This window comes from Lysinibacillus sp. UBA6686, from assembly GCF_002455205.1.
Classification (GTDB): domain Bacteria; phylum Bacillota; class Bacilli; order Bacillales_A; family Planococcaceae; genus Lysinibacillus; species Lysinibacillus pakistanensis.
In genome coordinates this window covers 1-115,343 of the sequence record NZ_DKJS01000018.1, presented here as the reverse complement: position 1 = coordinate 115,343, position 115,343 = coordinate 1, and the positions used below count along the sequence as shown (strand labels likewise).

General features: G+C 36.6%; 112 protein-coding genes and 4 pseudogenes (1 of these 116 running past the window's edge). 27 read left to right on the top strand and 89 right to left on the bottom strand.

Features of this window, described 5'->3' with window-relative positions:
* Positions 1 to 694, top strand: the 3' portion of a protein-coding gene (locus B2R82_RS04975) for an SDR family NAD(P)-dependent oxidoreductase (protein WP_286923824.1). It extends 44 nt beyond the left edge of the window; the window shows 694 of its 738 coding nt (coding positions 45-738); the start codon falls outside the window, past its left edge; its stop codon occupies positions 692 to 694.
* 52 nt (positions 695 to 746) lie between these two features.
* On the opposite strand, the gene B2R82_RS04970 is transcribed toward B2R82_RS04975, so the two are convergent.
* Positions 747 to 1,694, bottom strand: a complete 948-nt coding sequence (locus B2R82_RS04970; RefSeq protein ID WP_286923823.1) for a bile acid:sodium symporter family protein — start codon at positions 1,692 to 1,694, stop codon at positions 747 to 749.
* A gap of 141 nt (positions 1,695 to 1,835) precedes the next feature.
* Here B2R82_RS04970 and B2R82_RS04965 point away from each other — a divergent pair, with 141 nt between their 5' ends.
* A complete protein-coding gene (locus B2R82_RS04965) occupies positions 1,836 to 2,861 on the top strand; it encodes an S-layer homology domain-containing protein (protein WP_286923822.1) in 1,026 nt (341 codons plus the stop codon).
* A gap of 55 nt (positions 2,862 to 2,916) precedes the next feature.
* Here the strand turns inward: B2R82_RS04965 and B2R82_RS04960 are convergent, their stop codons facing one another.
* Complete coding sequence (locus B2R82_RS04960; RefSeq protein ID WP_286923821.1) at positions 2,917 to 3,801, bottom strand: LysR family transcriptional regulator; 885 nt, start codon at positions 3,799 to 3,801, stop codon at positions 2,917 to 2,919.
* A 113-nt stretch (positions 3,802 to 3,914) separates the two neighbouring features.
* Here B2R82_RS04960 and B2R82_RS04955 point away from each other — a divergent pair, with 113 nt between their 5' ends.
* Complete coding sequence (locus B2R82_RS04955) at positions 3,915 to 4,466, top strand: flavodoxin family protein (protein WP_286923819.1); 552 nt, start codon at positions 3,915 to 3,917, stop codon at positions 4,464 to 4,466.
* Between the two features lie 77 nt (positions 4,467 to 4,543).
* Here B2R82_RS04955 and B2R82_RS04950 read toward each other — a convergent pair whose 3' ends face one another.
* Complete coding sequence (locus B2R82_RS04950) at positions 4,544 to 5,674, bottom strand: alpha/beta hydrolase family protein (protein WP_286923818.1); 1,131 nt, start codon at positions 5,672 to 5,674, stop codon at positions 4,544 to 4,546.
* A gap of 566 nt (positions 5,675 to 6,240) precedes the next feature.
* On the bottom strand, positions 6,241 to 6,666 hold the full coding sequence (locus B2R82_RS04945) for a pyridoxamine 5'-phosphate oxidase family protein (RefSeq protein ID WP_283868362.1): 426 nt from the start codon (positions 6,664 to 6,666) through the stop codon (positions 6,241 to 6,243).
* 164 nt (positions 6,667 to 6,830) lie between these two features.
* Here B2R82_RS04945 and B2R82_RS04940 point away from each other — a divergent pair, with 164 nt between their 5' ends.
* From B2R82_RS04940 to B2R82_RS04930, 3 genes are all read left to right on the top strand, one after another.
* Positions 6,831 to 7,457, top strand: a complete 627-nt coding sequence (locus tag B2R82_RS04940; RefSeq protein WP_286923816.1) for a YczE/YyaS/YitT family protein — start codon at positions 6,831 to 6,833, stop codon at positions 7,455 to 7,457.
* Between the two features lie 148 nt (positions 7,458 to 7,605).
* On the top strand, positions 7,606 to 7,893 hold the full coding sequence (locus tag B2R82_RS04935) for a PadR family transcriptional regulator (RefSeq protein WP_286923834.1): 288 nt from the start codon (positions 7,606 to 7,608) through the stop codon (positions 7,891 to 7,893).
* Positions 7,880 to 8,488: a DUF2812 domain-containing protein gene (locus B2R82_RS04930; RefSeq protein WP_286923815.1), complete on the top strand. Its 609-nt coding sequence runs from the start codon at positions 7,880 to 7,882 to the stop codon at positions 8,486 to 8,488. Before B2R82_RS04935 ends, B2R82_RS04930 begins: the two co-directional genes overlap by 14 nt.
* A gap of 46 nt (positions 8,489 to 8,534) precedes the next feature.
* Here B2R82_RS04930 and B2R82_RS04925 read toward each other — a convergent pair whose 3' ends face one another.
* The 3 genes from B2R82_RS04925 to B2R82_RS04915 all read right to left on the bottom strand — a co-directional run bounded on the left by B2R82_RS04925 (position 8,535) and on the right by B2R82_RS04915 (position 11,125).
* Positions 8,535 to 9,170, bottom strand: coding sequence for a 50S ribosomal protein L25/general stress protein Ctc (locus B2R82_RS04925; protein ID WP_286923814.1), 636 nt, complete (start codon positions 9,168 to 9,170; stop codon positions 8,535 to 8,537).
* A gap of 173 nt (positions 9,171 to 9,343) precedes the next feature.
* The gene (locus B2R82_RS04920; RefSeq protein WP_286923813.1) at positions 9,344 to 10,258 is read right to left on the bottom strand and encodes an S-layer homology domain-containing protein; all 915 of its coding nucleotides are present in this window, start codon (positions 10,256 to 10,258) and stop codon (positions 9,344 to 9,346) included.
* Positions 10,259 to 10,420: 162 nt separating this feature from the next.
* Entirely contained in the window at positions 10,421 to 11,125 is a 705-nt protein-coding gene (locus B2R82_RS04915; protein WP_286923812.1) for a YjjG family noncanonical pyrimidine nucleotidase, read from the bottom strand.
* 236 nt (positions 11,126 to 11,361) lie between these two features.
* Here B2R82_RS04915 and yfkAB point away from each other — a divergent pair, with 236 nt between their 5' ends.
* On the top strand, positions 11,362 to 12,474 hold the full coding sequence (gene yfkAB / locus B2R82_RS04910; protein ID WP_286923810.1) for a radical SAM/CxCxxxxC motif protein YfkAB: 1,113 nt from the start codon (positions 11,362 to 11,364) through the stop codon (positions 12,472 to 12,474).
* A gap of 48 nt (positions 12,475 to 12,522) precedes the next feature.
* On the opposite strand, the gene B2R82_RS04905 is transcribed toward yfkAB, so the two are convergent.
* Positions 12,523 to 13,515, bottom strand: a complete 993-nt coding sequence (locus B2R82_RS04905; protein WP_286923809.1) for an LLM class flavin-dependent oxidoreductase — start codon at positions 13,513 to 13,515, stop codon at positions 12,523 to 12,525.
* Between the two features lie 75 nt (positions 13,516 to 13,590).
* Positions 13,591 to 13,959 carry a hypothetical protein gene (locus B2R82_RS04900; protein WP_286923808.1) on the bottom strand — a complete coding sequence of 123 codons (369 nt, stop codon included), beginning with the start codon at positions 13,957 to 13,959 and terminating at the stop codon, positions 13,591 to 13,593.
* A gap of 517 nt (positions 13,960 to 14,476) precedes the next feature.
* Between B2R82_RS04900 and B2R82_RS04895 the strand changes: the two are divergent.
* From B2R82_RS04895 to B2R82_RS04880, 4 genes and pseudogenes are all read left to right on the top strand, one after another.
* Positions 14,477 to 14,996 (top strand): annotated as a pseudogene (locus tag B2R82_RS04895) (RNA polymerase sigma factor).
* Positions 14,989 to 15,876, top strand: a complete 888-nt coding sequence (locus B2R82_RS04890) for an RsiV family protein (RefSeq protein WP_286923807.1) — start codon at positions 14,989 to 14,991, stop codon at positions 15,874 to 15,876. Before B2R82_RS04895 ends, B2R82_RS04890 begins: the two are co-directional and overlap by 8 nt.
* A 170-nt stretch (positions 15,877 to 16,046) precedes the next feature.
* On the top strand, positions 16,047 to 17,171 hold the full coding sequence (locus B2R82_RS04885; protein WP_286923805.1) for an endospore germination permease: 1,125 nt from the start codon (positions 16,047 to 16,049) through the stop codon (positions 17,169 to 17,171).
* A complete protein-coding gene (locus tag B2R82_RS04880) occupies positions 17,171 to 18,649 on the top strand; it encodes a spore germination protein (RefSeq protein WP_286923804.1) in 1,479 nt (492 codons plus the stop codon). Before B2R82_RS04885 ends, B2R82_RS04880 begins: the two co-directional genes overlap by 1 nt.
* Before the next feature lie 64 nt (positions 18,650 to 18,713).
* On the opposite strand, the gene B2R82_RS04875 is transcribed toward B2R82_RS04880, so the two are convergent.
* Positions 18,714 to 20,468 carry an ABC transporter ATP-binding protein gene (locus B2R82_RS04875; protein WP_286923803.1) on the bottom strand — a complete coding sequence of 585 codons (1,755 nt, stop codon included), beginning with the start codon at positions 20,466 to 20,468 and terminating at the stop codon, positions 18,714 to 18,716.
* Between the two features lie 420 nt (positions 20,469 to 20,888).
* Here B2R82_RS04875 and B2R82_RS04870 point away from each other — a divergent pair, with 420 nt between their 5' ends.
* Both B2R82_RS04870 and B2R82_RS04865 read left to right on the top strand, forming a co-directional pair.
* Positions 20,889 to 21,650: a TerC family protein gene (locus B2R82_RS04870; RefSeq protein ID WP_286923801.1), complete on the top strand. Its 762-nt coding sequence runs from the start codon at positions 20,889 to 20,891 to the stop codon at positions 21,648 to 21,650.
* A 194-nt stretch (positions 21,651 to 21,844) separates the two neighbouring features.
* Positions 21,845 to 22,354, top strand: a complete 510-nt coding sequence (locus B2R82_RS04865; protein ID WP_054610593.1) for a ferritin — start codon at positions 21,845 to 21,847, stop codon at positions 22,352 to 22,354.
* A 314-nt stretch (positions 22,355 to 22,668) separates the two neighbouring features.
* Here B2R82_RS04865 and B2R82_RS04860 read toward each other — a convergent pair whose 3' ends face one another.
* The 11 genes from B2R82_RS04860 to rbsK all read right to left on the bottom strand — a co-directional run bounded on the left by B2R82_RS04860 (position 22,669) and on the right by rbsK (position 35,905).
* The gene (locus B2R82_RS04860; protein ID WP_286923800.1) at positions 22,669 to 24,735 is read right to left on the bottom strand and encodes an ankyrin repeat domain-containing protein; all 2,067 of its coding nucleotides are present in this window, start codon (positions 24,733 to 24,735) and stop codon (positions 22,669 to 22,671) included.
* A 13-nt stretch (positions 24,736 to 24,748) separates the two neighbouring features.
* Positions 24,749 to 24,919 carry a hypothetical protein gene (locus tag B2R82_RS04855; RefSeq protein WP_286923799.1) on the bottom strand — a complete coding sequence of 57 codons (171 nt, stop codon included), beginning with the start codon at positions 24,917 to 24,919 and terminating at the stop codon, positions 24,749 to 24,751.
* A 147-nt stretch (positions 24,920 to 25,066) separates the two neighbouring features.
* Positions 25,067 to 26,365 (bottom strand): DUF4179 domain-containing protein, encoded by a 1,299-nt coding sequence (locus B2R82_RS04850; RefSeq protein WP_286923798.1) that lies wholly within the window; start codon positions 26,363 to 26,365, stop codon positions 25,067 to 25,069.
* Positions 26,366 to 26,839, bottom strand: coding sequence for a sigma-70 family RNA polymerase sigma factor (locus tag B2R82_RS04845; RefSeq protein WP_286923797.1), 474 nt, complete (start codon positions 26,837 to 26,839; stop codon positions 26,366 to 26,368). It lies immediately after the preceding gene.
* 116 nt (positions 26,840 to 26,955) lie between these two features.
* The gene (locus B2R82_RS04840) at positions 26,956 to 28,137 is read right to left on the bottom strand and encodes an iron-containing alcohol dehydrogenase (protein WP_286923796.1); all 1,182 of its coding nucleotides are present in this window, start codon (positions 28,135 to 28,137) and stop codon (positions 26,956 to 26,958) included.
* 17 nt (positions 28,138 to 28,154) lie between these two features.
* A complete protein-coding gene (gene ahlS, locus B2R82_RS04835; RefSeq protein WP_286923794.1) occupies positions 28,155 to 29,000 on the bottom strand; it encodes an AhlS family quorum-quenching N-acyl homoserine lactonase in 846 nt (281 codons plus the stop codon).
* Positions 29,001 to 29,021: 21 nt separating this feature from the next.
* The gene (locus B2R82_RS04830) at positions 29,022 to 30,443 is read right to left on the bottom strand and encodes an aldehyde dehydrogenase family protein (protein WP_286923792.1); all 1,422 of its coding nucleotides are present in this window, start codon (positions 30,441 to 30,443) and stop codon (positions 29,022 to 29,024) included.
* 101 nt (positions 30,444 to 30,544) lie between these two features.
* Positions 30,545 to 31,522: a LacI family DNA-binding transcriptional regulator gene (locus B2R82_RS04825; protein WP_286923791.1), complete on the bottom strand. Its 978-nt coding sequence runs from the start codon at positions 31,520 to 31,522 to the stop codon at positions 30,545 to 30,547.
* Between the two features lie 124 nt (positions 31,523 to 31,646).
* The gene (locus tag B2R82_RS04820; RefSeq protein WP_286923790.1) at positions 31,647 to 32,867 is read right to left on the bottom strand and encodes an RtcB family protein; all 1,221 of its coding nucleotides are present in this window, start codon (positions 32,865 to 32,867) and stop codon (positions 31,647 to 31,649) included.
* A gap of 103 nt (positions 32,868 to 32,970) precedes the next feature.
* A complete protein-coding gene (locus tag B2R82_RS04815) occupies positions 32,971 to 34,821 on the bottom strand; it encodes a dynamin family protein (protein ID WP_286923789.1) in 1,851 nt (616 codons plus the stop codon).
* Between the two features lie 202 nt (positions 34,822 to 35,023).
* Positions 35,024 to 35,905 carry a ribokinase gene (rbsK, locus tag B2R82_RS04810; protein WP_286923788.1) on the bottom strand — a complete coding sequence of 294 codons (882 nt, stop codon included), beginning with the start codon at positions 35,903 to 35,905 and terminating at the stop codon, positions 35,024 to 35,026.
* Positions 35,906 to 36,042: 137 nt separating this feature from the next.
* Between rbsK and B2R82_RS04805 the strand changes: the two genes are divergently transcribed.
* Positions 36,043 to 36,444, top strand: coding sequence for a hypothetical protein (locus B2R82_RS04805; RefSeq protein WP_286923787.1), 402 nt, complete (start codon positions 36,043 to 36,045; stop codon positions 36,442 to 36,444).
* Positions 36,445 to 36,504: 60 nt separating this feature from the next.
* Here B2R82_RS04805 and leuD read toward each other — a convergent pair whose 3' ends face one another.
* The 10 genes and pseudogenes from leuD to B2R82_RS04755 all read right to left on the bottom strand — a co-directional run bounded on the left by leuD (position 36,505) and on the right by B2R82_RS04755 (position 48,463).
* Positions 36,505 to 37,095, bottom strand: a complete 591-nt coding sequence (gene leuD / locus B2R82_RS04800) for a 3-isopropylmalate dehydratase small subunit (RefSeq protein ID WP_286923786.1) — start codon at positions 37,093 to 37,095, stop codon at positions 36,505 to 36,507.
* Positions 37,096 to 37,126: 31 nt separating this feature from the next.
* Positions 37,127 to 38,536: a 3-isopropylmalate dehydratase large subunit gene (gene leuC / locus B2R82_RS04795; protein ID WP_286923785.1), complete on the bottom strand. Its 1,410-nt coding sequence runs from the start codon at positions 38,534 to 38,536 to the stop codon at positions 37,127 to 37,129.
* Between the two features lie 16 nt (positions 38,537 to 38,552).
* On the bottom strand, positions 38,553 to 39,653 hold the full coding sequence (gene leuB, locus B2R82_RS04790) for a 3-isopropylmalate dehydrogenase (RefSeq protein ID WP_286923784.1): 1,101 nt from the start codon (positions 39,651 to 39,653) through the stop codon (positions 38,553 to 38,555).
* A gap of 147 nt (positions 39,654 to 39,800) precedes the next feature.
* A pseudogene (locus tag B2R82_RS04785) lies at positions 39,801 to 39,991 on the bottom strand (alpha-isopropylmalate synthase regulatory domain-containing protein); the annotation flags it as partial.
* A gap of 74 nt (positions 39,992 to 40,065) precedes the next feature.
* A complete protein-coding gene (gene ilvC / locus B2R82_RS04780; RefSeq protein ID WP_286923783.1) occupies positions 40,066 to 41,100 on the bottom strand; it encodes a ketol-acid reductoisomerase in 1,035 nt (344 codons plus the stop codon).
* 96 nt (positions 41,101 to 41,196) lie between these two features.
* Positions 41,197 to 41,712, bottom strand: coding sequence for an acetolactate synthase small subunit (gene ilvN, locus B2R82_RS04775; RefSeq protein WP_283868395.1), 516 nt, complete (start codon positions 41,710 to 41,712; stop codon positions 41,197 to 41,199).
* Positions 41,709 to 43,475, bottom strand: a complete 1,767-nt coding sequence (gene ilvB / locus B2R82_RS04770; protein WP_286923782.1) for a biosynthetic-type acetolactate synthase large subunit — start codon at positions 43,473 to 43,475, stop codon at positions 41,709 to 41,711. The genes ilvN and ilvB overlap by 4 nt, the downstream gene beginning before the upstream one ends.
* Before the next feature lie 475 nt (positions 43,476 to 43,950).
* Positions 43,951 to 45,621 (bottom strand): dihydroxy-acid dehydratase, encoded by a 1,671-nt coding sequence (gene ilvD / locus B2R82_RS04765; RefSeq protein ID WP_286923781.1) that lies wholly within the window; start codon positions 45,619 to 45,621, stop codon positions 43,951 to 43,953.
* Between the two features lie 356 nt (positions 45,622 to 45,977).
* Positions 45,978 to 47,300, bottom strand: a complete 1,323-nt coding sequence (locus B2R82_RS04760) for a D-arabinono-1,4-lactone oxidase (RefSeq protein ID WP_286923780.1) — start codon at positions 47,298 to 47,300, stop codon at positions 45,978 to 45,980.
* Positions 47,288 to 48,463, bottom strand: coding sequence for an amino acid deaminase/aldolase (locus tag B2R82_RS04755; protein WP_286923779.1), 1,176 nt, complete (start codon positions 48,461 to 48,463; stop codon positions 47,288 to 47,290). Before B2R82_RS04755 ends, B2R82_RS04760 begins: the two co-directional genes overlap by 13 nt.
* A 454-nt stretch (positions 48,464 to 48,917) precedes the next feature.
* On the opposite strand from B2R82_RS04755, the gene B2R82_RS04750 reads away from it, so the two are divergent.
* Entirely contained in the window at positions 48,918 to 49,463 is a 546-nt protein-coding gene (locus B2R82_RS04750) for a cysteine hydrolase family protein (protein ID WP_286923778.1), read from the top strand.
* 116 nt (positions 49,464 to 49,579) lie between these two features.
* The gene (locus B2R82_RS04745) at positions 49,580 to 49,837 is read left to right on the top strand and encodes a GlsB/YeaQ/YmgE family stress response membrane protein (RefSeq protein WP_054771849.1); all 258 of its coding nucleotides are present in this window, start codon (positions 49,580 to 49,582) and stop codon (positions 49,835 to 49,837) included.
* 35 nt (positions 49,838 to 49,872) lie between these two features.
* Here B2R82_RS04745 and B2R82_RS04740 read toward each other — a convergent pair whose 3' ends face one another.
* Complete coding sequence (locus B2R82_RS04740) at positions 49,873 to 50,568, bottom strand: lytic transglycosylase domain-containing protein (RefSeq protein WP_286923777.1); 696 nt, start codon at positions 50,566 to 50,568, stop codon at positions 49,873 to 49,875.
* Positions 50,569 to 50,738: 170 nt separating this feature from the next.
* Here B2R82_RS04740 and mscL point away from each other — a divergent pair, with 170 nt between their 5' ends.
* The 6 genes from mscL to gmtX all read left to right on the top strand — a co-directional run bounded on the left by mscL (position 50,739) and on the right by gmtX (position 56,124).
* Complete coding sequence (gene mscL / locus B2R82_RS04735) at positions 50,739 to 51,128, top strand: large conductance mechanosensitive channel protein MscL (RefSeq protein ID WP_283868403.1); 390 nt, start codon at positions 50,739 to 50,741, stop codon at positions 51,126 to 51,128.
* 457 nt (positions 51,129 to 51,585) lie between these two features.
* Positions 51,586 to 52,701: a methionine biosynthesis PLP-dependent protein gene (locus B2R82_RS04730; protein ID WP_286923775.1), complete on the top strand. Its 1,116-nt coding sequence runs from the start codon at positions 51,586 to 51,588 to the stop codon at positions 52,699 to 52,701.
* 2 nt (positions 52,702 to 52,703) lie between these two features.
* Positions 52,704 to 53,864 (top strand): cystathionine beta-lyase, encoded by a 1,161-nt coding sequence (metC, locus tag B2R82_RS04725; protein ID WP_286923774.1) that lies wholly within the window; start codon positions 52,704 to 52,706, stop codon positions 53,862 to 53,864.
* A gap of 154 nt (positions 53,865 to 54,018) precedes the next feature.
* Positions 54,019 to 54,702: a hypothetical protein gene (locus B2R82_RS04720; protein ID WP_286923773.1), complete on the top strand. Its 684-nt coding sequence runs from the start codon at positions 54,019 to 54,021 to the stop codon at positions 54,700 to 54,702.
* 532 nt (positions 54,703 to 55,234) lie between these two features.
* Entirely contained in the window at positions 55,235 to 55,432 is a 198-nt protein-coding gene (locus tag B2R82_RS04715; protein WP_286923772.1) for a hypothetical protein, read from the top strand.
* A gap of 47 nt (positions 55,433 to 55,479) precedes the next feature.
* Positions 55,480 to 56,124, top strand: coding sequence for a gamma-mobile-trio protein GmtX (gmtX, locus tag B2R82_RS04710; RefSeq protein ID WP_286923771.1), 645 nt, complete (start codon positions 55,480 to 55,482; stop codon positions 56,122 to 56,124).
* 531 nt (positions 56,125 to 56,655) lie between these two features.
* Here the strand turns inward: gmtX and B2R82_RS04705 are convergent.
* Positions 56,656 to 56,946, bottom strand: a pseudogene (locus B2R82_RS04705) (hypothetical protein); the annotation flags it as partial.
* Positions 56,947 to 57,101: 155 nt separating this feature from the next.
* Positions 57,102 to 57,701: a TetR/AcrR family transcriptional regulator gene (locus tag B2R82_RS04700; RefSeq protein WP_286923770.1), complete on the bottom strand. Its 600-nt coding sequence runs from the start codon at positions 57,699 to 57,701 to the stop codon at positions 57,102 to 57,104.
* Positions 57,702 to 57,821: 120 nt separating this feature from the next.
* On the opposite strand from B2R82_RS04700, the gene B2R82_RS04695 reads away from it, so the two are divergent.
* Complete coding sequence (locus B2R82_RS04695) at positions 57,822 to 59,027, top strand: serine hydrolase domain-containing protein (protein ID WP_286923769.1); 1,206 nt, start codon at positions 57,822 to 57,824, stop codon at positions 59,025 to 59,027.
* A 309-nt stretch (positions 59,028 to 59,336) separates the two neighbouring features.
* On the opposite strand, the gene B2R82_RS04690 is transcribed toward B2R82_RS04695, so the two are convergent.
* The 30 genes and pseudogenes from B2R82_RS04690 to B2R82_RS04545 form a co-directional block, all read right to left on the bottom strand.
* Positions 59,337 to 59,621 carry a hypothetical protein gene (locus B2R82_RS04690; RefSeq protein WP_286923768.1) on the bottom strand — a complete coding sequence of 95 codons (285 nt, stop codon included), beginning with the start codon at positions 59,619 to 59,621 and terminating at the stop codon, positions 59,337 to 59,339.
* A gap of 291 nt (positions 59,622 to 59,912) precedes the next feature.
* A pseudogene (locus B2R82_RS04685) lies at positions 59,913 to 60,671 on the bottom strand (phosphotransferase family protein).
* 524 nt (positions 60,672 to 61,195) lie between these two features.
* The gene (locus B2R82_RS04680; protein ID WP_286923767.1) at positions 61,196 to 61,624 is read right to left on the bottom strand and encodes an NUDIX hydrolase; all 429 of its coding nucleotides are present in this window, start codon (positions 61,622 to 61,624) and stop codon (positions 61,196 to 61,198) included.
* Positions 61,625 to 61,966: 342 nt separating this feature from the next.
* Positions 61,967 to 62,224, bottom strand: coding sequence for a cupin domain-containing protein (locus tag B2R82_RS04675; RefSeq protein ID WP_286923766.1), 258 nt, complete (start codon positions 62,222 to 62,224; stop codon positions 61,967 to 61,969).
* 155 nt (positions 62,225 to 62,379) lie between these two features.
* Complete coding sequence (locus B2R82_RS04670) at positions 62,380 to 62,916, bottom strand: hypothetical protein (RefSeq protein WP_286923765.1); 537 nt, start codon at positions 62,914 to 62,916, stop codon at positions 62,380 to 62,382.
* Positions 62,917 to 63,155: 239 nt separating this feature from the next.
* On the bottom strand, positions 63,156 to 63,671 hold the full coding sequence (locus B2R82_RS04665; RefSeq protein WP_286923764.1) for a GNAT family N-acetyltransferase: 516 nt from the start codon (positions 63,669 to 63,671) through the stop codon (positions 63,156 to 63,158).
* A 77-nt stretch (positions 63,672 to 63,748) separates the two neighbouring features.
* Positions 63,749 to 64,759 carry a hypothetical protein gene (locus B2R82_RS04660; protein WP_286923763.1) on the bottom strand — a complete coding sequence of 337 codons (1,011 nt, stop codon included), beginning with the start codon at positions 64,757 to 64,759 and terminating at the stop codon, positions 63,749 to 63,751.
* 153 nt (positions 64,760 to 64,912) lie between these two features.
* Positions 64,913 to 65,065, bottom strand: coding sequence for a YpzG family protein (locus B2R82_RS04655; protein ID WP_283868410.1), 153 nt, complete (start codon positions 65,063 to 65,065; stop codon positions 64,913 to 64,915).
* A 608-nt stretch (positions 65,066 to 65,673) separates the two neighbouring features.
* A complete protein-coding gene (locus B2R82_RS04650; protein ID WP_286923762.1) occupies positions 65,674 to 66,672 on the bottom strand; it encodes a LacI family DNA-binding transcriptional regulator in 999 nt (332 codons plus the stop codon).
* Positions 66,673 to 66,747: 75 nt separating this feature from the next.
* Positions 66,748 to 67,746, bottom strand: coding sequence for an ureidoglycolate dehydrogenase (gene allD / locus B2R82_RS04645; protein ID WP_286923761.1), 999 nt, complete (start codon positions 67,744 to 67,746; stop codon positions 66,748 to 66,750).
* 16 nt (positions 67,747 to 67,762) lie between these two features.
* Positions 67,763 to 68,770 carry a zinc-binding alcohol dehydrogenase family protein gene (locus tag B2R82_RS04640; protein ID WP_286923760.1) on the bottom strand — a complete coding sequence of 336 codons (1,008 nt, stop codon included), beginning with the start codon at positions 68,768 to 68,770 and terminating at the stop codon, positions 67,763 to 67,765.
* Positions 68,758 to 70,023 carry a hypothetical protein gene (locus tag B2R82_RS04635; protein WP_286923759.1) on the bottom strand — a complete coding sequence of 422 codons (1,266 nt, stop codon included), beginning with the start codon at positions 70,021 to 70,023 and terminating at the stop codon, positions 68,758 to 68,760. The genes B2R82_RS04640 and B2R82_RS04635 overlap by 13 nt, the downstream gene beginning before the upstream one ends.
* Positions 70,024 to 70,035: 12 nt before the next feature.
* Positions 70,036 to 71,535: a UxaA family hydrolase gene (locus B2R82_RS04630; RefSeq protein WP_286923758.1), complete on the bottom strand. Its 1,500-nt coding sequence runs from the start codon at positions 71,533 to 71,535 to the stop codon at positions 70,036 to 70,038.
* Between the two features lie 21 nt (positions 71,536 to 71,556).
* Positions 71,557 to 72,822 (bottom strand): MFS transporter, encoded by a 1,266-nt coding sequence (locus B2R82_RS04625; RefSeq protein ID WP_286923757.1) that lies wholly within the window; start codon positions 72,820 to 72,822, stop codon positions 71,557 to 71,559.
* 36 nt (positions 72,823 to 72,858) lie between these two features.
* Entirely contained in the window at positions 72,859 to 73,692 is an 834-nt protein-coding gene (locus tag B2R82_RS04620; protein WP_286923756.1) for an SDR family oxidoreductase, read from the bottom strand.
* Positions 73,685 to 74,707 carry a zinc-binding alcohol dehydrogenase family protein gene (locus B2R82_RS04615; protein WP_286923755.1) on the bottom strand — a complete coding sequence of 341 codons (1,023 nt, stop codon included), beginning with the start codon at positions 74,705 to 74,707 and terminating at the stop codon, positions 73,685 to 73,687. The genes B2R82_RS04620 and B2R82_RS04615 overlap by 8 nt, the downstream gene beginning before the upstream one ends.
* A 9-nt stretch (positions 74,708 to 74,716) precedes the next feature.
* Positions 74,717 to 75,781 (bottom strand): mannonate dehydratase, encoded by a 1,065-nt coding sequence (gene uxuA / locus B2R82_RS04610; protein WP_286923754.1) that lies wholly within the window; start codon positions 75,779 to 75,781, stop codon positions 74,717 to 74,719.
* Between the two features lie 12 nt (positions 75,782 to 75,793).
* Positions 75,794 to 76,414, bottom strand: coding sequence for a bifunctional 2-keto-4-hydroxyglutarate aldolase/2-keto-3-deoxy-6-phosphogluconate aldolase (locus B2R82_RS04605; protein WP_286923753.1), 621 nt, complete (start codon positions 76,412 to 76,414; stop codon positions 75,794 to 75,796).
* Positions 76,415 to 76,426: 12 nt separating this feature from the next.
* Positions 76,427 to 77,380 (bottom strand): sugar kinase, encoded by a 954-nt coding sequence (locus B2R82_RS04600; RefSeq protein WP_286923752.1) that lies wholly within the window; start codon positions 77,378 to 77,380, stop codon positions 76,427 to 76,429.
* A gap of 597 nt (positions 77,381 to 77,977) precedes the next feature.
* Positions 77,978 to 79,621: a sensor domain-containing diguanylate cyclase gene (locus B2R82_RS04595; RefSeq protein WP_286923751.1), complete on the bottom strand. Its 1,644-nt coding sequence runs from the start codon at positions 79,619 to 79,621 to the stop codon at positions 77,978 to 77,980.
* Positions 79,622 to 79,719: 98 nt separating this feature from the next.
* Positions 79,720 to 79,968 (bottom strand): hypothetical protein, encoded by a 249-nt coding sequence (locus B2R82_RS04590; protein WP_286923750.1) that lies wholly within the window; start codon positions 79,966 to 79,968, stop codon positions 79,720 to 79,722.
* A complete protein-coding gene (locus B2R82_RS04585; RefSeq protein WP_376781242.1) occupies positions 79,961 to 80,464 on the bottom strand; it encodes an RNA polymerase sigma factor in 504 nt (167 codons plus the stop codon). The genes B2R82_RS04590 and B2R82_RS04585 overlap by 8 nt, the downstream gene beginning before the upstream one ends.
* 7 nt (positions 80,465 to 80,471) lie before the next feature.
* Complete coding sequence (locus tag B2R82_RS04580; RefSeq protein WP_286923748.1) at positions 80,472 to 80,852, bottom strand: group-specific protein; 381 nt, start codon at positions 80,850 to 80,852, stop codon at positions 80,472 to 80,474.
* Positions 80,853 to 80,860: 8 nt separating this feature from the next.
* The gene (locus tag B2R82_RS04575; RefSeq protein WP_286923747.1) at positions 80,861 to 81,610 is read right to left on the bottom strand and encodes an ABC transporter permease; all 750 of its coding nucleotides are present in this window, start codon (positions 81,608 to 81,610) and stop codon (positions 80,861 to 80,863) included.
* Positions 81,607 to 82,329 (bottom strand): ABC transporter ATP-binding protein, encoded by a 723-nt coding sequence (locus B2R82_RS04570; protein ID WP_286923746.1) that lies wholly within the window; start codon positions 82,327 to 82,329, stop codon positions 81,607 to 81,609. Before B2R82_RS04570 ends, B2R82_RS04575 begins: the two co-directional genes overlap by 4 nt.
* 213 nt (positions 82,330 to 82,542) lie before the next feature.
* Positions 82,543 to 82,797, bottom strand: a complete 255-nt coding sequence (locus B2R82_RS04565) for a pyridoxamine 5'-phosphate oxidase family protein (RefSeq protein WP_286923745.1) — start codon at positions 82,795 to 82,797, stop codon at positions 82,543 to 82,545.
* A 255-nt stretch (positions 82,798 to 83,052) separates the two neighbouring features.
* Entirely contained in the window at positions 83,053 to 83,412 is a 360-nt protein-coding gene (locus B2R82_RS04560) for a winged helix-turn-helix transcriptional regulator (protein WP_286923744.1), read from the bottom strand.
* A 165-nt stretch (positions 83,413 to 83,577) separates the two neighbouring features.
* A complete protein-coding gene (locus B2R82_RS04555; RefSeq protein ID WP_286923743.1) occupies positions 83,578 to 84,033 on the bottom strand; it encodes a MarR family winged helix-turn-helix transcriptional regulator in 456 nt (151 codons plus the stop codon).
* The gene (locus B2R82_RS04550) at positions 84,011 to 84,457 is read right to left on the bottom strand and encodes an EVE domain-containing protein (protein WP_286923742.1); all 447 of its coding nucleotides are present in this window, start codon (positions 84,455 to 84,457) and stop codon (positions 84,011 to 84,013) included. Before B2R82_RS04550 ends, B2R82_RS04555 begins: the two co-directional genes overlap by 23 nt.
* Positions 84,454 to 84,882 (bottom strand): SRPBCC family protein, encoded by a 429-nt coding sequence (locus B2R82_RS04545; RefSeq protein ID WP_286923741.1) that lies wholly within the window; start codon positions 84,880 to 84,882, stop codon positions 84,454 to 84,456. Before B2R82_RS04545 ends, B2R82_RS04550 begins: the two co-directional genes overlap by 4 nt.
* A 238-nt stretch (positions 84,883 to 85,120) precedes the next feature.
* Here B2R82_RS04545 and B2R82_RS04540 point away from each other — a divergent pair, with 238 nt between their 5' ends.
* The gene (locus B2R82_RS04540) at positions 85,121 to 85,609 is read left to right on the top strand and encodes a hypothetical protein (protein WP_286923740.1); all 489 of its coding nucleotides are present in this window, start codon (positions 85,121 to 85,123) and stop codon (positions 85,607 to 85,609) included.
* A gap of 122 nt (positions 85,610 to 85,731) precedes the next feature.
* On the opposite strand, the gene B2R82_RS04535 is transcribed toward B2R82_RS04540, so the two are convergent.
* From B2R82_RS04535 to B2R82_RS04490, 10 genes are all read right to left on the bottom strand, one after another.
* Positions 85,732 to 87,015: an alpha/beta hydrolase gene (locus tag B2R82_RS04535; protein WP_286923739.1), complete on the bottom strand. Its 1,284-nt coding sequence runs from the start codon at positions 87,013 to 87,015 to the stop codon at positions 85,732 to 85,734.
* A gap of 13 nt (positions 87,016 to 87,028) precedes the next feature.
* On the bottom strand, positions 87,029 to 88,111 hold the full coding sequence (locus B2R82_RS04530) for a DUF1648 domain-containing protein (protein ID WP_286923738.1): 1,083 nt from the start codon (positions 88,109 to 88,111) through the stop codon (positions 87,029 to 87,031).
* 7 nt (positions 88,112 to 88,118) lie between these two features.
* Positions 88,119 to 88,496, bottom strand: a complete 378-nt coding sequence (locus B2R82_RS04525; protein WP_286923737.1) for a GntR family transcriptional regulator — start codon at positions 88,494 to 88,496, stop codon at positions 88,119 to 88,121.
* 470 nt (positions 88,497 to 88,966) lie between these two features.
* Positions 88,967 to 89,344: a carboxymuconolactone decarboxylase family protein gene (locus B2R82_RS04520; RefSeq protein WP_286923736.1), complete on the bottom strand. Its 378-nt coding sequence runs from the start codon at positions 89,342 to 89,344 to the stop codon at positions 88,967 to 88,969.
* 221 nt (positions 89,345 to 89,565) lie between these two features.
* Positions 89,566 to 90,939: an argininosuccinate lyase gene (gene argH, locus B2R82_RS04515; protein WP_286923735.1), complete on the bottom strand. Its 1,374-nt coding sequence runs from the start codon at positions 90,937 to 90,939 to the stop codon at positions 89,566 to 89,568.
* A 118-nt stretch (positions 90,940 to 91,057) separates the two neighbouring features.
* Positions 91,058 to 92,251 (bottom strand): argininosuccinate synthase, encoded by a 1,194-nt coding sequence (locus tag B2R82_RS04510; protein WP_286923734.1) that lies wholly within the window; start codon positions 92,249 to 92,251, stop codon positions 91,058 to 91,060.
* 372 nt (positions 92,252 to 92,623) lie between these two features.
* Complete coding sequence (locus B2R82_RS04505; protein WP_286923733.1) at positions 92,624 to 93,457, bottom strand: CPBP family intramembrane glutamic endopeptidase; 834 nt, start codon at positions 93,455 to 93,457, stop codon at positions 92,624 to 92,626.
* Between the two features lie 500 nt (positions 93,458 to 93,957).
* The gene (locus tag B2R82_RS04500) at positions 93,958 to 94,752 is read right to left on the bottom strand and encodes a MerR family transcriptional regulator (RefSeq protein WP_286923732.1); all 795 of its coding nucleotides are present in this window, start codon (positions 94,750 to 94,752) and stop codon (positions 93,958 to 93,960) included.
* 200 nt (positions 94,753 to 94,952) lie between these two features.
* Positions 94,953 to 95,705 carry an SDR family NAD(P)-dependent oxidoreductase gene (locus tag B2R82_RS04495; protein WP_286923731.1) on the bottom strand — a complete coding sequence of 251 codons (753 nt, stop codon included), beginning with the start codon at positions 95,703 to 95,705 and terminating at the stop codon, positions 94,953 to 94,955.
* 8 nt (positions 95,706 to 95,713) lie between these two features.
* Complete coding sequence (locus tag B2R82_RS04490) at positions 95,714 to 96,703, bottom strand: MBL fold metallo-hydrolase (protein WP_286923730.1); 990 nt, start codon at positions 96,701 to 96,703, stop codon at positions 95,714 to 95,716.
* 345 nt (positions 96,704 to 97,048) lie between these two features.
* Here B2R82_RS04490 and proC point away from each other — a divergent pair, with 345 nt between their 5' ends.
* Together proC and namA are read left to right on the top strand one after the other, a co-directional pair.
* Positions 97,049 to 97,855, top strand: coding sequence for a pyrroline-5-carboxylate reductase (proC, locus tag B2R82_RS04485; protein WP_286923729.1), 807 nt, complete (start codon positions 97,049 to 97,051; stop codon positions 97,853 to 97,855).
* Between the two features lie 45 nt (positions 97,856 to 97,900).
* Positions 97,901 to 98,911 carry an NADPH dehydrogenase NamA gene (gene namA, locus B2R82_RS04480; protein WP_286923727.1) on the top strand — a complete coding sequence of 337 codons (1,011 nt, stop codon included), beginning with the start codon at positions 97,901 to 97,903 and terminating at the stop codon, positions 98,909 to 98,911.
* Between the two features lie 76 nt (positions 98,912 to 98,987).
* Here the strand turns inward: namA and B2R82_RS04475 are convergent, their stop codons facing one another.
* The 15 genes from B2R82_RS04475 to B2R82_RS04405 form a co-directional block, all read right to left on the bottom strand.
* Complete coding sequence (locus B2R82_RS04475; RefSeq protein ID WP_283868444.1) at positions 98,988 to 99,266, bottom strand: DUF1450 domain-containing protein; 279 nt, start codon at positions 99,264 to 99,266, stop codon at positions 98,988 to 98,990.
* 409 nt (positions 99,267 to 99,675) lie between these two features.
* Positions 99,676 to 100,296, bottom strand: a complete 621-nt coding sequence (locus tag B2R82_RS04470; RefSeq protein ID WP_286923726.1) for a hypothetical protein — start codon at positions 100,294 to 100,296, stop codon at positions 99,676 to 99,678.
* A gap of 17 nt (positions 100,297 to 100,313) precedes the next feature.
* Positions 100,314 to 100,856: a hypothetical protein gene (locus B2R82_RS04465; protein WP_286923724.1), complete on the bottom strand. Its 543-nt coding sequence runs from the start codon at positions 100,854 to 100,856 to the stop codon at positions 100,314 to 100,316.
* Positions 100,857 to 100,902: 46 nt separating this feature from the next.
* Positions 100,903 to 101,943 carry a hypothetical protein gene (locus B2R82_RS04460; RefSeq protein WP_286923723.1) on the bottom strand — a complete coding sequence of 347 codons (1,041 nt, stop codon included), beginning with the start codon at positions 101,941 to 101,943 and terminating at the stop codon, positions 100,903 to 100,905.
* A gap of 190 nt (positions 101,944 to 102,133) precedes the next feature.
* Positions 102,134 to 102,517, bottom strand: a complete 384-nt coding sequence (locus B2R82_RS04455) for a hypothetical protein (RefSeq protein WP_286923722.1) — start codon at positions 102,515 to 102,517, stop codon at positions 102,134 to 102,136.
* Positions 102,518 to 102,645: 128 nt separating this feature from the next.
* Positions 102,646 to 102,987 carry a DUF7716 domain-containing protein gene (locus B2R82_RS04450; RefSeq protein ID WP_286923721.1) on the bottom strand — a complete coding sequence of 114 codons (342 nt, stop codon included), beginning with the start codon at positions 102,985 to 102,987 and terminating at the stop codon, positions 102,646 to 102,648.
* 125 nt (positions 102,988 to 103,112) lie between these two features.
* The gene (locus B2R82_RS04445) at positions 103,113 to 103,418 is read right to left on the bottom strand and encodes a hypothetical protein (RefSeq protein ID WP_286923720.1); all 306 of its coding nucleotides are present in this window, start codon (positions 103,416 to 103,418) and stop codon (positions 103,113 to 103,115) included.
* Between the two features lie 488 nt (positions 103,419 to 103,906).
* A complete protein-coding gene (locus B2R82_RS04440) occupies positions 103,907 to 104,791 on the bottom strand; it encodes a sensor histidine kinase (RefSeq protein ID WP_286923719.1) in 885 nt (294 codons plus the stop codon).
* Between the two features lie 13 nt (positions 104,792 to 104,804).
* Entirely contained in the window at positions 104,805 to 105,587 is a 783-nt protein-coding gene (locus tag B2R82_RS04435; RefSeq protein ID WP_286923718.1) for an ABC transporter permease, read from the bottom strand.
* On the bottom strand, positions 105,580 to 106,503 hold the full coding sequence (locus B2R82_RS04430; protein ID WP_286923717.1) for an ATP-binding cassette domain-containing protein: 924 nt from the start codon (positions 106,501 to 106,503) through the stop codon (positions 105,580 to 105,582). The genes B2R82_RS04435 and B2R82_RS04430 overlap by 8 nt, the downstream gene beginning before the upstream one ends.
* Positions 106,504 to 106,585: 82 nt before the next feature.
* The gene (locus tag B2R82_RS04425; RefSeq protein ID WP_286923716.1) at positions 106,586 to 107,269 is read right to left on the bottom strand and encodes a response regulator transcription factor; all 684 of its coding nucleotides are present in this window, start codon (positions 107,267 to 107,269) and stop codon (positions 106,586 to 106,588) included.
* 733 nt (positions 107,270 to 108,002) lie between these two features.
* Positions 108,003 to 109,322, bottom strand: coding sequence for a hypothetical protein (locus B2R82_RS04420; RefSeq protein WP_286923715.1), 1,320 nt, complete (start codon positions 109,320 to 109,322; stop codon positions 108,003 to 108,005).
* A 362-nt stretch (positions 109,323 to 109,684) separates the two neighbouring features.
* Positions 109,685 to 110,251, bottom strand: coding sequence for an NADPH-dependent FMN reductase (locus B2R82_RS04415; protein ID WP_283868458.1), 567 nt, complete (start codon positions 110,249 to 110,251; stop codon positions 109,685 to 109,687).
* Positions 110,252 to 110,264: 13 nt separating this feature from the next.
* Positions 110,265 to 111,320 (bottom strand): LLM class flavin-dependent oxidoreductase, encoded by a 1,056-nt coding sequence (locus tag B2R82_RS04410; RefSeq protein WP_286923714.1) that lies wholly within the window; start codon positions 111,318 to 111,320, stop codon positions 110,265 to 110,267.
* A gap of 1,008 nt (positions 111,321 to 112,328) precedes the next feature.
* A complete protein-coding gene (locus tag B2R82_RS04405; RefSeq protein WP_286923713.1) occupies positions 112,329 to 113,474 on the bottom strand; it encodes a serine hydrolase domain-containing protein in 1,146 nt (381 codons plus the stop codon).
* 439 nt (positions 113,475 to 113,913) lie between these two features.
* Between B2R82_RS04405 and B2R82_RS04400 the strand changes: the two genes are divergently transcribed.
* Entirely contained in the window at positions 113,914 to 115,269 is a 1,356-nt protein-coding gene (locus tag B2R82_RS04400) for a transposase (RefSeq protein WP_286923712.1), read from the top strand.
* Positions 115,270 to 115,343 lie beyond the last annotated feature (74 nt).

Here is a 115,343-nt window from a genome sequence, read left to right as displayed (position 1 = left end):
ATCTGGTATTGGTGCAGCAACTGCTAAATTGTTTGTAGCAGAAGGAGCAAAAATCGTACTCGTAGATCTAAATGAGGAAAAAGGAAACGAATTTGTAGCACAATTACAGGCTACAGGTGCAGATGCTATTTTCGTAAAGGCAAACGTGACGAATGAGGAAGAGGTTGCAAAAATTTATCAAACAACCATTGATACTTTTGGTCAAGTGAATGTCCTATTCAATAATGCAGGAATTGGTCGTGTCACTCCAACAGAGGAACTAGCCTACAGTGAATGGCGCAATACTGTAAACGTAGATTTAGACGGTGTATTTCTAATGGCACAGGCAGCTATTAAAGAAATGTTAAAAGGACATGGTGGAACAATCGTTAATACAGCTTCCATGTATGGCTGGGTTGGCTCACCCGGCTCAGCTGCCTATAATGCGGCAAAAGGTGGAGTCATAAACTTGACACGCTCATTAGCACTTGAATTTACGACTCGTGGCATCCGTATTAATGCACTATGCCCAGGTTTCATCGATACACCGATTATTCCTGAGGAAAGTAAGGAGCCATTACGTCAAATAACACCTATGCAACGATTAGGCCAGCCAGAGGAAATGGCGAAAGCTGTCCTGTTTATGGCTTGTGATGACTCTACATTTATGACAGGTAATACGTTAACAGTCGATGGTGGTTATACAGCTCAATAAGCCACAGCATCAATATTCGCTACCCTTCTTGGGATAGCGAATATTTTTTGCCTTAAGCTCCCCCGTATTTTACTTGATATTTTTCCATGACACGACTAAAGAATGATGCTAACACTTGTTGGAAGAGCATTCCAAATACAACGGGCATAACCGTTTTAGCTGGAAAATAGGTGGTAGCAATTACAACTCCAACAGCAATATTGCGCATCCCACCTGTGAAAACAAACATCGTGATTATCCTACTATCTTTCCAAAGATAATGTCCTAGCACTAAACATAGAACATATCCCGAAATTGCTAGTAAAAAGACGACCAAAATGATACTGAAAAGCTCCCAACTAATTGTTTTCATATAAGGTGCAATCACACTACTATTAATCATAACAATGCTAAATAAGCATAGTTTCGAAAAAGGGGCTAATTTTTTCCCTAGTGTCACAGCAATTTTCCCTTTCGTTAACTCATTACACACAACACCAGCAAGGGATGGTACAACAATCATCCAAAGTAAATCTAACATCAATCCAGCAGTATCTATTTCAATTGATTGCCCCACAACGATATGTAATAATGCTGGAATGACGATAGGTGATATAACTGTATCAATTAAAATAATAGCAAGACATAACGCAAGATGTCCTCTACACATGCTCACCCAAATAAAGCTTGTAACCCCTGTTGGAATCGCAACCGCTAAGACAAAGCCAATTGTTAGGAAATGCTCATGAAAGATAATTGTGGATACAATGTAAGCCCAAATTGGCATAAGTATGTGTAGAAAGATAATGGCTATAAAAATGACTGTTGGATACTTTTTTAAGCTTTTCATCCCTTCTATATTCATACTTAAGCTACCCGCAAATGTCATAAAGGCAAATATCCATGGCACTAAAAATAACAGCTGGTGCCCAATATTTTCAAATAGCACGCCTATGATTAAGCTAAGTGGCGTTAAAATAGGCATCCATTTTTGTAGGTATTGATTGAATCGATGTAGCATTTAAAAGCTCCTCCTCCCATACTGTAATCCCTTGTCTTACTACCTCTTTCAACTTTGAAATTAAGACTAGAAAAATTTGCAGTTTTTATCCATTTCCTGCAAACTATTAGTATAACTAGCTAGAAGGGATGAATAAGACTAATGAAAAAATTAGTGTATACCTTACTATTTTCACTTCTTGTTATTGCAAGTGGGGACAAGGTACAGGCTGCAGGCTTTAAAGATGTGCCTGAGGATCATTTTGCCTATGATGCTATTTTATGGGCTGAGGAATACGATATTGTAAATGGCTATTCAGATGGCACTTTTAAGCCTAATGAAACGATTACTGAGCAACAATTCGCGAAATTATTGTCTAATTTTTATGAACTGGAAACACCCTATGATGAATTAAAAAAACAAACCCCTGCTGCCAACTGGTCAGATGAATATTACAACCGGCTGGCAAGCTATGGCGTGCCATTAAACGGCTATTTAGATAATAATATTCGAGCGGCTTCTATTAAGCGTGGTGTGGTTGCTCAAGCGATTACGCATTTAGCTAAAGGCAAAAGTGGATTAGATCAATCCATCCAGTTTTTACTTGATTATTACATTTCTACTGGTCAAAATCCACAGTATGAAAATCGTAATTTACAAAAGTTTTTCGGCGTAACAAATAAATTGACACGTGCTCAAGTCGTGATAATTCTTCATCGAATGGATGAAAGAAATTTTTATGAAATTTCTCAGGATGCACAAGCTATTTTTGAAAATACCAGTAATGCTTCGTTAAATGTACGTGCTAAAAACGGTCAAAATCAGCTTGATCCAACAATGCGGCTTACAACACCTACGAAAAGCGCCTGGGAAGGTACCTATTTCTATAGCTATAAATGGGGAAAAGGTGCGACTGATTTTAACCGCCGTGAAGCCATTATTTCCAATGCAACAAGCAACAGCTTTAATATTTTCATCACTGCGAATGATGGAACAGCTGCCGGAAGTGTCGATGGAACCGCGACAATTACTACAAGTAATAAAGCAGTAATGAACAAATCATCTGCTGGCAATCGCTGTGTTATCGAATTTGAGAGACTTACTAACGCCTTAAAAATAACCGAAGTGGATTGTCGGGCAGCACATGATGAAGACACTAATTTTTCTGGAACTTTAAAAAAGCAGTAACAATAAAAGCAACATTTTTGATCAAGGTGCCTATTTCATTCAGGCACCTTTGCTTTTACAATATTTGATACCAATTCCTTGCACTCTCTATGAAATCACTAAGGTACGGCTGAATATGCTTATCTTTATGCCAAGCAATATCCGTGTAAATGGGCTTTATATTGAACGAAGACTGTAATTCGATTAACTGTCCATTCTCTAGTTCTTTCTCCACTACCATTTTTGGTAAAAATGTAATACCTAATCCTGCCATCACACATTGTTTAATCGCTTCAATACTTGCAAATTCAATCATTTGTAATGACAGCAACCCCTCTTGCTGTAGTTGTGCTTCTAATTGATTGCGATAAGAGCACCCATTTTCAGTTAGAAGCATTGTCTCTGCTGATAATTGTTGCGCTGATAGTGTATGGCTCTTTATGCTAGTTGGTGCACTTACAAAAATTATTTGTTCCTGGATAAGTCGCTCACGATACAACATAGGTGTTTCCTTATAAGCATCAGAAATAAAGGCTACATCGAGATTTCCAGACTGTAATAGATCTTTGGCAACTTCAGTTGTATGGACCGGCTTAAAAATGATTTTTACTTGTGGATACGCTTTCTGATATTGCTGTAAAATACTTGGAAGACGGTAAACACACTGACTTTCCTGTGCGCCAATTTTTAACACCACTTGTGCTTGTTCATTGGATACTGCCTTTTTCATTTCGCTATTTAACTCCAGCATTTTTTGGGCATACTGTTGTAATCGCTTGCCCTCATCCGTAAGAGTGACACGCTTGCCAAGCCTCTCAAAAAGAATTACCCCGAGCTCCTCTTCAAGTGATTTAATTTGTGCTGTAATACTAGACTGAGCATAATCAAGTAACTGTGCTGTCTGTGTAAAACTTAATGTTTCTGCAGCGGTTAAAAACGTTTGTAGCTGTTTTAAATCCATTACAAACACCCCTAAATCGTTTTTTTCGATATATTTTATCGAAACATTCAGCTTTATCGATAATTAAATTAAGTTTACACTAGTTATAACCTGAAAGATAGAGGAGGATTTTTATGAACATTACTGCTTTTATCGGGAGCTCCCGAATCGCTAGTAATAGTGAACAGCTAGCTGATTATGTATTAGCAGATATTCCACATCAAAAAATAGATTTAAAAAATATAACGATTAAGCCTATTCACGATTTACGTCATGACGACAACGGCTTTCAGTTTGTAGATGATGACTATGATCAAATTATTCAAGCATTTCTTACTAGTGATATTGTTATTTTCGCAACACCCATTTATTGGTACAGCATGTCAGGCATCATGAAAAATATGATAGATCGCTTAAGCCATGCCATTCGTGATGAACGTTTCCCACAGCTCAAGGAAAAGCTTCAGACGACAGAGGCAATCGTCCTTGCCGTTGGTGGAGATGCTCCCAATATTAAGGGGCTTCCGATGATTCAGCAATTCCATTATATTTTCGATTTCCTAAGAATTCCTTTTTCTTCCTATATTATTGGGAATGGCAATAAGCCTGGAGAAATCGCAAACGATTCACAGGCTTTAGCCCAAGCAAAAATATTGAATCAGAAGTTAAAAAATCGTGTTTTATAATTTAACAACGACCCAAAAGCAACTAGCTTTTGGGTCGTTTTTTTATATCTAATGAAATAATTTAGTCCCATGTTCTATCAATGATGTTTCATATTAGTGTTAAAATAATAAAACTTATCTTCTTTTTCCTCTTTCCTCAGTAATGGATCAAGCTCTTTATCTTTCACATAGTGATCAAAGAAAGCCAAAATATACCCATTCATTACTTGATGAAATTGATTAACGTCAATATTCCATGATAACAATGGAGAGAGATAAGGAAAATCCGTAAAGGTATAATGATCTCCTGCTATAAATGTAAGCATAAAAGTATCTCCCTTTATTCCCTCTCTATAGTGAAAATCTGCAAGATCCGTGATTTTATCATGATACTTTTGAAATTCCTCTGGGGTGATATTCGTGTATTGAATTTCTTCGTCTGATAAGTAAAGATAATCTTCATTTAAAATAAACATAAATGGTTGTTCAAATCCTGAGCTAGCCACTGGTTCATGCAATGGTCCATCTATGTTGATTCCTGCCGAAATCCTGCTATCATCCAACAATGCTTGGGCAGCTGTTGAACCTCCATATGAATGACCAAATATTCCAATTTTGTCCATATCTATCTTTCCAGTAAACAAGCTTTGAGGGTCATTACCATTTAACATTGTTAATTGATTGAGCACATAGCTCATATCTTTTGATCTCGTTTTTACATCTTTCTCATCTTCAATATTATATGAATAAGAATATGCGTCTGCTTGATTCATAACTTCCTGTCCATCTGGGAATTTTGTATAGGCTGCATCATTCGTATGGTCAACGCTGACAACAATATAGCCATGACTTGCCAATTCCTCCATTTGAGAAATACTTTGCATTCTAGTACTACCAAATCCGTGAGAAAATAATAGAACGGGATATTTATCTTCTTTATTGGATACCGCTATATCTTTTATACTATTAGTTTGACCGTATTTTAAATACTCAAATAGATAGCGCGGCACTGAAAAAATAAATTCCAGCGTGCCCGACCATTCTTCGTAAGGAAAGGATTCATATTGAATATCCTTTGAATTATTTTCCAATTCAGCTGGATACCATATTTGTATCATTAATTCCCGAGCTTTTTGTTTCGAGTCATGTCTGGAGTCATCTATTAAATGCCTTGAATTCATTCCAACTTCAAAAGGACCTGTAGGCTTTGGAAGTTGAAATACAGGCATGATAGTGACTAAACCAAGGCTACTGAACATATAAATTAGAATAAAAAATATGTATAAAAGCTTTTTGACCTTCCGTTTATTATTCGCGCTTACAAGTGTAACCTTTTCTTCGTTAAATGGCTTTATGGTGAAAGCAGTTAAAAGAATAAATAATATATAGGTTAACCCCATTTGCCATCTATAACCTTCAAACCCCAAATGAACAACCAAAAAAATTAGTGTAATAACATTAATTATCCTTTTTATTTTTGCATCGAATCTAAATAAAAAAGAAAAAAGAAAAAAGCCAAAAAATATGAACTACAATTAAAATCCCTTCAAACAACCTCAATATTCTCAACTCCTATTCCCTTTTAGTTAAGTTAACTATACTTAACTGTTTCTTGCAAGTGTCTTTATGTAAAATTTTAAGGAATAGATAATTATTTCTTTTTGGATGTTATATATGTATATTCCCTTTTCCACTTATATCTTGATTTTCGTTCATTCAACGGTTGAATTCATAAATTTTATTGCTTTTTTGATTTAAGGAAATGCTTGGCTTTTAGGCACATAAAAACGACCAATTATTCATGGTCGTTTGTAAATTCTAGCTCTTTTGGAGGCTGCCCTTTTTTATTCATTAAGCGCATGCGAATAGGTTCGATTTTAAGTGTTACCATTTCGTCTTGATTGCCAACAAAAATACTTGTAAAAAATTCTGCTATTTTATTTTTAATGCCTTCCTCGTGTACTTCTGTGAGTTTACCCTCTATTTCAACATACGTATCACCAAAGCCTCCGTTTTCGTAGCCATATAATATATGGGTATATGGATTTTTGCGAAGCTCTTCCATTTTCTCAGAATGTTTATTTGTCACCGTATATAATACAAAATCTTCATGTTGAAACGTCATATAGCGCGAGTAGGGTTTACCATTTTCCACCGTTGCCATTGTTCCTATTTTTTCACGATTCAAAACTTCTAAAATTTCTTCACGTACAGAAGTCATTTCATCCCATCCTTTCATCTACTTCATCTATTTTGCCCTCTCACGATAAAGATAAACCGTTTTTTTTGAAAAATGTGAAATGACTATCTTCGGACATTTTGAAAATCCATTGCTATAATAATTTGATAGACAAAAGGAAATTCCGGATGAATGAGGGTTAAAAAATGAAACAAGCTTTTTTTATGCGCTGTTTGTTTTTCATAACAGGCATTATTGTGCTTTCTTTTGGTATTACACTAACTATTAAAGGTCAACTCTTTGGTGTTGGCTCTTGGGATGTACTACACATCGGCTTAACAAAATCAATTGGGTTATCGATTGGCACTTGGTCCATCTTATTAGGACTTGCAATCTTAGCCTTTGATATGGCTATTACGAAAAAATTCCCATTACCAGGAACCTTTATCGATATGTTTTTAGCAGGCATTTTTATCGATATTTTTAACTACTGGCTGCCTGACATCGATGGTTTTTGGATGCAGCTCATTTCCTACCTAACAGGACTAGTCTTATTGGGCTGGGGCTGCGGTATGTATATGGTAGCAAATTTAGGCATTGGCCCTCGGGATACGCTCATGTTACTTATGGTTCATAAACTAGGCTGGAGTGTCACACGCTCCCGAACAACTATGGAAGTAACGGTTGCTGTGATTGGCTTTTTACTAGGTGGTCCCATTGGTATTGGTACTCTGCTGATGGCTTTTGGACTCGGACCAATCGTACAATTTGCTTTAACTTATAATGAAAGATTATTTATGAGATGGACTGGCGTGAAAAGCGCCGTAGTATAAGCTTTCAAGACGACAATGCCAAAAAGTGCATTGTCTTTTTTATTCAGTTGCAATATACAGTTCAACTATATATAATCAAACTATATAGTTAAACTGTATAAGAGGTGAACTTGTGAAAAAACATAAATTACTCCCTTTATCTGAAACCATGCATTACATTCTACTCGCCTTACGTGAACCATTACATGGCTATGCAATGATGCAAAAAATCGAGGAAATGAGCGCTGGGAGTGTAAGAATTGCTGCAGGCACTATGTATGGTGCAATTGAAAATCTATTGAAATATCATTGGATTTCTCCTGTTGAGACACAGGACACGAGACGTAAGGTTTACCAAACAACGGCTGAGGGACTAAAAATATTAGCAGCCGAGCAACAAAGATTACAGCGAATTTTATCTTTATATGAGGAGGCTGATGGATATGAAAAAGTTTAAAATCTTTTTTGATATCGATAAGGAAGAGCAATGGTTAAATGATATGCTGTCCAAAGGATGGGTTTGTACAAAAATAAATTCTACTGGTTTTTATACATTTAAAAATACGACTGATCTTGAGCAGGTTATCCGCATTGATTGTCAGCAAGATCTTCGGAAAGAAGACCGAACAAACTATAAACAGTTATATGAGGATTTTGGATGGCAAGCATTAAAAGAAAAATCATATGATGGTACTTTTTATTGGTTAAAAAGAAAAGATGATAATGATCAATTATTTTCTGATAATGATTCCCAAATCGCAAAATATAAACGATTAATGAAGCATTCCAGCAATTGGGCGATACTCACTTTTATATGGTTTATGATTTTTTATAACAATGGCAACTTTTCTAAGTTTCTCCATATAAAAGATGCTTATTTTACGCCAGGTTTATGGGATAAAGAAGGTTTTGCTTTCCTTTTTGCTTTTTTATTTGAAACACCCTTTGCCCTTATGCGTTTTATCCCTCCATGGCTATTTTTAGTAGCCTTTGCTATGTACCTAGTCATGTATTTCCGTTATCGTAAATCTATACAGCAGTTTATACAATAAACTGCAAGGAGCCACTTACCGCATGTAAGATGGCTCCTCTTTTGCGCTATTCTCTTGGTTCAGCAGTATTTTGTCCTGTCGCTTCTATCACTTCAGGTGTATCATCCACTGTATCATCTTCTTGTTCATTTTCAGCAGCAGGCGGTGTGATTGTCACTAATGTATAATCATCCTCCTGTAAGATATCAAAAGAAAACTGCTGACGGATATCTCCAACATAGAGAGAAGTCCCAATCGCTAAATTAGTGACATCTACCTCGATAGATTCAGGAATTTCTGTTGGCTTCACCTTTATACGTACCTCACGATTAGGCTGTAAAAGAAATCCTCCATCAGCAACTCCTGCGGCATGTCCAACCACTGTCACTGGAATATCTACCTCAAGCTCCTCAGACATATTGATGGATTTAAAATCCACATGTTTTACATTGCCCTTAAGCGCACAGCGTTGCACTTCCGTTAATACCGCATTAATCTGCCTGCCATCCATATCTAAATGAAAGACACTTTTATTTCCGAACGTAGCTAGTATTTTGGCAAATGCTCTAGCATCCACAGTGATGGTTGTTGGCTCCATTTGATAGCCATAGACCACACCCGGAATAGCACCGTTCTGTCTAAGCTGCGTTAATGATGAGCGACTTCCTTTTTCACGTTTATTTGCTGTTAAAACCGTAGTCATCGTCAATTTCCCCTTTCATGGAAACTAGTCTCATAAAAGGTTTGCCTGTTGTTATGTTTTTTATACCAATATACATTTACATTCAGTCCCATTATCAAACTTCGAGGCGAAACAACTAAGTCTAACTAATTAAAAAGTCGAGAGACATCATGTCCTCGACTTACTGTTCATTATTACAACCTTCCAGCAGCTTCTAAAGATACCGCTAGCATTTTAGCAAACTCACCTCGTGAAATCATCTGATTTGGTAATAAATTCATATTGTCATTTAAAGCTCCGATTGCATATAAGGTTTGCGTATGGTGCAAAGCTTCCTCCTGTAGATCGAAGCTATCTTGATAAGGTAAAGACACAAATTTTTCTTGAACAAAATCTACCGCATCCAAAGTTCGGCCAAGCATTAATATTGCCTGTTGTCGTGTAATTTTCCCATTAGGATCAAATAAATTCTGAGATTTTCCTTTGATAATTCCTAAAGAATGTAATGCTCCAACATAGCCCCCATACCAGGATTTCTTGGCATTAATATCTTTAAATTGGGTTGCTTGAACTGGCTGAAAACTGAATGCACGAGCTAGTAATGCACTAAATTGTGCACGCGTTAAAGAATCATTAACGCCAAAATAATCTGCTGTTCTACCTTGGACAATACCCCGTTCTGCTAATGTCGAAATATACGAACTATACACCGAATTATCTGTATCTCGAAAGTAAATTGGCTGTGGATTTACAAATTTTAATTCCGCACTATTATGAATTGTGGCAATTACCCGATCTCCTAAGTCTCGATAAGCAACAGGCTCCATTACCCCTTTTTTAGCCACCTGTTTTAAAATTCCATCCTTTCCATTCTTGAAAATTTCAATTTCTAGGGGCTGGCGGTTATTGACGATAGTGGCTTTAATACTAAACGTATCGCCCTTTTCAGAGGCATTAATTTTGGCACCATAGGCAGAGTAAACGATCATATTGGATGTTTTCATATGTACATAATCCGTGGGCTCTTGATAGGCATGTGCTTGCAAAGGAGTTACCAATGAAATACTAAGTATTCCTACTAGTACTCCCGTTCTAATTTTTCCTTTCATATTGCTTCTCCTTTCCTTTCATCTAAAACTATCATACTGGAATCCACTTTGTAAAAATATAGTATTTTTAGCACATACTCCATCAGATCTCTAGTCCTAGAAATTTTCCAATCAAAAACTACACTTCAATTTACAAATGGTTGAAGTGTAGTGAGCATATATCTATAAAAGTGTTATTTTGTTATCTAATAGAATATGTAGCTCGTGTAGCTTTTTTATTTCATAATGCGGTTGAATTGTACTTGTATTGTCAATATGACGTATATTAAACCAGCATGTATCAATGCCTGCTTGTAATCCGCCTTTAATATCAGATGTTAATGAATCTCCAATGATTAATGTTTTACTCTTTTGTAATCCATCAATGCGTTCAAAAACGTAGTCAAAAAAGGCTGGCATAGGTTTCTGAAAGCCAGTTTGCTCTGAAATAAAGATACCTTTAAAAAATTGAGCAAGTTGTGCATCCTGTAATCGTTTATTTTGAGTGTCTGTTTTACCATTAGAAACAACATATAAATCATAATGATTAGCTAGCTGCTCAATGACTTCATAGGCACCATCAACATAATGATGTGCCTCCTTCAAATATTTTTGAAAGATTGCTTCAAAATAGCTTCCATCAACATCATAGCCGAATTCCTTTAATGCAATGGAAAATCGCGTATTGTGGAGTGTATCTTTAGCCACCTCACCGCGTTCAAAAGCACGCCACATAGATTCATTTATTTCTTTATACCGTGTAACCAATGTTGGAGTTGCTGCGATATTTTCCTGCTTAAATAGATGATCAAGTGCTGCATTTTCAGCAATATCAAAATCTAATAAGGTGTCATCTACATCAAACAATAAAGTTTCATACTTTGTCATGTTACATCCTACTTTCTTTGGTGCTATGTTACCATTTCGTTCTTTCTATCATAACGTTTTTCTAAAAAAATAACAGCAAAATCGTTTTTCTTTATCCAATATTTGGTTTAAAGAACAAAATCATTCACTAAGTGAAGGCGAAAATTATCCTAAAAATAGCCCTTTCGATAATTTCATATTTGAAAATAGCAACGAATATGAGACAATAGATTGCTAGAAAGGAAGATGTACGAATTATGACGACCTTACAAAAAATTACGCCTACCTTTGATCCATGGGAAGCGTATTTAGATGTTGAACAACATGGGCAAATGACCCTATCTAATATTGAATTTACTACAACAACTCTATGTAATATGCGCTGTGCCCATTGCGCAGTTGGCTATACATTGCAAACAAAAGATCCTGAGGCATTACCAATGGAGTTAATCATAAAACGCCTAGAGGAAATTCCACATTTAAAAACACTCAGCATAACAGGTGGCGAACCGATGATGAGTAAAAAATCTGTCCAAAATTATGTATTGCCGCTTTTAAAATATGCACATGAACGAGGGGTACGTACTCAAATTAACTCCAACTTAACATTGGAACCAGAACGTTACTTATTGATTGCACCTTATTTAGATGTGCTACATATTTCCCATAACTGGGGTACTATTGATGAATTTGTCGAAACTGGCTTTGCGATGATGGAGAGAAAACCAACTTATGAACAGCGTGCAGCATTATTCCAACGCATGATTGATAACTCTAAAATGCTTGCTGAGCATGGTGTCATGGTATCTGCTGAAACGATGTTAAACAAAAAAACGCTACCCTATCTTGAACATATTCATCAACAAATTATTCATGAGATGAAATGTGCACGTCATGAGGTGCACCCTATGTACCCATCTGATTTTGCCAGCGCCCTCACCTCTTTATCACTAAAGGAAACTCGTGATGCGATTCATCATCTGCTGGATGTTCGAGATGAAAACACATGGATGCTCTTTGGTACCCTACCTTTTTATCCATGCAGTATGAATGATGAAGATCAACTGCTTTTAAAACGACTAAGAGCAGCAAAAAATGTAACGATGCGTAATGATCCCGATGGTCGCTCTCGCTTAAATATTAATATTTTCACAGGTGATGTTATTGTCACAGACTTTGGCGATACACCAGCACTTGGCAATATTGTGAATGATGAACTACCAGCTATTTTTGAAAAATGGATGGCCACGGATTTAGCAAAATCTCTTAACTGTCATTGTCCTGCAGTAAAATGCTTAGGACCAAATGTGCTTGTTAAAAATATGTATTATAAAGAAACAGAGTTTGTTAGTGGCTCAGCTAAAATATAAAAAAATGTCCAATGCAGAAATCAACATCATGCATTGGACATTTTGATTCTATAATAACTCTTTTGCAAGTAGCTTATAACAATTCATGCGGCTTTTTTGTGCATATTGATTGCAGTTCAGCATAACTTCGTCAAAGCCATAATGCTCTTGCTCTGCTACTAAAAAGTCAGCGATATCCTTGGGCGTTCCTACAAGATTAGCTTTGCGATTATTCGCTATTGACATTTGATCCATTTCTGTCAGCGGGAAATCCTTCGCCTCCTCAGGTGACATACCTTGGATAATTTGCCCTTTCATCAAGTGCAACCGAGTAATATCTATAGGCTTAGCCAAATATTCTGCTTCCTCTAAGGTATCTGCAACAGTTGCAGCATAGGTAACGATAATTTGAGGTTTTTCCATGTAATAAGAAGGAGTAAAGTAAGCTCTATAAGAATCGAAAATATCCTTGGACATATTGCCTGTAAAAAATTGAGCATAGGAATAGCCCACACCAAGCTGTCCTGCCTGCATAGCACTTTGTCCGCTAGAGCCAAGCAACCATGCCTCAGGTAACTGAATATCGACGGGTGCTGCTATGACCTGATCATAAACATACTCTCCCGTTTTTTGGTTATTCATCAATTTTAATACAATTTCAAGCTTGTCATATTGCTCCGTAAAACGCTGTCTTCGCCCTTCTGCTAATGCATAAATAGCGGCATGATCGCCACCAGGGGCTCTGCCAACGCCAAAGTCAATACGATTTGGTGCCAAGCCGCTTAATGTTTTAAAGACCTCAGCTAGCTTATAGGGTGAATAGTGCATCATCATTACTCCACCCGTACCAATACGAAGGCGTTTCGTTTTCGCAGCTAAAAAAGCGGCTGTCACTTCTGGAGCAGAGCTTGCCAACGAGTTACTATTATGGTGTTCTGCCAGCCACATACGATGATAGCCGAGCGACTCACCTAAAAGTGCCAATTGTTCTGTACGTTGAAATGCCTCCTCAGCCGTGTGACCTTTAGGTATAGGCATTTGATCTAAAATACTTAACTTCATTGAAAACATCCTCTCTCTCTGTAGGCTCCCCCTTCTACTGTAATATAGGATGCATTTTTTATAAAACAAAAAAGCTTATTGATATGCAAGCTGCTTCATCTGCCAAGTCTTATAAACCATGCCAATCAAATTATTTTTTTGCTCAACACTTAACACTTCATCATTAAACTTCATCGCATGTGCAGAAAACGCCATGTTTTGTTCATCTACAACAAATTGTAAGATGGCATGTCCTTTTTTCCCTTGAAACGTAATATCACCTGATAATTCGACAACATGCTCCCCCGTTTTTGCCTCATAATATCGCCAATATGGTTCAAAAAACGCATAATTAAAAGCATTGCGAACCGTGACATCTGAAAAATTGGACAAATAGCCTTCTTTTACGACTTCAATATATTCATTGTCTGTTATATCCTTTTTGGCATTAAAAACATATCCCACCAATACCCCCATAAACACTACACAAATAAACACTCTGAGATGATTTGTTAAACTCAAATGTCATCACGTCCCCTTTACGTAAAAAACATTATTATCTACATAATACACGAAAACAGATACTTAAAATAGAATATTTTCACTTTTTGTAGAAATGCAATAGAAACATAATGCTAACATACTATACTATCAAGCTGACTGATAGTTACTGGCAACTCTCATTTCGTTATGATAAATCATGAATGATAGGTAATTATGCTAGGCAAGAGTATGCCCTCCTTATGTTTATATACGTTGGATAACTAAATTATGACTATGCTATCCTCTTTACGTAATCGCTTATTTTATGGTAACTATTAGATTGATTGAAGACTACCTTATGAAGTATGTAGCTACGATGAAATGATAAAACTTATCTTATATGAAGGTAAGTTTTATCATTTCATCAACTTTTTTTGTTTCCCCATACGTCTAGTAGTTGTATACAATTTGAAAATGTTAAAAAGGAGCTTCTTTGGACATGAAAACAAGAAATGCATTTCAACATGAAGAGGTGTTTGTCCAATTCATTCGTGAACAAAAAGAGCGGTTTTATTTGCTCGCGTATAGCTATACAAAAAATGAACAGGACGCACTAGATGTCGTACAGGACAGTATCCAAAAAGCCATGCTTTCGCTCCACCGACTCGAAAATATCGAGTATATGAAAAGCTGGTTTTATAAGATTGTCGTACGGACAGCCATAGATTTTTTACGTAAGCATAAANNGCTTACAAGTGACAGATGATGATACATTGCAATATTTAACACCGGCTCAGGAGGACGTCTATGAAAATGTGGACTTAGAGCATGCATTAGACGAGTTACCTCAAATGTATCGTGAAGTTGTCATTTTACACTATTTTGAAGATTTAAAGCTCGCTGATGTTGCCACTATCCTTAACATAAAGCTGAGTACAGCCAAATCGCGTCTTTATAAAGCACTAAAACTTCTGAAAATACAATTGCAAGATGTGAAGGGAGAAACAGCACATGGATGAAAAATTAAAAGAACTAGAAAAGCAATATAAAAAAGTACCCATTCCAAAGGAGCTTGATTTTGTAGTTGAACATGCACTACAACAAGGGAAAAAGAAGAGAAAAAAACGAGCACCGCAATGGTTACTTGGTTCAACAGCGGCCGCTATGCTTTTTACTGCAGGTTTAAATGTCAGTCCTGCAATGGCACGTACACTTTCTGAAATCCCTGTAGTTGGCAGTGTCGTGAAGGTTTTAACATGGACGGAATATGAAGTAGCTGAGGACACTTACGATGCAAACATTAAGGTGCCTTCTATTGAAAACCTTGAAAATCAAAAGCTTGCTATTACTTTAAATGAAAAATACCGTGCAGAGGGAAAAGCCCTCTACGATAACTTCATCGCCGAGGTCGGAGATTTAAAGGCAAATGGAGGTGGTCATTTAGGAGTAGATAGCGGCTATGACATTAAAACTGACAATGACCAAATCTTATCAATTGGACGTTATATCGTAAATACAGTTGGATCGTCTTCTACAGTTATGCACTATGATACGATTGATAAAGAAAATGAAATTTTAATTACACTTCCAATGCTCTTTAAAGACGATAGTTATATTAAAACTATCAGTCAAAACATTATTGAGCAGATGCGTAAACAAGCTGCTTCTGACTCAGATAAAGTGTTCTGGGTAAAAGGAGGAGGCATTCCTGACAAGGAGCTTTTTGAAGAATTTAAAACAATTAATACTGAACAACAATTCTATATTTCAGATAAAGGGAAGCTTGTCATTTCCTTCGATAAATATGAAGTTGCTCCTGGTTATATGGGTGTTGTTGAATTCGAAATCCCAACAGATGTGTTAAAGAATGATCTTGTAAGTATGCAATATATTCACTAAACATAAAAAGTTCAAGATGCGAGGAAACTGATGTATATACGTCAGTTCCTCGCATTTTCTATGGCTTGAATCATTTAATACTCTCCTTTTGGGTTAATGTCAACATACTTATAAACCGCTCACTTTTTGTCAAAACTGAATGGTATCAATTAACGATAGAGGGTTTTCATATGAAGAATGTAGGATCAATTAGTATTTTACATGTTATTTTCTTATCCATGACTGTTATTGGTTTAAAAAACCATGTGACGATTATTCCACCGCTACTTGACGTTGCAAAAAGAGATGGCTGGGCTTCTGTGTTAATAGCTGCGGTAATTATATTCTTTTGGCTATTTTTGTTAGTTTATATTCAATCAAAGTCAAAACAAAAACCTATAAGAGATTGGTTAGATGGATCTATTGGAAAAACAGGCTCAACAATTGTTATTTATTGTATTGCTATCTATTTGATTATTTTAGCAGCCTTTACGATGGTTGAAACGCTACAATGGGTGAACACTACGTTTTTACCACAAACACCAGTTATCATTTTGCTATTTATTTATACAATTCTTTGTATTTTACTTGTCACAACAAGTCTACAGACGATCGTTATTTTAAATGTTTTTGTATTGTTTGGAGTAGTAGTTTTTGGATTCTTTGTAGCATTTACCAATATTCAGGTGAAGGAATATCATTTATTACTTCCCTTTTTTGAGCATGGCTTTTCACCTGTTCTAAAGGGGATGATCTATCCAGCATCAGGATTTATCGAGCTATTGATGTTGTTATTTCTTCAGCATCAATATAAAGATCGTATCCGCTGGTATCACTTTGGCATCATGCTTTTCATTTTAATGGGGCTTACATTAGGACCTCTTATAGGTGCAATTACAGAATTTGGCCCAGTAGAAGCCGCTAAGCAAAGATACCCTGCCTATGAGGAATGGGGATTAGTTTCGATAGGTCGCTATATAGAGCATATGGACTTTTTCTCAATTTATCAGTGGCTTACTGGAACATTTATAAGGGTTAGCTTTATGTTATATATAGTGGCTGATTTATTAAAAATGACTAGTAAGCCAAAGCAAATATGGAGAATGATTGCTCCGCCATTTTTCATTATTTGTTTACCATTAATTATTTTGAATGAAAACATATTTTTAAAGGTGAAAGGGAACTATATATTAACAACTACTGTTATTTTCTTTTTTGCAATCTCCGTTCTTCTCGTCCTAGCAGCAGTCTTTTCAGATAAATCCTCAAAAAAGGGGAAATCTGACAAACAAGAAATGGAAAGTGGTGAATCATAATGCCTCAGCAGGAGAAGGCTATAGACCTGAGCACCTTAAAAAAATTGTTTCAAAAATCTGCTGATATTCAATTTCAGGAATATACATTTAATCAACACAAAGTACATTTCGTTACCTGTGATTCAATGATCGACCAGCAGTTACTCAATGAAGTCATTATAAAGCGCGTTCAATATCTCTTTGATCATTTAACAGATGCTCCGCTGGAAGAAAATATTGAAAAGGAACTCCATATCCCTTCACTGCAAAAGGTTAAGGACAAAGAAGAGGCTATTACATTTGTCTATACGGGGTCTCTTCTGCTTTATTTTGAGGAAGAGGAATTGTTATATGCGAGTAATATTGCAAAAAAGCCTAATCGAAATCCTGAAGAAACGAGAATGGAGGTTCTTGTAAAGGGACCTCGTGATAATTTCATTGAAGATATACGTGTCAACATAGCACTTTTGCGAAAACGATTACCGACTAATTCTTTTTGTGTCGAAAAAGTAGAGTTAGGTAAACGATCAAAAACAACCGTGGCCATTCTTTATTTTGATGATATTGTCGATATGGATATTTTACACGGCATTAAAAAGCAATTAGCATCTGTTGATACAGATATAGTGTTCAGTGGGGATTTATTAATGGAACGTATTAATAAAAACTCTAAGCTTTTCCCAAAATTTGATTATACAGGACGTCCTGATTATGCCATTCAAGCTTTAATCAGGGGGCGTTTTCTTATATTCGTTGATGGTGTAGCATATGCTGTTATCACACCTGTAAATTTATTTCTATTGTTAAAATCAGCTGAGGATAATGAATACCCTATTATCTTTAGTTCTGTTGAACGTTTATTAAGGATATCCGGTATTTTAATTGGCTTATTGTTGCCAGCATTTTGGTTAGCCTTGACAACCTACCATCAAAATCAGCTACCATTGCAGCTTTTAGCAACAGTTGTCCAAGCGAAAACAGGGCTACCGCTCCCCTCTTCACTTGAAATGCTACTTATGCTACTCATGTTCGAATTATTCCGTGAAGCTGGTTTACGGCTCCCCTCTGTTATTGGAGGAACGATAAGTGTTGTAGGTGGATTAATTATTGGGGATGCAGCCATCCGTGCTGGTGTAACAAGTCCAGAAATGATTGTGATCATTGCCATCTCTACAATTGCTTCATTTACATTAGTGAACCAATCCCTAGTCACAACAATCAGCTTATTACGTGTCATTTTTATTCTTGCTAGTGGATTTTTGGGTTTATTTGGATTTTTTATCTCTCTATACTTGACACTTTTGTACTTATGTAACATTCGAATTTATGGTTATTCTTACATGAATCTTGCCACAGATTTAAATTGGTCTACCATTAAAAAATCCATCTTCCGACTTTCACCAAAAGGCTATACAGAACGTAATAAAGCATTGGCTCCACAAGATTACACACGAACTTCTTCGAATAAGCAAAAGAAAACAAAGGAAAGTTCCCAATAGTCTTGGCATTTCTTATTGCTTCATAATAAATCTCCCCATTTAGGAAAAGGGGAGATTTATTTATCTATGGGATTTCTACATATGGTTGTATAGATTCACCTTGACCTTTGCGAAACTGAATATGGTGTAGCTTAGCGAATAGACCGTTTTGCGCAACTAGCTCATCATAAGTACCATCCTCTTCGATGCCATTTGGTGTAACGACAAGCACACGATCAGCATTGCGAATAGTTGCTAATCGATGGGCAATCACAAGGGTTGTTCGATTTTCTGCAAGCTCAGTTAGCGACTGCTGGATAATCATTTCTGTTTCCGTATCTAAAGCAGAGGTTGCTTCATCTAAAATTAAAATTGGTGGATTTTTAAGGAACATTCGTGCAATGGCAATTCGTTGCTTTTGACCACCAGAAAGCTTCAAGCCTCGCTCCCCGATCTGTGTTTCATAGCCATCCGGCAACTCTGCTATAAAGTCCTCCAAATGTGCTTTTCTAGCTGCCTCTTGAATTTCTTCCTCATTAGCTTCTAGTCTTCCATACGCAATATTTTCACGAATCGTTCCAGTGAATAAGAAAACATCCTGCTGAACGATACCAATTTGTGAACGTAATGAAGACTGTGTCATATTTCGTATATCTATGCCATCAATTGTAATAGCTCCACTGCTTACGTCGTAAAATCTCGGAATTAAGGAACAAATCGTCGTTTTGCCTGCACCCGATGGACCTACAAAGGCAATCGTCTGCCCTGCTTGTATATCAAATGTAATATTCGATAATACCGTTTTTGAAGAATCATAATTAAAATGAACATTATTAAATGAAATATCCCCGTAAAGGTGTGTAACGTTTTTTGCTCCATCCCGATCTTGAATTTCAGGGTCTTGCTCAATTAACTCACGGAAACGTTTAAAACCTGCCATTCCCTTTGGATATAGCTCTAATAATGCACTAATTTTATCAATAGGCTTAATGAGAACATTTGTATATAAAACAAAGCTTACCAGTTCTCCATAAGAAAGTTTTCCATTAAAGCTTAGCCATGCCCCAACAACAAGTACAACTAACGTTAATAAGCGTGTCATCATATAAATACTAGAGTGTGTCCCTGCCATAATTTTATAAGCATACAATTTGGCAGAGCGGAAAAAGCCATTTTGCTCTTGAAAACGTTCAATTTCAAACGCTTCATTTGTAAAGGATTTAACGACACGTACACCAGATACGCTATCCTCTACACGCCCATTGACATCAGCAATTTTTCCATACATAGTTTTCCATGCATTATTCATTTTTACATTACTAAACGTTACTAGCCATGTTAAAAATGGCACCATAATCGCTGCAATTAAAGCCAGCGTTGGATTAACATTAAACATAATAGCAAATGCACCAACAAACGTCATTATCGCAATAAATAAATCTTCTGGCCCATGATGTGCAAACTCCCCAATATCAAATAAATCATTTGTGATCCGACTCATGATATGTCCTGTTTTTGTATTATCAAAGAATCGAAACGATTGTCGTTGAACATGCGTAAAGAGCTCTTTCCGCATATCTGTTTCAATGTTAATGCCTAGCTTATGCCCCAAATAATTGACGATAAAGTTAAGAACTGTGCTCAGTACATAGACAAGCAGTAATAATACACTAACTTTGACTATCATACCCCAGTCACCCGTAGGTAAAAGCTCATCGATAAACCATTGTACTGCTAATGGAAATGCAAGTTCTAAAATGGCGACAATAATGGCACTTGAAAAATCGATAACAAACAGTCGCTTATGTGGTTTGTAATATGAAAAAAACTTTTTATACATATGTTCCCCTCTCAAGCTGTTAAATTTTCACTTATCTCCAATAGTACCACTTGTTTAAACCATTCCAAAAGTATTTTTTCGCCAAATTTCCATATTTCTATTTGCATTTCAATTTAGAAATGCTATAATTTAATTATAAAGAATTGAATAGCTTTTGACATTATTGTCAAAGGGGAGTAGCTAGCAGATGTGAGTAATCTCCATCTGATTTCACATTCGTCATTACATGGTTATTAGCCATCGGGTGTGAAGGCATATCTTAAATGATAAGATATTTTTTCTGTATACATACAGTTAATCGCTTAGCAAGACCTTTGCCTATTTTTTAGGCATAGGTCTTTTTCTTTTGCCTAAAATAGGGAAAGACTAAGTTAAAAGCAGTCATTCACTTCTATTAAAAGATTAAAGGAGGAAACAAATTTGGAGGCAATTTTATTAGAATACGCATGGGTACTCGTTGTATTAATTGTACTAGAGGGTTTATTAGCTGCTGATAACGCTGTCGTAATGGCTGTAATGGTTAAACATTTACCAAAGGCTCAGCAACAGAAAGCATTATTATATGGATTAGTGGGTGCATTTATTTTCCGCTTTGCCGCTCTATTCCTTATCACAACACTCGTTAATTTCTGGCAAATTCAAGCTATAGGTGCTGCCTATTTATTATTCATGTCTATCAAGCATATTTATGATTCTCGGAAAGCCTCGCAAAATCCGGAAGAAATTGAAGAGCCTAAAAAGAAATCTGGCTTCTGGGTGACTGTAATGAAAGTAGAATTAGCTGATATCGCCTTTGCAGTTGATTCGATTTTAGCAGCAGTTGCTATTGCAGTAACGTTACCACATATTGGAGATTTTGATATTGGCGGCATTAATGCAGGGCAATTTGCAGTTATGTTCCTAGGAGGAATTATCGGTGTGATTATGATGCGATTTGCAGCACGTTGGTTTGTACGTGTGCTCGATAAATTCCCATCCCTTGAAACAGCTGCCTTCCTAATTGTTGGCTGGGTTGGTGTAAAACTAGCCGTCCTAACATTAGCACATGAAAAACTAGGTGTAATTCCACATGAATTCCCTCACTCCACTTTATGGAAAGCAACTTTCTGGATTGTGTTAGTTGGTATTGCCCTTGGTGGTTATTTAGTGGGTGTCAAAAATCAACAGAAAAACACAAAATAAAATATTTGAAAAAATCACCTATAAAAAGCATTAGTATTTCAATATGAATTTGATTAAAAATGCTAATTGAGAACTAATATCAATTGAGTTTTGTAGGGATTACTGTGAAAAATTAAATTTTTGTATGTCTGCCTCTCTTCGCTGTATACTAGAAGAAAGCAGAAGGTATTTACTGCAAAGGGAGGAAAACTTTTATGTTATCTGAAAAACTACACACAGCATTAAATGATCAAATGAATTTTGAATTTTACTCCGCACATGCCTATATGGCGATGGCTGCGTACTGTACGGACCAAGATTATGATGGCTTTGCCAATTTCTTTTTAGTACAGGCAGAGGAAGAACGCTTCCATGCCATGAAATTTTATAATTTCCTAAGTGATATGGGCTACCGTGCAACCATCCAAGGTTTTGAGAGCCCAGGTAATCATTTCGAATCTATTTTAGATGCCTTCAAAACGGCACTTTCTCATGAAAAAGAAGTGACTCGTCGTATTTACAATTTGTCAGACATCGCTTTAGATGAACGTGAGCATGCGACAATGGCATTCTTAAAATGGTTTATTGATGAGCAGGTAGAGGAAGAATCAACATTCGACACACTAATTCGTAAAATTGAACGTATTGAAAATGACTCCAATGCTATCTTTATGCTAGATGCGGAATTAGCTACACGCACATTTACGCCTGATGCTGAGGCATAGAATTTCATTTAGCCTATTTTAAATGAAAATTTAATTTGGAAAATGCAAAAAGCTACTAAGTTTTTGATGGAAACTTAGTAGCTTACTTTTTTGCTGAATTAATACGGATAAAATTTTGGCTCTTCACCATAACTTGTGATTGACTTCCGCTCCGCCAGTGTGCTTTCCAAGGGGCGTCCGATGAGCCGCTTCACTCGCGCTGCTCGCTCCAGGGTCTCATCCAGGACGCTTAATCCCCTAGGAGTCACACTGGCTCCGCTCCAGTCAATTACTATTACAATTAAAAATGTCAACCACATCTTTTGGTGATGAACCTAAAAATTGCCATCTGCATAACCAAAAAATCCTACTTCTTCGTTCGGTTTTAATAACAATAGTTGTTCAGTACCCTTTAGGTAAAATAAGGGCGCATCAAAATTGCTATACGGTTTCCCTAAATCTTTATACCATTTTTCATTCTGTTGTTTAGAATAAAAATCAAACGAAATAAATTCAATCGTATCGCTTATACCTATATAAGAACAATAATGCGTCTCTATATCTTTTCCAGTACTATCCTTCAAATAATAAATATTACAGTCTATTTCACCATTTCCAGTTATGTACTGTTCCCTCTTAACTGGGTTTCCTAGCTTATTAACTACATCTTTTCTCGAAGAACCTAAAGTAATTCCATTTACTAAAAAAACATTTTTTTGTTTATCGATCTTAATGATAAATTTATCCCGTTCAAATAATTCCACCAATGATTGGTTATGCTTTTCAGCAATCTCCACTGCTGACTCCCCGTTACTATTTACACTATTTAGATTTGCCTTATTTTTTATTAGTACCTCAACAGTATTTTTATCTCCATTCAATATGGCTAAATATAACGGTGTTTGACCTTGCTTATTAAGTCCATTTAGATCTGTTCCCTTTTTTATTAGCTCAGACAAGAAAGTCATATCATCTTTTTTATGATTAAGTAAAACATGGATAGCATTATTTCCATTTTCATCAACCTTATTGAGATTTAGTCCTTTATCTATAAATAGTTGAACAATATCTTTATTTTGAGTAAGAATAGCCGTTTCATATGTATTTTGACCCGCTGCATTCTTTCTATTCAAATCAAGGTCCAGGTTCACTAAGTCCTTTAATAATTCTGTATTGCTTAACTGATGTAATAGGGCTACCTGTACTATATTATTTCCCTCATTGTCCACTTCTTGAAGATTCACTTTAATTTCATTAACAAGATAGTCAATCATATCTCTGTTCCCTATTTTCATTGCATAATATAGAACCGTGTGTCCTTGCTCATTTTTTACATTCATATCAACCCCAAATGGATGAAGCTCTTTTAGTATTTCATATTGGTTATTTATGGATGCAATATGTGCAAGAGTATTTCTTTCTTTACCAACCTTTATACTTCCTATTTCTTTATTCATTAAGGACATAGCAATTTTTTTATTTGGTAATTTTATAGCTTCACTTACTGAATTTTCACCGTCTTTATTAATAAAAGTAACTTTTGCACCGTTTTTAAGTAAAAATTCTATATTCTTTATATCTTCCATTTTAACGGCCTCAATTAAAGAGTTATTCTTATCTTTTAATAAAAGATAATTATTCCACGAAAATGTAAACTTGGTGATAAAGCCAAAAACCGCTATACCGATAAGCAATAAAAGACTTATAAACATCGAGCAATACATAATGACTTTCTTTACTTTTTTCTTATATATTTTATGCTGACGTTCTTTTTCTGCTAGTTCTTTCTTTTTATGATCTTCAATCTGTTTTTCATAGAATGTAATATTTTCATTTATCGTTTTATCATTCCCGTAATTTGATAGAATATGATCTTTTTCTCTTTTACATCGCTTACATGTTTTTGTATTCTCCACATTTAGACGTCCACATATACATAACCATTTATCATTTATTATTTGTGAATAGTATTTTGCATCATTTCCTTCCTGTGCTTTAACATAAGATAATTGTTTGGGGCTGTTAATTTCTTTTAGTTCTATATCCTCTAATTCAGTTTCCTGTTTAGTCCATGTTGTTTCATCACTAAATAGTACTTTATGAATAACTATATCCATTTTCCTTGTATGGCGAAAATTATCTAATGGAATTTTTTCACCGTTATCAAATGACTGGTTGGGCTTTATTGATTCCGTTAACTGCTGTGTGTATTCAAAGCTATTTGATTCCATCCCAACTGGCTCACCAAATTGATCATAACAATAGACAGTGGCTTTAAAGCCTTTTATACTTTTTTCTGAAATATTATTAAATCTAAATGAACAATAAACTTTACCTGTTTTTTTACTTCTATATAACTGATACTCAAGCAATTCAACTGGACAATTTATATCAACTAACATTCTATTCCTCCTATTAATTCAACAACTCGAATTCTTCTTCTTGAGGCTTATTAGTACCATTCGCCTTTTTTCCCCAGTACTTCATATCCTCTCTTTTTTCCTTTAAACTTGATATTGGAGATAAACTAAAAATTAAAGTTGCAACAAATAAAATTATACTTGTTAGCTGTAGTACCAGTTTCATCAGAATTCCTCCACATATTGAAAAATAATAAATATTATATACTAATCACCCATTATTTACTATATATTTCAGGAACCTTGATTGATTTTGATATAAAAAAGAAACGCTCAAAAATGAACGTTTCTCTCTTTCGAAAATATGGAAATATTATTTCAAGGGAATATCCACTTTTTGAGTTCCCTCTAAATAGAGATCATCTGTTATAAAAGAAAGACGAACTGGATTGGCAACTCCATTTAGATTCAATATTTCAATTTGCTCAGTCAGATAGTCATTATTACTATTTATATCTTCACTTTCTGCGTCTACATCATAATCATTTGCATCTGTTGCATTCCCATTAAATCCTTGTATATAACTTGAGGTTGGTATATTTAATGTCACCATTGGTTTTTCTACTTTAACTTGTAACCCTGGAATAGATGGCTTGGATACCACTTTGTTTTGATTAAAATCTACATCTATATAATCCTGTTCTTTTCGTACTATCAATACTTTGCCAATAGATAACGTTAACTTCTTGGGCTCTCTAAAGTAATTACTTTGCATATAGTACGTTGTTCCTTCATCCACTGATCCTGTAGCAACTGTACCTCTATCGATTGCAGACCATTCCTCCCCTTTTTCATCCAAAATACGTATATCATCGAAATCAACAATTTTTTCCTCATTATTGGGGTCAAGTGCGATTGTTACACCTGTACGAATTGGTGAAATAGAGACTGACTTTACCGTAATATTCTGTCCTTCGAAGCTCATTTTCTCATTCAATTCATAGATCTTTGCTTTCGCAATGCCCTTTTTAAGTGCAAATGGAAACGTAAATTCAGTTTGTTTTTCATCCGCAAATTGTATATATAATTCAAATTGGGCATTTTCATAATTTATTGGGTCAAAGAATGTAACAATCAGATTGTCTTCAATTTGAAAAACTTTTTCCTCACGATATCGGTGAAAATCTACTTGGGCATGTACTGCTTCACCGTTTAATCGAAGCTCTATTTTCTCAGTAACTGAATCACTAAGATCCATTGCTGAAGAAATTTTATAGGGTAAAATCATCCCGGTTTCATCGGCAATTACCCCCTGAAGTGTAAACGATAAGTCATTTTTGGTTTGGGTTTGCCCTAATTCCTCATAATAGTGATGATCAAGAATATCAGCAACACCTTTATCATACGTAATCATCTGAACAAGTGGTGCAAGACCTGGAATATTACTAACGACACTAGCAAAAGCTGGAGATAAACGGATAGATCCCACAAAAATCATTAGAAGTGCACATGTTAGAGCCATGCCTTTCCATATTTGCTGACGTTTGCGGTTTTCTTTTCGATAGCGACGAACACTTTCCATACGTGCCACAGCTAGTTGATCATTTGGAACATGAATTTGTGCTAATTCCTGGACAAATGTATCATAGTCATACTTTTCTTCCTTCTCCATCTACAATTCCCCTTTCTCCTGAAAATAAAGTCTTAGCTTTTTCAATGCCGAATGCAATCTAGATTTCACAGTACCTTCTGGTATATTTTGAATGGCAGCAATATCTTGATTTCTATAGTCATGAAAATATTTTAGAAAAATAAGCTCCTGTTGCTCCTTTGGTAGTTTGGTAATGATATCCGTCATTTCAAAGCGGTCGTGGGTATGTACGTTTTCTTCAATTTCAATATCTTCCTGCAAATGAAGTCGCATACTTTTATTACGCATATCATGACAAACATTCAGTAGAATTCGAACAAGCCATGTTCCAAAATAAGCTGATTCTTTTAATGTATGTTTCTTTTTTAAGCTTCGATAAGTAGCTTCTTGAACAGCCTCAATAGCATCATGCTCATTTTTTAAATAGGCAAAGGCCATACGATACATGGTCTGTTCATATTGTTTTAGTAAATTTAAAAAAGCTTGTTCATCCAACTTTCTCACTCCTTTCTATTTATTAGACAGTTGAAAAGACTATATCGTTCATTTTAATTTTAGATTTCTTCATAAGAAAAGAGAAACGTCAAAAATCAACGTTTCTCTTTTCTTCTTTATGATTGGTGAGGCTCTCGAATTTCTCCGTCAAATGCAGCTCGATAAATCGTATAGATATCTTCTCGTTCTAGTAGCATCGGACTTCGTGCTAATATTCTTGTTTGCTTTGTTGCATCGTCCGTTAATTGCTCTAAGGCATCTTCTGGTATATGAAACCCTTTTAAAGTAGAAGGAATATTAACATCTTGAACCAGTTGTTGTAATGCATCTACACATTTATAGGAAGCCTCTTCTTGCGATAAATAGGCAGATGAGATACCCATTGCATCTAAAATATCCTTCAAACGTTTTTCACAACTTTGACGAATATATCCCATGACATATGGTAAAAGCACTGCATTGGAGTCACCATGAGCTATATGGAATTGACCACCTAATGGATAGGCTAGAGCATGCACACCTGCTACTCCAGCATTGAAGAAGGCCAAGCCAGCTAAATAACTACCATAGCTCATATCTGAACGAGCCTGCCTATTTTGTCCTTCATGGACAGCCGTGCGAATGGAGCCACTAATTAAGCGAATTGCCTGTAGTGCAAGGGCATCAGTCACCTCATTGGCGTTGACTGAAACATATGCCTCAATTGCATGTGTTAAGGCATCTACACCCGTTGCAGCCGTTACCTTTGGTGGTAATGAAATCGTAAGCGCTGGGTCTACGATGGCAATATCTGCTAATAAATAGTCATGTGTCACAACGTCTTTTGTTGTTTCAAGCGACAGCACAGAAATATTTGTCACTTCAGAGCCTGTTCCAGATGTAGTTGGTATTAAAATTTTGGGTAATCCTTTTTGTTCGAGTGTTTTTGTACCTGTTAAATTTAAGTAATCTGCCACTTTTCCATCATGTACTGCTAAAACGGCAGCAAGCTTGGCTAAATCTAGAGCACTTCCGCCACCTAATCCGATGACTAGATCAAAGTGATATTTCCTAGTAAAGTCAACTAGCTTTTCTCCAATAGCAAGCGGTGGTTCTGGGGCAATATCTGTATAAATCGTAGTCGCATATCCTTTTGCAAGCAAAGGTTGTTCGATTTTATCTGTTAACCCTAGTTCTTTTAAAAATGGATCTGTGACAATTAAAATATTGGTAGCTTTAAATCTTTCTACTTCAGGTAGAAGCTGATGTAAACATCCCCAGCCTGTATAACTTACAGGAGTAAAGGTTAATTTATGCATAAATGATCTACTCCAATCTATTCATAGTGACCTTCCGTCGATTTTCTAAATGATTTAAACTGGACAGGATCATGACCAAACCAAACCTGTGAATTCGTTTCATTAGCAAGTCGGCGAATTCGTTCAACGGTAGAATTATAGCCAACCGAATCATAAATAATTCCTGGTGGCTTCACAGGTGGACCAAAGCTTTCCGCTGTGTAAATGGCATCTGAAGCTAAAATTATACCGCCCGTTTCAGGCATATTAATATGAAGGCCAAGCATGCCCCAAGCATGGCCACTGCCAAAATTCAATACTTGAATCCCTTCCGCAAGCTTCACGTTGTCCTCACCGCGTTTAATGAGGCGCCATTGTAGATTATTTTTAATCCACATATCAATGTCACCCCAAATATAAGCACCTTCTTTTACATTTCTTGCATAGGTTTGGAGTGTTCCATTGAATTCATCTTCCTGTACAATAATCGTCGCATTGGTAAACAGTTCTAAGCAGCCTGCATGATCGAGATGCAGATGGGAAGCAACTACATATTTGATATCCTCAGGACGAACGTTTAATTCTTCTAAACGATGATGTAAATAGCATTCTTCTGGCATATTAATAGGAAATGCTTTTTGCGTAAATTCTCCCCAACGCCCTTCAGGTCCCATCGAGTTTGGATTACATGCAGTATCAAATAAAATTTTGCCCTCTGGATGATCAATTAACACTGTATATACTGGAAATTCTACAAATTCATTTGGCTGGTTTGGATGATCGATAGTTGCTGGATTATGCATAGCAATCATATAGTTTTTATCCATTCGCATCGTACCATTGTCCATTACATACAATTTTGGGTGTTGTTTGATGATCTTCATTTTTCCCATCTCCATTCATGATTAATTGTTATTCCAAATAATGAGCTTCATTTCTGTCATTTCTTCGATTGCATACTTAATGCCCTCACGACCTGTGCCACTTTCTTTTACGCCACCATACGGCATATGATCTACACGATAGGTCGGCACATCATTGATTAGGACACCTCCTACCTGTAATGCCTTTGAAGCCTTAAATGCAGTCTCTATAGAGGGTGTAAAAATACCTGCCTGTAAGCCATAATGAGAATCGTTAACAGCTTCTATTGCCTCCTCTATAGTAGACACTGAATTCACGATGACAACTGGTGCAAAAATTTCTTCACATGATACTCTGCTATGGGATGATACGTTGGATAGCACAGTTGGCAGTAGAACATTATGATCAATATGGCCACCAGATATTATTTTTGCCCCTTCAGCAACCGCTTCTTCAATCCATTGAAGGGCCCGTTGTTGTTCGGTTTCTGAAATCATCATGGCTATATCCGTTGTTTGGTCAAGAGGATCACCAATAATAAGCTGTGCTACTTTTGCACTTAGCTTTTCTAAAAACGCTTGCAACATGCTTTCCATTACATATATCCGTTGTAATGAGATACATACCTGACCTTGATTTGAAAATGCCCCCATTACAATTCGGTCCATAATCTGATCAAGTTGAACCCCTTCGTCAACAATCACCCCTGCATTTGAGCCTAATTCTAATGTTACCTTTTTTAAACCAGCACGATTTCGTAATGAAATACCTACAGCAGGACTTCCCGTAAACGTTATCATTTTTACATTTGGATGTGCTAAAAATACATCTCCTACTAATTTCCCTTGCCCAGTCACTAGATTAAAAGCTCCTGCTGGTAAATTAGTTTGTGCCAATAATTTCGCTAGAAAATGGGCAGATAAAGCTGTTTGAGTAGCTGGCTTTAACACAATCGTATTGCCCGCAGCTAAAGCTGGTCCCACTTTATGGGCTACTAAATTTTGTGGAAAATTAAATGGTGTAATAGCTGCAATGACGCCTATTGGTTCTCGGATTGTATAAGCAAAGCGCCCTTCTCCATTTTTAGAAGCGTCCATCGGAATCATTTCGCCAGATAATCGTTTTGCTTCCTCTGCTGCAAATTTATAGGTTTCAATCGTACGATCAATTTCAGCATAGGCATACTTTAATGGCTTTGCTGATTCTAGTGAAATAATACTAGCTGCTTCCTCACGATTTTCCAAAAATAATCTAGATAGATGCTCTAAAATTTCTGCTCGTTGGAACGCAGTTAAGGCTGCCATTTCAGAGGCTGCTGCTTGTGCACTTTCAATGGCAAACTGTACATCCTGTTCAGTTGCCATTGCAAACTGTGCAATTACCTCTTTCGAATAGGGGGCTTGAACCTCCATAAATTCGTCTGTCATTTGCCATTGTCCTTTCATCCATAAGCCCCTTTTCAAGACTTCATCACTCCTTCCTTTGAATGGTTACGTATTCATTTCTGAATATAAAGAAATGAATACGTAACCATTTTGGTGTAAAAAAACAAACTGACATTTTATCAGTTTATTTTCTTACACGTTGTATTTCTTGGGAAAAGTTTAACAGATTCTGTTTGCTGTATGCAAGTACTTTTTTTCTCCATGACCTCAAATAATTTTTCAATTGCCATAAATCCAAGGTTTTTTTCTGATTCTAAGCCTACTGTTGTTAAGGCGATAGAATGATGCTTACTAAGCTCGACATTATCTATACCTATTACGTTAAAATCCCCTGGCACCTTATAGCCCTGCGCTAAGCATAAATTTAATATTTCAATCGCTATAGCATCCGTCGCAGCACAAATAGCAGTTGGTCGCTTAGGAAGCTGCACAATCTCTTCAAAAACTCGTTCAATATCAATTTTATTGGTATTTGTAAAAAAAGACGGAACCGCTTTTACATCAATCTGATGATCCTCTAAAGCCTTTTGAAAGCCCTTATACCTTCCATAAAAGGTACTCATTTCATGAGGCCCGCCAATCCAACAAATATCTCGATGACCTAAAGATAAAATATGATTTGTCGCGATATATCCAGCTTCTACATTATTTATCTCTACAAAATGTCTATTTTCTTGATGCTTACGATTAAACATAATAAAAGGTATACCTAATTTTTCTAACTTAAAAAATAAAGGATCGGTATACAGCATTGACGATAAAATAATCGCATCTGCCTTCGTTTCTAAAACAGAATTATAAATCGTGTCTAAGTTATCCTCCGTTCCAAAATAAACATGTACTTTATAGCCCCGAGCATTGACATAGTTAACAATTGCTGTTGTTGTATCAACAAAAAAAGGATTGTGTAAAGGTCCTGAAATCAATGTAATTGTCCCTGTTTTTTGCTGAACAAGTGATCTCGCTATATCATTTGGAATATAGTTTAATTCTTCAATCGCCCTCATTACCTTTTCAATTGTTTTCGGCTTAACTAACTCAGGCGTATTTAATACTCTAGATACAGTTGTTTGAGAAACACCTGCATACTTTGCCACATCTTTTGAAGATACCAAAAAACCACCCATTTCATCTTTGTAAGCCTATTTTATACCATTACAGGGATAATGTTAATAGACAGTCATAGATGTATAATGAGTGATTTAACATCTTGAAAGGTATTTATTTTTTTCGATCATAGGGCATTGCTGCTTCACTCGCTTTAAAATTATAAACAGGTTTAATAACTTTGATTATATCCACCGTTTCTTCAATAGCCGATGTAATCTCTATCATTGGCTTGTAGGCCATAGGAGCCTCATCTAATGTTTCCTCATTTACAGATGTTGTCCATATACCTTGCATTGTTTCTTTAAAATCAGCCATATTTAATGTCGCCTTAGCTGCTCGTCTAGAGTACATTCGCCCTGCCCCATGTGGTGCTGAGAAATTCCAATCCTCGTTTCCTTTTCCCACACAAATCAGCGAGCCATCTCTCATATTCATCGGAATGACTAATTTTTCTCCTTTATTGGCACGAACTGCTCCCTTTCGTAATGTCATGGTATCTGTATCAATATAGTTATGAATAGTATCAAAGGTTTCATTAAAATTCCAGCCCATATGCTGAGCTATTGTTTCAGCAATGATCCAACGATTCATTCGTGCATATTGCTGCGCGATTTTCATATCATGCATATAATCATGAAAATACTCGCCTTCTAAATAAGCTAAGTCTTTGGGAATTAAAGGGTTTTGTTCTTTGTAGGCCTTTATCATCGCTTGTATTTCTTTGTGACGCCCCTGTTCTTTCAGCTCCTCAATCTTTACTGTTAAATCCTCTCGACGTAATGTTTCATAGGCTCTCTTTTGATGCCAGTTAGCTACTTTGGCGCCGACATATCGAGAGCCGGTATGAATTAATAAATAATGGACATCGTTTTCGTCTTTTGCCAATTCGATGAAATGATTTCCTCCACCAAGTGTACCCAATGATAGATTGGTATACTCATCCTTTATACCACTCGCCTTAAATTGACTTCCTTCAAATTCTATAAATTGGCGCGTAGGTGAAACTTCAGGATGAACATCCTGCCCACTAGGTACATAATCTCTAATAGTTGCATCCAGCTTGGCAAAATCAATAGCTGACGCATCCAATTCCGCTACAAAAACACCACAGCCAACATCAACACCGACAAGGTTAGGGACTACGCGATCTTGTAGCTGGATAGTTGTGCCAATCACACACCCCTTTCCTGCGTGGTAATCTGGCATAATTCGTATTTTCGTGCCTGCCATAAAGGCCTGATCTGTTAATTCTTGAATTTGATCAATAGCTGATGGCAGTGCAGTTTTAGCATAAATTTTCGCTTCTGTAAAACGTCCGTTAACAGTAATCATAAAAATCCCTCCTCCCTAACTATACGGACAAATACCATCATTTGTTTCAAATGAAAAAATGTTCTAAAAGTTGACAATACTTTTAGAACATTTTTCTAGTATCTTACTCCTCATAGTGAATATCTAATTTTTTCGGTATGTCTGGAATATCATTTGATTTTACATCTGTTTCTACTAAGCTTAATGCATAAATTGGATATTTATCTTGAACATCAAAAGGAATTGCAATGCTTTCCATCTTATTATTCATTTGGCTACGTGCAAGAATACCATTATAGGATAAATCAATGCTCATAATACGATGGATTGTCTCTTTTAGCATTTCAAGGTCTTTTGCTTTAAGCGGCATTTGTCCGTTTAATAAAAACGGCTGAATGTTTTCCTTAATATAGCCCTGTGCTTCGATTAAACAAGAAAATTCATTTAATTTGTTGGCATATAATTTTAATTGGCGTTTTTCTTTTGAACGTTGTAGATTGAGCTCTTGTACCTTTTGCTCAATGCGTTGCAAACGTTTTTTCGTTAAATCCATTAGATAGCTTTGGATAGGATGAATAGCCTGAAGCATAATTGCCTCTGCTTCCTGTATTTTCTCAAATTGTTCAATACAAACAGCCTGCTGCTCATTTAGCTTATTCACACGTTCCTTGAAAAATTCATTTTGGGTATGCTGACCAAAAATTGCTTTCATTAATCCTTTTCCATGAATTTTTTTATGCTGTGCATCCAATCGATCATATTCACGTTTATATTCGCTATACATATTGCGATATTCTCGTAACACTTGCTGATAATGTATAGCCTTTTCTGTAAAGCCTTCTACAATTTTGTCATGCAAATAGTCATGCTGAGAAATGGTTTGTAATAGCTGATATAATGTCTGAACATTTTTAAATACATTGGCGACATCTTCATATTCTTGTTCATATTCCGTGACAATCGTTAAATCGCGTTGATAGCGAGAAAACTCATATTGAGTATCGCCTGCAAATTTTTCAATGTTCTCAACAGCAGATTGGAATGGATCACGTTGAGGAATTACAGTTAATTCAAAGCGGAATCGTTCTAGCCATTGCAAAAAGCGAATTAAAATAGCATACGTTTTTTTATCACTATTTTGTGCAACTCGATGAATTTGTGTAATTAATTGCTCATATTGGCTCTTATGCCACAGCTCATCATTATTAGTTTGTTGAGCCTTCAGTGCATATGTTGCTGAGATAGGAATAAAATCACTGACTAAATGACCAATTCGTTCTCTCTCCGAAAGAATAAACCCCTCTGTTTCTTCATTCGAATCTATCCCATTTATCACACAATGTGGTTCAACACCTTTACTCTGTAAGGTCTCCATTAATAAAATTTCCGCATCAATGGCCATAGAACCTGAGCGTAAAACCCAAAAAATTTCATCCACTCGATTAATTAATGACTCAGAGAAGTAAGCTCTTTCCCCACCGCCAGCTTCCAATGACACTGAATCAATAATTGTTACTGACTTTAATAAATCATTTTTTAGATATACCTCCAAGTAATCTAAATGCTCCCGTAATATTTCCGATGCAAAAGTATCACCAGTTGTCAGTAAGTCAAGCTTACTCATATCAAATATTGCCACAACACCATCCAAAAAATAGGCTCTTATTTCTTCATGTTCGCCATATCGCAAAAATGTATTTACGCCAGTTGGATGCTGTTCACTCACAGGTAAAACGTGACGTCCTAAAAGCCCGTTCACAAGTGTTGTTTTGCCAACACGCTCTTTCCCCACGATAAGAATCATCGTTTGATTATTGGCATCCTGGATAATTCGATTAAGATGCTTAGCTGTGTCTTTTACATATGTATTCTGTACGATGATGCCATGCAATTGTCTTAAACGATCAACAAGCTGTGGTAAAATATTATTTGCTGAGGCTGTATTTTCAATTGGCAGGTTGTCAATGTTTGTCATCCTCAAAACCTCTTTTCGTATGTATCTATAAGTCTATTATAAATGATACGAATCCTTTTCTAATACATAGTACTAAGAAATATTGACAAAAAAGGACAAAATGCTTACAGAGAGTCGTCAAAATTAGGAGTTATCTCATGTATATTTAATCAACCATTACGTATATTATTCCCTATTATTGAGAAAGTAAATTTTATATCTATTATTCTTCTAATCCAGCCATACGTGCATATACCTCTCCAAGTGTTGGCATGCCAGCTTGAGCGCCAAATTTCTCAACGGATAAAGAGGCTGCAATGTTCGCAAAATATAGAGCCTGATCTAATGACTGACCTTCAACTAAAGCATAGGCAAGTGCTCCATTAAACGTATCACCTGCACCTGTTGTATCTACCGCTTTTGTCATATAAGCTGGCACATGAATCTGATATTCCCCATCAAAATAACGAGCTCCGTCACTACCTAAGGTTATAATCATTTTATTTGGATATTTTTTTAAAATAGTGTCAAAATCATCGCCAAAAATTTCTGCACATTCCGTTTCATTCGGTGTAATATATGAAATATCTTCCATCCATTGGACATCAAAATTAGCTGCTGGAGCAGGATTTAATAGCACAGGTATATGGACTTCTTTGCATAATTTTAGGGCATAGGCAACAGTTTCCTTGGGAATTTCGAGCTGTATAATAACCATTTGACTTTGCTGAATAATTTCTCTTGCCGCTTCAATCTGAGCAGGCTTTAACTCATAATTAGCGCCAGGCACTACAATAATACGGTTATCTTGATTATAGATTAATATATTGGCAATCCCAGTAGGCACTGCCGTACTTTTAATAGCCTTAGTTTGAATTGACTCTTGCAATAAAACCTTTCGTAGGGTTTCACCAAAGCTATCATTGCCCACACAGCCAATCATTGTAACCTCACTTCCAAGACGTGCAGCAGTAATTGCCTGATTGGCCCCCTTACCACCTGGTGCCGTTTGAAACGCTGAACCAAAAATCGTTTCACCTTGCTTTGGAAAAGTATCCATTTGTACAACCAAATCCATATTAAGACTCCCAATAACTGTAATCATCTTTTTCCTACCTTTCATTCCTTATATTCTATCGAAAAAAATGTGATCGAAACAAGAATAACGAGCGGTTTATTCTCCTAGCTGAGCGATTCTGGACGGCACCTGAGCGCTTTACTATCCTGGACGAGCGATTGTTGATGGCACCTGAGCACTTTACTATCCTAACCGAGCAATTCTGCACGGCACCTGAGCGCTTTTTTCTCCTAGCCGAGCGATTCTGGACGGCACCTGAGCGCTTTACTATACTAGCCGAGCGATTCTGCACGGCACCTAAGCGCTTTCCTCTCTTGGCCGAGCGATTCTTGATGGCACCTGAGCGCTTTACTATCCTGGACGAGCGATTGTTGATGGCACCTGAGCGTTTTACTATCCTAGCCGAGCAATTCTGCACGGCACCTGAGCGCTTTTCTCTCCTGGACGAGCGATTCTGCACGGCACCTGAGCGCTTTTCTCTACTGGCCGAGCGATTCTTCTTGGTTCCTAAGCAGTTTCCCCTTACCCAAGCATTCACCATCCTCCATTTAACCAGCAACATCTAACTACAATAAAAAGACTGAAGACAATTGTACCTCGTCTTCAGTCTTATGGAAAATCATCTATTAAAATGCAATACGTTTTGCTTCGTAAGCAGCAATTTGTTCCTCGTATTTTATCGTTAGGGCAATTTCATCCCAGCCATTTAGTAAAGTTTCTTTATAATAAGAATCAATGTTAAATTTATAGACGGTTCCATCTTCACCAGTTACTGTTTGAGCCTCCAGATTGACTTCCATCGTGTAAGGCTTATCGAGACCCTTTGCTAAAATTTCATCACATTCTGCTTCTGTTAGCTTAATTGGTAAAATACCATTTTTAAAGCAGTTATTATGGAAAATATCTGCAAATGAGGGTGCGATAACAACATTGAAGCCATAATCTAGGATAGCCCATGGAGCATGTTCGCGAGAAGAACCACATCCAAAGTTATCTTGTGCTACTAAAATTTTGGAGTTTTTAAATTCAGGTTTATTCAATACAAAATCTGGAATTTCATTACCCTGTGCGTCAAAACGCCAATGGTAAAATAAAAATTGTCCAAAGCCTGTGCGCTCAATTCGTTTTAGAAACTCTTTCGAAATAATTTGATCTGTATCTACGTTTTTACGATCAAGTGGCGTTATGACACTATTCACGATATTAATTGGTTCCATGTTCAATCATCCCTTCCGTGTAAAAACAAACTTACACCGTTTCCTTTACAAATTCACGTACATCCACAAAATGTCCAGCAATTGCTGCGGCTGCTGCCATTGGTGGTGATACAAGGTGTGTACGAGAACCTGCTCCCTGGCGTCCTTCAAAGTTACGGTTGGATGTAGATGCACAGCGTTCGCCAGCAGGTACAACATCATCATTCATAGCTAAACACATGGAGCAACCGGATTCACGCCATTCAAAGCCTGCTTCTGTAAAGATTTTATCTAACCCTTCTGCCTCAGCTTGCTTTTTTGTAGAATGGGAACCTGGTACAACGATTGCTGTGACATTATCATGTACCTTTCTTCCTTGGATGACACTTGCAGCCGCGCGTAAATCACTGATGCGTGAGTTTGTACAAGAGCCGATAAATACGTGTTGGATATCGATGGATGTTAATGGTTGCCCTTCTTTTAAGCCCATATAGGCAAGTGCTTTGCGAAGTGCTGCTTTATCTGATTCATCCTTGTAATCCTCTTGTGTTGGAACAGTTCCTGAGACACCTGTACCCATTGAAGGATTTGTTCCCCAAGTAATGATTGGCTCAATTTCTTCTGCTTTAATAATACGAACTGTATCATATGTTGCGTCCGCATCAGAAGCAAGGCTTACCCAATAGGCTGCCGCTTCTTCAAATTTTTCGTCTTGGGGTGCATATTTACGACCACGAATGTAGTCAACAGTTATTTGGTCAGGTGAAATAAGACCAGCCTTTGCACCTGCTTCAATTGACATGTTACAAATCGTCATACGTTCTTCCATTGAAAGTTTGTGGATAGCCTCTCCAGTGAATTCCACAATATGTCCTGTACCAACACCGATACCGAATTTAGCGATAATTGCTAGAATAATATCTTTTGCAGCTACACCAACAGGTAGCTCACCTTCAACACGAATTTCCATTGTTTTTGGCTTGTTTTGCCAAAGGGTTTGTGTAGAAAGTACATGCTCTACCTCAGACGTACCAATACCAAAGGCAATAGCTCCAAAGGCACCGTGTGTGGATGTATGGGAATCACCGCAAACAATTGTTTTACCAGGCTGTGTTAAGCCTAATTCTGGTCCAATAACATGAACAATTCCCTGATCAGGGTGCCCCATTCCAGCTAGCTCGACACCGAATTCTTCAGCATTTTTAGCCAAAGTTTCGATTTGATTACGTGCAATTGGGTCATTAATCGTTGGTAGATTTTTAGTAGGTACGTTATGATCCATTGTTGCAAAGCTTAAATCTGGACGGCGCACCTTACGTCCGTTCATACGCAGACCTTCAAAAGCCTGCGGAGAAGTAACTTCATGAATTAAATGAAGATCAATATATAACAGGTCAGGTTTGCCCTCTTCCTGATAAACAACATGTTTATCCCAAATCTTTTCAATTATATTTTTGCCCATTGTCTTCACCTATTTCTTAAATGTATGTTGTCATAATGCTTTCTGAAACAAAGCTAGTATCAATCTCGTTAATTACTTTATCTGTCCATTCATTCGTAGATAGAATACGACCACCATCACGAGCAAGATCTGCTGTGAAATAACCATCATCAAATACTGCACTAACAGCACGTTCAATTTCCGCTGCTTCTTCTTTTAAGCCAAATGAATATTGCAGCATCATCGCCACAGAAAGAATAGTTGCCGCTGGATTTGCTACACCTTGGCCAGCAATTTCTGGAGCTGAGCCATGTACTGGTTCATATAGACCGAAATTATCGCCACGAATGGAGGCCGATGGTAATACACCTAAAGAACCTGTAATAACAGAGGCTTCATCACTTAAAATATCACCAAACATATTTTCAGTAACAACCACATCATAGTGACCTGGATTTGTAATTAATTTCATCGCCACCGAATCAACTAAATTATGCTCAACCTGTACATCGGGATATTCTTTTTTCTTCGCTTCTACTACTTCTCGCCATAGTCGACTAGTTTCCAGTACATTTGCTTTATCAACAGAACATAATTTGCCTCCACGTAAACGTGCTAATTCAAAGGCATTTTCAACAATCCGTTCAACCTCAGCCGTTGAATAAACAGTTGTATCAATCGCACCATTTTCAGTACGCATACGTGGTTCCCCGAAGTATACGCCGCCTGTTAATTCACGTACAATCATTAAATCGACGTTTTCGGCAACTTCACGTTTTAATGGTGAAGCATCAAGTAAACTCGGGAACGCCTTTACTGGACGTAGATTTGCAAATAAATCAAAATGTTTGCGAATACGCAATAAGCCTTTTTCTGGACGTAATTCAGGTGGATTATTATCCCATTTCGGACCACCTACTGCCCCAAGTAAAATTGCATCGCTGCTTTCACACATTTCAATCGTCTCATCTGGTAATGGATTATTGTGTTGGTCGATGGCAGCGCCTCCAATTGTTGCATAACCTAAATGGAATGTATGGTTGAAACGTTTACCAATTACTTGCAATACACGTACAGCAGAAGCAACAACCTCTGGCCCAATTCCGTCACCAGGAAGTACTGTAATTTTTTTCTCCATCGTCAAAACACCTTTCTTTGTATAGTGTAGACATACACTATTTTAGTAAAGACTCTCACCTACAAATATAGATGAGAGCCATCAATGTGAATGATACGAAGTCCATTCACTACCACTAATCTGTGACATTCACCAGAGGCTTAATGCTTAACTCACAGGTTGTGCACGTAAACTTGCCAGAATTAAATGACGATTAATCGCATTTAGATAAGCTTTTGCAGAAGCTTCTAAGACATCCTGTGAGGAATTTCTGCCAGTTGTCGACACACACCATCATAACGAATATTAATGATGGCTTTACCTAGTGCATCGCGCCCCTTGCCAACAGTTGCTTGGCGATTTCAATTTTTCTGCTGTATTTAAAATAATACTAGCGGATTGTTCGCCGTCGCGAAGAGTTGTATCGAAAATATTAATTTTTCGCACTTGTTGCCACTTCTCTCACAACTTTTTCTTTCCCTTCGTTGATGAATGGCATCATAGCACGTAATTTAGCACCAACTTCTTCGATTTGGTGGTTTGCACCTGCTTCTTTGAATTTTGTATATTCTGGACGACCGTTTTCGTTTTCTTGAATCCAACGGCGAGCAAACGTACCATCCTGGATATCTGTTAATACTTCTTTCATACGACCTTTTACGGATTCATCGATAATACGTGGTCCTGCAACATAGTCACCCCACTCAGCTGTATCCGATACTGAGTAACGCATTGTTGCCATACCACCTTCAAACATAAGGTCAACGATTAATTTTAATTCATGAAGTGTTTCAAAGTATGCTAGTTCTGGTTGGTAACCAGCTTCAACTAATGTTTCAAAACCAGCTCTTACTAATTGTGTAGCACCACCACAAAGTACTGCTTGTTCACCGAATAGGTCTGTTTCAGTTTCCTCTTTAAATGTAGTTTCAAGAAGACCACCGCGAGCTGCGCCAATTCCTTTTCCGTATGCTAGGGCTAAGTCTTTCGCTTGACCTGTTGCATCTTGATGGATTGCGAATAAGCCTGGTACACCTGCACCCTCTTGATATTGACGACGCACTAAGTGTCCTGGACCTTTTGGTGCTACTAAGAATACATCAACATCTGCTGGTGGTGTAATTTGACCGAAATGAATGTTAAAGCCGTGTGCAAACATAAGTGCTTTACCTGCTTCAAGATGTGGAGCGATTTCAGCCTCATACACAGCTTTTTGGCGCTCATCTGGAAGTAAGATTTGAATAACGTCTGCTTCTTGTGCTGCTTCAGCTACAGTTTTAACGTCTAATCCATCAGCTTTCGCTGCATCGAAAGATCCGCCTGGACGAACACCTACAACTACATCAAAGCCTGATTCTTTTAGGTTAAGAGCATGTGCATGACCTTGTGAGCCATATCCGATAATTGCGATTTTTTTCCCTTTTAATACTTCCTCGTTGATGTTTTGTTCATAGTACATAGTAGCCATTGTTTGTTTCCTCCTAAATTTGGGTTTAATTTTTGACTTTAAATGCACAGTACAGTATTGCGCTATGCATCTAAAGCAATCAATTTTATATGCAAACTATTTTAAAATAGAGAGCTGTGGATTTGAGATTTTTTGTGTTTCTCGAACAGAAGCAGTTGCCCCTGTGCGTGTTAATTCTTTAATTCCATATGGTCGAATGAGTTCAATAAAGGCATCGATCTTATCTGGATGTCCTACAACTTGATATGTGACAACATTTTTTGCCGTATCAATAATTTGTGGACGGAATGGTTCAACAATTGAATTCATTTCCAATCGTAAGTTTGGTGGTGAAATAACTTTGACAAGCGCTAACTCACGTAACACGATTGATTTATCTGTTATATCATTGACCTTTAATACATCAATTTGTTTTGATAACTGCTTTACTAGCTGTTCAATTTTACTCTCATCTTCTACATTTACAACAAATGTCATTTTCGAGAAGTTTGGCTGCTCTGTATGACCAACTGTAATGGATTCAATATTGAATTGGCGTTTCATCAGCAAGCCCGTTACACGGTTTAATACGCCACTTTGGTTAATCACTGTTACTGTAATTACTCGTTTCAATTCTTTTTCACCCCGATCATTTCATGTAAGCCTTTGCCAGGTGCTACCATAGGATAAACACATTCAAGCTGTTTAACACGACAATCAATTAATACTGGATCATCTGAAAGAAGTGCCTCACGGAAAATGCTCTCCGCTTCATCGATTGTATTAATACGATAACCCTTTATACCATATGCATCAGCTAATTTAACAAAGTCTGGTTGGATTGGCATTAATGAAGATGAATAGCGCTCCTCATAAAATGTTTGTTGCCACTGGCGTACCATTCCAAGACAGCTGTTATTTAAAATTACCACCTTTACTGGTAGGTTGAATTCTTTTAATAGGGAAAGCTCTTGTGCAGTCATTTGGAACCCTGCATCTCCTACAATAGAAACAACCTTTTTGTCTGGCTTCGCAAACTGGGCGCCAATTGCAGCTGGGAAGCCGAAGCCCATCGTACCAAGTCCACCAGACGTTACCCATCCATGATCATTATTTAAGCGATAATATTGTGCAGCCCACATTTGATGCTGACCAACATCCGTTGTGACAATTGCATCACCTTCTGTAATTTTATGCACAAGCTCTAATGCTTCCTGTGGTAAAACTTCCTTTTCTCCAGGATCTTTGCAGTACCACAGAGGGTATTCATTGGCATTATTTCTTAAGTATGCAAGCCATTCTGCTGTATCTGGACCCTCAAAATCCTTTTTCAACAATGCTTTTAATGCTTCTTTTGCATCTGCTACAATCGGGATATCAGTTGGTACATTTTTACCAATTTCTGCTGGATCAATATCAATGTGTATAATTGTTGCATTTGGAGCAAATGTCGCTAAATTTCCTGTTAGGCGATCATCAAAACGAGCACCAATATTTAATAATAAATCAGATTTTGTAATAGCTGTATTCGCTGTAACAGTACCATGCATACCAGCCATTCCGATAAATAATTCATGTTCTCCATGGATGGATCCAAGCCCTAAAAGCGTGTTAGTTACTGGAATACGGTATTTTTCCGCAAATCTTGTTAATTCTTCACGTGCATCCGCAAAGAGTACGCCAGCACCAGCTAAAATAAGAGGATTCTTTGCTAATGAAATTGCCTGAATTGCTTTTTGAATTTGTAAATAGTTTGGCTTATAGGTTGGTTGATAACCTGGTAAATAAATTTCATTTGGAGCTTGTGGCGGATTTTCCACATCAAACAGCATTTGAGACACATTTTTTGGGAAATCCACTACTACGGGACCTTTCCTACCTGTATTGGCGATATGGAAAGCCTCTTGTACAATACGCGGAATATCATTGACATCCTGTACTTGGTAGTTATGCTTTGTAATTGGTGTTGTAATTCCCATAATATCCGCTTCTTGGAATGCATCTGTACCAATGACAGATGTGGCCACTTGACCTGTAAAAATAACTAACGGAATTGAGTCAATCATAGCATCAGCAATACCTGTTACTAGATTGGTTGCCCCCGGTCCACTAGTGGCAATAACAACTCCTGGTTTATTGGAAACCCGTGCATAACCTTCTGCCGCATGGATCGCACCTTGTTCATGTCTAGTTAAAATATGACGAATTGGATTTTTATACATTGCATCATAAATTTGTAGAACAGCACCGCCTGGATAACCGAAAATAATTTCGACACCTTGATCATGCAATGCTTGCACTAAAACGTCAGCACCGTCTTTCGCCTGATAGGTTTGTTCAGCCTTTGCTGTTGTTGCTAATTCTTCTTTTTCATTGATAGAAACATTCGCACTCATCAAATATGCCTCCTTCTTCTTTTTCATTCAATTTCACATTAGTGATGCGCATCAGTGAAGTATAACTGGCTGAAGGTCTCCTTAAGAAAGTAAGAGACTCTTCTGAAACGTCGACAAAAATAATAAAAAGCCTTTTTCTCCACACGCAAAGAACTACCTTACGTAGGGATGAAAAAGACTTTCCATGGTACCACCCTTTTTTATAGCAAAAACTTGCTACCTCGTGAATAAATGAAAGCATTTATGGACCAATGCGAGTTTATTCGCATCCAATACGGTGTCATAAAACATTTATTCATTAATAACGAGCACTTTCGATTATGCCCGAAGCTATCTAATGGCAACTGCGTTTAATAGCTCACTCCGAGGGGATGTCGGATCTAGTTGTATCGCCGGCTTCCAGCACGACCGGCTCTCTGGTAGATACAAGGCTCTAGAACCTTTAACCTCATCAACGTTTTAACATATCTAATTGTTAAATTTTCATCACGCCACCTGTAGAAGCGTTGGTTACTAATTTTGAATATCTTGCAAGCCAACCACGTTTGATTTTCGGCTCAAATACTGGCAGTTTTGCACGACGTTCAGCTAAAACTTCATCTGAAACTTCTAAATTGATTGTACGATTTGGTAGATCAATTGTGATGACATCACCGTTTTCAACTAATGCGATTGGACCACCTTCTGCTGCTTCTGGTGAAATATGTCCAATTGAAATACCACGAGATGCACCTGAGAAACGACCATCTGTAATTAATGCAACCTTTGTGCCGAGACCACGGCCTTGAATGGCAGACGTTGGTGCGAGCATTTCAGGCATCCCTGGGCCACCTTTTGGTCCTTCGTAGCGAATGACGACTACATGGCCCTCTTTCACTATTCCATTATCAATATTTTCCTGTGCCGCTTCTTGTGAATCAAAGACGATTGCCTCGCCTCTGAATACCTGAATAGAAGGGTCGACAGCTCCTACTTTTATAACAGAGCCTTCTGGTGCGATATTACCAAATAAAACTGATAAGCCACCGACTGGGCTATACGGATTGTCTTTCGTACGGATAACTTGATCATTTGTGATGTGATAGTCTTTTACAAGTTCACCCATTGTTACACCAGCAACTGTTGGGCGGTCTGGATGAATTGCACCCGGAATAGCTGCTAATTCATTAATAATGGCACTAACGCCACCAGCTTTATTAATATCATCCATTGAAATATCTGAAGCTGGCATAATTTTTGCTAGATATGGAACACGTTCTGCCACTTTATTGATATCTTCAATGTTATAGTCAATTTCAGCCTCACTAGCGATTGCTAGCGTATGAAGAACTGTGTTTGTTGACCCACCCATTGCCATATCCAGTGCAAATGCATCATCAATTGCCTCTTTTGTAATAATGTCACGAGGCTTAATATCCTCTTTAATCATACGGACTAATTGTTTAGCAGCCTCTTTTATAAGCTGATGGCGCTCTTCAGATGTAGCAACGATAGTACCATTACCTGGTAAAGCTACACCTAACATTTCCATTAAGCAGTTCATAGAGTTTGCTGTAAACATTCCTGAGCATGATCCACATGTTGGACATGCGTTATTTTCAATATCTAATAGCTCTTCAGCTGACATTTTCCCTGATTTATGTGCCCCTACCCCTTCAAATACAGAAGTTAATGATAGTTGCTTGCCTGTTGCAGAAGTACCAGCCTCCATTGGACCACCTGAAACGAAAATTGATGGTACGTTAGTACGAACTGCTGCCATTAGCATTCCTGGTGTAATTTTGTCACAGTTTGGAATGTAGAATACACCATCAAACCAGTGTGCGTTAATAACTGTTTCTGCAGAGTCTGCGATAATTTCGCGGCTTGGTAAGGAGTAACGCATACCAATATGCCCCATCGCAATGCCATCATCTACCCCAATTGTATTAAACTCAAATGGAATTCCTCCTGCTTCAATAATGGCTTCTTTGACAACATCAGCAAATGTACGTAAATGAACGTGACCTGGTATAATGTCGATGTAAGAATTACAAACCCCAATAAATGGCTTGCCTAAATCTTTTGCTTTTACTTTGCCTGTTGCATATAAAAGACTTCGATGTGGCGCACGATCTACGCCTACTTTAATCATGTCACTTCTCATTTTAAACGCCCCTCATTTATTGCTATGTTCGTTGCTATATACGAAATGTTCTGTCTATTTCGTTTTCGTCTAATGTTAACTGCCTGAAAGACAACTAACTGCTATAACGAACGTGTTAAATTGTTGTTATCATAGTACGAAAAAAAGGTCTAGTCAACAGTATTTTTTGAATTGTTTAAACAATTTAAATTATTCGTTAAATTTGAAATCGTTTTCATGCTGATTAAGCATCACTTTTATCTCGTTTTGATAAATTTTTTGACATTTCGTTCAAATTTTAATTTTTCATAAATATCTTTATGTTGACTTTCCATTACCTTTGAAGATGAGTAGAAGTCTACAGAATAAGATAGCGCTTACAATGTGAATAATTTTCTTAAATATCCAGTAAAAAAAACATTATCTGGATCATACTGACGACGAATTGCTAAAAACTTTTCAATATCTGGATATAGTTCATACACATACTCAGCCGTTAAATGATTTTGTTTTCCCCAATGTGGACGTCCCTTATATTTCTTCATCATCGTATGAATCCATTCAAAATAAGGTTCTTCAGACATTCCTTTATACATATGAAAGGCAATAAAGGCTGATTCTTGCCCCTGCGTAGGACTTAAAAAACCTGCTTCACCAGCTGTAGTTCTACATTCCAATGGAAAATGAACATTAAAAAGCCCCTTCTTGAAGGTTGCATGAATCTCCTCCATACATGCTTCGAAATACATTAAGGGAATTGCATATTCACTTTCCTGAAACTTTACGCTTCTAGGGGATGGATAAATTTCATAACTAATGCCTGTTTTCTCCCCCTCTACAACATTTGCTGCAGCTATTTTACTCATCGTTCCACTAAATGAAGGCTTCCATTTACAAAGCTCAGACATTGCTAAAAATGCACCATTTTCTACTATTTGAAGTTTCATTATTTCAATTCTCCTGCTCCAGTCACTCTGATAAACAGGGTCTACCACATCCATACGTTTAACTTGTATGGTCTCACTACCGGGAAAATAAAACCATTCCACATGACGATGCTGTCGAATATCCTCGGCAAAAATAGTCAGTCCGTTTGTCAGGGTATCCCTTGTACCTATATAATGTAGGCCGTAAAGAGGTATTACCTTGATTGTCACCTTCACAAGCACACCAAGCATACCGAGTGAAACATGTAAAGATTCAGATAAATCATCTAAGCCTCTAGTATGCTCTCGATATGTCCCAGTACCGTCAACAAATCCCCATTTTGTGACTGTTGAAGATAGCGAGCCTAGTGTTACTCCTGTTCCATGTGTGCCTGTTGACACGGCACCCGCAATGGATTGCTCTTGAATATCCCCCATATTACTTAGAGCAAAGCCATGTTTTGCAAGCAAAGGCCCAATTTCATATAAATAGGTTCCAGCCCAAAGCGTTACCTCCTGCTTTTCCTCATTTACAGCTATAAGCCCACGCATATTATGTAAAGAAAGTGCGATATGCTCAGGCATTGCAACAGCACTAAAAGAGTGAGCGGCACCTGTGACACGAATTGTTTTTCCCGATTCACGTGCTTGCTTCACTATATTGACTACATCCTCAATCGATTGGGGTAAATACATCTCACCTGGATAAGAGATTACATTGCCAGCCCAATTTATCCATTTCTCACCATTTTTCCATTTCTCTATAGAAAACATTGCCCATCCCCCCTATAAGTATTATAAGATCCTATATACTTGTCCCCTCGAATAGCGTACAGTTTTTGAAATCTTTCACAAAGCTCTCCTGCTTTTGCATGTCGAAAGTACAATGTGTCACCTACATTAATATTTTTATGCTTTACCTTAATCGGTGATTGAACTTCTCCTGCTCCTTCTAAACTAAGATATGAAAAAAAGGTGGGCTCATAGAATACCGGTAAACGATCAGCACCGATTGCACCAGAGGCAGTATAGCCTCCTCCGTGGCAAACAACAATATTTTTATCTGGCTTCCTCGTTACTCTTAAAGCAAATCCAACTGCCTTTTCAAGGTATAAATGTGTAAACTGATCAAACAATGCTGGGGCATAAAATGCAGAGCCCACTGTTATTTCCGTTACTTCTCTCTGCTGTGCAGTATACGCCATACTTCCTGAACCGCCGCCGTTGATAAAGCGTACTTTTGGAAAATACGCCTTTATATGAGCAATGGCTAATCGACGGAACTGAGTAACCTGTTTTTTAGCTTGTTGCTGCATAATGTCTATAATTCGTCCCTTTATAGCATTTACAGGTCGATTGCCCACTCCAGCAATTTGTGCCTCATAGCCCATAGCTCCTACGACCTCAATATGCGGTTGTTGTGCTAAAAATTTCAAGAATGGTGTTAAGGTCTCTAATGAATAAAGGGAAGAACGTTTTGTCCCGAAATAAAGTAATTTAAAATCATTGGACACATTAATATCTATACAAACCTGTACACGAACGCCAAGCTCTTGTGCTAGCCTAGCCAAAAACGTCACATGCTCCTCCTTATCCACCATAAAAGTGACGGTTTTTCCTTCTTTTACGAAGTGTAATAACTGTCGTACTGACTCTTCTTCCATAACTGGATAGCCCAGCAATACATCGTCAAAATGCTGCTGCAATAAGAAAAGAGTCTCAGCAGCCGTAAACGTCATATATCCAACAACATTTGGAAGGTTGTCGTATAAATATCGTAGTATCTCTACAGAACGAATTGATTTTGTAGCAATTCGGATATTTTTTTCTCCGCAATCATTGCGAACCGTTGCAATATTTTTATCTAAAGCATCAAAATCTATCCAAGCAAATGGCCGCTCTATTTCTTGAAAAGCGTGGTCAAATCTTGTTGTCATCCAATCACTCCTTTACATGTACTATGTATTTGACAATTGTCTAAAAAATTCCTTTTCATATCACGATTTCAAAAGTATTTCATATAATAGTTCAAGACAACAAAAAACAACCGTGGACATATCATCAAAATAGCCATCACGGTTGCTTTAGTTTTCGACAAGCATTAAACTCACCTTTCTATATTATTTTTATTAGCTTACGAGACAAAAATGAAATCTGCTGCTATATTTAGCATCACTAGCAGATGTAAACCTGCAATAAGTAACCCTTGTCGATTTAAACGCTTCATAGCTGTCATATTCATATAGAACACTCTCCTTTTTTCATATTATACTCACACGAAAAACAATTTTCAAACTATTCTTAATATTAAAATATAATCATTTTTCTGACAATCAGGCCCAAATATGGCATGATTAAAGTGAAATTATACCTATAGGGAGAGTGGAAAAATTGAAAAAAGCGTTATTAGTTATCGATTATACGTATGATTTTGTAGCCTCTGATGGAAAACTAACATGTGGTGAACCCGGTCAAGTATTGGATGAAAATATAGCATCCTTAATCCAACAATTTATTGCTGATCAAGAATTTATTGTTTTTGCCAATGATTTACATGAAGAAAATGATAGCTTTCATCCTGAAACAAAGCTATTTCCTCCACACAATATTCGTGGCACAAAGGGGCGCCATTTATATGGGCAAGTAGGTGAAATGTATAATCTTTACAAAGATAAGGTATTTTGGCTTGATAAAACACGTTATAGTGCATTTGCGGGAACTACTTTATCCATATTATTGAAGGAACGTGGCATTGAAGAAATTCATTTAGTTGGTGTATGTACGGATATTTGCGTATTACATACAGCTGTCGATGCTTATAATTTGGGTATTCCCACAGTTATTTATGCACATGGTGTTGCAAGTTTTGATGCTGCAGGCCATGAATGGGCATTACGTCATTTTGAACAAACGCTAGGTGCAACAATTGTTCAATAAAGCCATTTCATGGATTTGTAATAAAAACCATAGAAGCTAGGTGCGTTTAATATGCTCTATTCAGGGTATAACTAAGTAATCGCCATTATATCTTAATTTTAAGGAGATGAAGAAAAATGATTAGCTTCATTTGGTATTTAATCATCGGCGGTATTTTAGGTTGGTTAGCTGGCGTCATTTTAGGAAAAGATGTACCTGGCGGCATCATTGGAAATATCGTTGCAGGGATTGTCGGTTCTTGGGTCGGTAGCATGGTTTTGGGCAACTGGGGTTGGAGAGTTAGTGATTTTTACGTATTCCCAGCATTAATTGGTGCGATTGTGCTTATCTTCATTGTAAGCATTATTTTAAAGAGTATGCGTAAAGCAACCTAAATATGTAGGAAAGAGCCATCAATTTTGGTGGCTCTTTACTTTTTGTCATTTAACAGCACTGCGTGTTTCAACTCATCATGATAATCATTATATAAATTGAAATAATGTAACACTTTTTCAACGTATTCATCACTATGATTGTACTGAAAAACAGCCTGTTTAACATCGCCATTTGCTGCCCCGTTTTTTGATAAATAATTTGCCGCACTATAAATAGCATCCTCAATATCATATGGATCAGCAATTCCATCTCCATTGGCATCAACACCATAACCACCGTATTTCTTTATGGCTTCTGGACTCATTAGCTCTGTTTTTGAAATATTTCCTTTCCCTAAACCTGAACAGGAAGGATGTTTCCAGCCCACAAATGTACATGGCATAAATTGCATCGGACCTTCAGCACCTGCTGGGGAAACAAGAGATTTCATGGAGGAAAAGCGAGTTTCTATTCGATGATGGGCTGCTAGTAAAGTCCATGGCACACCATATTTCTCCTCTGCTGCTACATAAATAGGAATAAATTGTTCAGGAATTTTCATATCAAAATTTTGTTGAATATCTTCTATTGCCCGTTGTTGAGCGATTTTCTCAAATATCGGTAGTGTTTGAAGCTCCCTCCAGGCAAAAAAAGCAAGGACATAAACTGTTATGGCTATTGGTACTAATAGTGCTATCACTCCCAATTGAACGGATGATGATAATGGTTTTTTCTTCATATTTTTCGTCATAATTCACACCTAATTAAATTTTCTCTTTCTATATTACCAAATTTGTCGTTTTTTGTAGTCGTTTTTTCCAGTATATAATTTCCACTATTATAACAGTTGAAAAGAACGGGAAAAATATAGTAAAATATATTTTGATTCATTTATATGGATAAATATTGGAGGAATTTGTTTTGTGGAAAGACTTTAAAGAGTTTGCTATGAAGGGCAATATTGTCGATCTAGCAGTAGCAGTGGTGATTGGTGGTGCTTTCGGTAAAATTGTTACCTCCTTAGTTGCAAATATTATTATGCCATTAGTCGGTATTTTAACTGGTGGTATCGATTTAACAGAAAGCTTTGTCTATGGCTCTGGTGATGCCACAGTTAAATTGGGTGAATTTTTACAGTCGATTATTGACTTTTTAATAATTGCTTTTGCAATTTTTATGGCATTAAGAATTATGACCAAGTTTTCTCGTAAAAAAGAAGAGGCAGTTGTGGAAGAACCAGCACCTGAACTAGATGCGAAGGAAGAGCTGCTAAAGGAAATTCGAGATTTATTAAAAAAAGAACAAGCCTAATATTACTAAAGAATCTGTCGCATTTTCCTATTAGGAAGCAGGCAGATTCTTTACTTTTAAAACAACAATTAAAGGAAGCTTTTTGGGTTAGATACCTTGATTCATTTGCTAATAACTCCTCTCTCAACTCTGGAGTAAAGCAATCATAATTTGAAAATCCAATGTGCCTCAATTATATCAATTTTTGCATATTATCCTGCTGCTATCTTAAATCTCAGTCATTTTGCCCTTAAAGACAAATATTCTTGCATTTCCGTTCTACCTATTCCTCTTGGATACTCCCCTTTCTCCATCTCCTACTATTCCTAGGTGATTTACCTTAAATAATCTAGCTAATTTTCTGAAATCATCTTGTTCTTCTTTATCATACATGTTAAATTGGTAACAATTATTGAGAATATGGATCAAGAGAAAATTTGACTCTTTCCATGACTATGAAGCAGAAAAGAGTGACGATATGACAATCAACAGAAGTATTGAAACAAAACTTGTACAGCTTGGCAATTTAAGTGATCCAAGAACAGGTGCTGTCAGCCCACCAATCCATCTATCAACAGCATACAAGCATACAGGGATTGGTGAATCCACCGGTTTTGACTATACACGTACAAAAAATCCAACCCGTAGCTTATTAGAAGATGGAATTGCTGATTTAGAGGGTGGGGACATGGGTTTTGCCTGTAGTTCAGGTATGGCAGCCATTCAGCTTATTCTTTCATTATTTAAGCCTGGGGATGAATTGGTGGTGCCTGATGATTTATACGGAGGTACATATCGACTTTTTAATTTCTTCGATGAGACATATAATATTAAACCTGTTTACTCAAAATTTGAATCGGTTGAACAGGTTGAGGCTTTAATCAATGACAATACGCGTGCCCTTTTCATTGAAACTCCGACAAACCCACTTATGCAGGAATTTGATTTGCAAACATACGCGGAATTAGCCCACAAGCATGGTACATGGTTAATTGTTGATAACACATTCTATACGCCATATTTCCAACGTCCAATTGAATTAGGTGCAGATATTGTTATTCATTCAGCTACTAAGTATATTGGTGGTCATAATGATGTCTTAGCGGGTTTAGTTGTCGCAAAAGGCGCAGAACTAGCGGAACGTATTGCCTTTCTTCATAATGGCAGCGGAATGGTACTAGGGGCAATGGATGCTTGGTTACTGATTCGTGGCTTAAAAACAATGCATCTTCGTCTAAAGCAGCACGATGCAAATGCTAAAGCAATCGCTGCTTATCTAGAGCAGGAAGAACTTGTAACTGACGTATTATACACAGGAAAAGGCGGCATGCTGTCCTTCCGTTTACAGAAAGCTGAGTGGATCGACCCATTCCTTCGTCACTTAAAATTAATCACGTTTGCTGAGAGCCTTGGCGGTGTTGAAAGCTTTATTACATATCCTGCTACTCAAACACATGCAGATATGCCATATGAGGAACGTATTGAACGTGGTGTATGTGACCGTTTACTGCGTTTCTCAGTCGGAATTGAAGAGGCTGAGGATTTAATTGCTGATTTAAAACAAGTATTCGATATCCTTAGAAAAGAGGCATAGACATGAAGCAACGTATAGAAACAAGCCTAATACACGCAGGTGTTCGTGACGGCTACGCTAATAAAAAAGGTGCAGTCAATGTGCCTATGTATTTATCATCGACGTTTCATCAGGAGAGTATTGATGAATTTGGAGAATATGATTATGCTCGATCAGGTAACCCTACAAGGGATGCATTGGAAAAAGCAGTTGCAGAACTTGAAGGAGGAGTTCGTGCTCATGCCTTTTCCTCAGGGATTGCCGCTGTGTCCGCAGCCTTGATGCTATTATCACAGGGTGATCATATTGTGATGACAGAAGATGTTTATGGGGGCACATATCGTTTCGTCACTAAAGTATTACCACGTTTTGGGATAACGCATACTTTTGTTGATTTTACCGATTTAGCAGCAGTTGAAGCAGCTATCACACCTACAACTAAATTGCTTTATATGGAAACACCATCAAATCCTACGCTTGGCATTACAGATATTCGTGGGGTAGTTACCTTAGCCAAGCAGCATAATTGTTTAACGTTTTTAGACAATACATTTATGACACCTTTACACCAACGCCCACTTGAGCTAGGTGTAGATGTTGTCATCCATAGTGCAACAAAGTTTTTATCCGGACACTCAGATATTATTGCAGGATTGACGGTTACAGCTGATGAAAAGCTAGGACAGGACCTTTACTTTATCCAAAATTCATTTGGCAATATTCTAGGTGTACAGGATTCCTTTACACTATTACAAAATATAAAGACGACTGATGTACGCTTTAGTCGCTCAGCGGAATCAGCACAAAAGATTGCAGAATTTTTAGCTGCAAACCCTCTTGTCGAGCAGGTATATTACCCTGGGCTTGAATCTCATCCAGGCTATGATATTCATCGTAGCCAGTGCACAAGTGCAGGTGCTGTCCTATCATTCCGTCTGCCAAGCTACAAAGCCGCAAAAGCACTTGTAGAAGCGATGAAAATTCCTGTTTTTGCAGTCTCTCTTGGTGGCGTTGAATCGATTTTATCCTACCCAGCCAAAATGAGTCATGCTGCAATGGAGCCTGAGGAACGTGCAAAACGTGGTATTACTGACGGACTATTACGCTTCTCAGTAGGACTAGAGCATGTTGACGATCTGATCGCTGATTTCACACAAGCATTAGAGATTGCCGAAAAGGCATAAAAATAGTAAATAAAACAACCGCGTCTCTATCAACTTTATCTAGGGTGAAATATTTATAATCAAACTATTAAAAGGTATTACATTTTATAATATGTACTCTTTGTAAAGGACATTTTAAAAAAGGTTAGGCAACTTTTATTTCTCAACCTACAAAATGGACAGAACTGACAAGATACCACTTAGGAAATATAAAAGATGTGAGGATTTTAAAACAAATGGGGAAAACACATTTCTTTTCAGAGATCCTACTTCAATTGGACAGGAACACTTACCAATAGCAGCATACAGATTGGATACTTTTTGGTATAAGACACTTATACAGCTTGAGGTTCAACTTAAAGAAAGTACATCATCAGAAGAAGAAAGAACATTAAAATTTGTGCGTCCAGACAGTGAAAAAGCAACTTATTATCCCCTGCATTCACTCAGAGTATCACTTATAACTGCCTATGCTCTTGAAGGTGGAGTTCCAATGCCTATTCTTTCAAAGGCTATTGCAGGTCACGCAAGACTCATTATGACTCTTTACTATACAAAAGCAGGTATTTCATACGTTACAGATACAATGAATCAGGCTGAAAAGAGCATTCTTGAAAATGATAAACAAGCAGTTGATAGATTTATTAGAGATGCAAAGTATAAACAGTTAGAAACAAGTGTAGCTGCTAATGATCCAATAGCATATCAGGCAGTAATCAGCGCCCAAAATTCAGGTGCAAGTATTATTATAAGTGATAAAGGAATTTGTCCTAAAGGATGTTTTGGCTGTGATTCAGGTGGCACTTATGTTAATGATGATACGGATAAAATCACTTATGGTATTGTTCCGGGTTTTTAGAGCAGAACTGTGTAAGATGTAGATGGTTCGTAACTAGTCCTGCTTTTCTTCCTGGCTTAGCGCATCATTTTAATACCATAGGCTACAATATGAGCGAAACAGGAAAACGAGTGATTAAACATCAGCATGATATAGAACTTTTAGAAAATGAAAAATATGAATGTGAACTTAATGGAATCCTATTTACAAAACATCAAGAATTGCTTAAATATGAGCAATTATATGCACAGGAGATACAGAAGAACGATAAGCTAGCAAACGATTATAATGCCACTCTTCGTCTTATTGATAAGTGTATGAAGTTAATCAAAGAAAAATCATCTGAGAATGGATTTCAGCTTGTTACCGTCGGTTCTATATCGGATGTNNGGATGTTGAAATTTCTATTAATAACGTTGAACATGATCTTGAACAGCTTCAAATCATCTGTAACGGGGCGGAACTGTTTCCTGAAACAGATGCAAGCAAGGCAGTTTTACAAAGGTCTCAAATCATAGATTTAACATTAAAAAATAACAAAAAAATGCCCGTTATGTTCTCATTAACAGAAGAAGAACAGCTCATTGCAGGAAATCAATTTATGAGGCTTTTGATTAATCGTGCTGGTAGTTTAAAAGATGCTATTCCTTATGCAATCGGGCGTAAGAAACTTGAAGAAATCGGGTTTAAGAATGAGTTTGTTGATGAACTTAAATCTGTGACTTTAAACAGAAATTTATTACCAATATAATAGTTCTACTAATGATTAAGAATAATTTATGTATAGGAGGAAATATGATGGAAATAAATCCAGATGAACTGTTCTCAAAGTTTTATGAGAACGCTTCTACAAGGAAAAAGAAAACATTAGAATTCATACATAACGCCTGTAAAAAACAGGCAGAGTCTGACATAAAAGATTTTTCCATTGGTACTATAGCCAGACTGATAGCAGATGATGGCGGACCAAGTGAACAGGCTCTTAGAAACAAAAACGCCAAGGATTATAGAGTTTTGATAAGACAGTGGGCTGAATACTATAAAACTACCACTAAAAAGCCTAAAAAAGAAAAGAAAACAACCATAAACGATGATATCTTGGTAAGTATCTCCGAACCAACAACAAAAGCATTGGTTGGTATGCTTATGGCAGAGAATAAAAAGTTCAAAAGAGAAAACTCTCTACTTAAAGAACAAACAACCTTTACGATTGATATGCGTCCTATAAACAATCTTAGCAAAAATAAGGATGTTGTTATAGTCGAGCCTTCTTATAAACTGACAGATACCGAAATAGATGCACTGAGAAATGCTATATCAAACGAATTTCTGAACCATCAGGGATGGACTACCGATAATTATGGCAGAGTAAAAGAAAATGGCATTCAGATATATAAGGCAGGATACGTAACTGCCATACAAAAAATTCTTAATGAGATATAAATGTAGCTTTAAAATAAAGTTTGAACAAAAACACCTCGTAATTCCTTACACTAAGATTAATAAGAAGTATCATTTTGAAAAAAGATTAATCAAAATGGATGCTTCTTTAGCATTTTTTAGTTTGCTTATTATAAAAAAGTTTGATCATTTTCTACAGCGTTACTTCATAATCGCGGCCTATAATGGAATAACTAAAACATGATATCAATCTCAAAATTAATTAATTTTTCTTTAACTAAAGCTCTATTTAGGTGTAGAAGAAAAACTATTTAGTCAGGGGGAAGGTATTTCCTCCATTCTTTCCAGGCCACCATATAATCATTTAAATCATGTGGATGAACTTTAATACATACTTCAGTACGTGTATATAACTGAAAAAGAACTTCATCCATCAGCCGTTCCTTATTAAAAGAATCATGAATTTCCCACAACGAAAATAATAAAAAAAGCGTACTTAAATTTACACCTATCCGAAATTAGAAATTAGTTGTAAATTAGCCAATTCATTTAAATCGATTGTTACCGATCAATCTATGCTTTTTGCAATGCTTCTAACCATACTAAATTAATTTTTATAATCGCTTTTGCTACACTTAATGTTGATTGTGGGTTTTGACCTGTGATAAGGTTACCATCAATTTGTACATTTGATGTGAAATTCTCCGCTGTGACAATATTATTCCCAAGTTCACTTAATCTCGATTCAAGTAAGAATGGCATGTAAATATCAAGCCCAGTCTCACGTTCCTCTTTGTCCGTAAATGCAGCAATAGTTTTCCCTTTTACAAGTGGTGTACCATCTGACAACTTTGCCCCTACCAAATAAAACTAATATAACTGATATTTAGAAATTGGTTGTAAGTTATCCATTATGCTGGTCGATCTCCCTTTTTTCTTGTTGGCATACATCCCTGAATCATAATTTTATGGAAGTGAAAATGAAAGCCCTAAAGTAGCAACTTTATAATAAATGAAATTTACTCTTTATGTTTTGTTAGACCTTCTGATAAACACTCGATCATCTTTTTCATCATCTTCGAAAAGGTAGGTTCTCCAATCTCTTGTCGATGTAAAGGAATTAGTATGGTTGTCCTAAAAAGGCCAATAAGTACTTCGGGATCATCTTCTGTAACACCTTTTTCCTGTAAAAATTTCACAAACTCCAAAGAACTATTTAAATCTTCCTTTGCATGTTTATCCAGAAGTTCCTTAGGAAGTCTTTTCACAATTCGATCATATTCACCTCTTTGATAAAGACTTTGTAAAAATGGATTTTGTTCTATAGTTTTAAAAGATAATTCAAAGAAACGAATTAAAAGTTCTTTTGGAGGTAGAGACTCACACATAATTTCTGAAATAATAGTATTTTTTACTTCTTCCTCTTTTCGCAATACTGCGTAGAACAACTCTTCTTTTGATGAATAGTATGAATAAAAGGAACCTTTTGCTATTCCACACGCATTTACAATGTCATCAATAGTTGTTTTAGAACAACCATACTGAATAAATAGTTCCTTACTCTTAGCGAGTAATGTTTCATGTCTGTTCTTCCTCTGTTCACCAGTAATTCTAGCCATCATCACGCCACCTCTCTATTTGACTATTTATTGATTTTTAGTCATATATCTGTTAAGTTGATTTTATTCAATTTATTCTTTTTTGTAAAGAGATGGCTTATTCAGAAGGAGAAAAGCAATATGAGAAAAAGAAGTAATATTCCAATTCATGGTTTTGTTGCACCCGGTTTTGAATTAGTGAAAGAAGAATTTATTAAAAATTTTACTAACAGAGGAGAAATAGGAGCAGCTTTTTCTGTTTTTATTAATAACCAGCCTGTTGTTGATTTATGGGGCGGATATCGAGACCGGAAAACTTGTGCAGAATGGCAGGAGGACACATTAGTTCAAGTATTTTCTGCAACAAAAGGCTTTGCTGCATTAGCGTTAAGTCTAATGCATTCAAGAGGTTACATAAATTATGATGAAGAGGTATGCACATATTGGCCTGAATTCGCCCAGAATGGCAAAGAGAAAATTACAGTTAGACAGCTTCTTGCACATCAAGCTGGATTATCAGCTCTTGATGCACTTAACATTGAAAATTTAGAAGACCTAGATACTTCACGGTTATCTCTTGCACTAGCTGCAAGTAAACCAGATTGGGAGGTTGGAAAACTTCATGGATATCATGCATGGACAATTGGGACATTCATAGCAGAGCTCATTAAAAGAGTCGATCCACAACATCGTACCCTAAAAGATTTTTTTTACGACGAAATAGCTAAACCGCTAAATGCAGAGTTTTATATAGGACTGCCCGCTGAAGTTTCGGAAGATAGAATTACAACGATTGAGGGTATTAACCATCCTATTCAATTACTTAAAGGAATGACCAAATTACCACCAAAAATGTTACTTGGTTTTCTTAATACAAAGTCATTAGTAGCTAGAAGTTTAGTAGATCCAAAAAAATTCGTAGCAAATGATAATTTTAATCATCGTCCTATTTTATCTATAGAATTCCCTTCAGGAAATGGTGTGGGACAAGTAAGAGCAATGGCAAAAATTTATGGTGCTTTTGCTAGTGGTGCAAAAACTCTCGGATTAAGAGAAGAAACAATAAATGAATTAAGGAAAAGAGCTATCCCTCCGACATCAGGGTATTATGATCATGTGAATTGTATAAATATAGCCTATTCTTTAGGATTTTGGAAACACTTTCCAGATATAAAATTTGGGCGAAGTGAAAGCTCTTTTGGTCACCCAGGTGCAGGGGGATCATTCTGTTTTGCCGATTCAGATGAAAAGTTAGGTTATGCTTACGCGATGAACAAACATGGATTTGGCATGGCCAATGAACCAAGAGAACTTGCACTAAGAAAGGCTTTATACAGTTGTCTATGAATAAATAAAGATACTTGAAAATAGTTAGGGATATTTTTATTTTGTACAGTTTTTTGGCTATGAATAGTAGAGAAAAGTTAAGTATAAAGTGAGCCATATTTTTTCTTAAAATAAAAAGATGGCTCGCTTTATGCTGAAATTCGCTTAGGGTATATTTTCGTTAAATGTTGCTGTAGAATAAAGTATGATCAAATTAATACTAATAACCTTGAAAAAACGAACAAAAAGAAAGAGCGTGTTTTGAAAAAAGTTTGATCATTTTTACTACCCATTTTTGGGGTACAATTCATTAACATATGATTTGTCCTGTTAGTGATTTTTGAAGAAGTGTATAACAAATGGTTCAGCAATGTCCTCAGGTGTGGAAATCCTTTTCAATAGAGTATTTCCAACTAGGGCTTCCATTATTTTCTTCATTCCCCTTGGACCATTTTCAGCTCTCTTTGAATTTTGCTTTAAAACAAGATAAATTAAAAGAGTGATGATCGCAGTGTTTTGGATAGCTAAAACGCTAATACCTATAATAGTTTCATCATTAGATTGAGCACCCAAGATATTGTCCAAAACTCTAGAGCTAATAAAAGCTAAAACCATCAGTTCTAAAAATTGGAACAAACCTCAAACAGAATCCCCCTTTATCTTGTCGTTCTCGCTAACATTTTTGTTTATGTCTAATTCAAAACATTCTAATTTTTTCAACATGAATATCCATATTAATTATTTAGAGTTATTCTACAATAGGGCCCTTAAATGGAGGAAGGCGCATTCCTTATTAAAGAAATGCGCCCGATTGTGGAATAAAGGTTTCCTTATTCTACTCACTTACCTCGTTAGTTCAAAAAAATAGCTGGCGTATCCCGTTAAAAATATATGGATATTAGAGCTTTATCCATCACAAAATTGATTGACAATGTTCATTAGCCGTTTATTTTCTTCAGAAGATACCATTTCGTCTAACCTTGCTCCTACGCTTATTGGCATCCATTGGAGTATTTCACTTTTGGATATGTTTTTATTGCAACAATATCATTGTAAATATAGCTCAGCTAAATCAATGGAATGCTGAGATAATAATAAATATGTACGACATACGTCTGCACGGATGTCCCCAGCACTAGCGTCTACCCAATCAATAATACTAACTACATCTTCGTTCATAATTAGATTAAATGGATGCAGATCACCATGGCATAGTCTAGGTTCATACTTTAAAGAGTTTAACCTACTAAATAACGCCTTTTTTTGTCTTTGATTTAGGGATAGAGCCGATTCAATCTTACGGTGAACTTTTATATCCATAAGTTCAATTTCATCGGATTCTACCTTGACTTCATGTATTCTTTTTTGAATATTAACAAGGACATTAATATATCGCTCAGCCTCATTTAGATTTTTTAATAGATGATGTCCTAAGGTTTCCCCGTTAATGTATTCCATTATTATTGCCTGTATTCCGTTTATCTTTCTAACCTCTAAGACTTTAGGAACATTAAGTCCACATGAATATGCATACTCTTGTTTCTTAGCTTCATAAAACGATTCAGTGGGAGGTAGATTTTCTTTGAAAATCTTTACTATTTTATTATTCCATAGATATAGATTGGCTGTATTCCCGGTAGCTATCAGTTTTCCTTTAAAATTCATACCATTCCTCCAATCAATCATTTATTAAATTTAAATTATCTTGTAAGTTTGAGTACATCAATTCGAATTAACTAAATAATAACATAATCACTAAAATTTTATTTGGAGTTGTTATTCAATTATATGGCCCGATTGTGGAATAAGAAAATTATCAAACTTATTAAAAGACCACAATAAAAAATACATCCATTATCTCAATATAGATTTAATGGATGTATTTTTATATACAAATAAAAGTTTGATTATAAAGCTTGATTATATATAATCAAACTAAAATCCTCTAAATATAAGGTCTGGTTTTATTTTATTATACTATTTACCCTATATTAGTGCGGTAGAAACGCGGTTGTTTTAGCTAATATAGCCTATTTCTCCTAAATTTTTTTGTGTTAAATTTTAGGAGAAATAGGCTATAGAATGTTCTATACATTAGTAGAAGCGCTAGTAATAAAACTGAAAATTTGTGAACCTAGTCCCTCGCTAGTTTTCAGATTCCCCAAATGATTTCAATAACGGAAATACACTTAATGATTAATACGAGCCATTACTCGATACAAATAATCTCCATGCCCTTTTGCTAGTGACACTTCCTGCTCATCTGTTATCCAATAAAAGGAGAATATAAAACCTGTTTCGTTTAATCCTGTAGGATGATGCTGCCATGTATCTCGTTTTTCATTCGTCGTTAGATGATAAAAATAGCGTTTTTGTAAAGCGCCTGAATAATGATTAAAATAATCTTCAGCAATTAACCCATTAACTGTTAAATGCGATAAGCCAGTCTCCTCAAACATCTCTCGAGTTACAGCCTCTAGCGGTGTTTCCCCTTCCTCTACTGTGCCTTTTGGAATTTGGATGCCGGCTCCTTCTGTATTTTGCTCAAATACTAGCACCTGTAACTGCCCCTCATGCTCTCTTGTAATATAGCCAAATGCTTTTTCAACTACTTGCATGAAGTCATCTCCTTTCATATTTAATGTTACAATAAATAGAAAAATTGGAATCGATGGTAGAAAGTGTTGACATTAATTATACGACAGATGCAAGAGAATAACATCTTATTCGTGCAAGAAATTGCCAAGAGAAGCTGTCATCAAACAAGAAACAAGGACAATGTATTGGTTCAGCTCTACTACAGCTAGGTATCCATATGTTTTCAGAAATCAAGTCACTTATCGTTTGTGTGGGAAAATACAAGAGGTATGTACTTTTATCAAGCAAGGGATTTATTAAAAACGGTTAAACTCAGCTTAAAGCTGTAACGGAGCTAAAATTTACTCCGTTACAATTTGTGACTATGCAAGATTGATTTGCTTAGATTCGAGGACAAGTGCTGTTAATCCCGAGTCACTTCCTGATTCATGTGCTTGGCCTGTTTGCCAAAATACACCCTCTCCAGCCTTTAAAAATATCTTCTCCTTATCTGCTCCACAAATCCATCCTTCACCTTGAATGACTATAAATAACTGGGGAACAGGAGCCTCATGCATGCCAACGATACCACCCTGCTCTATATACATAAAACCAATACTCGTTGGTTCTACCGTTCTCATTATCCTCTTATAGAAAGCGTCTACTGAATCATAATTTATAATTTGATTGGCAAACTCTTTTGTGAAATTAAATATTTTCATATTATTTATATTTCCTTCCCATGAAATTAAACTATATTATTCTTAAAAGCATTGTGAGACAGCTCATGCCTTCACTATGCTAATTCTTCCTGTGCAAATGCTAACAGCGTCCCATCTTCTTTCTTGAAATAAAAAGCAAATGCATCATAGCCATTTCTTTTGATTGTGTCCCAGTCTGCTGTTTTTCCGCTAATCAGTTGTACATAACCTCGGTCATCTACCTCATAGTCATCCACTTCTTCATCGAAATCAATATTATAAAAAAATGATAATACAATCTCTGTTGCGGGTATGTTATATTTTTGAAGTGAACGATTAACACGTTGCTCTTCTGTATACTCATCACAAAACAATGCATTATAGCCATGCATGGTCCCATCAAACAGTAAAATTTCCTCTGCTGTTAATGGATCCTTTGCAACGATTTTAGCGGTCGTACCTGTAATGAAAGGCATTACCTCCCCCTCAAGCGATAACATATCACCAAAATACCAAATTTCAAATTGTTGATTGCCAGTGCTAGAACAAAGCTGTAATTGTGATTCAACTTCGTTCAGATGTTGTACATTTTCTGCAAATGGCTGTAAATATGTTGGAATTGGAATATTCATTACTTTCTCTCCTTTTTAATTAACCTTATACACTATTATAATAAAAGGAAACATTTAACTTTATCTAATGAAGAAATATTATTCAACCAGAAGGCAGAGTTATTGTAAATGGTGATAAATATTTAATGATTTCAGGTGGGTATTAATGGAAAAAGGAAAGGCGTTGAAATTAATACTCTAAGCGCATAGTTTTTTTATAAACGTCTATAACTAGAATTTGATTAGCCAATTTAATGAAATTAAACCATCTTATACATTAAAACATCATCAATATATTGCTTATCATTTAACTTAATTTCATTGATTTTTCTTCCTTCCTCCACAAATCCCATCTTTTTATAGAGAGCAATGGCACGTTCATTTGTTGAAAATACGCCAAGATTAATCTTTTCAATATATGGATTGAGCTCTGCCCACTTTAGTAGCTTCTCAAGCAAACGTTTTCCTATCCCTAGACCACGATATTCTTTTAATATCATCATGCCAAAGGAACCAGTATGAGCTAATCTTTTTCGATTTGGTGATTGAAACACAAGCCAACCAACTATTTTTTCTTGATATTGTGCGATTAAGATTAATTCACGTTCATTTGCTAATTTTGCTTGTATCCATTTTTTTTGCTCACCAATCGTTTGCTGAAATTCCTCTAATGTAGTGATTAAAAAATCTTCTTCTACTAAAACTTCACTCTGTATTGCCAGCATATTTTCAGCATCCTCTTCAGTGGCAGCTCTAATTTTGATTTGTTCTGTCATTTAGGATCTCTCCCTTCAAAAAAGCAACACAAATAGTCTCCTTAATATGATATGGACATCAAGGAGACTAAATGATATTAATGATTTCTAGTCAGATATCTTTGGAAATTTTTTAAATCCTTTGCCAAAAACTCATTGGATAACCAAGCATTTGTTGTTTTGATATCCTCCATAAAATTGGAAAGAGAGGTTTTATCTAATTGACTAAATTGCTTTGAAACCTCTGTATTTTTAATGTTTTTTTGCCAATTACCATAGTCTTTTATTTTTTCTTGCACGAGATGTGGTTGATTTGTATAAATCGATTTTACCAATTGATTATATTCCTTGAATGCTTCCACAAGCGCATCTTTATCCTGTTTTTCAGTAGCAGCTACTATTTTATCTGTAAATCTCTGCCATTTTTCAGGGTACGCCTCTTTTACTAAATCATCTATATGAATATAATCATCCGGTGCATGTACTAATGGCCCCTTTTCAATGGCATATGAAACAGTACCATTGTCATTTTTCACGCCATTGACTGCAAATTTTGCAATTGTTGTCATAGCCTCCATAAAATCTTTTGCCTGTTTTCCCTGTAAGTAGTTATCTGCAATAAATTGCGCTTTTTCTAAACCAAGTGAAATCATGGCTTGACGCTGTTCTTCCGTCATATTGCCAACATTATGCACTAAGAGATTTTGAGAGATTGTTGAATATGTAGCATCGAGTGCTTGCTGACTTGCACCTTTTAAGCTATTGACAAGTTTCTCGTTTGTTTGAATATGCGGGATGATGATGGCAAGAACATTATGTTCAATTTCCTCATCCAATCGAGCCTGCTGTTCCGCACGAATAGCCAGCTGCTCCTCACTTTCTACGTAGTTTAATTTCCCTCCATCCTTAAACATAGAGGTTATTTTTTGAGCTATCTCCTCCGGTGCCTCTTGCAATTGAATTTGAGAATCGAATAAACTACGCGCTTCCTTTCCAATTGTGACAACATCCTGACCTTTTTTTAAAGCTTGAGGATTTCCATCTTCCTTAGACGGAGTATGGATGGTTTGAAGAAAATTTACTGTATTTGTATATGATGTTATTTTCATTATAATCCCCTCTCCCTTTTAAATTCGTTAGAGTTTATATCGGATTAATTACAAAATAATTGAAGATAAAAAAATAATTGGGTCTATTTTAGCTTACAAATTAAAAACCCAGAATAAATTCTGGGCTTGATGACACTTACTTTTCTAGCATGATTAAAACTGTCGGGCCTTTGCTTCACTTCTCAAGATACGGTTGTGGAGAGTAATCTCCGTTTCACCATTTACTTGAGATTTAGAATGCTTAATCCTTGACCAGTTGCGGTGGATTTTTTGAGATTTGGGGTCTAATTGTTCAAACCTACTCATTTTCCATCCTCCTCATCATTATAGATTTCATAAGTGAAATCTGTTTTAGTATGAACTACGAATTAAAAATTATTCTTCCCACACTTTTAAAAAGTATGGTAGGCAAATAATAGGAGGTCCCTTAAGTTAGCCGTTTTATTGGGATATAACTACTCACCTTAACTACAGTATCAGTGCCATCAATAAAAAATTTAATAACCATTAAATATTTTGCCCTATATTTTGTAAAAAATCGATCATTCATTCAGATTTTTTCTCTTCGAATATTTACCGTCTTCCGAGTTGATATGTACACTTTCTATTGTATATAGTCCCTTTATTCCATTTTCTTTAGACAAATCAATTTTTGTTTCCTTAATTATTATTTTTTCAGCCTCTAAATAAGTAAAATTAGGTAGATGATAAAAAATAATAAAGCTTATTAATAGCCCTATAGGACGACTTTGTCGCATGATGAAACAGCTAAATCCTGTCTCGAACGATACAGTCACCTTTTTTTACCACAGAAGCATCGGGCTAAGTCGTGAATTTGAACAAGAAAAAGGGGGATTATCAGTATTACTTAAAACAGCAACCCTTAGCTAAGTTCCTAGCTTTGGGTTGCTGTTTTAGTTAGTTGAATCTCGATGAATGACTATTGGCTTAAAGCGATAGAGTTTTTGTTCATCTGTTATCTGTTCTTTTTTGATTTTTGCAAAGAGTAGTGAAGCAGATTTTTGAGCCATCGGTAGGATAGGCTGTTTTAAGGTGGTAATGGAAGGAGTTAAAAAATTTGCATAGGGCACATCATCAACAGCTATCACTTGTAAATCATTCGGTACACGTAAGTTTCGTTTTTTTATATAAATCATTAATTCTTGAAAAATACGATCATTTGCAGCAATAATTCCCTTTGGTGGTTGTTCCAATGCAAATAATTGATCGAATATTTCTTCCATCTCTACTGGTTCACCATTTTTAATGTATCGCTCATCAACTAACATATTTTTATTTAGAAGTGCTTGGCGAAATCCTTCTAAACGTTCTACACGAGGAGTAATTGGTAAGGCTAAAGATGTGGTGATAATGGCTAACGGGTGCTTTCGAAACGTTTCCACTGCCGTACTCATTGCTGAAAAATTATCAAGCAATACAGCTGGAATATCCACTCCCTCTATAAAACGGTCGATAAAAACGATTGGAATCGCTTGTTGGTGAAGCCTTACATACAGATTTTTGTTTTCTCCTGTTGGAAAAACAATCAAGCCATCCACCTGTTTTTCTAGTAAAGTTTCGATATGTTTTTTTTCTTTTTTAGGATTATCCGCCGAATTACATACAATCATATGGAAGCCTTCTTTATCAAACTCTGCTTCCAGTGCATTTATAATTTTTGTTGAAAAGTCATGGATAATATTCGCTACTATAATACCTATCGTAAAGGTAGATTTCTGTTTTAAGCTACGTGCCATTAAATTTGGACGATATTGCAATGCTTCAATAGCTTCTTCAATTTTCTTACGAGTCTCTACACTCATATATTCATATCGCTTATTCAAATATTGCGAGACGGTACTATTCGAAACATTTGCATATTGCGCAACATCGGCAATTGTTGTTTTTTTCACTAAAATCAATCTCCTACCTATAAATATGGAAACTCTCCTTGGTATTATGTAGCATAGCATACTTTACTGGTTAAGTTAACTATTCAAATAGTTATATACTTGTTCTGGTAAATCAATGCCCTTATCCATTGTTTCCGCACTACATTTCTGTTCAATTTCACCAGGTACCAATACCTGTTCAAAATTAGGTGCCGTTGGAGCATCATGTAATTCATTCATCATTTGTGAGATATTTACTTTGAATTGATCAATATCTCCAAAAATATTTGGATCTAATACATATAAATATTGTCCTAGATTGCGTTTTTGTTCGTAATCGCTATACATTTTTGAAATGTGTGGACCAAAAGCTGCACTTGCTAAAATTCCGGAAAGAACATCCACTACAAGTGCCATACCATATCCTTTTGCCCCTGCAAACGGTGTTAAAGATTTTACTTGATGAGGGTCTGTAGTTGGCACCCCTTGTGCGTCAACTCCCCATGTATTTGGGATTGTTTCTCCTTTTTCACGTGCATATAAAATTTTCCCGAGTGCTACATTACTAGTTGCCATATCCAAAATGATTGGTTTATCGTTTGTTGGAAAACCGTAAGCTATTGGATTCGTCCCAAAATAAGGCTCTTTTCCTCCAAAAGGAACGACTGCAGAGTCAGTTTGTGAGCACATAATAGCAATTAAATTTTCATTAGTGGCCTGTTCAAGGAAATAGCCGAGTGCCCCACAATGGCTACTCTCTTGAATAATCGTTGTACATGAACCATGTTCCTTTGCTATTTTAATCGTTTCATCCATCGCTTCTTTACAAATAACATGTCCAAAACCATTATCACCTCTAAATAGAAGGTGATTTGTGCCCCGTTTTTCTACTGAAAAATTTGGGTTTTTCGTTATGCCGCCTGCCTTTAAACGTGTTAAATAATGTTCCACACGCATAACACCATGAGAACTGACACCACGTAAATCAGCATAAATCAAAACATCTGCTACTTGCGCCGCCGTTTCAGCGTCAACACCCTGAGCTGTGAATTTTTGAACAACTATTTCTTTTAATACTGGTACAGAAATATTCATTGAAATAATCCTCCCATTATTTAAAATAGATTTGGGCTTTATTCGTATTGTACTGTTTTGCCTCAAAGTAAGAAATTGCTTCGTCAAATGCAATATTTTTCGTGACATAGCCTTGCTTTATAGCACCTGATTGCATATAGTTCATGACTGTCTCAAAATCTTCCAAAGTAGCATTACGACTACTTTTCAGCGTTAATTCCTTTGAATGGAATTCAGGATCGTTAAATGTAATCGTCTTCTTCATTAAGCCAATAAATACTAATGTTCCGCTATTTTCTACGTACTGGAACGAAGATTCCATTGATTGTTGATTGCCTGTTGCATCAAAGACAACTGTAGGAAGTTCGCCATTAAATTTTTCATGTAATTGGGACATTACCTCATGACTACCAACAATTACGCCATCTGCTTCCGTCCATGCCTGTCCTTCTTTTAAACGTTCTTCATTCAAGTCCATTAAAACTGTTTTTGCTCCCCGTAATTTAGCAAAGCGTGCCGCTCCTAACCCAATTGGTCCTGCACCGATGACAAGTACTGTATCATTCTCTGTTAATTCTGAACGACGAACAGCATGAGCACCAATAGCTAATGGCTCAACAATAGCTAATTGATCGCCTGACACTGCATTATCTGTAATCACAATACTGTCATCGACTACGATATACTCACCCATACCTCCATCCATATGTACACCTAATACTTTCAAGGATTTACAGCAGTTCGTTTGGCCTCGACGACATGCAACACACTCCCCACAATGGATGTATGGAATAACTGTTGCACGATCTCCTACTTCAATGGCTTTTACTGCTTCACCGACTTCTTCCACGATAGCAGCTAGTTCATGGCCTAACACACGTGGATAACTAAAGAATGGCTGTTCACCTGCAAAAGCATGTGTATCTGTTCCACACACGCCAATATGTGTGATTTTTAATAGAACATCATGACTTCTTACAATACTTGGCTTGTCTACCTCACGTTCCACCATATGAAACGGTTCTTTAATAATCAATTGTCGCATACTATTTCCTCCAATAATCTATGAATTGTGGATAATTGTTGAATCACCTCGGTTGCACCACATTGGAAATGCTGTTCGATAAATTGTTGCATTGGCTTTGTCTGCCCCTGTTCAAAATGGTTATGGATATCAACCAACTTTTCGATAACCTGATCGGATTCACGCATGGAAAAGCGTGTTGGATTCATTGCATATATCCCTAATGCTAAAGCTTGATAGTATATTTCTGTTTCAGCAAATGGAGCAATACGTGTTTGCCACTTTGATAATTCATTTAATTGAATATCATATAGCTGATGCTCAATAAATGGATTTAAAAAACGTTCAAAGACATCTTGCTGATAGCGTTCATCTACTTGGAATCGGTGTGTAAAATCGTTTGTTACTTTTTCAATAAAGGCTCGAACGCCTGCATTAGAAAATGCCTCTCTTACGGTTGTATAATTATAAATTTTGCCAAATGCTGAAAGCAAAATATGACTACCATTTAAAATGGCGACTTTGCGTTTCCGATACATGTCTAAATCATCAAAAACAAAAGGTAAATCAAGACATGTTGGCCAATATTTAAAAGGCTCTTTCTGATCAATCACAAATAAGAAATAGGGTTCACAAACTGTATATAAGGCATCCTTTCCCTGATACTCTTGTGGATAACCCGTTACAATACGGTCTACTAGTGTATTACAAAAAGTTAAAGTAGCGAGCCAGTCATTAAATGCTATAGGCAAGTTCCAGTCTTTGGCATGCTGTAGACAAATCGTTTTTAGTGTAGAGCCATTCTGTTCTATTAATTCCAGAGGCACAATTGCCAATTGTTTTTCACCTTGAAAATGATTGTAATATTGTTCTAGAAAGACTGTTAACTTTGCTGCATAGCTTGTTGGACAGGCAGTAGGGTATGGGATATTTTCGTAATAAATACCTGCCTCTGTTGTATTAGACACAATCATTTCTAATGTTTCTGACTGCGCATATTGTAAAAATGTATGCCAGTTCTCATATGGATGAATAGTATCTTGAATAATCTTAATAGTGGTTTCTTCTTCTACAACCTCACCATTTTTTAACCCACGTTCCATCACAGTGAATTGCAACTGTTGTTCTTCTAGCTGTTTAACTGTTTTTCCTCTTGCTGTTGCTGCGACTGAAACGATACTGCAAGGGACTCGTAGTTTTTCAACTGCTAAGTCAAAAAAGCCTCTAATAAAATTCCCATCACCTATTTGCATGATTTTAATAGGATGCTTCATATCATTTCTCTCCTACATCGTCACGCCATCTTTAAAAATGGCGATTTCTTTGAATCCATATTTCTCATTATTTGTTTGTACTTCGCCTGCAGCTAGCGCTACTATATAATCCATAAATTCATCGACTAATACATCCATAGGCTTACCTTCCACTAATTGCCCTGCGTTAAAGTCAATCCAATTTTTTTTGCGTTCATAAAGTGGTGTATTTGTTGAAATTTTGACTGTAGGTGTCGGTCCTCCAAACGGTGTGCCCCTACCTGTTGAAAAAAGAACGATTTGGCAACCCGTTGAGGCAAGTGCTGTTGTTGATACAAGATCATTTCCTGGACCGTTTAATAAATGTAGCCCCTTTGTTGTCATACGGTCTCCGTAATCAAGCACTTCTTTTACCTCTTGGAACCCCCCTTTTTGAATACAGCCAAGTGACTTTTCCTCCAATGTTGTAATTCCACCCGCTTTGTTTCCTGGAGAAGGATTTTCATAAACAGGTTGATTATATTTAATAAAATACTGTTTAAAGTCATTTACTAAATGCACAATATCCTCAAAAACAGAGTCATCTTTTGCACGTTCCATTAAAATCTGTTCAGCCCCAAACATTTCTGGAACTTCCGTTAACACCGTCGCACCGCCTGCTGAGATCAATTGGTCAGAAAATGCGCCAATCATCGGATTAGCTGTAATGCCAGAAAAACCATCACTACCGCCACATTTTAAACCAATTTTCAGTTCTGAAATAGGGTACGTTTGTCTTTCAAATGTCGTCACATAGTCAAAGGCCTTTTCAAGCAATTGTTGACCCTCTTCCATTTCATCTGCAGATTCTTGAACATTTAAAAAGGCTACGCGTTGTCCATCATAATGGCCGATTGTTTTCTTAAATAGCTCAATATAATTGTTCTCACACCCTAACCCTAATACAATCACTGCCCCTGCATTTGGGTGGTGAATTAAATTAGCTAATATTTTTTGTGTATACGTTAAATCATCACCGAGTTGCGAACAACCATATGGATGAGCGAAATGCTGTACACCATCAAAGTTGTCAGCCTTCAAAAATTGATTGCCTAACTTCGCCAGATTTTCAGCTACTTTGTTAATACATCCAACCGTATTAATAATCCAGATTTCATTTCGTACACCAACCTGACCATCAGTTCTACGATAGCCCTTGAACGTGCGCTGTGCATGACGAGGCTCGGCTATGGGATGTGTTTTTGGATTAAATTCATAGCTTAATTCCCCTGTTAAATTGGTTTTCATATTATGTGAGTGAACCCAACTACCTGCTAGGATTTCTTCTGTCGCATGACCAATTGGAAAACCATATTTTGTGATATGTGTATCTTTAGAAAGAGTTGTGATGGCAATCTTATGCCCACGTTGTACTGATTGCTGTAACGTTATTTCTATCCCATCCAATGGAAGTAAAAAGCCTTGAGGAAGATCACTCAAGGCTATGGCAACATTGTCCATCGGATGAATTTTAATAACTGACTGATTGTTCATTTGAATCCATCCTTTCTATTTCTAAGCTATTTCTTTATGAACAATTGGTGTAACAAATTTAATAACTGCTAAGGAAGCGATGACTGCTAAACCACCTGCAAGTAAGAAAGCCGCAGAGAACGTGCCTGTTTTATCTACTAAGAAGCCTGTTAAAGTTGGTCCAATAATCCCTGCCGTGTTTGCAAGGAAATGCATAAAACCACCAACAGACCCAACATATTTTGATTCCACCACGTCATTGATAATTGCCCAATAAATAGCACCTGTTAAATATAAGAAGAAAACAGAGGTAGCAACAAGCGCGACAGCACTAACTGTTGTTGTTACAATACCTGCACAGCCAATAGAAACGGCTGCTAAGAATAAGCATGTAACTAGAACGACTTTACGAGAGAATAAAACTCCCTTACGCATAAAACGTTTATAAATGAAATCTGATACAATCCCACTCAATGCTAAACCGAAGAATCCTAAAATCCATGGAATAACAGTTACGATACTCATATCTTTAACAGCCATGCCACGAGCCTCTACTAAATAGCTTGGGAACCAAGTTAAGAAAAAGAATAGGATATAGTTATAGGCAAAGAATGAAAAAGCTGTAAACAAAACTGTTGGTTGTTTTAAGTAGTAAGACAGTCCACGACTATGATTGATATCTTCTGCTGCAATCTCTAAGTTTGCCATTGGTTCTACACTGTCTTCTTTGTTCGGTTTTTCTTTTACCACTTTAAACCATACAATTGCCCAAATAAACCCAAGAATCATAATCGCAATAAACGAATATTTCCAGCCATATGCTAATGCAATATAACCAACAATTGGACCTGCGATTGCACCACCAAGTGGCGTACCACTATTGGCTAGCCCTACTACAGAGGCACGTTTATCTGCTGGGAACCAGTTATTCACCATTTTATTTATGGTTGATGACAATGGCCCTTCCGCCATACCAAAGACAATACGAACAATAATCAACGAGGCAAACCCAACGACTAATACCATTGCTCCACTGAATAAAGACCATACAATCATCGCTACAAATAGCGTTAACTTGGCACCAAATTTATCGGAAGCCATTCCGCCCAAGAAGTTGAAAATGGCATACCCAACAGAGAAACTACTAAAGATAATCCCTAATTGTGTCGACGTTAGATGAATATCCTCTTGAATAAATGGTGCTGCAATCGATAATGCTGAACGGTCTAAATAGTTAATGACACCTGCTAAAAATAGCATGACAATAACAACCGTTTTGCCATCTCCAAAAATACCTTGTTGTTTCATATCTTTCACCCCTAAATTTGAAATAGATTCCCTTTGTTAAACGCCTGCGTAAGCCATAAATCCACCATCAACAGGAATCGTTACGCCAGTGACAAATGCTGAGTATGTATCATCAGCTAAAAATAATAATGTCCCTAATAAATCTTGTGGTTTTCCAAAACGCTTTTGTGGTGTAGCTGTAATGATTTTTTCTGAACGTGCTGTTAGTGAGCCATCTTCTGTCAGCAATAGATTACGGTTTTGTTCGGTAATAAAAAATCCAGGTGCAATGGCATTAACACGTAAACCTGCTTCTGCAAAATGCACAGCCATCCATTGTGTAAAATTATTAATCGCTGCCTTTGCCGCGCTATATGCAGGCACTTTTGTCATAGGAGCATAGGAACTCATGGATGAAATATTAATAATCGTCCCCTTCGTTTTCAGCAATGCTTCGCCAAAAACTTGGGCAGCTAAAAATGTTCCTGTAAAATTATTCGAGAATACGCTTTCAAAACCGTTTGGCGTTAATTCAAAGAAATTTGGTGTAGTTGATTCTTCTTTATATACTTCATCAGCAGTAATGGCATCTGGATGATTGCCGCCCGCTCCATTAATAAGCACATCAATCCGACCATATTGCTGTAAAATTGCTTGTCTCGCTGCTATTAATGATTCTTTATTTAAAACATCCACAGAAAAATTAATCGCTTCCCCACCATTTTCTTTAATCGATTGGACGACTTCTTCTCCTTTTTGTGCTGTACGATTTAAAATAGCTACTCGCATTCCTTGCTTGGCCAATTCCTTTGCCATCTCAGAACAAAGAACACCACTGCCACCTGTTACAACGGCTACTTTATTTTGTAATGCCTCATGCACCTTACTCACCTACTTTTAAAATGACTTTACGTACTTCATTTGGGTTTTTTTCTATAAATTCAAAGGCTTCTTTTGCTTCATGTAATGAAAAAGTATGTGAAATTAAACCTTGTTGCTGTAGCTTTTCAGCATTGACAAGCTTGACTACGTTTTCAAATTGGAACGTTTGCAAACGTGAACCTTTTATTGACAATTCTTTTTTCGTAATTGGTAGAGGAGCAAGTTCAATAGCTTCCTCTCCAAAGCTAAGGACTACCACTCTTCCAGCCACTGAAACAGCATCAATAGAATTCTTAAAAGTTAGCGGAATACATACCGCATCAATAGATACATTGACGCCTACTCCTTCTGTCCATTGATTAACAGCCTCTAATAAATCTTGTTCATTTACATTTACAACTTCATCCGCACCAAGTTCTTTTGCATAAGAGAGCTTAGCTGGATCCAAATCAGAAATCATCACGCGTGCATCCATTAATTTAGCCATCTTTAAAATGCAAATGCCAATCGGCCCTGCCCCTTGAATCAATAGCGTCTCACCAGCCTGTAATTCACCACGATATACTGCTTGGGCGCCAATTGTATAAGGTTCGATTAAAACTGCCTCTTCTAAAGGAGTGTGGTCTGCTACTTTATGCAATTGCTTTTCACTCACAACAAAACGCTCACGCATACCTCCATCTTCATGAACACCAAAAACAGTAAGCTGTTCGCAGACATTTGGTTGTCCTTTACGGCAAGCATAGCACTCTCCACAATAACGAATCGGTTCGACAACAACTTTGTCACCAGCTTTTAATCCTTGCACCCCCTGGCCAACCTCTAACACACGTCCAACAACTTCATGCCCAGGCACGCGAGGCAATGTCGCTAATGGATTCGAGCCATGATAAATATGCATATCTGATCCGCAAATACCAACATATTCGGTTTGAACAAGGACATCTGTTAGCTTTGTTATCACTGGTTCTGCTACATCAATTAAAGCCATTTCAAAAGGTTTGATTACTTGTAGTGCTTTCATACATGTCACCTATTTCTTTAGATTTTCATAAGCATCCCAAAGACCATTTAAATACATAATGCCAAGTGCTCGATCATATAAACCGTACCCTGGACGACATTGTTCTCCCCAAATATGACGACCATGATCTGGACGTACATAGCCTTCATAGTTTTGATCATTTAATGTGCGAACAATATTTTTAATATCGATTGAACCATCAGATGTAAAATGCGATGTTTCAAAGAAACTACCATTTTCCATAATCTTGACATTGCGAATATGGGCAAATGGAGCACGATATGCATATTTTTCAGCGATTGCAACCATATCATTTTGTGGATCTGCTCCCATTGAACCTGAGCAGAACGTAAAACCATTTGCCACTGAATCAGAGATTTTAATTAATTTTTCATAGCTTTCTGCTCCCGTAATAATGCGCGGTAAGCCAAAGATGGAATACGGTGGATCATCTGGATGAATCGCCATTTGAATACCTGCTTCTTCTGCAACTGGTAAAATAGCTTGTAAGAAATAAGCTAAGTTGTCCCAAAGTTTGGCTTCATCTACTTCTTTGTACTGCTCGAATAATTCTGAAAGTCGGGCTAATCGTTCCGGTTCCCATCCTGGAAGGGTTAAATCCGAAGAAGCCCTTACTTCATTCACTAGTTCTTGTGGATCTAAATTCATTACCTTTTCCTTATCAAAATAGAGAGCCGTTGAGCCATCTTCTAATGGATGAAATAGGTCTGTACGTGTCCAATCAAATACAGGCATGAAGTTATAGCAAATGACCTTGACACCAACCAAGCTTAGGTTGCGAATAGATTGTTTATAGTTTTCAATATATTGATCACGTGTTGGCAATCCTAGTTTAATATCCTCATGGACATTGACACTTTCTACAACATCTGTATGGAATCCAAAAGAACGTATATAGTCAACCTCATCTTGAATGATCTCTTTTGTCCATACTTCCCCAGCTGCTAGATGATGTAATGCCCAAACAATTCCTTTTACATTTGGAATTTGTTTTACATCTTCTAATTTCACTGTATCATTGCCACGACCGTACCATCTAAATGTCATATTCATCCTTACTACCTCCTAGTTTGATAGATTTTTCATATACGCTTTTGCTTGAGCTACAACACCTTCATACCCATCCTTTGCAAATGCTTTATTTAAATCACTACCGATACCAACCGCGACTGCACCTGCATTTAACCATTCATTCATATTAGCTAAACCAACACCGCCTGTAGGCATAATTGTGATATTTGGTAGTGGACCTTTAACCGTTTTAATAAAGCTAGGTTCAAATTGATTTCCTGGAAATAATTTAATAATGTCACTTCCACCTTCAAGTGCTGTCACCATTTCTGTAATGGTCATACACCCTGGTAGGTACGGTATGCTATAGCGATTGCAAAGCTTTGCAATCGCAGCATTATAGCTTGGACTAACAACAAACTTTGCACCGTTTAAAATGGCGTGGCGCGCAGTCTCTACATCCAATACTGTACCTGCCCCAATTATTGCATCACTATGGCGTAATGCTTTAAAGGTTTCTTCTACAAATGGTGTTGTATACGTTATTTCAATTGCTCGAATGCCACCTGTAATGGCACCTTTTGAAATTTCTGTCGCTTCTTCAGGTGAACTTCCGCGAATAACAGCTACAACTTTTGCATCTGACAACGCTTTCAAAATTTCAATTTTTTGCATTCCTGACAACTCCTAACGCTCAATTAGTTTTTCATCGCCGATAAATTGCCTTAATTCTTGCAAGGATGGGAGCCCTTCATTGTCTCCTTTAATCGTTGCTACCAATGCCCCTGCACCATTGGCTAAACGGAGGCGTTCTGGGATATCGTAACCATTTAAATAGCTATAGACATACGCTGCATCAAATGCATCTCCTGCTCCAACAGTATCAATGGCACGAATGGAAAAAGCTTCTCGATCATACCGTTCAGTAGTTGTATAAACAGTGGCGCCTTGTTCACCTTTTTTCACAATAATTTCGTCTATTTTATAACTCTCTTGAACGTCTTTAACTGTACGCCCTTCAAATAAAAGTTCAAATTCATCCTGTCCTGTTAAAAGAAGATTAATAGATGGATACACTTTTTCGTATACAGCTCGGGCATCTTCTATAGTCCATAGTTTTAAACGTAAATTTGGATCAAAGGATATAGGAATATTTTTTGCTTGTGCTAAAGCAATCAATTTCAATGCAACTTGAATGTTATGTTTACATACTGCTAAATACACGCCGCTAATATGTAATAAATCCACATCATCGAGCACTGACTCATCAATTCGATCTTCAGTCAGCTCAAGTAAAGGTGATGGGTTGCGGTAATAAAACGATTTACCTGCACCGTCTTCTCGAATTTCCTTGAAGTAGATAGACGTTGGAATATGTGGTGTTCGTAAGACATGTGAAACATCAATCCCTTCACCACGCGCAAAGTTATAAATTAACTTGCCAAATTCATCGTCTCCAATACAACTAATCCATTTTGCTTCCATATCTAAACGTGTAACACCTATTGCAAAATTTAATTCTGCACCACCCACAGCTCGCTCAAAGGAAGGAACGAAACGTAGAGGACCTGTCTTAGATGGATTAAAAACGACCATTGCATCCCCAATCGTTGCAATTCGTTTATTTCTCAATATTTTCATCCCCTTCACAAGTAAAACGTTTTACTAAAACGTTTTACTAATACTAACATGATTTTTTTAGTGTTGCAACAATAATCCGATTATTTAGATAGTTGGAAACAAATTGCGTTTACAAAAAAGTAGTCTCTAAATACATAAAAACCCCGTAAAATTCTAGCTTTTACGAGGGAAATTCACTAATTATTGATAGTACAAGCAACCTTCAGGAGTTGACCAAATTAGATGTTGGTACCATGGATTTATCATATGAGAAACTTATTAATTTCACATTGGCGAATTAACATCCGGATTTTGATTTGTCCCCACACAATTTTAGTAATACAAAATAGAACCATCCCTGCAAACAAGATGAATGTACAAAACATATACACAATCGTTATATAAAAATTCATGATATTTCTCAAGAAGAGGTTACCCAACATATTGCTTTATTGGAAAAATCATTGAATTTAGCATAGAGAAATAAAACAAGATCTGCTAACTATATGTTCGTTTGACTGTACTATTGGAAATGGGGCTAAAAGTGGGGCTAGTTTATATCTAACCCCCACTCAAACCGCTATATATAACAGTGCCTATTAGATTCTACTTAGCCAATTAAATGTTTGTATCTACTTGCGTACTATCGTACACTCTAAGTTGATTTCTACCACTTTCCTTGGCAGTATAAAGTGCTTGATCAGCCTTATCAAGTAGCTCATAAAATGTAGCAACATCGCTGGCTCGACCATATTCTGCTATGCCAATACTCACTGTTACATTGATCTTTACATGATCATTTGTGTATGGATTCGCTTCTACATTTTCACGAACTCTTTCTGCTATTTTTATGGCACTTTCTATTGTTGTATCTGGAGATAAAATAACAAACTCCTCTCCCCCATACCTTGTGATTAAATCCACTCGTCGTACAGAATTAGAAATGATGTTGGCTACATGCTTTAACACCTCATCACCAATTAAATGTCCATAAGTATCATTAACCTTTTTGAAAAAATCAATATCAATGGCTATACATGAACATGCATTTTCATCTTCTAAACATTTCTCAAAAACAAGCTCTCCCTGCTCAATTAAATAACGACGGTTATAGAGCTTTGTGAGCTGACAGGTTATCGATAATTCCTTCAATAAAATTGTATCCTGTCTGACCTTGGTGCTCATATCATTAAAGGATGAACAAAGCTCCTGAAATTCCTGTGCATAAGGTGCTAGCTGGTGTTCATTTATTTGATAATCATAATTTCCTTGCTGTACCTTTCCAACACCTGTCAAAAGCTGTTGAATGGGTTCTTCAATTTTTTTTGAAAGCTGAAGCATAACTCTAATAGTAAAGAATGACCCTATGACAATACAAATGGCTATAAGTAGAAATCGAATAATGAGTGGTTTTAATGCATCGAATAAACCAATTTCTGAAATAATAAACCATTTTCCTTGATTGATTGGCTTACTTTTCGCAAACACCCATTTACCGTTCATATCTTTATAAACATGAAGGTCATTTGCCGTATTATTGACAGCGAAATCAAGAATATGCTCATCCACTATAAATTGTTCAGATGAGCTATCATTGTTTCTCACATTTAACTCAGTGAGCATCATGCCATTCTGATTCATAATATAGGCATGTCCAAGAAAGCCGACTCTTGATTCATGTAGGTACTGGTTGATTACCTGGACATTCACGGTTCCAAAAACTACGCCATTAAACTCTTGCTGCTCATTTAAAATAGGTGAGGCAAATGCAACAATTGGCTGATTGGTAACCTTACTGATAAAAATATCTGTGATGTAGGGTTGTTGTGTTTTTTTGGCAATCTGAAAATACTCTCGATTTTGTACATTTACACCCGTCCCATTTGTTGTAAGTTCTTTAACGGTATCAAATTGCACAATGCCATCTTTATTGACGAAGATCAAGTCAGTAAAATCTGTTTTATCTTTGAAATCTTGAAAAAAAGCTTGTGCCTTTTCATAATGGTAACCTTTTACAAAGTCTAAATTAGCAATAGTATGTATATCACTGGAACGTTCTGTTAACCAGCTTTCAAAAAAGTATGTTTGAGCATTTAAATAATTTACCATCTCTTCATTTTGGTGCTGAATAGTTTGTCGGAACTCAATGAAAAGTGTTGGAATAAATATACAAAGTCCAATGATAAAAGTAATGAGTACAAGTGCCCTATGTAGCTGACCTCTTATCTTGTTTGGCTGTGGAATGTTTCTAAAAACCCTCAAAGTATTCACCTCCACCTTTTACAATAAAAAGTACTCTATTCATTAAAAATACCACAATCTAATGACTGTGGCAGTGAAATATTTAAGAGTTATTCCTATTATTGAAGCATAATTTGAAGAATTGTAATAAATACAGCCGTGACGATAGGCAATAGTTTCAAAGAAGTGTAGCCGACTGAGGATGAATAAATAGGCTCTAATGGATCTTTCGTAGGAGAGGCTAAATACTGGATAAAACGTTGCCAGCGACTTTTCTTATATGTGATTAGCTGCTTGGGAATCTCTACTTTATCTTGATCTAAGCTGTCCTTTAGCCACTGCTCCTTGTGAAATTCATTTTTAAGCATCGAAATCCTCCTTTAGCTCTTCCTTTAAAGTCTTTATCGCATTATGTAATCTCGATTTAACGGTACCAAGTGGGATGGACAAGATTTGTGCAATTTCCTCCTGTGGCAAATCATGATAATATACAAGCAAAATAACTGCTCGTTGCTTTTCAGGTAATTGAAGTATAGCTTCTTGAACCGTTAATTTTTCATCAGCTGATAGACGACGGTTTTCTGTAGGTACTAAAAACGGAAAGAGTGTGCGCCACTTTTTGCGTCGATTTAATTTATTGATCATTAAGCGGTAAGCGATTTGAAATAAAAATGCCTTCACTGTTCCCTTTTGCTGATCAAAATCCTGCTTTATATATTGTAAACGCTCAAAGGTATCTTGTACAATATCAATGCTTAGCTGCTCCTCACGAGTATAGCGAAATAAAAAGCAGTACAGAGGCTCATACAAAAGACTATAGAGCTGTTCAAAGCCCTCAATATCGCCATTTTTATAAGCCTCCATCCACTCCTCATTGCTCATCATCTAGCTCATCCCCCCAATGAGCCTTAATGGACTTCAAAGTTATAGAAAGACGACCTACCAAATAGCCTACTATTACAAATACCCATGTTGACGATTGATTGGCAAAAAACTGCACATATGGATTTTCGATTGTTTGAGAAGAGGTTAAAAGAAAGAAAACTGCCTGCACACAAAGTATTGTATAAATGGCTAAAACGAGCGTTAAAGTATCAAATACATTCCAACGTAAATAAATGGTTGTTTTTTTATAATTAATTTTTCTATTTTCGCGTACAACATATTTTTTATCCATCGGGATTGTAATTCCCAAAATAATAATAGTCAAAACTCCATTTGCAATTAAAGATACAATAAATCCAATTCCCATAAAATCACCTATTTACTGGTATATACTTTCTTAGCGATTGCTGCTAACACCAAGCTTAGAACTGCTAAAATTATACAATACTGATATTGCGGAAGCCATGTTTCGCCCATTAAATTTAATGATACTTGCAAGCTATCATATAAATATAGCATCGGATTCCAAATTAGGAAAATAAAATAATCTTGAGGGTTTTTCCCCGCTAATGTTAAAAACATCGATGTCATTTGTATGGAAAACATAAATAACATCATAATTGGTACAAGCATACTTGTTGCTACTTTTTCATTTTTAAATAGACCTGCCAATATAAAGCTCAATGGATACATTGCCAGTAATACAAAATTACTCATTAAAATAACTAGCAGAAATGATGATAAAGAAATATCAATTATAAATGAATAACCAGTGAGTAGTAACACTAAAAATAGGTTTAATAATGTAAAGACACCAATTCCCATACCTATATAATAATTGTGTGGCTTAATGCCTGTACGCTGCACCCATTGAAGGGTTTTATTGGCTTTCATATCAGCTAAATAGATTGTAGCACTAGAAAAAGAAAAAAAGAAGATTAGCATAATTATAGAAATCGGTAAAAACTGACCTTTAATCAAAAATTCAAATGATTCTTCAGTCATCACACTTTTAGCAAAAAATGATATGGTCATAAACATAAATCCTGGTAACAAATTTCCAATAGCCATTCCTGGGTTACGAATACTTTCCAACATATACATACGTGCAATTTGCTTGATCATCCTGCTTTTCCTCCTAAAATTTGACCTGTCGCTTCGTAATAAAGACCTTCAATTCCTGGTAATCTTGCGTCAGTGTATTTATGATAGAGCTCATCTTGTGTAGCATTTTCAATAATTTTACCCTCTTTTAGGATGACAATATAATCAAATAATGGCTCTAATCCTGCCACCTCATGACTAATAATAATGAGCAATTTATTACGCTGACTAATTTCCTGCTGTAGGTAAAACATCAATTGCTTTTTCTTTGTTAAATCTAAATCAGCAAATGGCTCATCTAATATGATAATGGGTTTATTTAATAAGAAAGAAAGGTAGATAGATACTGCTTTTCGCTGACCGCCTGATGCATTTTTCATCATAATATGATCATATGTTGGTAACCCTAATATTTCATATAGCTCACCCAAATCAATCCTGTTGTTCGTCAATGTAGCAAAAAGAGCAATCACTTCGCGAATTTTAAGATGCTGATAGCTTGAAAAAAATTGATATTGCAGCGCTACCTGCTCATGTACATTAACCGACGAACCCTGGATTTGCATAGAGCCCTCATCTGATTTTAGATCACCTGCTATACACTTTGATAATGTAGATTTTCCGGCACCATTTTGGCCTAGCAATAAATAGCAATTGCCCCATTTAAATGTAGTTGATACACCGTCCAGTACATTTACACCATTAAATTTTTTCACAATATCCTTAACAATTAGTTCCAAAATATAACCTCCCTTTTTGTATTTCACTCACTATACAAACAGGGATCATAAAAAGTTCATTTTATTTTTAAAAAAACAAAAAAAGTTTTTTTCTATCACAATAACGCACTCAAACCTTCACATTCAATAGGAACAAGCATTAAAAAAAGCCCACACGCTTGTGCAGACTTCATAGCTTCTAGCATACCGTAGAACGAGGAATTTTCTACTCTATTACACTTCAAAGGTTTTGGAAGAAAAATTGTTATAGTATCTTCCAGACAAGCAGGTAAATTTTAATACACAGTAATCAGGATCCGTTACACCAAGTGGATAATAAAGTGTATCGCCATCTTGCCAGATTAACTCCTTAGATGCCGGATCCTCTAACACTTCCATAGTTCCCTTGAACATTACGCCTTCAAAACGCTTTTGATCGCAAAAGTAAACGCTTGCCCTTTGTTCATTACGGAATTGGGCTACCCGCATAGATGACGTATTCGTTGTAAAATAAAAAGTATAAAAGCCCTCTCTTACCGTGGTGCAAGCATGGCCTTCACTTGAGGAAACCCCTCATGATCGATAGAGCCTACAAATGCCGTATTTTGCTGTTCTAGCAGCCTGTTAACTGAATTCTGTAAATTATTCATAGTATATACTCCTTTCTAATTCAATGCTGTCTAGAAATAGTATACGGAGCTGTGAAACTATCGAACAGTACCCACTTTTTCGTAAGTATCTTTTTTATTCAATGAATCCTTTCATTCTTAAGAAATCTTCCATTCCATGCTCCTGCATTAATTGAATGCCCACATTTTGCATAATTTCTACTGCTTCGTATAGTTTTTTACCTCTCTCGCTTAAACGATACTCTACTTTTAATGGATAGCCTTCAAAAGAGGTTTTTTCGACAATGTTGAATTCCATTAAATCGTTTAGATGCTCTAATAACATTTTTTGAGTAATTCCTTGAATATCTTTAACAAGCTGTGAAAGAGATGCAGGTCCTTTGGCAAGTTGCCATAAAATCATAGGCTTCCATTTTCCTCGTGTTATATCGTGGGTTAATTCTAATGGACAAGTATATTGATCCCTCATTTTCATTTATATTCTCCTCCACCATTCATTGTATTTTAATATGAGCGTATCATAAAAAGAGGTTGGAATATGTATATTTTTGTTAAATTAAAAAATGTGAGAAATCAACGTTTCTAAAAAATTGATTTCTCACACAAATTAGCTTTTACATAAATACTTTTTCACTAACGCTCACTCGTCCACCTCGGCTTTTAACAGTGAGAGTAGTTCCTTGTTAAAGTTAGGTTGTTTATCCTGAATAGGTTTAAAAAATTGGGCATCCGTATTTTCAACAATTGGTAACGCTATTTTAATTTTATTTGACCCCTCCTCAGTTGGAGAAAGTAGTATCTCGCGCTTATCTAAAGGGTTTTTGTTTCTACAAATAAATCCTTTAGCCTCAAGTGTTCTGACAACATCTGAAACCATCATACTATTTAATTTTGTAAAATCTGCGAGTCTTTTTTGAGTAACCGTCTCACCATTTACATGTAGATAATCACACGCAGTTAATAGCACAAACTGGACATGCGTCAGATCTATCCTGCTCAGTTCCTTTGTAATCATCCTTTGCCAGGCTTGTGTAACTTGCCATAGTAAAAAACCTGAGCTTTCTTTTGGATCATTAAACTTTGAACTCCATTCCACTAAAATCCACCCCCATTGCATTTGCAATTGTTATAAAATCTTGTTTAGTTACTTCAAAATGTCCTCTACGAAATAATAAACCTACATTTGCATTTTCAGATACGAATGTTAGCTTTGATTTGATATGTACAAAACTTACATTGTGGCAAGGCTGATACAATATGTCCAACCTGTAGGGAAAAAATTCAGGAGCCATTTGCACTTGATAAACATTTCCTGACTTAACCATTCCAATAGCAGTAAAAGCTTGAAGAGGATTTCCGTCTGGATATTTGGTTTTTGGTGAGTAGTATATTAACCAATCTCCTACATTCATTCTCTTTAAAGGTGCATGTTTTCCATGACAAAGCTGTGCAAACCCACCTTTTTCACCTATTTTAACATGTTCTTCGGATACAACCCCTATCCAAAATCTTTGCCTCATGAGATATCACCACTAGCAAGCTGGTTTAAATTGGACATACTACTCGGAATTCCTTGTGTAATCATAGGGCCAATTTGATTGCCAATCATTTCCGCATTCGGTCCTGATAGGATTACACTATGTGTCACCTTTGTCCGCAAACCAAGAACTTCTATTTCATGCCGAAAATCCATCTTAATGCTTAACTGTTCGAGAATTGTTGTATTGGTGAAGAGTTTATTTTCTTTTACTTCTGTAAGCGTAAATAGCAAAGGCTCCTGTCCCAAAAGTGTTAAATCCCCTGTTACACCTTCTTCAAATGGCCCATTAATTTTTACCTCTAGTATACTATCATCCCATTTTTTCCATTTATCAACATTATTATATAGCTTCCAAATAGCTTCTGGTGTTGCTTCAGTAATAATTGAACTTTCATATTTCCACATCATTATTCACCCATTCTTAAATTAGTAAGTGCACTTATCAATAATAATAAGTGCACTTATTATTATTGTCAATAAAATTTATTGTAGAGGGAGTAGTCATCAACGTCTTCTCATAATTTTCCTTCTAAAGTACTAAATTTATTTAAACTAAATTTAACCTTGATACGCTAGACTACTTTTAGGGAATGTGGAAATTTTGTTGAATTCTTCCCTTATCATTTTTTAGGAGGATATTCGTATGAAAAAATTAGTTATTGGTAGCACATTAGCGGTTGGCTTATTATTTGCAGGAGCAAACCAATCATCTGCAGCCTCCATTCAAGGAGTAGGGTATCAGGGGATGGCTCCCATTGATTTATCTTCTGTTGATTTAGAAACAGCTTTAAAAATGGTTCAACAGCAAAGAACTAACCTATTAGAAAGTCAATTACAAACACAATTGACAGAAGTTCAAACAAGAAATGAACAACTAGCTGGTTTAAATGAACAGCTTAACCAATTGAACGCAGAAAAAGGAGCTACAACTGATACAGCTAAGCAAGCAGAATTAGATGGGCAGCTTCAAACAGTACAGAATCAAATCAATACATTAAACAACTCACAGCAAATGGATATGCTACGCATGCAAAGTATGAACAGTAAACGAAATGAAGCATTTGATGTAATGACAAACTTTGTAAAGAAAATGCAGGACAGCCGATCCTCCATTATCGGCAATATGCGCTAATTCAGGATTTATGTGTACAAAAAATAGACTTGCCTCTTAGCTTAGCAAGTCTATTTTTACTTTTTGTCAAATAAAAAATAAAACTAGATGAAGTTTTGTACAACCTCATCTAGTTGAATTTCCTATTTCTCATTTTTTATAAATTGCTGAAGTGCAGGCAGCAGCTCTTCATGTAGCGGCAATGCTGGGTCTGCATAGGTTGCTAAATTCCCAGCGCGATCTGTTGGGGCCTTTTTCAATACATGGTTCATATCCTTCATATAGAGCAGCTTTGCCTCTTGCTTCCCTTTCTTTAAAGCTTCTGCATCAGCTTCCTTTACCTGTAAATCATTGGTACCCTGCACAATTAATACACGACTTTGTACTTTCGTAAGCTCATCTGCTGGATTATAGTTTAACATGGACATCAAATAAGGCTGAATAGCAGGACGGAAAATTGCCTGTAATTTAGGTGAAATGTTCTTCACCTGCTTGCCTTGTTTGAGAGATTTTAGAATAGCCGTTGATTCTTTATAAAGTTTTGGTGTCAATTGACCATTTAATTGCTCTAATAGCACAACATCTAAGGGTCTTCCAACACCTGCGATTGAAACATAGGATGCAACCTTTGTTTTTTGTGCTGCAAGTAATCCAATAAGTGCTCCTTCGCTATGCCCAATAATATGCACATTTGAATAGGATTTATCAGCTAGAAGCGCATTAATTACTTGAACAGCGTCATCTACGTATTGATCAAACGTTCCATCCTCTTCCTTTGTTAAGAGAGATTGATTATCCCCTAATCCTCGTTTATCATAGCGAACAGTTGCGATTCCTTCATCTGCCAAACCTTCCGCAATCATTTTTAAGCTATTATTTTTGCCAGCCAAAGTGGAATTGCCATCTTTATCAGTTGGTCCAGAGCCAGCAATAATGAGTGCTACTGGAGATGGTTTTTTGCTAGTCTTTTGAAGTGCTACAGTTAATTCACCATTCTGAACAGGTATCTTCATTGTTTCATACGTAATTGGTTGTTCTTTATAAGATTTTAATAAAAGTGGGAATGACCCCCCATTCTGTTGAAACGTTGCTTCTATTTGATCATCTTTGAAGGTTCCATTAATAGCAATTGCAGAGCCATTTAAGTTAATGGAAACACTCACCTTATTACCCGAATACGTAACTTTATTTAATGGAAGATTCGATATACCTTGTATAGGTACTGATAATGTCCCACCATCCTGTTTTAACTCTACAATAATAGGGAGAGCGCCATTTGGTGTCTCAATATTCCCTTCCCATTTTCCGATAAACTGTTCATTCATTGAACGTTTCTCCTTTGTCAATTTACTTTCCGCAACCGCCTCTTTTTGTCCGCAGGCAACTAACAGTAAAATGGTACAGCATAACAAAAATAACTTCTTCATCCAATCTCCCTCTCTATATAAAGATAAGCAATAAAATGGGGCCTAATGTAAGACAGATAATGATATAGCACCACTTATTTGCAAAATTAACAGTCCAACCAATCCCGTATTTTTTCTGTACAACTAATGACGGGTCATTTTTGTTGAAATAAAAAATACCCCATTTCCAATATCGATCATCTGTTGCAGCTGTTTCATTTGTATGTAAATCATCAAAACGTTCATTGCTTTTACTAAGCTTCCAAATCAAAACTAGTAAGCCTCCTAATGTGATCACATTAAAAGCAATAAAAAGTGGGAAAAAGTATTGTGCCGTTTGATCCTTTAAAATAACTGTGGTGTAGTGTAAAACTACAAAAAGAATGGTCATACTATAATTGATCGCTGCTAAGTACCAGCTACCGTACTTACGTTGAGTTAGCTCTCGATGTATGGAAGCTTCTTTGGCCTGTGCGCTCAATTGTAATTTAGCATTTTTCATGCCTATAGCCATAATGAAAAAGCTAAGTTGAATAGCCAGTAAAATAAGAGGCATAGTGATGACAGAGAGACGAGATTTTTCTGTCCAACCATCCGCCTCCCCTGCCGAATTCCAATGTGTTGCAAAACTATCTGGGATTGAATCATAATTCATGTACGTAAAAGTCATTAATGCAATTGTCATAATAATTGGTAGGCTAAAAAATATCGGTGGCAGTGTTTCATCTTTCTGTCGAATTGACAAATCCGTAACATATACTGTTTTTGTCTGTCCTTCCCACTGCTCTTGCTGTTTTAATTTTTTTGTTTTGATATGATAATTCATGTAAAGACCAGATGATAGAAGAAGCATAGCATAAAGAAGAAGAAAGGATAGTAAAGTCACCTTCTCCTCCTGTATAGTAGTCAAAAGATGTAGCCCAATTTGTACCAGTAAACACAAACTAGCAATGCCACCTACCCATTGGCTATACCGCCTTTTCCACTGTATTAATTGCGAATGTTTGACAAAGGGTTCTGGTATAGAAACCCCAAAGACATTTGTTTTTCTTGCTAAATGTGGTGTCATGGCTTCCAAAATCCCGACAATAATAAAAATGCCTACTATTACCAGCATGCTTCCCCTACTTCCATTGTTTTAAAATTCGCTGGAACAAACTTGTCATTTGTTCTTTTTCTAACCCACGTGCAAAAGCTTCTGCCATTATAGGCTTTAAGGCATTTTCTACTTTTTCAACCTCTATTTCTTCCAGCTCCCGCTTTTGACCACCTATAATGACAGCTTTCGCTTTCGGCTTTAATGCGATTAAGCCTTTTTCTTCAAGTTCATGATAACTTTTACTCACTGTACTAACATTAATACCTAAATCCGTAGCCATAGAACGCACTGATGGTAAAGTATCACCGTTTTTGAGCTCTCCTTTAGCAATTAATTCAATTAATTGATTGGCTAATTGTTTATAGAGCTGTAACTCATCACTTGGATCTAAGCGTATTTGCATATCACACCTCCATCTGTACCACCCTAAACATAACAGAATCTGTTATGCATAGAGTAATACAGAATTGCCTAAATGTCAAATGGAGTTATATTTAATTTCAGATCGTTGTTTTTCTTTAATTGATCACATTCATCACCTTTTTAAGCAGGTTTCCTCTGAACCTAAAAAAGGACCCAGAATAATTCTGGATCCTTGGACACTTATAGCTCTATTTGATTTTTATCTGTATTGTTTTTTGCTTCATCTTAAGCGACAGCAAAACAGAATTTTCTGCCATGCCTAAAACTTAAGTTTTAGAAGCTCACCTGATACAGTTGTGGCGGACTTTCCTGAGATTCCTGGTCTTTGGGTGTTTGACTACTCATTCTACATCCTCCTCATCAGATTAGATTAATAAGTGTTTCCGGTTTTAATATGAGCTATATACCAACTATTTATTCACGAAATCTACATTTGGCAAAAAAGTTGCTTTAAGCCTCTTCAGTAAAAACCTGTTGTGCAATCGTTAATGCGTTTTGAACACGCGGGAAGCCAATATAAGGCACTAGCTGCAATAAGGCCTCAACAATTTCTGTCTGTGTTAAGCCAGCATGTAAGCCCCGCTTTATGTGTGTTTTAGTTTGTGGTGCAGCGCCTTGTGTTACCACCGCGGTAATAACAACAAGTGCACGGCTTTTAACATCTAATCCCGGACGTGAATAGACCTCACCATAGGCAAATTCTATAATCATTTTTCGTAAATCCGGTGCCACGTCAGCTAGTGCATCCGATTCAATCATTCGATCAGCCTCTTGCTCCGTAACATATTGTTTAATTGTGTCTAACCCCTTTGTAAAACGCTCATTCATGTCCAATCCCCCTAAAAGATAATCATTACATTTCCTTATACAAAAACCCCAATTCCGCGTCTCCAGAATTGGGGATTGTCCTTCACATATGTAAGGGTCTCTTTTTCACTTCACCCTCTGGCTCCGTTGAAAAAGGAAATAGTTTTTTCATAGTGCCTCACTGGACAGCTTTAATGAATATCTATGCAAAAGTCACAAGGACATGCACGCTAAAGAAATGGTTATGCAAAACAAGCTTTTGCTTTTTCAATTTGGATATTTACTTGATCAAATCCTGTACCACCTAAAGAATGACGACGACGAACGGCAGCTTCAGGTGCTAATACATCATAAATATCCACTTCGATAAGCTCGCTTTCTTTTTTCATGTCTTCAAGCGGTAAATCTAATAAATAGATGCCCTTTTGAATACAAGTGAACACAAGCTTTCCAGTTACTTCATGTGCCTCACGGAAAGGCATACCCTTTGTTGCAAGATAATCTGCTAGCTCCGTCGCATTGGAGAAGTCGGCGTGTACTGCCTGATGTAAACGTTCTGTCTTAACAGTCATCGTGCGAATCATACCTTCAAAGATTTTTAGAGAGCCAAGAATGGTATGGACAGTATCAAACATACCTTCTTTATCCTCCTGCATATCTTTGTTGTATGTTAATGGTGTGCCTTTTAGAACCGTTAATAAGCCCATTAGGTTTCCATAGACACGTCCTGTTTTACCACGGATTAACTCTGCCATATCAGGATTTTTCTTCTGTGGCATAATGGAAGAACCTGTTGAGAAGGCATCATCCAATTCGATAAACTTAAATTCATCTGTTGACCATAGAATAATTTCCTCTGCAAAGCGTGATAAATGTGCCATTAATAATGATGCATTGCTTAAAAATTCCACGATAAAATCACGATCACTCACCGCATCCATGGAGTTGGCATAAACCTCACTAAAGCCTAAAAGCTCTGCTGATTTTAAGCGATCGATTGGGAAAGTTGTCCCAGCCATGGCACCTGCCCCTAACGGTAGGATATCAATACGCTTCATCGATTCTGTAAAGCGTTGTTTATCGCGTTCTAGCATCCAGAAATAAGCCATTAAATGATGTGCAAATGAGATTGGTTGTGCACGTTGTAGATGTGTATAGCCTGGAGCAATTGTTTCTACATGCACCTCAGCTTTTTCAAGCAATGTTTTTTGGAAAGTTTCAATTAATCCAATCGCTTCGTTTACACGTTTTTTTAAGAAAATATGCATATCTGTAGCTACTTGATCATTTCGGCTACGACCTGTGTGAAGCTTCCCGCCTACAGGACCGATTAAATCAATCAGCATCTTCTCAAGATTTAAATGGATATCTTCATTTGCAACTGTAAATTCAAGCTCACCTGCAATTGCTTTTTCCTGTAACTGTTCAAGACCGCCAAGAATAGCCTCTACGTCCGCTGCGGGTAAAATACCTGTTGCACCAAGCATCGTAACATGTGCAACACTTCCTTCAAGGTCTTCTAGAACAAGCTGTTGGTCAAAGCCAATCGATGCGCCGAATTCGTCCACCCATGCTTCGGCTGATTTTTGGAAACGTCCGCCCCAAAGTTTTGTCATAACAGCTCACCCTTTCGTTTATTTCTTTATCAATTATGCTTCTATTTGGATATATTGCTGATAGAAGGCTAAAAGGTGCAGCACAGCGCATTGCCACACTACACCTTGCTTGTCAAAATTATTTTTTATTGACAGAAGAGTTCACTACTGTTGGTAGACCCCATAACTCGATAAAGCCTACTGCTGAAGCGTGGTTGAATTGATCTTCTTTTGAGTATGTTGCTAGCTTTTCACTGTATAATGAATTTGGTGATTTACGTCCTTCTACAATCGCATGACCTTTGAATAGTTTCACACGTACTGTACCATTTACATATTGCTGTGATTGTGCAAGGAATGCTTCAAGTGCATCACGTAATGGTGAGAACCATAAACCATCATAAATTAATTCTGATAGCTTTTTCTCAATAACTGGCTTGAAGTGTGCTAATTCTTTTACAAGTGTTAAATCCTCAAGCTCTTTATGAGCCGTTAACAGCACTTTTGCTCCAGGAATTTCATATACTTCACGAGATTTAATACCTACTAAACGGTTTTCTACATGGTCAATACGACCAACACCATGGGCACCAGCAACTGCATTTAGTTCTTGAATTAAATCAGCAAGCTTCAATTCTTTTCCGTTTAATGCAACTGGTTTACCAGCCACAAATTCGATTTCCACATATTCAGCTTCATCTGGTGCATTTTCAACAGAAACAGTTAAACCGTAAGCTTCTTCTGGTGGTGAAACCCATGGATCTTCCATGATTCCCGCTTCGTTTGCACGACCCCATAAGTTTTGGTCAATCGAGAATGGTGAATCTAATGTTGCAGGAATAGGCACATTATGCTTCATTGCATATTCGATTTCCTCGTCACGGCTCCAGCCCCATTCACGAACAGGAGCTAATACCTCTAAATCTGGATTTAATGCTTTAATAGAAACCTCGAAACGAACTTGGTCATTCCCTTTTCCTGTACAACCATGAGCTACTGCGTCAGCGCCCACTTGGTTGGCAATCTCCACTAACTTTTTCGAGATTAGTGGACGAGAAAGTGCTGATACTAATGGATATTTTTGTTCATACCAAGTATGTGCTTGTAATGAAATCAGTGCATATCCTTCAGCAAATTCATCCTTTGCATCTACCATATAAGATTCAATTGCCCCTACTTGAAGAGCTTTATTTTTAATAAACTCAAGATCTTTCCCCTCACCAACGTCAAGACAAACTGCAATAACGTCCCAACCTTGTTCTTTTAACCATGGAATTGCTACAGAAGTATCAAGACCTCCTGAGTATGCTAATACTACTTTTTTATTTGCCATTAAAAATGCGCCTCCAATTAATCTATGAGATATGTATGTTTATACATTCATATAAAAGTTTATACACGAATAGTAACACGTTATAAAAATAAACACAAGTGTATTTTTATAAATTTGTAGACATTTATGTTTATTGTAAAAAGTAAGTCATTTCAATACTTATAGCTATGGTACAAACTATGAATATCTTTACTCTTATAAATGATTTCCTACTTTCTACTTGGGTGTATACAATATAAATTTCCGAAGATAACACGCTGTTTAGAATTCGATTGTGCAATAGGGCACTGAAAAAGTCGATTGGCCACAATAAAATGTGATGCCAATCGACTTTTTCAAGCTTTCAAAAAAGAAATTTAACTGTATAGCTTCTCACATAAGAGTAGGCTTTCCATAAAGAAGGCTTTTCTCTTTCTTGCCATACAACACCTTCTTTGGATTGATAATGATAATTAAAACTGCTGCTATTCCATATAAAATGGCGTTATACAGAATTAAATCGCTTAAATTTCCGTTTATGATGCCAATAAAAAAATTAAAGTTATGATGGACGGTAATCGGAATAATTAAATTTTGATTTAAATTATAAAATGCAGCCATAAGTATTGTAGTGGACATGATTGAAATCATAAAGAATAGAATATACTTCATTAAATCAATGCCCGTAAATCCTGTAGTAAACCAGATGGGTAGATGCCACAGCCCCCACCAAAACCCTATGATGATAGACGCTTTTAATGGTGAATGCTTTTTCTGAAGCTCCATTAATGCAAAGCCTCTCCAACCTAATTCTTCACCAAATGGTCCTGACAATAGTGTTTTGAAAAAGTAATAGAGCAGCATACCCCATGAGGATATAGTGAAAATTGAGTCTACTTTACTCTTGCTCAAGACGATCAATATTATTGTCAAAAAGATAAGAGCTTGAATTGTAATTACAGAAAGCAACACAGAAACTTTAATTTTATGTTTGAATTTACTTTTTACAAATTGTATAAAACTCTGACCAGGATAGATTTTCTTAAAAAGGATAGCAAACGCAAAGGTTGAAGCCCAGGATGAAATACAATGAACTACAACAAATAACCATGTAGACAAACCTAACATCTTGGTTACCCCTACAAGACAAAAGAGTGGCCAAAAGATGATATTGGTTAGTAGGATAAAACTTACTATTGGTCTTTTTAATTTTTTTTCTTTACTCATACATATTCCCCCTTTCAAATTACGGATATTTTCAGCTTAAACCTAGGAGTTACCCACAGGTCAATACAATATAAGGGTCTAAAAAATAAATAGTTACTTAAAAAAGATGCTAAAGTCTAGATTTTTATGTATCAATAGTATTAAAATCGCGTTATTTGATTTAGATGAAACTCTGTTAAATAGGAAGAAATATTTAATCCAATAAGAAATCGAGGATTTTTATTACGATGTAATGGAAGGGGGTGGGATCATGATTTGTCTAATACATAAAAACTACAAAAACCATCTACCATTATATTTGGTGGATGGTTTATGTTTTGAAATGTGCTCTGCAGCATAAGCGTTGCCTTTTGGGACACTCTATTAAGTATAAGTCGCCTTCTATCAAGCACAAATACTCGACACTGATGCATATTTTTCTGTCTATTCAGCAATCCCACACTCAAAACAAAAATTTCATGATGTTTTCGACAAAATAAAAGCCTGCCTAACAACGAAAATCACTTAATAGGTACATAAATTTCTAAAAAGGCTCGTTCTAAGCCATCTTCATACGTAGTAAGTAATTGATTTATATACACTAGTCCCAAAAGTTCATAGCCGTTTTCTTTTGCCGCTTTTTTTATACTAGCCTCGACTTTATGGTCCGTATTTTTTCCACCCGTTGACCACCTCCCATCTTCAATAACTGTATACAGACATTTTGGATGAGATAAAATTTCACCTGCTATTTCTTTATCAGAATCCTCTACTTTTTTTACGATAATAAACTTATCCTCTTGTACACCTTCTTCATTGAAATGAATAACTCTTCTCAAAGAGGTAAGTGTCACTGCTTGTTTTAAATTTTCTAAGTTATCCTTTATTATTTCATATTTATCATATGCAGTATGATGCTCAATTTCTCCCTTTACCTCAATAGGCTTCATTTCTTTGATGGTATATGTGCCTAGAAATTTTTTAACTTTTTCGCAATCTTCCTGAACGGTTTGAAGTTTTTTTACTAGCAACTTTTTATACTCGATTTCTTCCATAACCTCCTGCATTTTCTCCTCGAATAGTGATTGTATGCCCTCTATGCTCTTGCCTTTTCTTAATTCTTGAATTTTTTTAATTTCAATATCCATTTCGCGATAGAAATTAACCGTTGTTATATCATATATATCAAAACGATTATATTCTCTATACCCATTCCCACTATTTTGCTTTGGCTTTACTAATTCCTTTTCCTCATAAAACTTTAAAGTATCTCTTGAAACCCCTAAAAACTTCGCTACCTGTCCAATTGTGTACATTATGCTCTCCTTTCCCATTCTATTGAATACTTTAAATTAATTTCTCCTGCGTAATTATAGCTGTCGCTTTGCTTTCGCTACAGATAAAATCGTGTTGCTGCCGCTATACTTTCGATACAAAAAACATCTGCTGGACGAAGATAAAAAACTGTAAACACTCTCTCCAGCTTTTTTGAGAATGGTTACAGTTTAATCCCTATTTATTTTTTGTTGAAAAATGATTTGCCAAAAAATTCAATGGTGGCAGGAGCCAGTGCATAAAGCTTGCTGGATAATCCCATGATTTTTGGTAAGTTCACCTCTCGAACAGGGCGTTTAATCGTTTTAACCGTAGCCTGTGCTACTTCTTCTGCTGTTAATAAAAATCTACCTAGCGAAGCCCGATAGCCGCTATCATCACTCGCCTTATCTAAAAATGGCGTATCAATTGGGCCGGGATGTATCGCTGTCACTTTAATCTGATAAGGTGCTAGTTCCATACGAAGTCCATTAGTAAATCCGACTATAGCATGCTTTGTTGCAGCATAAACACTAGCTTTTGGAGTGGCTACCTTCCCTGCCTGTGAGCCAATGAAAATAAGGTGCCCCTGTTGACGCTGTATCATTGGCAATGCTAAGCGCTTGGCCAAATACATTGGCACACTTACATTTAAGTTCACCATTTGGGAAATAGCCTCATCAGGTAATGTAGGTGCGATACCAAATTTACCTACACCTGCTGAGAATATCGCCACATCAAGTGGTGGTAGTTGGGCGCAAACTTCATCAATAGCGGTTAAATTTGTTAAATCAGCTTGAATCACATTTGCACCTAAGCGTTCTAGTGCTTTTAATGCGGCAGTATTTCGTCCTGTTGCATATACGATATGATCCTGTGCTACTAATAATTCTGTAATTTTTAATCCTACTCCACTTGTTGCACCCGTAACGAGGATTGTCTTTTTATCAGCCACGCAAACGCCTACTTTCTTTTAAATACATAAATACCTTCCTCAGTTTTCGTAGATGTAATATACTGATTGGCTTCTAAATAATCTAAATGTCCAAGTGTTTTGGATAGTGTTAAACCTAGTTTTCGCTGAAAAATAGCCGGATACAGGCGCATTGTGACTTGAACAACCGTTAGTTGATCTTCACCTAATAGCTCTAATACCTTCATCGATTGCTGATGCTGACGTTCTAGACGTTTATCGATTAATAAAGGAATATCCTCTAATTCCGCACCATGACCTGTATGCATCATTTTCACTGGCAATTTTCGTAAAATTTCAAGTGATTCATTATATTGTAGTAATGATTTAGTACGTCCTATTGTACGATCCAATGGTGGTTCAATTAATGGGTTTGGCGTAATTTTTTCCAGTAATAAATCCCCGCCAATCACATGATGCGTTTTTTCATCCCAGAAGATGAAGTGGCTTTGTGCATGCCCTAATGTTTCAATCGCCTTTAAGCCCGGATGACCAGGTACTTCATCTCCATCAACTAGAATTTGTGTTAATGGACGTTCACCGACAAGTTCTAATTCACGACGTACATGTACACTCGGTTGAATATATTCCTGTGGAACGCCATGCTCAAATAAGCGTTCACTATAAAATCGTTCATGATATCGTAAAAAATCCTCGTCATGACGAAGCCACTTATCGTTATAGGCATGCCCTAAAATTTCTGCATGTGGAAAGGCATCTACCCAACCTGCATGGTCCGGATGGTGGTGAGTGAGGACTACCTGTTCTATATCCCTTAATTCGTAGCCTGCTGCTCGAATCCCCCATTTCAATGCATCATAGGCTTCCATTGTTTTTGGTCCAACATCAAAGAGTGTTAGTGCATCACCTTTGACAACAAATGCATTGACATCTCCTACTTCATAGGGTGTTGGTATTTCTATTTTGTATATAGACAAAGCTGTTTCCCCCTTTTGTACTACTAGTGAATAACAATTCATTCTATTTTACAAGTTTTTCTTCTTTTCGTCATCCACCTGTTGACAGGTTGACGTATTATCAATATAATTTTGAATAATCTAATTATTTTTGTGCGTTGATGAAGCCAAGTACGTAATTGGTGAAGGTGTCTCAGAGAGTGTTACATTTGCTGCGAGTAACATCACCCACTCCCATTACCGAACCTACTTCTGAGCAGTTATGAAAACATAACCGTTCCCCTTGCGATAAAAGGGTTAAAAGTTGTGCCAATTGGCAAACAAAGGTGGTACCGCGGAAACAACAGCGTTTTCGTCCTTCTTGATAAGGACGGGAGCGCTTTTTATTTTGAACTGGAGGTTTTGTTCATGAAGAAAATACTATTTATCGGTGCAGGCTCAATGGCAGAGGCATTGATTCAGGGCTGGATTAACCAAAAGGTATTTACAGCACAAGAAATTTATGTCACCAATCGCTCAGATAAAGTACGATTACAATTTTTGCACGAAACATATGGTGTCAATTGCTTAGTTGATGCAGAAATTTTTAAACAAGCAGACTTAATTATTTTAGCAATGAAGCCAAAGGATGCTATTGCCGCAATGGATGAGTTGAAAGCGAAAATCACAGAGCACTCAGCCGTCCTCTCTATTTTAGCAGGTATAGCTATTCAAACCATCACAGAGCATTTAGGCATACGCCCAATTGCTCGGGTTATGCCTAATACTTCAGCCACAATCGGGATGTCGGCTAGTGGTATTGCCTTCAATAACGAAGTGACTACTGAACAGCGTACGACTTTCTTACAATTACTTGAGGCAGTTGGTTCGGTCATTGAAGTAGATGAGGATCAATTACATGCTGTAACGGCTCTTTCAGGTAGTGGTCCTGCTTATATCTATTATTTAATGGAGGCATTTGAAAAAGTCGGCACAAAGGTTGGTCTTTCAAAGGATACCGTACGACGATTAATGACACAAACACTGGCAGGAACTGCTGAAATGCTGAAGCAATCTGTTGATGAGCCAGATGTACTACGCAGAAAGGTGACTAGTCCAGGGGGCACGACAGAAGCCGGGATTAAAGCGCTTGAAAAATATCAATTTAATGAGGCAATTGAAGCATGTATTAAAGAAGCAGAGGCTCGGTCTCGTTCACTTGCAAATAGTAAGTAAAATGTGCAAAATAGAGTTTATCACTAGGAATTAGGGGGCTTTATTTTGACTAAATTATTCGAACCTTATCAACTACAGTCTATCACTTTAAAAAATCGTGTTGTGATGGCACCAATGTGTATGTATTCTGCTCAGGATGATGGACTTGTCACGCCATTTCATCAAGTTCATTATGCAACACGAGCTGCGGGTCAAGTAGGTTTAATCATTCTTGAAGCAACAGGTATTGTCCCAGAGGGTCGTATCTCCAATAAAGATCTTGGTATTTGGGATGATGCCCATATCGAAGGCTTACGTCAATTAGTCAATGGCATGAAGGCGTATGGAGCAAAAACTGGTATTCAGTTAGCACATGCCGGACGCAAAGCAACGGTGGAGGGAGAAATTTTTGCCCCTTCAGCTATTGCCTTTAGTGATGACTATCAAACGCCAACTGAAATGACAATAGAAGACATTGAATATGTTATAGAAGCATTTAAGAAAGCCGCTATTCGTGCTGCTAAAGCTGGCTTTGATGTCCTTGAAATTCATGGAGCACACGGCTATCTTATTAGTGAATTTTTATCACCAGCAACTAATAAACGGACTGATTTGTATGGAGGGTCACAGGAAAATCGATACCGTATATTACGTCAAGTGATTGATGCCATTCGTAGTGTATGGGAGGGTCCTTTACTTGTACGTGTATCTGCAGAAGATTATGCAGCAGATGGAACGACAATGGAAGACTTTATCGTCTTTAGCCGCTGGATGAAATTACAGGGTGTTGATTTAGTGGATGTTTCTACAGGAGGCGTCGTGCAAGCACATATTAATATTTTTCCTGGCTACCAAGTACCTCATGCTGAAGCGATTAAACATGGTGCTGAAATACCAACAGGCGCAGTTGGTCTGATTACAACAGCTATTCAGGCAGAGGAAATCTTACAAAATAATCGTGCTGACTTAATTTTCTTAGCTCGTGTTCTTCTGCGCGAGCCATATTGGCCATTACACGCAGCCAAGGATTTAGGAGAAGACATTCAACCACCATTGCAATACATACGTGGTTGGTAAAAAATAGCGGTATATGGGCTATTTACCTAAATGTAAAAAACAGCTTGTTGATTTATGCTAACAAGCTGTTCTTATTTCAATAAAGAGGATTTTGTTTAATTTCTTCATCAACTGCCTGCACTAACGACTCTGCATCGTCTGCAGTTACAATTTCTCCATTGACGATGGCAAAGATCCCTTGCTCACAAATTTCACAATGAGATGTACAGCCGGATTCTTCAATTTCAATATCAGATCTTTCAACTAAAACATCATAAGCGTCTGCTGAACCCAATGATAAATTTGTAATGCAAAACTCTACTCTATTTTTCAATTGCTGTGGCTCTTTCTTTTTCTTAAAAATAGAAAATACCATTCTTTACTCTCCCCTACACTCTCCATCAAAACACTATGACTTACATTACTTTAATAGTATGGCGTAGTCAGGACAAAGGTAATGCCCTTCTTCTAAACAAAATAATTTACTTAAAAGCAGTAAAAAACCATCTAGGAGAGCATTTGATTTTTTCATACTCTGATCTTATACAATTCAATATTCATTTCTCCATATCTATTACATCTTCTAATCTATCATAAAATCGCACATAAATACTTTTTTATGCCTGTTAAAATTCATTTTGCATGTCCAACGTTTCATATCGTAATCTAATCCAATACTGCACGAGAAATTAAATCCCTAATAGTAGATTCATCTTCACATGTATTCTTACATGAAATAGCAAACTTCTCCTTTTTTAAATTTGGGGATTTTACATTCCTCCATCCTAAGAAAATTGCCAATAACTATGTATGGGATTCATAATTGAGTCTTCTAAAATCTGTGCATATAAATAGATAGCTCCAAACGAAAAGGGATAGCTTTTTCTTGGCTTTATTAGGGTATCTGGGTACCCATCCTCATCGACCTGGAATATAAAATCAAAACCGTCATCATGCAACTTGTTATAGTAATACTCTTCTCCCTGAATATGCCTTGGAGTTCCCCAAAATTTGATCAGAAAACGTTCTTCAAATGATGCTTTATCACTTACTATATTAGCTTCCGAAATAAAGTGCTTGACTAAATCAGGATCGGCAAAAGTATCAAGTTTACTTTCTTCTGTTTTAGGGTGTTTCATTGTTATTAATGAACAATTGGGATATCTATTTTTAGAAATACGCTCTTCAAAATGTTTAGGAGCAAAAATGGAGATCATCTCCGTTTCATTAAAAGGATTAACGATAGACAAATAAAAATTCATCTCCGCTTCCTTATTTACCATGCCTTCCAATTCATCAAAATAAGCCGGTGCGTTCCCTCCGATCCATCCTTTACCGCTATCCTTTTCATTCGCTTGAAAGAGCATACATTCTGTTCGTTCTTTAAGAATTTTTATATCTCTCATTGCATTTCTCCTTCTATTCACGATCGCCACTGAATATAATCAAAGATCATTGCCCAGCCTTCCTTAGGACTTCCATATCCCCAAAGTGGCCCCGTTATTTTTTCCAATTGATCGAGCTTTTCCTGATATTGCTTCATCATGGCTTGACGCTCTTCTTGCGTATACGTGTTCAAACGTTCGTCACTTACCTTTAGTCGCATATTATGCAGGAAATTGATCATGTCACAATAAAGTGAATCATCCTCAAACGTAATGAAATCAGGAAAAATGGCAATGACTTCGTCAAAAGCATACTGCAAATCCTGCAAGCCAAATTTCACCAACATCTGAGAAATATATGGCACGAGATGCGGCTGATACGCGATAATACCGTCCCAGCCATCACACTGCCAATTGCCAATTGTATTGATGGCTATGTGAAGTTGAAAAAACTCTGGCGACACCTTCTCACGAATGACGTCCAGTTCGCCGATCTCCCATATTTTATCGGATAATACCGCTAGATCCATTTCATCTGCTGGGATTTTTCCATCCCATATCTCATTCATTTCAATACTCACAGCTACATCTCTCCCGGAATTAGAATTATGCTCGTTTTTTATTTCTCTATTTTGATAGTCCTAAATAACTTCTTATCCGTGCATCTTCAATCGTCTTCGGTAGCAAATCAATTATCATCTGTTTGTAAGATTCGTAGATAACAGGACATCGATTGTAAAACTGAAATTTGACCTTATCATTAGGGTGCGGATGTTCCATCAAACGTTCCAACCACCTGGCATCCAGATCTTCTGCCAATTTACGCTTGAAATAAGTTCTATTATCGTAACTTCCGTAGCTATAACGTCCCCAAAATGCCGCCATTGTGTGAGTTCCATTCTGATCGTCATAATAGATTCGTCCCAAGCTGTTATGTATATATCGATTTAATGCTTCATCCTGCAAAAAAGCAGAAAATTCATCATACACATTATCTGCACGATTGGTAAGAAGCTTTGCGGAAAAATAAGGAATCAACCATTCATTACCGTACCGTATATACAGTTCCTCAGCCAACAAAATCAACTGTTCATCCATGCTCCGTATAATCGAAGCAGCGAGCACAATTGGGAAAATACATATGGTTTCCTGTGGCTGCAGGTTCCATATTCTGAGTGTATCGTTAATGTGCACATAGTCCTTATCGGCCACTAGTTTCAAAAGGTTAAGCCTCTCAACCATTGGCTGATTCGCCGCAATGAGGCGGTAGACGCCGATCATGGACGGGCTGCCTTTACCAAGCATAACGGAAACAACGGCAGTGAATCGTTCAAACTCATCCTGATCGGTCAGAAAATCTGGTGGCTGTTGAAACAGCTCGTGGAAATATTTCTCGCAATGCTTACCCACAACTTCCGAAACCGTATCCGAAAAAGCTAGCATCAGGATGTCCTCGCCCAAATTTTTGTATTTCATAAATTTTTCCCAAATTGCTGTCGCTTCCACACACTCTTGATGAGCAAGTGCTTTTAACGCCGCTTTTTTGCATTTCCCTTTCTCATGTTCTACAAGATATAGAAGCGCTTCCACTCGACCCAATCGCGAAATAGCGTCTTCTCTCTTCTTCCCTTTTTCCGGTAACGTCGCCAACACTTCTCCCAACGTCATATAAACGCCTCCCTACTGGATTTTTGTCCCTCTATTCACAATTGCATTTATTATATTCGACACCTTCCCCACACGACTTGAAAATCTCAGCTCTCCTAGCCCTTAAAAATCACTATTAGTCCTCCCATATCGTATTATGGATGACTCTCGTTACGGTTGAGCAGTAACAGCAACCTCTGAATTCAAACCATTAAAGCTCCACTTCACCTGCTTGATCTTGCTCTAGATGAACAAGTGGAACAGGAGAGTAAATAAACGTATCCCCGTCGTCTTCAAGCTTATATATGATACAAAACAAAGCTGAACCACGCTGATCACCACTCGGTATAGAGAAAATCATAGCTGGACAACGCAGCTCAGCAGAATGAACACTTGCACATAGATCTTTATAAGTAATATCAGCAAGGGCGTCAATATCTTCAAGATGCTGCTGATAATCCCCAATAACTTGCATGTAATACGTTATATTATGTTTATACTTATTCGTAAAGCTTTGCTTATACTCCTCAATGCTAAGAAAGCAACACTCCCAATCCAAAGGCGGGATACTTAACACATAGCGATAGAACTTCAATTTTCCTGATTCCTCCTCTTTTCGAAATCGGAGTTAGTGATTTCATTTTAATTAAACTTTATTAAAATGCTACATCCAATACTTTCGTTCCAATATTCAACAATGATGAAATATTTCATTATACTCTTTTATTTCTTAAAAACTAAAAATGCATCATTTTCAAAGTAATAAAGGAACGCTTGGAATAGCTGATCTAGTGATGGATTTTCAAACTGATTATTTACATTGTCAATTACATCCTCAATACTTGCACCATCCAATGTTTCTATCCAACCATTTTTTTTCGCTTGTTCTGGTAAAAAATCATCTGAATTGGGCGGAAAATCAAAGCTATCTAGTGAAAATATTCCTCTTGTATTTAAATTCCATTCTTTTGAATTTGGAGGTAGATAAAACCAAGTCTCTGGATTTCTCTTTGGATGTGATAACACATCACTAATACTCAATAAATTCATCTTTTCTTCCGTCATAATTTACACCTTCTTTTCTTTGGATGAAGAATGACTTGTACCAGCAAAAAGCTTTATGTTGTCCCTTTGAAATGAATTGTAAATTGTATCCTTTCTGGGCGTACTAACCGATTTAGAGGTAGTATTTAATCAAATAATTTTCCAGCCAAACTAGATATTTCGTGAATTGCATCTTCAAGCTTTTCTTCCTCTTCTTCAGAATACTTGCCTTCATTAAAATAAAAGTAATTGCTGATATCTTCAAAACATAAAGCTAGTTTCTTAGGAACTTCGGTTTTATTCGAATACTCCGTAATCAATACCTTCATTGCTTCAATTAATGTATTGTAGTTGTTTTCATTTAATCCTAATCCCACTCTTAATGAACATAGTATAGAGTTATCACCAATAGTATATTCATAAACTATCTTTAAAGCCTCATCTACTTTCATCAATTCTCTCCTCGTTAGTAGCTAGGGCTCTTTATAATAGAATTATTTCAGAGCCACACATCTTGAGCTTGCCTTAGCTTATGATTTGGCTACAAAGCTCGCCACTTTAACATTATAAATAGATTGTAGTACCAAATTCGAATGCGATTTTACGATGATTATCATAAATGACCATGCTTGTTCATTTTGAATAGGAAAATCGTATTTTACCGCAAACGTCCGCTTGTTACATCACTATCTATACGATTATTACCAACGTTGGTTTCAAATCAGTTAAACAAATTTTCTGGAATTTGAACACTTGGAATATTGATTTCATTAAAATAGTCATGCATTGAAGTTTAAATGTAAAAAATGCTGCACAAGAATTACTCTTATGCAGCATTTTAATGATTATTTAAACGACCTTAGTTGGAGGTCATATGCTGAACCAAGCTCACCGTAGCCAGGTGCATATAAAGATGCACTAAGCTTCTTGGCTGCTACTATTACAAATTCTTTTTTAAACACACTAAAAACTCAATCATTCCATTTTCTATTTTAGCCGCTACATTTCCACCTAGTTTTTCTGCAAGCAGCTTGACAATAGAAAGTCCTAGACCAGTGTTTTTACGTCTGGAATTGTCTGTTGTATAAAATCGATCAAAGAGCTGGTTAGGATTTAGTTGACTATTTTCGTCAATCGGATTTTGAAAACAGATATATGCATGTTCTTCTTCTAACCACATCTTGATCGTGACATCACCTTGCGCATGCATGATGCTATTGCGTACTAGGTTTTGCACAATGCGTAAAAGCATTTCTTCATCAGAGTTAATAATGAGCGGCTCATAATTAGGTAAGGTGACGGCTATTCCTTGTTGTTCAAATTGTGCAAAGGCACCAGCAATTTCTTCAAATACGATGTTTGATATATTAATACGATCCTTTTTGGGTTGATCTTCATTACTATGCAAATAGGAATATTCAAAAAATGTTGCTAATAATTGCTCTAGTCTTCCAACATGTTTTTGTGCGACTCCAAGCTTTGCCAGCTGCTTTTCTGTTAATGGTTCTTTTAAAAGCATTTGTTGATAGCCCTTTATCGCCGTTAGTGGCGTACGAAAATCATGAGAAATGTTTGAAATCATTTCTTTATAGTATTTTTCCTCCCTTTTAATATACGACCTTGATTTCTGCGATTCTATCAATATGCGATTTATATTTGCCACTAGTTGATTTATCTCTTTGTTTAATAGCTCTACGCTAATTGGCTGCGTATATTGCTCATGTAGACGTTGTGACAATTGTATGTTCATCAATCGTATTTGCCTTTGTATATAAAAAATATAAAACAATAATCCTACAATGACTACAATTGCCACAATCCACATTCCCTACATCCCCTTACTTGATTTCTGCTTTTCTAAATGTCATGAATGTTAAGTATATAATTACTACTATAAAGATGATACAAATGGAAACGGCCGAAATTATATCACCTTTACTCATGCTTAAATTAATCGAAAGATACTCCGCTGAATATGGTGTAAAAGATAATACTTTATCTATCATCTCAAATGAATCCTGAAAACTAGCTACCTGCCCAAAGAACATGGACATCATGTAATATGCAGCTACTACAAGCACCGATTTTCTTAAGGCAAACGCAAGTAAAATACAAGTCGTTAACTGTGCAAGATAGACTATAGTCATTGTGCACATTATTGTTACGTATTCACCAAAGCTACCACTAGTAGTCGAAGTTAGAATGCTTAAAAAACCTGCTGCTTTCCCACCCATGCTAAACGTGCTGTCCATTGATAAACCAATTATTGTCACGATGATATACGGGCTTACAAGAACAAAAAGTAATATCCAGAAAACAATCGCTTTACTTATGACAATTTGGATTCTTGCAAAGCCGCTTATAATTGGATGATGAATATTTTTTGTATCAAAATCTGAACAAATAAGTGTAGTAGCAAGTACTGCGCCTACTATTGACATCGTATTCATATCAGATAGTAGAAAACCAACGTTGCTGATGCTTTCATTTATTGAGTTATTGCCAATCCCATAGGCAATACTAAACATTGCTGTTGCAGAACATGTTGTAAGAGCCAGTAAGACCCAAAATATTTTGGATTTAGTTGTTTTATAGAGGTAAGCACGTACTAAATTAAACATGGTGCTCACCTCCAATTAACGTAAGAAAATAGTTCTCTAATGTGTCTCCTTGTAGACTAAATTCCGTAAGTGTTACCCCATTTTCAAATAAGGCGGTTGATACGTTCCCGAGATCCTCTAAGAAATCATACAATTTAATCGTTTTATTTGGCATGACTTGAAAGTTTTGTGTTTTAAGATTTGTTTCTAATACATGTGCACATTGTTCGGGAGCAGTACATCCAATGCGAATATAATGTCTACATTCTTCGTCGAGCTGTTGTTGCGTCATTTGTTTCATAATTTTCCCTTTATGAATAATGATATAATCAGTTGTTGTTTGATAAAGTTCCGGTAAATTATGACTCGAAATTAAAATTGTCATCTGTCGCTCTTCACAAAGCCGTGTTAAAAGCTGACGAATTTCAACAACACCTATAGGATCTAACCCATTCACTGGCTCATCTAAAATCAATAACTCTGGGTTAGTTAATAATGCAATAGCAATGCCTAAACGTTGTTTCATGCCTAGTGAAAAATGCTTAGCTTTCTTATTGTTGGTACTCGTCAATCCAACCAATTGCAGTATTTCATCCTCTAGCTCCTCATTCGGAATCCCCCGCATTAAACGATGATATTTAAGGTTACCTTTTGCAGTCATATCAGGGCTAATCGCTGGTTGTTCAATCATGCTGGCAATACGTTTTCGTTGCAGCTGTATTTCCTTGTCAGATGATTTTCCAAATAACTCAAATGAACCTTCTGTTTGAAAACTAATTCCTGAAATAATCTTCATTAAGGTCGATTTACCCGCACCATTTTCACCAATAAGCCCATAAATACGTCCTTCTTTTAATTCGATTGATACGTCGTGAAGTACTGTATGCTTTTTATATGTTTTCTTTAATTGATTTGTTTTTAATATGGTTTCTCCCATATTAAGCACCTCCCTTTCATATCCATAGATTACTCATGAAAGGTATAGATAAAGTAAAGATGGCGTATAGATTACGGATAATTTATGGACGTAAACGATAACCAAGCCCACGAAGCGTCTCGATATAATCCGTTTGTGGATTTTTTATCTTTAATTTATGTCGAAGATTACTAATATGGATTTTAATAATATGTTCATCCCCTAAATATTCTTCCTGCCAAATGGATTCATATAAATTTGCTTTCGTGAATACTTTCTCTTGATTTGTCATAAATAATTCGAGCAATAAATATTCCTTTGCAGTAAGCAAGACCTCTTCACCACTCACTGTAACTCGCTTAGCGACATCATCCAGTACTATATCCTTGTATTGCAACTGCTTCATAGGTGTAGCTTGTTTTTTAACACGACGTAATATCGATTCAATACGGGCAAAAACCTCACCAAGGTCAAATGGTTTCGTAATATAATCATCCGCTCCTAAACGAAGCAAATCGATTTTAGTAGACACTAAATCTTTTGCTGAAATCATAACAACAGGTACATCCGAAATAGCGCGAATTTCTTTTAATAATTCATCCCCACTTTTATAGGGAAGCATAATATCAAGAAGCACAATATCATACTCATTTTGTAGAAATGCCCGGTAACCTTCTACTCCATCCATCACACTTGTTACCTGATAATCTGCTTGCTCAAACAATTCGGTTAACATCGCATTTACATCTTCATGATCCTCAACCATTAAAATTCTCAATATAATCACGCCTTTGTTAAAATATCCCTATTGGTATTTATTATATAAAATTTTATGTCGTTCAACATTAAATTTTTAAGAGCTATCACCATAACGTGGGTTGATTTCCGTTCCGACTGGGCGCTTTGTGCTGTCGCTTCGCTTTCGCANNTTTGCTTTCGCTACAGATAAAACATTTGCCGCTGACGCTTCGCTTTCGAGCAGAGCTTCCTAGGGACGTCCGATGAGCCGCTTGGGCCAACATGATGTTGGTCACGAAGGCGTTATCACAGGATGTGATGCTCTTAGCCTTCGTTCCCCTATGGGCTCGCTCCAGGGTCTCGGGCCAACACGATGTTGGTCACGAAGGCGTTATCACAGGATGTGATGGTTTTCGCCTTCGTTCCCCTATTGCTAATCCACAAGGAGTCGCCCAGTCGTAACGAAGATCAACTTACATGGCATAGGTTTTACTAACGACTTCCTTACTTTTGTAGTACCTCAATTTGAATGCGATTTTACGATGATTATCATGAAATGTCCATGCTTGTTCAATTTGAATAGGAAAATCTGTATTTCACCGCAAAATTCCGCTTGTTACAACACTTTCTGTACGATTATTACCAAAAATGGTTTCAAATCGGTTAAACAAATCTTTCAGAATTTAAACACTCGGAATATTAATTTCTTTAAGATAGTCATGCATTGAAGTTTTAAAGTAAAAAACGCTGCACAAGAGTTACTCTTATGCAGCGTTTAATGATTATTTAAACGACCTTAGTTGGAGGTCATATGCTGAACCAAGCTCACCGTAGCCAGGTGCATATAATATACTAGTGGATGTTTCGACAACATTGTTAAATGTGCCTGCTGGTGTTGTAAGTGTATAGTGAATAGCACGAACAAACTCATTTCTATCTCTTATCGTAACTTTCGATCCCTCTGTAATTGGTTTTTCAAATATATATTGCGTGCCATCCTTCTCATAATAAAAGGCTTGATCTGTTTCATGATAAGTAATATATTGGAAGTCGTAATCGGTGTCAAAGCGTTGATTACCAGTTCTCGTATATATCGTATTATAGGTTAATTGCTGAAGCGTATCACTTGGTAAAAAACCAGATGTAATGACAGGTGATTCGTTTGGGCGTATAGTAGCTAACGCTTTTTTAGGTACAGTATATTTTTCTCCCTTGAATTCTATTAAAGCAGTCGTAGTATCTTCTGATAAAAATGTGACTTCATCAAAACGTTTTAATTCCCCGTGCTTACCTCCAACATAAACACCATAACGAATAAATCGTTTACCTTGCTTTTGTACAGGCTGAAGTGCTTTAACGGGGATATAGCCATGTCTCAAGGTTGTTGGCGATTTTACCATGTGATAGCCATTTATTTCGATTCCCAGCAATTCAAATGCCGCTCCTTTTGATGCTTGTTCTAGCACTCTTGCCCCCATCATTGGACCACTGAGCAGCTGTGCATCAGCATTTAACGTATAATAATCTTTAACATGGGGTGTTGCTTCTGCAATACGAATATCTGAGCTATCAATATAAACCTCCAATGGGTTACCTTCAAATGGAGCAGCGTAGAAATAGTAGTATAATTTTTTCCCAATTTTAAATTGTACAACATCATTGTAGGGATTATAGTCGGCGCTGCCAGGTATATTTTTGCTTAACAGATGATCCCCATATCCTAGAGGCTTTCCGTCCTGACGATTAATATAAATTAAACCCGGATTATCATAAAAAGAAGCTCGAATATCGAGTGGTACCTCCTTAAAAACAACTAAATTGGTTGCCTGTACACGGTATCCTGAGCTCATCCAGTAAAATATTTTATTATCGTATTTTTCAATATCATATACGCGGAAGTAGTTGTTTCGTTTCACTGTTAACGAACTAAAGCTACCATCAGTATTTTTCTTATATACTTTTACATCTTTAGTAAAGGTCATCTTACCTGCTTGTCCTTTAACAACCTGTGCCCCATCCCACTTTACCTCAGCAGCTTTAGAGGATGTGGGGCTTAATAAAGAAGCAAGAACGACTAGCAGTACGATAAAATATTTCTTCATGTTTTTCCCTCCCATTCTACTTCTGTATATAAACTATTTTAAATATTCTATCATACTATTTTTTTGATACAAAGGTAAAACTGGCCAAGAAGACATATCGGTCTTTTATATTGTCGAATACATAAAGGAATTTCCATATTATAGGTGGCTGAATTAATGGAAATATATGACGATTCACGAGCATCTGTGCTAGATAGAAGCTAGTTATACTTAATAGAATAATCATCTTATTTAATGAAAACTAATTGTTAAGGGAATGAAAATTAAAAATATCCTATGTTGTATTGCTTGGGCTTCATTTTATCAAGAATCGGACATTACCAAAGATTCCTCATCAGGCAACGTCCACCTTTAGAAAAAAATTAGAAATCATATTCTGCATCTTTTTTAGCGCGAATTTCAGTGAATGCATCTGTCACCATTACTGTATCCTCCACTAAACGCTCTAGTCGGAAAAGGATATCATCATTGACGATTTCCTTGCGTAAAAAATCCTTTTCCTCTATAAATACATAAGTTGGGACGATATGTGCCTTCATATAGGCTAGAATTGGCTTTACTTGCTGCTCAATCATGAGATAATGCTTAGCTGTACCTGCTGTAACAACCATACTCACCACCTTATCACGAAAGGCATTCACAGGGAGCAGATCAAAAATATTTTTTAATGTTGCTGGGATTGATGCTTGAAATGTAGGTGTACCAATAATCAAGGCATCCGCGGCCATAATGGTTTCTGTTACATATTTTGTATCCCCATCATATTCAAAATAATTACGTCCATCACTAAATACCATATTGTAATCAGCAAGATCAAGCAATGTTACCTCATGCGCTGGATACTTTTCTTGTAAAATGTCAACAACTTTACAAATGGCTGTTTTCGTTTTTGAGCCGACAATTGAACCAGCTAGTGCGACGATTTTCATATTGGACATCTCCTTATTTTGCTGTATGTTTTTTGATTGCAGGTATTATATCGTTGCCAATGATTTCTATATTTTTCATTAATTTTTCGAATGGTACGCCACCAAAGTCTATTTGTGCCATAAATCGCTGCATACCATATAGCTCATATTGATAGAGTAATTTTTCAATGATTTGTTCCTTACTACCAACCATAAGCGCATCACGTGTATCTGGAGCTTGTGCAAATTGTTGCTTTGGATAACCTCCGCCACGAATTGCCTGGAATCCCCCATTAAGATGTGGATACATTCCTTGTAAGGCCTCTTTCGTCGAGTCAGCAACATAAAATAAACTAGTTGTAGCAACTGGTAGCTTGGTAGGATCAAAGCCATTGCGCTCTGCTGCTTCTCTGTAGGCATCTACAGAGGGCTTAAAATTCACAGCAGGACCTCCTAATGTTGTTAACATCATGGGTATGCCCATATAGCCTGCCTTTATGGCACTTGCAGGAGGACCACCAACGGCTCGCCAAATTGGTAAAGAGCCGTTTTTCGGTTGCGGTAAAATTTGAGCATTATGCAGGGGTGCTCGATATTGACCTTCCCATGTTATAAGTTCCTCTTCGTTGATTTTTTTCAGCAGCTCTAATTTCTCCTCAAAGATTTCTTCATAGTCTTGTAGGTTAACCCCCAATAAATGATATACCCCTACACGAGAGCCGCGCCCAGCCACAATTTCTGCACGTCCATCTGAGATTAGATCGATTGTCGCAAAATCCTCATAAACACGTACTGGATCAGAGACACTCAATACTGTTGCAGAGCTTGCTAATTTGATTGTTGACGTAGCTTGTGCAATTGCACCTAAAACAACCGTATGTGCTTGTGTTGTAAAATAAGATTGATGACTTTCACCTACACCAAAGACATCAATCCCTGCTTGCTCTGCTAACTGACTTGCTTCAATTAGCTCCTGTATACGCTGCTGTGCAGAAATACGAGTCCCCGTTAATGGATTTGGGATATGGTCTCCTAATGAATACAGTCCAAATTCAATTCCCTTTGATTGATCAATACGATATTTTTCCATTATTTATTCTATCTCCTTATTTTAATGGTTCTAATGTGGATTGAATGCATGCTATACCTTAAAACACCTATAAACATTAGTATATCAATACTCTGTGATTTTAGTGTAAATTTAAACTACGCATAAAAAGCATAAAATTGAATTATGTTGGGGCTAATAAATGGCGAGCATGTGTACTGGGATGTGTAGTAGATTGAGGCTAATGCTTCACTCTTTTCTTCTTGCCTCACAAAATCAATTAGTTCTTTATCATAAGATCGCAAACCAGCTTATATACATCAAACATTTTAGAAAATCAATTGAAATAGGAGCATGCGAACAATCCCCACAGTGTAAATAAAAAGAACGGAATCAGTGTATACAAAGAATTACACTGTAAAAAATATTCCTTTCTAGTTATGAACAACTGGAGTTTTATACTTTCATCATTTCAATAAAAGTAAAAAGTTCCACTGTTTTTTTATCTAAGTTAAGCTTCTGGTGTAGCTCATGAATAAAGATGAAAATAAGCTACAAACGTTTTTTATAGAATAGAAGAAACCCACTCATTTTGAAAAAAAGATTAGTCAAAATGAGTGGGTTTAATAAAAATGTTTGATTATTTTCTACCTGTGTTTTTCAAGAATTGCACTCGGAAGACTGTGGTCAAACTGTGCAACAAATCTTAGGGAATAGTTCTTCGTATAACTCCCCCTTAGATTATATAATTAATTGGTTGCCCCTGATCTCCCAGGAAAAATCTTTTCAAACAATGGAATCAGAGAAACAGTTACACAGACAACAAGCAATCCAGTTTTTAACGATGCTGTATGAATCCGTAATGAGCGAATACTGATGTTAAGATATAACTTACAACGAAACCAAGTAGTAAAACAGACAAAGAAATACCTTTTTCCTTTTCCATAAATTTCTCATCCTATATATACGCTATTTATAAAAAAGTTTGATATTTTTTGTGTCCCTTGCTCTATTAAATTGCCCTTTAAGGGTACAATTCCCTTGCTTATTCTAACGATTTGACATGATTAATTGTTCAAACACTTGTACTCCCGCTTTTTCACCGAATAAAATCTTCTCTAAAGTAAGAGTTAACAAATATGGTATCTTGTTTAATTCGTTATCCGTAAAGTCTAAGTTATTTAGCATTATTATAGCTTTGTTACGATCCTTGTAACTAATTAACCCTGAATAATATCCTGCCCAATATCCTTCGTGAAGAATAATCTTCTTATATTGGGGATGGTTCTCTATTTTCCACCCAAGTCCATATCCCCCGAAATCTTCGTGCAAACAAGGACAATACCCATTAGAAGCTTCTCCTTTAATGAAAACTGGATCTATAATACTTTCCTTTGTTTGTTCTGATACCAGTTCATTATTATAAATAGCACGCTCCCATTTTAGCAGATCATCTACAGTGGATTTTATACCGCCATCACCTTTAACACCATCAAGGAAGTAAACATACTTATGTTCTTCCATTTCACTTGGAAGTCTATACAAGTCCTGTTCCCAGTCATAGATAAAACCTAACGAAAAATTTTCAATATCGCTATCTAGAAATTGCGAATGTGTTGATGTATTGAACATATTTAAAGGTGTGAATATTCTTTTCTGTAAAAACTCTCCGTACCCCATTTTAGAAACCATTTCTATGATTTCTGCAAGTAATACATACCCAGTATTACAATACTCCCACTTTTCATTCGCGTGGAATAACACTTCTGGCTTTTCATCTTTCAAAAATTTAACTACATCTTTATTCGTAGCAATTCTATTAGGGTCCCAGTTACCTGGATCTTCAAACCATTCCATGTAATCTAGAAGTCCAGAAGTGTGAGTTAACAGATTTTTAATAGTTATATTTTCACAAGAAAGAAAAGGAAAAAATTTTTTAAGATGATCATCTAGCTGAAGTTTTTTCTCCTCAATTAGTATCATAATTGCCATTGCTGTGAAGCTCTTAGAAATTGAGGCAATATCAAAGACTGCATCAATTGAATGTTGACTTGAGTTAGTTCTCTTGCCAATAGCTCTCTTGTAAAATGTTTTACCTTCCTCAGCTAATAATACAACCCCGCTAAATAACCTATTTTGTTCTAAGAAGTTTAATACCTTATCTAGTTCTTTACGTTTCAAATTTTGTCCATTCATAATTCGAGGACCTCCTTTTATGATTTTTGTATTTAATAGGATATACATTATTATCAAGGGAGGAGGACCTCTTATTGTTGGTTATATAAAGTTGAAAATATAATACAAGTTAACTACTCCTTTTTTACGAAATTAACATTCCATTAAATTACTTGTAATGATAATTATTCCAAAATTAGGCGATTTAAGCAATTGCTTTATTCAAGAATAGACGTTTATTGAAAAAAATCCTGCACATCAAATCAAAATTTTCAGTCATACTTTTTTATAAACATCTTATATTGTGACTTTATTTCAAATCTACAGTTAATTGAGTTAATTTCATAATTCTAATCCCTTAAGTCCCAAGGGTTCTAAACCAATAAAAAACGGGCACCTCCCCAAATTCGGTATAATGGTAGCGACGAAACTAAACCATACTGAATGAGGTGAATGCCCTATGACTATTGTAAAACAAATGAGTCTATTTGACATCCAAGAATTATTGAAAATGGAAAGTTCCCGTCGTTTTGATGCGATTTTTGCCACTTTCGACGTACAACCTATTTTTCAGTTGTTTTTGAAGAGGACATTACGTGGTGCCCCACGTGAATTAAACTATGGTGCGATGATTCAATCCCTAATTATCCGCATAGTAGAGCGTATTCCAACGATCAAGGATTTAATTAAACGTTTGGTCAACGATCCTTTATTCCGATTGGATTGCGGTTTTCTTGTTTCTGATGTTGTGCCTTCTGAAGCGTCTTATTCGCGTATGATTGATGTCATTAGTCAATCTGATGTACTTGATGTGATGCAAGATACATTAATACAAGTAGCTTTTAGAGAAGGATTTCTTGATGATGAGCATCTCGCGATTGATGCCACACATTTCGAATCACGCGATGCGGCGAAACCTACTGAGAAAAAAGAGCCTGCACCACCAAAAAAACGTGGACGAAAATCAAAAGAAGAACGGGAGGATTGGCTTGCGAAACAAGTAGAAATCGAAGCCAATCAGTCGACTTATGAAAAAGAAATCAGGCATCAGCTCGATACGCCAATGGTGACATTGTGGCAAGATGCGCCCATCGAACCGAATTGGGGCATCAAAAAGAACAGTGACGGCAAAAATACGTTTTGGTTTGGCTTTAAAGGGCATCTCGCTGTGACAACCAAGAGTCAATATATCATTGGACGCCTCATGACATCTGCCAATTTGTCAGATAGTAAAGCCGCGATTCCTCTTTTAAAAAAAGTAGAAGACCAATTTCCAAAGCATTTCACAACCGCTATATTGGATGCAGGGTATGATTTTGAACCCATTTACCGTCAACTACATAAACATCAAATGCGTGCGGTCATTCCCTATAATATCCGTAATGAAGGCGAATATCTTGGATTTGATGAGCATTTTAGACCGACATGTGTACGTGAACACAGCTACTGTTACGACAGCTTCGATGAAAAATATCAAACACTAAAGTTCACAAGACCAAAGGAATGTGTAAGTTGTCCGTTACGTGATGATTCTCTCTGTCAGAAGGTTTTCAAAATAAAATGCGACATGGATTTACGAAAATTCACCTATCCAGCACGTGGCTCTGAACTTTGGAAACAACTTTATAAGGAACGCACCGCTGTAGAGCGTGTAAATGCCTATTTAAAACAATATTTTCAGTTAAACAATGTTCGTCAAAGAACAGGAAGAAAAGCGAAACTTCATTTCAACCTAGTGACGTTTATTTATAATGCCTGCAAGTTGGCAGTAGATCGGCTGAATGCTTTAATACAGACACAAACTCAAGCAGCATAATTTTTAAAAACGTAAGTTTTCTTAATAGGAGCAGTCTGAGCTCTAGGAAAATATGATTTATGAAATTGATTCAA

Excerpts from the sequence above, each read along its gene's own strand:
- B2R82_RS04440 (WP_286923719.1), bottom strand. The coding sequence starts at position 104,791 with ATGTGGATTGTGGCAATTGTAGTCATTGTAGGATTATTGTTTTATATT.
- B2R82_RS04415 (WP_283868458.1), bottom strand. The coding sequence starts at position 110,251 with ATGAAAATCGTCGCACTAGCTGGTTCAATTGTCGGCTCAAAAACGAAA.
- metC (WP_286923774.1), top strand. The coding sequence starts at position 52,704 with ATGAAGCAACGTATAGAAACAAGCCTAATACACGCAGGTGTTCGTGAC.
- B2R82_RS04860 (WP_286923800.1), bottom strand. The coding sequence starts at position 24,735 with ATGTTAGTTGATATAAATTGTCCAGTTGAATTGCTTGAGTATCAGTTA.
- uxuA (WP_286923754.1), bottom strand. The coding sequence starts at position 75,781 with ATGAATATGACATTTAGATGGTACGGTCGTGGCAATGATACAGTGAAA.
- B2R82_RS04940 (WP_286923816.1), top strand. The coding sequence starts at position 6,831 with ATGAAACAAGCTTTTTTTATGCGCTGTTTGTTTTTCATAACAGGCATT.
- B2R82_RS04575 (WP_286923747.1), bottom strand. The coding sequence starts at position 81,610 with ATGATCAAGCAAATTGCACGTATGTATATGTTGGAAAGTATTCGTAAC.
- B2R82_RS04540 (WP_286923740.1), top strand. The coding sequence starts at position 85,121 with ATGAAAAAATTAGTTATTGGTAGCACATTAGCGGTTGGCTTATTATTT.
- B2R82_RS04550 (WP_286923742.1), bottom strand. The coding sequence starts at position 84,457 with ATGAGGCAAAGATTTTGGATAGGGGTTGTATCCGAAGAACATGTTAAA.
- B2R82_RS04520 (WP_286923736.1), bottom strand. The coding sequence starts at position 89,344 with ATGAATGAGCGTTTTACAAAGGGGTTAGACACAATTAAACAATATGTT.
- B2R82_RS04960 (WP_286923821.1), bottom strand. The coding sequence starts at position 3,801 with ATGGATTTAAAACAGCTACAAACGTTTTTAACCGCTGCAGAAACATTA.
- B2R82_RS04470 (WP_286923726.1), bottom strand. The coding sequence starts at position 100,296 with ATGAGAGATATAAAAATTCTTAAAGAACGAACAGAATGTATGCTCTTT.
- B2R82_RS04630 (WP_286923758.1), bottom strand. The coding sequence starts at position 71,535 with ATGAACAATCAGTCAGTTATTAAAATTCATCCGATGGACAATGTTGCC.
- B2R82_RS04815 (WP_286923789.1), bottom strand. The coding sequence starts at position 34,821 with ATGACAAACATTGACAACCTGCCAATTGAAAATACAGCCTCAGCAAAT.
- B2R82_RS04435 (WP_286923718.1), bottom strand. The coding sequence starts at position 105,587 with ATGTTTAATTTAGTACGTGCTTACCTCTATAAAACAACTAAATCCAAA.
- B2R82_RS04405 (WP_286923713.1), bottom strand. The coding sequence starts at position 113,474 with ATGAATGGACAAAATTTGAAACGTAAAGAACTAGATAAGGTATTAAAC.
- B2R82_RS04730 (WP_286923775.1), top strand. The coding sequence starts at position 51,586 with ATGACAATCAACAGAAGTATTGAAACAAAACTTGTACAGCTTGGCAAT.
- yfkAB (WP_286923810.1), top strand. The coding sequence starts at position 11,362 with ATGACGACCTTACAAAAAATTACGCCTACCTTTGATCCATGGGAAGCG.
- B2R82_RS04475 (WP_283868444.1), bottom strand. The coding sequence starts at position 99,266 with ATGGTATTTTCTATTTTTAAGAAAAAGAAAGAGCCACAGCAATTGAAA.
- leuC (WP_286923785.1), bottom strand. The coding sequence starts at position 38,536 with ATGGGCAAAAATATAATTGAAAAGATTTGGGATAAACATGTTGTTTAT.
- B2R82_RS04720 (WP_286923773.1), top strand. The coding sequence starts at position 54,019 with ATGGACAGAACTGACAAGATACCACTTAGGAAATATAAAAGATGTGAG.
- B2R82_RS04615 (WP_286923755.1), bottom strand. The coding sequence starts at position 74,707 with ATGAAAGCACTACAAGTAATCAAACCTTTTGAAATGGCTTTAATTGAT.
- B2R82_RS04885 (WP_286923805.1), top strand. The coding sequence starts at position 16,047 with ATGAAGAATGTAGGATCAATTAGTATTTTACATGTTATTTTCTTATCC.
- B2R82_RS04745 (WP_054771849.1), top strand. The coding sequence starts at position 49,580 with ATGATTAGCTTCATTTGGTATTTAATCATCGGCGGTATTTTAGGTTGG.
- B2R82_RS04525 (WP_286923737.1), bottom strand. The coding sequence starts at position 88,496 with ATGCAAATACGCTTAGATCCAAGTGATGAGTTACAGCTCTATAAACAA.
- argH (WP_286923735.1), bottom strand. The coding sequence starts at position 90,939 with ATGACAAAACTTTGGGGCGGACGTTTCCAAAAATCAGCCGAAGCATGG.
- ilvB (WP_286923782.1), bottom strand. The coding sequence starts at position 43,475 with ATGAGTGCGAATGTTTCTATCAATGAAAAAGAAGAATTAGCAACAACA.
- B2R82_RS04545 (WP_286923741.1), bottom strand. The coding sequence starts at position 84,882 with ATGTGGAAATATGAAAGTTCAATTATTACTGAAGCAACACCAGAAGCT.
- B2R82_RS04930 (WP_286923815.1), top strand. The coding sequence starts at position 7,880 with ATGAAAAAGTTTAAAATCTTTTTTGATATCGATAAGGAAGAGCAATGG.
- B2R82_RS04690 (WP_286923768.1), bottom strand. The coding sequence starts at position 59,621 with ATGGTTTTAGCTTTTATTAGCTCTAGAGTTTTGGACAATATCTTGGGT.
- B2R82_RS04670 (WP_286923765.1), bottom strand. The coding sequence starts at position 62,916 with ATGAATATTCCAATTCCAACATATTTACAGCCATTTGCAGAAAATGTA.
- B2R82_RS04565 (WP_286923745.1), bottom strand. The coding sequence starts at position 82,797 with ATGCGGGTAGCCCAATTCCGTAATGAACAAAGGGCAAGCGTTTACTTT.
- proC (WP_286923729.1), top strand. The coding sequence starts at position 97,049 with ATGAAGAAAATACTATTTATCGGTGCAGGCTCAATGGCAGAGGCATTG.
- B2R82_RS04955 (WP_286923819.1), top strand. The coding sequence starts at position 3,915 with ATGAACATTACTGCTTTTATCGGGAGCTCCCGAATCGCTAGTAATAGT.
- B2R82_RS04660 (WP_286923763.1), bottom strand. The coding sequence starts at position 64,759 with ATGAAAATAACATCATATACAAATACAGTAAATTTTCTTCAAACCATC.
- leuB (WP_286923784.1), bottom strand. The coding sequence starts at position 39,653 with ATGGAGAAAAAAATTACAGTACTTCCTGGTGACGGAATTGGGCCAGAG.
- B2R82_RS04590 (WP_286923750.1), bottom strand. The coding sequence starts at position 79,968 with ATGCTTAAAAATGAATTTCACAAGGAGCAGTGGCTAAAGGACAGCTTA.
- B2R82_RS04970 (WP_286923823.1), bottom strand. The coding sequence starts at position 1,694 with ATGCTACATCGATTCAATCAATACCTACAAAAATGGATGCCTATTTTA.
- B2R82_RS04450 (WP_286923721.1), bottom strand. The coding sequence starts at position 102,987 with ATGACGGAAGAAAAGATGAATTTATTGAGTATTAGTGATGTGTTATCA.
- B2R82_RS04510 (WP_286923734.1), bottom strand. The coding sequence starts at position 92,251 with ATGGCAAATAAAAAAGTAGTATTAGCATACTCAGGAGGTCTTGATACT.
- B2R82_RS04890 (WP_286923807.1), top strand. The coding sequence starts at position 14,989 with ATGGATGAAAAATTAAAAGAACTAGAAAAGCAATATAAAAAAGTACCC.
- B2R82_RS04935 (WP_286923834.1), top strand. The coding sequence starts at position 7,606 with ATGCATTACATTCTACTCGCCTTACGTGAACCATTACATGGCTATGCA.
- B2R82_RS04875 (WP_286923803.1), bottom strand. The coding sequence starts at position 20,468 with ATGTATAAAAAGTTTTTTTCATATTACAAACCACATAAGCGACTGTTT.
- B2R82_RS04850 (WP_286923798.1), bottom strand. The coding sequence starts at position 26,365 with ATGGAGAAGGAAGAAAAGTATGACTATGATACATTTGTCCAGGAATTA.
- B2R82_RS04805 (WP_286923787.1), top strand. The coding sequence starts at position 36,043 with ATGGCACCTGAGCACTTTACTATCCTAACCGAGCAATTCTGCACGGCA.
- B2R82_RS04760 (WP_286923780.1), bottom strand. The coding sequence starts at position 47,300 with ATGTTTTCTATAGAGAAATGGAAAAATGGTGAGAAATGGATAAATTGG.
- B2R82_RS04865 (WP_054610593.1), top strand. The coding sequence starts at position 21,845 with ATGTTATCTGAAAAACTACACACAGCATTAAATGATCAAATGAATTTT.
- B2R82_RS04920 (WP_286923813.1), bottom strand. The coding sequence starts at position 10,258 with ATGAAAGGAAAAATTAGAACGGGAGTACTAGTAGGAATACTTAGTATT.
- B2R82_RS04600 (WP_286923752.1), bottom strand. The coding sequence starts at position 77,380 with ATGAAAATATTGAGAAATAAACGAATTGCAACGATTGGGGATGCAATG.
- B2R82_RS04625 (WP_286923757.1), bottom strand. The coding sequence starts at position 72,822 with ATGAAACAACAAGGTATTTTTGGAGATGGCAAAACGGTTGTTATTGTC.
- B2R82_RS04855 (WP_286923799.1), bottom strand. The coding sequence starts at position 24,919 with ATGAAACTGGTACTACAGCTAACAAGTATAATTTTATTTGTTGCAACT.
- gmtX (WP_286923771.1), top strand. The coding sequence starts at position 55,480 with ATGGAAATAAATCCAGATGAACTGTTCTCAAAGTTTTATGAGAACGCT.
- B2R82_RS04680 (WP_286923767.1), bottom strand. The coding sequence starts at position 61,624 with ATGCAAGTAGTTGAAAAAGCATTTGGCTATATTACAAGAGAGCATGAG.
- B2R82_RS04560 (WP_286923744.1), bottom strand. The coding sequence starts at position 83,412 with ATGAAAATGAGGGATCAATATACTTGTCCATTAGAATTAACCCACGAT.
- B2R82_RS04640 (WP_286923760.1), bottom strand. The coding sequence starts at position 68,770 with ATGCGACAATTGATTATTAAAGAACCGTTTCATATGGTGGAACGTGAG.
- B2R82_RS04905 (WP_286923809.1), bottom strand. The coding sequence starts at position 13,515 with ATGAAGTTAAGTATTTTAGATCAAATGCCTATACCTAAAGGTCACACG.
- leuD (WP_286923786.1), bottom strand. The coding sequence starts at position 37,095 with ATGGAACCAATTAATATCGTGAATAGTGTCATAACGCCACTTGATCGT.
- B2R82_RS04420 (WP_286923715.1), bottom strand. The coding sequence starts at position 109,322 with ATGAAGAAATATTTTATCGTACTGCTAGTCGTTCTTGCTTCTTTATTA.
- B2R82_RS04880 (WP_286923804.1), top strand. The coding sequence starts at position 17,171 with ATGCCTCAGCAGGAGAAGGCTATAGACCTGAGCACCTTAAAAAAATTG.
- B2R82_RS04715 (WP_286923772.1), top strand. The coding sequence starts at position 55,235 with ATGTTCTCATTAACAGAAGAAGAACAGCTCATTGCAGGAAATCAATTT.
- rbsK (WP_286923788.1), bottom strand. The coding sequence starts at position 35,905 with ATGATTACAGTTATTGGGAGTCTTAATATGGATTTGGTTGTACAAATG.
- B2R82_RS04430 (WP_286923717.1), bottom strand. The coding sequence starts at position 106,503 with ATGGGAGAAACCATATTAAAAACAAATCAATTAAAGAAAACATATAAA.
- B2R82_RS04915 (WP_286923812.1), bottom strand. The coding sequence starts at position 11,125 with ATGACAAAGTATGAAACTTTATTGTTTGATGTAGATGACACCTTATTA.
- ilvD (WP_286923781.1), bottom strand. The coding sequence starts at position 45,621 with ATGAGAAGTGACATGATTAAAGTAGGCGTAGATCGTGCGCCACATCGA.
- B2R82_RS04675 (WP_286923766.1), bottom strand. The coding sequence starts at position 62,224 with ATGAGAACGGTAGAACCAACGAGTATTGGTTTTATGTATATAGAGCAG.
- B2R82_RS04580 (WP_286923748.1), bottom strand. The coding sequence starts at position 80,852 with ATGGGAATTGGATTTATTGTATCTTTAATTGCAAATGGAGTTTTGACT.
- B2R82_RS04950 (WP_286923818.1), bottom strand. The coding sequence starts at position 5,674 with ATGCCTGTATTTCAACTTCCAAAGCCTACAGGTCCTTTTGAAGTTGGA.
- B2R82_RS04410 (WP_286923714.1), bottom strand. The coding sequence starts at position 111,320 with ATGGAAAAATATCGTATTGATCAATCAAAGGGAATTGAATTTGGACTG.
- allD (WP_286923761.1), bottom strand. The coding sequence starts at position 67,746 with ATGAATATTTCTGTACCAGTATTAAAAGAAATAGTTGTTCAAAAATTC.
- B2R82_RS04945 (WP_283868362.1), bottom strand. The coding sequence starts at position 6,666 with ATGACTTCTGTACGTGAAGAAATTTTAGAAGTTTTGAATCGTGAAAAA.
- B2R82_RS04445 (WP_286923720.1), bottom strand. The coding sequence starts at position 103,418 with ATGAAAGTAGATGAGGCTTTAAAGATAGTTTATGAATATACTATTGGT.
- B2R82_RS04925 (WP_286923814.1), bottom strand. The coding sequence starts at position 9,170 with ATGACTACGGTTTTAACAGCAAATAAACGTGAAAAAGGAAGTCGCTCA.
- B2R82_RS04505 (WP_286923733.1), bottom strand. The coding sequence starts at position 93,457 with ATGAGTAAAGAAAAAAAATTAAAAAGACCAATAGTAAGTTTTATCCTA.
- B2R82_RS04840 (WP_286923796.1), bottom strand. The coding sequence starts at position 28,137 with ATGCATAAATTAACCTTTACTCCTGTAAGTTATACAGGCTGGGGATGT.
- B2R82_RS04605 (WP_286923753.1), bottom strand. The coding sequence starts at position 76,414 with ATGCAAAAAATTGAAATTTTGAAAGCGTTGTCAGATGCAAAAGTTGTA.
- B2R82_RS04530 (WP_286923738.1), bottom strand. The coding sequence starts at position 88,111 with ATGCTGGTAATAGTAGGCATTTTTATTATTGTCGGGATTTTGGAAGCC.
- B2R82_RS04585 (WP_376781242.1), bottom strand. The coding sequence starts at position 80,464 with ATGGAGGCTTATAAAAATGGCGATATTGAGGGCTTTGAACAGCTCTAT.
- B2R82_RS04665 (WP_286923764.1), bottom strand. The coding sequence starts at position 63,671 with ATGACAGAACAAATCAAAATTAGAGCTGCCACTGAAGAGGATGCTGAA.
- ilvC (WP_286923783.1), bottom strand. The coding sequence starts at position 41,100 with ATGGCTACTATGTACTATGAACAAAACATCAACGAGGAAGTATTAAAA.
- ahlS (WP_286923794.1), bottom strand. The coding sequence starts at position 29,000 with ATGAAGATCATCAAACAACACCCAAAATTGTATGTAATGGACAATGGT.
- B2R82_RS04820 (WP_286923790.1), bottom strand. The coding sequence starts at position 32,867 with ATGATTACTGTTAACGGACGTTTTACAGAAGCGAAAATTTATGCTAAA.
- B2R82_RS04655 (WP_283868410.1), bottom strand. The coding sequence starts at position 65,065 with ATGAGTAGGTTTGAACAATTAGACCCCAAATCTCAAAAAATCCACCGC.
- B2R82_RS04695 (WP_286923769.1), top strand. The coding sequence starts at position 57,822 with ATGAGAAAAAGAAGTAATATTCCAATTCATGGTTTTGTTGCACCCGGT.
- B2R82_RS04490 (WP_286923730.1), bottom strand. The coding sequence starts at position 96,703 with ATGAATTGTTATTCACTAGTAGTACAAAAGGGGGAAACAGCTTTGTCT.
- B2R82_RS04460 (WP_286923723.1), bottom strand. The coding sequence starts at position 101,943 with ATGACGTTGGGAGAAGTGTTGGCGACGTTACCGGAAAAAGGGAAGAAG.
- B2R82_RS04635 (WP_286923759.1), bottom strand. The coding sequence starts at position 70,023 with ATGAAGCATCCTATTAAAATCATGCAAATAGGTGATGGGAATTTTATT.
- B2R82_RS04700 (WP_286923770.1), bottom strand. The coding sequence starts at position 57,701 with ATGGCTAGAATTACTGGTGAACAGAGGAAGAACAGACATGAAACATTA.
- B2R82_RS04535 (WP_286923739.1), bottom strand. The coding sequence starts at position 87,015 with ATGAAGAAGTTATTTTTGTTATGCTGTACCATTTTACTGTTAGTTGCC.
- B2R82_RS04755 (WP_286923779.1), bottom strand. The coding sequence starts at position 48,463 with ATGACAACAAGATTTGACCACGCTTTTCAAGAAATAGAGCGGCCATTT.
- B2R82_RS04965 (WP_286923822.1), top strand. The coding sequence starts at position 1,836 with ATGAAAAAATTAGTGTATACCTTACTATTTTCACTTCTTGTTATTGCA.
- B2R82_RS04740 (WP_286923777.1), bottom strand. The coding sequence starts at position 50,568 with ATGACGAAAAATATGAAGAAAAAACCATTATCATCATCCGTTCAATTG.
- B2R82_RS04500 (WP_286923732.1), bottom strand. The coding sequence starts at position 94,752 with ATGTACACAATTGGACAGGTAGCGAAGTTTTTAGGGGTTTCAAGAGAT.
- B2R82_RS04400 (WP_286923712.1), top strand. The coding sequence starts at position 113,914 with ATGACTATTGTAAAACAAATGAGTCTATTTGACATCCAAGAATTATTG.